Raw genomic sequence first — 106,761 nt, forward strand, 5'->3', positions numbered from 1 at the left:
GAGGCGCCGATCTTCGACCTCGTCGACTACGGCGTCGTCGGCGACCTCTTCGACGTCGTCCCCGCCCTGACCGAAGAGGTCAAGACCCGCAAGGGTTAAGAGAGTTCGACACCATCGCCGCGCCCGGGAGCCTCACGCCTCCTGGGCGCGTCGGCGTGCGTAGTGCCCGGCCGCGGCCAGCGCGCCCGCGATGAGGACTCCGCCCAGGGCGAGTTGCGCGACGCTCAGCGTGCCCAGGGAGCCGCCGTCTCCGGCCTTGACCCCGCCCAGTTCGGTGCTCCCCCGGCCCGACACGGTGAGCGTCTGCCGCACCTCGGTGCCGCTCTCGCAGGTCACGGAGATCGGGAACGTTCCGGACCTGGCTCCCGACGGCACCTTGAACTGGCCGGTGACCGAGCCCTCCTGCGTCGCCGTCTGCAAGGGGAACTCGCCCGCCCCGAGGCTGTCGGCGTCCCCCGTCGCGGTCTGGTCCTCGCCGCAGGCGCTCGTGCTGGCCGTGACACTCGCCCCCGGGCCCGGGTCGGCGGGCACGAGTTCCAGTGTTCCCGAGGTGTCGGCCATCGGCGGGCTCTCGGTCCACGAGGTGTCGGTGTTCCACGCGGGATCGTCGTCCGCGGCCCAGGCCGCCGGGCACGCGAGCGCCCCGAAGGCGAGTGCGGCCGCGGCGACGGCGGCGGTCGGCCAGGACGCGGTGCGGCCCATGTGGATCCTCTCGGCGGGCCCGGCGGACGGACCACGGATGTGCGGATGCTCCGCGACCGATCCCACCGCGTGGACGCGCCCGCCGCCTGTCGAGGCGTCGAGTCGGGTGACACGCAAGCCCCTCCGGGGCCCGTCGGCACGCCCACCCGTGCGTCAGATCCCGGCGATCCGCCCGTGCGTCCGATGCGCGTCGACCAGCTTGACCCGCGCCGACTCGAGGCGGTGCGCCATCACCTCGGCCACCGCGTGCAGCACCGCGACACCGAGCCTCGGTTCCTGCTCGCACAGCGTCCGCACGGACCCGCCGTCGAACTCGTAGGCCCGCACCGTGCTGAACGCCTCCGCTCCGAAGTCCCATTCGTACGGCTCGAACAGCCAGGACCAGCCCAGCAGATCGCCGGGGCCGAGCGGATCGATGGGCAGCAGGGCCCGGTCGGAGACGCGGACGTCGAGGGTGACCATCCCGGTCCGGATGATCCAGAACCGGTCCGCCCGGTCCCCCTCCTCGAAGATCCGGGTGTCCTGGGCGAACGAGACCTCCTTGGCCAGGGGCATCAGCCGGTCCCGGTCCGCGTGCGAGAGCCGGTTCAGGAGTCGTGTCTGGGCCGTCATGGCGGCCACCTCCACCGTCGTGTCATTCCAGCGTACGTACGTCACGTTCGTGGCCCGCCCGGCTCGGCGGGGAGGATCACGGCCGCCACGAGCGGAGCGGCCGTCACCCGAACAGCGTATTTCCGGGCCGTACCGTGCGCACCTCGTGGACGGCGTCCCCCGTGTGCGGAGGCCGTATGGCGTACGTGGAGCGCGGTTGCGCCGAGCCGGTCCTACGTTTCCGGCATGGCGTCAATCTTCCGCTTTCGCCCTGCCCTGAGCAGGGCCGTTGTCACGTGCGGCGTGTGCGCGACGGTGTCCGTCGCCGCCGTCTGCCCGGCCGCCTCCGACCCGCCGGTGCCCGACCCGCCCGCGCCGCCGTCCGCCCTCACCGCGCTGTCGTGGGAGGTCATGGACGCGCGCACCGGTGACGTTCTCGCCGCGAAGGCGCCGCACCGCAGGCTGCCGCCCGCGAGCACGCTCAAGACCCTGTTCGCCCTCACCGTGCTGCCGAAGCTGCGCCAGGACGAGACGCACCGGGCGACGTACGGGGATCTCTCCGACGTCTCCGAGGGCAGCAGCCTCGTCGGGGTCGACGAGGGGCACCGCTACACGGTGGCCGACCTGTGGCGCGGGGTGTTCCTCAGCTCCGGCAACGACGCCGTGCACACGCTCGCCCACATGAACGGCGGCGTCGCCCGCACCGTCGCGCAGATGCAGGCGACCGCCCGCCGGATCGGCGCCCGCGACACCCAGGTCCGTTCCCCCGACGGCTACGACACGTCCGGCCAGTTCTCCTCGGCCCACGATCTGGCGCTGATCGCCCGTGAGGGCCTCAAGAATCACGACTTCCGGCGCTACATGGCCACGAAGTGGGCGCGCTTCCCGGCGGCCGGCGGTCCGCGGGCGTTCGGCATCGAGAACACCAACCGGCTCCTCGTGGGCTCGCACGGAGTGCGGCCGTATCCGGGCCTTATCGGCGTCAAGAACGGCTACACGTCCAAGGCCGGCTGCACCCTGGTCTCCGCCGCGACGCACGACGGCCGCACGGTCCTGGTGACCGTCATGAATCCGCAGAGCCCGGACTTCAACGCGGTCTACGAGGAGAGCCGCGCGCTGCTCGACTGGGGCGCCGAGGCGGCGCCGTTGCACGCGCAGCAGGCGGCGGCGTCCCGGCCCCCGTCGGCTCCGCAGCAGCTGGCGGCGGCCGCACCGGCGCCCGCGCCCGCCACGGGCGCCGAGGTGACGGCCGATACGTCGGGCGGGCTCGGCCGCCATCTCGGCGCAGCGGCCGGGCTGCTCGCGCTGGCGTGTGTGCCGGTGCTCCTCGGCAGGCGGCTGCGCCGACGACGGCGGCCGAGCGGGGCCCGCTGATGCCTGCGATAGCCGAATCCCCTCCTGTGCTGCGGCGCCGCCGCCCCACGTGGTCCTTCCTCGCGGCGGCGCTGCTCGCCGGTGTGCTGCTCGTCCATCACGGGATCTCCGGTGACGGGCCGCCGCAGCCCGAACCCGGCGCGGCGAAGCTCGGCACCAATACTCCGCCCGCCGACCCGTTGCCCGCCGCGGCGCCGCAGCGCATCCGCATCCCCGAGATCGGTGTGGACGCGCCGCTGACACGCGTCGGCCGGGACGCCGAGGGCTGGCTGGACGCGCCACCGCCGGAGAAGGCGAATCTGGCGGGCTGGTTCCCCGGCGCGGTCACGCCCGGCGAGCGCGGCACGGCGGTCGTCGATGGGCACGTCGACAACGCCGAGGGCCGCGCCGTCTTCTACGGGCTCGGCGCGCTCAAGAAGGGCGAGCACATCGAGATCGACCGCGCGGACGGCAGGACGGCCGTGTTCGAGATCCACGGCATCGACGTCGTCGACAAGAAGCACTTCCCGTCCCGCCGGGTCTACGGGGGCACCGGCCTGCCCGAACTCCGCGTCATCACCTGCGGCGGCACGTACAGCAAGAGCAGCGGATACGCGGGGAACGTCGTCCTCTACGGACTGCTCACCTCGGTCCGCGACCGCGCGTGACCCGGGATCTTCCCGGTCGGACGCTCTCAGTCGTGCGGGGCCTCTCCGGTCACCCGGTGGTCCGCGTGGCTCAGCGCCTCCGTCACCAGGCGCCGCAGGTGCCCGTCGGTGAGGCGGTAGTACATGTGCCGGCCCTCGCGGCGCGCCTCGACCAGGCCCGCGAGCCGGAGCTTCGCCAGGGGCTGGCTGACGGCCGTGCGCGAGGCGGCGACGCGGTCCGCGAGCGAGCCCACGTCCGACTCCTCCAGGGCGAGCAGCCACAGCACTGGAGCACGTGCACGTGGGGCTCGCCGCGGACCATCCGCATGTGCGCGACGCCGTACGGGTATCGGGCGCGTGGCGGCAGAGCCACCGGCGGTTCGGCGACGCGCTGCACGCGACCCGCTGAGCCGGTCGCCGGGCGCACGGCGCCGACCGGGCACCATGCTGCCCATGGGAATTCACGAACAGCAGGGGCCTGACGAACAGCAGGGGCCTGACGACCGGCGAGGGCTTCACGAGCGGTACGGGCTGACGCGACTGATCAACGCGCGGGGTCCGTTCACCCCGGCCGGTGTCTCGCGCAGCGAGGAGCGGATCGGGCGCGCGGTCGCGGAGGCGCTGTCCGGCTTCCTCGTCATGGAGGAGCTGCACGAGCTCGCCGACCGCACCCTCGCACGCGTCACGGGGGCGGAGGCCGGAACGGTCGTGCACTGCACGTCGTCGGCGATCACGTTGTCGGTCGCGGCCGCGATGACGGGCGAATCGGCGGAGCGGATCGCCGCGTTGCCGGACACCGACGGACTGCCCGCGCGCGTGGTGCTGCCCGCGGGCCACGCGGTCGACTACGGGCACCCGCTCGTCCAGGACATCCGGCTCGCGGGCGCCACGCCCGTCCTGTCGGGATCCGATGCCGCCTGCTCCCTGGAGGAGTTGGAGAAGGACCTCGCGCACCCCGGAACCGCGTGTCTCGTGCTGGTGTCGTCGCGGCTCACGCGCGGGGCACGCTTCCCGCTCGCAGAGGCGGTCGCGGCGGCGCACCGGCGCGGGGTGCCCGCGGTCGTCGACGGGGCCGCGCAGGACTTCCGGGTCGGTGAACTCCTGGACACCGGGGCCGATCTGGTGCTCGTCAGCGGACAGAAGTACCTGGGCGGCCCGACGGCGGGTCTGGTGCTCGGCCGCGCCGAGGCCGTGCGGGCGGTGCGGGCACAGGGCAGGGGCATCGGCCGGGCGATGAAGGCGAGCAAGGAGTCGATCGTGGGCACGCTGGCCGCGCTGGAGGCACGGCAGGAGCTGGACGTGTCCGCGTGGGCGCGGCGCCAGGCGGACAAGGTCGCGCGGTTCGCCGCCCGCGCCGCCGAGCTGCCCGGCCTCGCCGCGCACCCGGTGCCCGACCCGACCGGACTGCCGTTCCCGCGCGCGGCGTTGCGGGTCGACGCGGTGCGGACCGGGCTCGACGCGGCGGCCCTCGCGGACGCGCTCCGGGCCGGGGACCCGCGGATCTGGCTCTACACGGACCGCCAGGATGACGGCGAGCTGGCCCTGGAACTCGTACCGCTGACGGACGACGAGGTCGACGTGGTCCTGAGCAGGATGGCGGACGTGCTGGCCGAGGGTTCCGGCGTCGCTCGTGACCGGGCGGGCCAGCCCAGGTGAAGATTCCGGGCACATTTGCGTTAGTGAGCGGGCCTGCGTGTTACCCCGAGGGGTGAAGCGGTCAATGCTGGCCGTGGCGGGTTCGGCAGTGAGCCCGCCCCCGCTTCTCGGTGGGAGCCTTCACGGGCCGGGCCGGGAAGCGGGGCTTCAACGCGGTTCGGTCGCCACCGGGTCCGCCGTCGACCTGCGCTGGGCGAGTTGACGCTCCAGCTCGACGCGGATCGCCGGATCCAACTCGTGGGTGCGCGGCCACGCGATCAGTTGCCGGGCGACCAGCCGGAGCCGGGTGTTGGTGCGCATGGAGACCTCGCGCAGCACGTCCCAGGCCTCGGCCGGCGTGACACCGCCCACCGCGATCACGACGCCTATGGCCTGGTCGACCTCGGCGTGCGAGGTCACCGCCTCCTTCAGCTGCTCGACCTTCGCCTCGAGTTCGGCGGACCGCTCTTCCCTCTCGCGGGCAGCGTTCGCTGCACGTCGGCGAGCCGGGAGCATCACGGTGCACCTCCAAGTGCCGTGCCGGGCAAGGGAACCCGAGTGACCTTTTACCACTCCTGCCCGGCACTTCGCACGACAACCGCCCCTTCGCCCATGCGAGGGGCAGGTGCCCCGGGGCGGCCCCGCGGCCGGGCCACCCCTCCCCCACGGGCCACCTCAGGCGCGCGCCGCGGCCTGGCCGTCCTCGGCCGGCCGCACGTCGGCGGCCCGGTCCGTGCCCGCGGTGCGCAGCGCCGGGATGAGTGTCGCGACGGCGGCGGAGACCAGGGCGACACCGCAGCCGATCATCAGGCCGGTGCGGAATCCGCCCTCGGAGGCGAACGTGTAGCCGCCCATGGACATGGTCATCTGCGCGAGGACCACACCGATCACGGCGGAGCCGATGGTCGTACCGAGCGAGCGCATCAGGGTGTTGAAGCCGTTGGCCGCGGCCGTCTCGGAGAGCGGCACCGAGCCCATGATCAGCGCCGGCATGGCGCCATAGGCGAGGGCCACACCACTGTTGATCACGATGCCGGCGATCATGATGCCCCAGGCCGTCCCCATGAGCGGCAGGGCGACCCCGTATCCCACGGCGATCACGAGGGCGCCGCCGATGAGCGCGGTCTTCGGGCCGCGCGCGTTGATCAGCTTTCCGCCGAGCGGCGAGATGAGCATCATCATGACGCCGCCGGGCGCCATCCACAGACCGGCGGCCAGCATCGACTGGCCGAGTCCGTACCCGGTGGCCTCGGGGAACTGCAGGACCTGGGGCGCGATCAGCATGAACGAGTACATGCCGACGCCGATGAGGATCGAGGCGGCGTTGGTGAACAGCACGCGCGGGCGGGCGGTCGTGCGCAGGTCGACCAGCGGCTCGCGGGTGCGCAGTTCGTAGCGGCCCCAGACGAGAAGCGCCACGACGGCGACGCCGAACAGGCCCAGCGTGGTGCCCGACGACCAGCCCCAGTCGGCCCCCTTGGAGATGGCGAGCAGCAGCGAGACAAGGCCGATGGCCAGGCCGATCGCGCCCGGGGCGTCGAAGCGCTGCCCCTTTGCCCCGGCCGGGACGTCCGGCACGATCAGGAAGATCATGGCACCGATGATCAGGGCGAGCACGGCGGCGCCCCAGAACAGCACGCGCCAGTTCGCGTACTGCGCGACCGCGGCGGCGATCGGCAGGCCTATCGCACCGCCGATGCCCATGGACGCGCTGACCAGGGCGATGGAACCGCTGAGCTTCTCGGTGGGCACGACGTCGCGCAGCAGGGCGATGCCGAGCGGCACCATGCCCATGCCCATCCCCTGCAGCCCGCGCCCGATGATCATCGGCACGACGGACGACGACAGGGCGCACACCACTGAGCCGATGACCAGCGGCACCGCGCAGACCAGCATCATGCGGCGCTTGCCGATCAGGTCGCCGAGGCGTCCGGAAACGGGTACGCACACGCCCGAGACGAGCAGGGTGACCGTGATCACCCAGGCCGCGTTCGAGGCGGACGTGTCCAGGATCCGGGGCAGTTCGGCGATGAGCGGGGTCACCAGCGTCTGCATGATCGCGGCGACGGTTCCGGCGAGCGCGAGGGTGGCGACGACGACGCCCGACCTGCCGCTCGACTGGGGCGCATCCATGAAGGACTCCTCAATCTCTTCAAACTCTTCAACGTGTGCAACGATATGCATCGTACACATGACGTGTATCACGCATACTCCATGCATGACACACATATGTAACGGTGCGGCGCTCGAGCGGGGCAGGAGTCCGGATGGGACGCATCGGCGCCGAGGCCCTGCGATACGGTCGACCTGGGAGGACGCACGTACATGGACAAGCCATCGCACCTGGTCGAGTTCGAGCACATGGTGCTCGGCCGGCATCAGCTCGGCAGCGAGAAGCGGCGCCGCGAGGCCGCTCGCATGGAGCGAAGCGCATACATCCTGCTGAGCCGGATCAGGGTTCAGGGGCCGATGTCGATCGGGCAGCTCAGCGAGGCGCTGATGCTCGACGCGTCCACGCTCAACCGGCAGACGGCGAGCGCGATGCGGGCCGGCCTCCTGGAGCGGATCCCCGATCCGGACGGGGGCATGGCACGCAAGTTCCGGCTCACCGAAGAGGGCGAGCGGTGCCTCGACCACGAGCGCGCGACCCACGTCCAGGAGCTGGACAAGGTCTTCGAGGACTGGTCGGCCGACGACGTCGAGACCTTCGCCCACTACTTGCAGCGCTTCAACACCAGCATCGAACGGCTCAGCGGTCAGCCCTGGCCCCGCTCCTGAACCAGGCAGGAGAGCCGCCGAAGCCCTTCCCTTTTGCGGCGCGCATGGGTAGACGCGTGACATGCGATTCTTGTTTCACTACCCGGAGGCGCACGGGCCGGACGCCGACATGCTGGACGCCGGTCCGCTGACCGAAGTGGCGCGCGCCGCCGAGCAGTTCGGGTTCTCGGGGCTCTCCTTCAGCGAACACCCCGCTCCCGGCGCGCGCTGGCTGAACCACGGCGGGCACCAGACCCTCGACCCGTTCGTGGCGCTCTCCCACGCGGCGGCGGTCACCAGCCGGCTGCGCCTGCTGACGTATCTGGCGGTCGCCCCGTACCGCAATCCCCTGCTGCTGGCCAAGCAGGCGGCGACGCTCGACCGGCTCTCCGGCGGGCGGCTGGTCCTCGGCCTCGGCGCCGGGTATCTGAAGGGCGAGTTCCACGCCCTGGGCGTCGACTTCGAGGAACGCAACGCGCTCTTCGACGAGGTGCTCGACGTGCTGCCGCTGCACTGGAGCGGCGAGCCGTTCAGCTACGAGGGCCGGCACTTCAACGTCCGCGACGCGCAGGCCATGCCCCGTCCTGCGCAGCGGCCCGTTCCGTTGTGGATCGGCGGCAACTCACGGCTGACCCGGCGCCGGGTGGCCGAGCGGGCGCACGGCTGGATGCCGATGTCCGGCGGCCCCGAACTGAGCGCCACCGCCCGCACCCCGACGCTCGGCCCACTGCCCGAACTGGCGGGCGCCATCGCGGAGGTGCGCGACGCCACGGCCGCGGCCGGGCGCGGTGACCGCGTCGACGTCCTGCACTCCTACCGCGACGAGGCCCTCGCGGAGCCGGCCCGGGACGCGGACCGGCACCGGGAGGCCTTCGCCGCGCTGGAGAAGGCCGGGGTGACGTGGACGGCGGTGTCGTGTCCCAGCCGGTCGGCCGCGGCGACGATGGAGTTCCTGGAGGCGTTCGGGACGACGTACGCGGGGTGATGGCCGGGCGTCGGGAACCTCGCACGTCCCGTCGGGCGTCCTGATCTTCGTACTCGGGGGACGCGAACCGCACGGAGGTAGGGCCCGACCATGGAACACGACGTCAGGCCCTACCGGGGCACGCTGTACCGCTTCACTCTCTGGGTGTCGGCGGCCACCGCCGTGCTCGGATTCGCCGTCCTGGCGGGCGCGTTCGCCGCTGCGTGGGACGGCTTCGAGAACGTCCGGGACTACGCGGACCGCAACATAGCCAACGAGGACTCCTATGTCGCGTACGCGGACGGGGGCCTGGACCCCTTGCGGGCCGTCGGGGCCGTCGCGGCGCCGGTGTTCCTCCTGCTGGCGCTGGTCGTCGTCTCCGTGCTCCACAGCGCGCACGCGGTCGCCAGTTCGCACGCGCGGCGGGACGGCGGGCCGCTGTCCGTCGGCGAGTTCTGGCGGCGCACCCGCCCGCGGCTGTTCGCCGCCGTCGTCACCAATTTCCTGACCGGCGCCTTCGTCGCCACGGTGGTGTTCGCGGGCCTGGTCCTGTTCACCCTGGTCGACACCCACGAGGTGCCCGGCGTCGAACCCACTCCCCTGGGCGAGACCGCGTCCTGGCAGTACACGCTGGTGGGTTGGGTGCTGCCGATCACCATCTGGTCGCTCGGCCCGCTGCTCTGGTTCCGGCTGTCCGGGGCCACCGCCGAGACGGTCCTGGAGCGCCGCAATCCGTTCGCGGCGGTGTGGCGCTCCTGGGTGTTGACCCGCCGCGCCCGCCTGCGCACGTTCGGCCTGGGACTGCTGTGCTGCGCCGCGGCCGTGCTCGCCTACGTGGTCGTCGCGTACGCGGCCGGTCCCCTGAACCACTGGGCCGGGCTGGGCATGCTGTGGCTGAGCGACGACAACGTGTGGATGACCGGCGTACTGATGATCGTCTTCCCCACGGCGGTGGCGCTGCTCCTGCTGCCGCCGCTGGTCATGCCGCTGGTGTGCGGCGGGGTCGCGCGTCTGCACGGCGAGCTGCGCGCCCGCGAGGAAGCGGGGACCGGGGACGACGGGCCGGCCACGCGATCCGGGGCCGCAACGCGGCAGTGGAGCGGCCCTTGAGCGCCGACAGCCACACCCCCGAGCCGTACGCGAGGTCGTCGAGGCGGCGGGCGACCGCGTAGCTGACGGGGTCGAGGCGGGTGGGGTTCGGGCCGCGTCCGAGGGTCTCCAGGGCGACGTCGGCGACCGCCGCGACGGCCGTGGCGCGGCGCAGTCGCCGCGAGGCCAGACAGCCCACCGCCGTCAGGGGCCACCAGTGGCGGGTGAGCAGCGCCGCGCCCTGGGTGAGTGAGGCGAGCGAGCCGAGCGCCGTGAGCCGGGCCGCGTGCGGCAGCGGATGCGCGATGCCCTTGAGCTTCCGGGCGTTGCTCACCGTGGCCACCGCCGCGAGCCCGCCCGCCGCCGGCAGCGACCAACGGCGCTGCGCGAGCAGGACGACGAGCAGCGCCGCGCTCCACGGGGCGAGGATCGCGGGGGCGATGTTGTCGGGGTGGCGGCGGGCCAGGGGGTGCGCCCCGGTGCCGTAAACGGCCTTGCGACGGAACCAGTCCACGAGTTCGACGCGGTGTTCGTGGGCGGCCCGCACGGCGGGTTCGTAGCGAACGCGTCCGCCGTCGGCGGTCAGCCGCCAGCACAGGTCGACGTCCTCCCCCACGCGCATGGTGGCGTCGAAGCCGTCGGCCTTGAGGAGCGCGTCGGTGCGGGCGAGCATGCAGGCGCTGGGGACCCAGGAGACGGGCGTGCCGGTGCGCACCGCGGCGGGGTGGCGGCCCAGGTCGAGGGAGGAGCGGACGCTCTCGTAACGGCCCAGCCAGCGCTCGGCGTCGGGGCCCGGCAGCGCGGTGATGCGGGGGACGGCCAGGACGACGGCCGGATCGGCGAAGTGGCGCAGCAGGACGTCCACCGTGTCGGGCGCGAGGACGATGTCGGAGTCGACGAACGCCACGTACGGGGTGGTGACCTCGCGCAGGCCCGCGTTGCGGGCGCCGGCCGGGCCGAGGTTGGCGGGCAGCGGGAGCACGCGCGCGTGGTGGCGTGCGGCCACGGCGGCGACGGGGGCCGGTGCGTACGAGGCGTCGTCGACGACGATCACCGGGGCGTCGGCCGTGGTGGCGCGGATGCTCGCGAGCGCGCGGTCAAGTTGGTCGGGGCGGTCGCGGACGGGGATGGCGTACGTGACCGGGTCGTTCGGGGCGTCCGGGGTGTTCGGTGGCAGCTCGGCGACCAGTGGGTGCGCGAGGCCGGTCGCGAGGAGTCGGTCGGCGAGGACCGCTCCTGCCCGGTCGTGCACGCGCAGGGTGCGTCCGGTCAGGAGCGTGCGGGCCCGTGGTGTCAGCCGCAGCAGTCGCGTCGGGTGGCCGCCGAGCAGGGCGCGGCCGTCGTCGAGGACGCGGGTGCGCGGGTCGAGTGCGACGACGAAGCCGTGCGGGAGGGTCATGCGGCTCCTTGCGGTGCGGCGGCCCGGAGCAGCCTGCCCCGTGGGTCGGTGCGGCCGGTGGTGACGAGCCGTGCGGCGTTCGACACCATCGCCTCGACCAGTCCACGCCCTTCCTCGGCGGTGGCTCCGGTCGGGTCGCCGAGCACGCCGTTCGGGGAGACGCCGCGCACCCCGTGGGCCATGAGGCGGGGCAGCAGTTCGGACAGGGGGCGGGTGTCGCCGGGGGCCGCTTGCGAGAGGCGTACGTCGTCGGGGGCGAGGTGCAGCATGATCGAGGTCTCGGTGCGGCCGGCGTGGGCGTCGCCGTCCGGCGGGGCGCAGCCGAGCCAGGCCACGTCGTGGCCTTCGTGGCGGAGTTGGGTGCAGGCCGCGTCGAGGGTGGTGACGTTGCCGCCGTGGCCGTTGACCAAGACGACGCGGCCCGCCCACAGGGACAGGGACCGCATCGCCTCGACGAGGACCGCGTGCAGTGCCTCGTGGCCGATGGAGAGGGTGCCGGGGAATCCGGCGTGCTCACCGCTCGCACCGTAGGCGAGGGTGGGCGCCAACAGCGCCGACATGCCCGGGAGTTGACGCGCGATCCCTCGTGCCACCGCTTCGGCGATCGTGCTGTCGGTGTGCAACGGCAGGTGCGGGCCGTGCTGTTCGGTGGAGCCGACGGGGACGAGGACCAGGGCGCCCTGCGGTACCTCGGGCCAGGTCGCCCGCGCGAGCTCCACCGGTTCAGGCACGCGGGACCCCGAGGGTGCGGGTGAAGCCGTCCGGGATCACCAGGTCGTCGGGATCCAGTTCGTCGACGGAGGCGTGCCCGAGGCCGAGGACGGCGGAGTCGAGGCCGCCGCGCAGGATGTCCAGGACGTTCTCCACGCCCGCCTGCCCGTTCGCGGCCAGGCCCCACAGGTGGGCGCGCCCGATGAGGACGGCCCGGGCGCCGAGCGCGAGGGCCTTGGCGACATCGCCGCCGCGCCGCACGCCGCCGTCGAGGAGCACCTCGATGTCGGCGCCGACTGCTTCGGCAATCGCCGGGAGGAGGCGGATGGTGGCGGGGGTGGTGTCGAGATTGTTGCCACCATGGTTGGAGACCGAGATGCCGGTGACGCCCGCGTCGACGGCCCGCTTGGCGTCGTCGACCCTGCTGACGCCCTTGAGCAGGAACGGGCCGCCCCACTCCTTGCGCAGCCACTCCACGTCGTCCCAGGTGGGAGGCGGGGTCTGCAGCCATTCGCCGTAGGCGCCGAAGAACGTCGGGGCCTGCCCGCCGGGCGCCTGGAGGTTGGGCGTGGTCAGGTCGGGGAGCCGGCGGGCCCTGGCGAACGCGAGGAGCCAGCGCGGGTGCGGCAGTACGTCGGGGGCGAACCTGACGGCCGTGCGCAGGTCGAGGCGTTCCGGGATCGACGGGCTGCCCCAGTCGCGGCCGTTGGAGAACGACCAGTCCAGGGTGGCGATGAGCGCCTTGGCCCCGGCGGACCTGGCGCGCTCCATGCGCCGCACCATCGAGTCGCGGCTGCCCATCCAGTACATCTGGTAGAAGGTGTTCGGATTGGCCTCGGCGACCTCCTCGACGGACCTGCTCGCGAACGAGCTCAGGCCCATGATCACGCCCCGGTTGGCGGCGGCGCGCGCCACGGCGACCTCGCCCTCCGGGTGCACGGCCTGCACGCCGGTCGGCGAGATCAGCACCGGGAACGCGGACTCGACACCGAGGACGGTGGTCGTCAGATTCCGCTCGGCGTGGTGGCCCACCACCCTGGGGGCGAAGCCGAGTTCGGCGAACGCGCCGATGTTGTCGCTGATGGTGCGGCCGCGTTCGGAGCCGGCGACCAGGGCGCCGTAGACGCTGCCGGGCAGGTGCTTCTTGGCGCGCCGCTGGGCCTCGGCGACCGTTTCGAACCATGGGTTTCTTGCCATGGGGCGGCTGTCTCCTCGTCGGGTGAACGCGGGCGGGTGAGCGCGGTGGGGAGCGCGGCGTCAGGTGGCCGGGCCGATTCCCGCCACGGGGTTCTCGTCGCAGTCCGACACGGGCGGCCGCCGCGTGAGGGGCACGACGACGGGACCGGTGCGGTGGGAGTGGTCGCCGGACGGCTTCGGGATCGTGGCGCCGTCCCGCCCGCGCTCCGCGAGGAGCTGCTCCCCGTACCCCTGGACGCACTCCGGGTCGGGCCCGTCGAGCGGCAGCCCGGTGAAGAACTTCGCGGCCATGCAGCCGCCCTTGCAGGTGTCGTAGAACGCGCAGGACGCGCAGGCCCCGCCCTGCTGCGGCTCGCGCAGCCGGAGGAAGAGGTCGGACTCCCGCCACACCCCGGCGAAGCCTCCCGTGGCGCGCACGCTCCCCGCGAGGAACTCGTCGTGGATGGCGAACGGGCAGGCGTAGACGTCACCGACCGGGTCGATGAGACACACCACGCGACCGGCTCCGCACAGGTTGAGGCCCGACAGCGGCTCCCCGTACGCGGACAGGTGGAAGAACGAGTCCCCGGTGAGGACCTCCCCGTCGTGCGCCACCAGCCAGTCGTAGAGCTGCCGTTGCTGGGCGGGCAACGGGTGCAGCTCGTCCCACACGTCGGCGCCGCGGCCCGAGGGGCGCAGCCGGGTGAGGCGGAGTTGGGCGCCGTACCGGTCGGCGAGCGCCTTGAAGTCGTCCATCTGCGGGATGTTGTGCCGGGTGCAGACGACGGACAGCTTGAAGTTCTTCATGCCGGCGTCGGCGAGATGGCCCATGGCGCGCAGCGCGGTGTCGTACGAACCGGCGCCGCGCACCGCGTCGTTGACGTCGGCGGTGGCGCCGTCGAGGGAGATCTGTACGTCGATGTAGTCGTTGGCGGCGAGGCGGCGGGCGACATCCGGGGTGATGCGCACACCGTTGGTGGAGAACTTGACGCCGACGTGGTGGGCGGTGGCGTAGTCGAGCAGCTCGAAGAAGTCGGGGCGCACGGTCGGCTCGCCACCGCCGATGTTGACGTAGAAGACCTGCATGGCCTCCAGTTCGTCGATGACCGCCTTGGCTTCGGCGGTGGTGAGCTCGCGCGGGTCGCGACGGCCCGAGCTGGACAGGCAGTGGGAACAGGACAGGTTGCAGGCGTAGGTGAGTTCCCACGTGAGGCAGATCGGCGCGTCGAGGCCGTATTCGAAGAGGTCCACCAGGCGTTCACCGGGCTTGGCGGCCACGGGAGTCGAGGTCACGGTGTCGGGCTCCTTTCGACCAGCATCGACGAGCGGGCCAGGACGGCGAGGGCGCGCGCGTACCGCGCCGTGTCGGCGTCGCCCACGCCCGCGCTCGCGCAGGCGGCACGTGCGGTGGGCGACCCCGAAAGGGCCTGGACCACGGAGAGCAGTCCCCGGTCCTTGAGGAAGGACAGTTTGCGCGTGCCGAAGTGGTACAGCAGCGCGCCGAAGGGTTCGGGCCGGACCGACACCTGGGGGTGCACGTCCCAGGCGCGGTCCAGGTCGAGCGCGGAGGCGGGCACGGGGGCGGGCACGGAGGCGGGCACGATCAGTACACGCCGCACATGCCGTCGATCGAGACCTCTTCGACCAGGTCGTCGGCCTCGATGAGGGGTTCGTCGACCGGAGCGGTGGAGGTGGTCGGCGGCTCGGGGGTGGCGGGGGTTTCGAGCTGTTCGTTCATGCGGAACTCCCTGATACCGGTGGGTGGTTGAGGGTGTGCCCGAACGGCACCGAGAGTATTGGCATGCGATGCCAAAAGAAAGGGGGCGGGCATCGACCGGGGCCTTGCGCGCTGTCGTCGCGCGGGATTGGATCCGGTCCCATGGCCCCGATCGCGTCAGCCCGCCCCGATGTGCTGGTAGTCGGCGCCGGTGGCGCGGGCGCCGTGCTGGCGGCGCGGCTGAGCGAGGACGCCGACCGCGGCGTGCTGCTGCTGGAGGCCGGTCCGGTGCCGACGGCCTTCGATCCGGCCCTGCTGGACGCACGCCTCGTACCGGGCGCCCGGCCGAGCCATCCCGCCACCTTCTCCCATCCCGTACGACTCGCCCCGCAGCGGCCGTGGTCGGTGCCGCGCGGTCGGGTCCTCGGCGGGTCCACCACGGTCAACGGCGGGTACTTCGTGCGGGCCCGGCGCGCGGACTTCGAGCGGTGGGCCGGGGCGGGGAACCCCGCGTGGGCGTACGAACGGGTGCTGCCGTTGCTGCGCCGCCTGGAGAACGATCTCGACTTCGGCGGGGGCGGGCCGCACGGCGACCGCGGACCGATGAGTGTCGCGCGTGCCCCGCTCACCCATCCCGCGGCCGCCGCCTTCCGCGCTGCCGCCGCCGCGCTCGGCTTCCCGGCGGAACCCGACAAGAACGGGCCGGGGCCACCGGGTTTCGGCCCTGTGCCCTCGAACTCCGTCGACGGGGTCCGGATCAACACCGGCCTCGCCCATCTGCCGCCGGAGGTGCGGGCTCGCCCCAACCTCACTGTTGCGGGCGGGTGTTCGGTCCTCCGGGTGGTCGTGGAGCGTGGGCGCACCACAGGCGTCGTGGTCGAGCGGGACGGCGGGGCGCGGGAGACGATCAGCGCCGGGTGCGTGGTGCTGTCTGCGGGGGCGCTCGTCACACCCCACCTGCTGCTGCTCTCCGGGATCGGGCCACGCGCCGACCTCGAACGGGCCGGGGTCACCGTCGTACGAGACACACCTGCCGTCGGCGCCCGCCTGTCCGACCATCCGCAACTGGTCCTGGACTGGCGGCCACGCGACGAACTCGACCCGCCCACCACCACCTGGCTCGGCGGCTGCCTGCACATCAACTCCCGTGCGGGGGCGACCGATCGGCCCGGTGACATCGAGATCCTCCAGTCCTTGGTGCCGATGGCGGGGCTCGTCGCCGGGACCGTCCGCGTACCGGGCGCCCCGCTCTCGTTCCTCGCCTCCGTGCAGACGCCGCGCCCGACGGGCCGGCTGCGGCTGCGCTCCGCCGATCCCGCGGTCGCCCCCGCCATCGACTACGACTACCTGGGCAAGGACCGCGACGACGAGGTCCTGCGCCGCCTGCGGGTGGCCGTGCGCACGACGGCCGATCTCTTGGACACCTCGCCGTTCAAGGACCTCTCCGACGGCGGCCTGCTCGCTCCCGGCCCCGACGTCCTCGGCGACGTCCGCGCGCTCGACACGTGGATTCGCCGGCATCTCGGCACGGCACACCACACCTGCGGCACCGTCCCGATGGGCCCGGCGGTCGACCAGTGCGGGCGTGTGCACGGGGTGCGCGGGCTGCGCGTGGCGGACACGTCGATGCTGCCGGACACACCCCATCGGGGCCCCGCCGCGACGGCCGTACTGATCGGTGAGCTGATCGCCGATGCGATGCGGCGCGAGCTGCCGTGAGTCCCGGAGCTACGGGGAAGGCGGCCCGCCGAGCCCGTCCTCCAGGTGCCGGATCGCGGTGTCCAGCAGGTCGCTCAGCTCCGCGTCCGGCACCGCGAGCCAGTGCTCGTACGCCGTGACCGCCGCGGCCAGGACGGCATGGCCGTAGAGCCGCGGGCGGGCGTCGGACGGGGCGAGACGGAGGCGGTGGGCCGCGAAGTCCGTGACGATCGCGCGCCACGAGGCGTAACGCAAGGTGGCATCGGCCTGGAGGGTGGGCACGGACAGGATCAGCCGCATGCGCTGCCGGTGCCAGGGCACGACGGTGGTGTCGAACCGGTTGAAGTCGACGACGGCCGCGCGCAGCGCCGTCATGATCGGGACATCGGAGCCGGTGGCGCTCAACAGCTCGCGGAATCCGGCCAGTTGCTGCTCGAAGTCGCCCCACACGAGGTCGTTCTTCGACGCGAAGTAGCGGAAGAAGGTCCGCCGGGCGATGCCGGCCGCGCCCGCGATGTCGTCGACCGTCGTGGCGTCGAAGCCCTGCCGGGCGAACAGCTCGAAGCCGATCCGTTCGAGGTCGGCGCGGGAGGTGGCACGCGGGCGGCCGCCCTTCGACGACCGGTCGACACGTTCGGCCACGCGGCCCGTCGGCGACTCCACATCCGCTCCTTCGTCAGGGGACCGAAGATACCTCCGGTCGTCCGTCGACGCCCTGACATGCCTTCAACTCTGCGGCGGTTACGGATATACACGCGGGGACGGGCGAGATCATGACGACGAGCGTCGCGGCCCGGCCGGAGCTGTGAGGGAGTTGGCGCGTTGAACGGTACACAGGCGGACACGGAACAGGACTTCGGCTCCCGCAAGGGCGCCGCATTCGTGGCGGGCGGCACCGGCGGCATCGGCGCGGCGGTCGTGCGCACGCTGGCCCGGCGCGGCAGCACGGTGCTGTTCACGTATCGCTCGAACCAGGAGGCGGCCGAGGCCCTCTGTGCCGAACTCCGCGCCGAGGGCGGACTGGTGGAGTCCGTGCGGGCGGACCTCACGGACGAGGCCGAGGCGGCGCGCGCGATCGGGGCGGCGGTGGACCGCTTCGGCGCGCTGCACACACTCGTCCACGCGGCGGGCCCGCACGTCCCTATGGTGCACCTGAGCCAGGTGCCGCCGTCCCGGTACCGGGAACAGCTGCACACCGAGGCCCAGGCCTTCTACAACCTGGTGCACCCCGCACTCGCCCCGCTGCGGGAAACCGGCGGCAGCGTCGTCGCGGTCACCACCGCCGCCACCCGCCGCTATCCCGTCCGCGACGGGCTGTCCGCTGGCACGAAGGGCGCGGTGGAGGCGGTGGTCCGTGCGCTCGCGGCCGAGGAGGGGCGTTACGGGGTCCGCTTCAACTGCGTCGGCCCCGGCATGCTGACCGACGGCATCGCCGCCCGCCTCATCGAGGACGGTGAACTCGACGACGCCGCCCTCCAGGTGACGCGTCGTAACATTCCCCTGCGCCGTTTCGGGACCGCACAGGACATCGCGGAGGCGGTCGCGTTCCTGGCGTCGGACCGGGCCGGGTTCATCACGGGACAGCACTTGGCGGTGGACGGTGGTTACACCGTCTGAGAACGAAGCAGTGGGAAGAGGGGGAGCATGCGCGAGACCGAGTCCGCTCGGGCGCTGTCGGCGGCCATGGCGATCGGCTCGTCGCTGGGACTGAGCGTGGACGGCGCCACCGTCCTGCACGACTCGAACAAGTTGACCGCGCGCCTGCTGCCGTGCGACGTGCTGGCCCGCGTGGCACCGATGGACGATCACGTGGCGGACTTCGAGGTCGCTCTCGCACTGCGGCTCGCGGACGTCGGGGGCCCGGTGGCCGCGCTCGACCCGCGTGTTCCTCCACGGGTGTACGAGCGGGACGGCTTCGTCGTCACCCTGTGGACCTACTACGAGCCCACGGACGCGCCCCGAGTCGCTCCGGCCGACTACGCCCTCGCGCTCGAAGGGCTGCACAGCGCCATGCGCGCCGTCGACGTCCCGGCCCCGCACTTCACTGACCGGATCGCCCGCGCGCAGCAACTGCTCGCGGACCACGACCGCACGCCGCGGCTCGCCGCCGCGGACCGGGAGCTGCTGAGCGGCACCTTGCGCGGGCTGGGGCGGACGCTCGGCGAGCGCGGTGGCGGCGAGCAGTTGCTGCACGGTGAGCCGCACCCCGGGAACGTTCTCGCCGCCAAGGGCGAGGGTCCGCTGTTCATCGACCTGGAGACGTGCTGCCGCGGGCCCGTCGAATTCGACCTCGCGCATGCGCCCGAGGAGGTCGCCGCGCACTGTTCGGGGATCGACGAGGAGCTGCTGGCCGCGTGCAGGACCCTCGCACTCGCGGTCGTCACGACGTGGCGGTGGGACCGGGACGACCGGTATCCCGACGGCCTGCGGATGGGCCGGGAGTGGCTCGGTCGGCTTCGGAACGCGCGCTGAGCCGACTGCGTCCGCCGGGCTGCTCGCGAACCGCCGCCACCACGTCCCGCAATGTCTCCCCCAGCGGCAGCTGCACCCGCACGCCCCACCGGTCGCCGCGCGTGGGCTGGTTGTTGACGATCAGGACCGGCGTTCCGGCGTCCGCGGCCTGGCGCACGAAGCGCAGCCCGGACATGACGGTCAGCGAGGAGCCCAGGACGAGCAGCGAGCCGGCCCCGGCGACGAGCCCGCGACAGGCGGCGACCCGGTCGGGCGGCACATTCTCGCCGAAGAAGACGACGTCCGGCTTGAGCACTCCGACACCGCAGGCCGCGCAGGGCACCACACGGAAGTCGCGTACCGCCTCTTCGGGGAGTTCCACGTCGCCGTCGGGGTTGACCCGCGCGGTGCGGTGCCGCTCGGCCTCGGCCTCGAAGTGCGGATTGGCCTCGCGCAGCCGCCGGTCGACTTCCGCGCGGGTGGTGAAGGCGCGGCAGTGCAGGCAGAGCACGCGGCTCAGGCTGCCGTGCAGCTCGATGACCTCCGGGGCGCCCGCGGCCTGCTGCAGCCCGTCGACGTTCTGCGTGATCACGCCGGTGACCAGGCCGGCCTCGGCCAGCTCGGCCACGGCGACGTGTCCGGCGTTGGGCCGGGCGCGGATCATGGCCCGCCAGCCCAGCTGGCTGCGCGCCCAGTACCGCTGCCGGGCCTGCTCGCTGCCGGTGAACTCCTGATATGTCATGGGGGTGTGCCGGCGCAGCGAGCCGTGCTCCCCGCGGTAGTCCGGGATGCCCGATTCGGTGGAGAGCCCGGCCCCGCTCAGCACGACGACCCCACCCGCGCGCACGGCCTCGACGACGGGCGCCAGATCGGTCGTTGCGGGCGGCAGGTCTCCGGACGGTTCCCAGGTCAGGGTCGGTCGGGTACGCATGCGGGCCAGCTTACGTACGCGACGGCCCGAACGCCGAGCGATCCGGTGGCCCGCCCGGCCTGCGCGGGTGCCGTCGCTCGCTCCGCTCAGCCGGGGAGCTCCGCCGGAACCCTTTCTACGTATCGCGGGGGAAGGCCACCTTCGTGAGCTCTTCGGAGACCTGCCACATGCGCTGCGCGTCCTCCGTGCCGCGCAGGCGCGAGTACAGCTTCTGTTCCGCGGGCGGGCCGCCCATGTGCCCGATGCCTCGCGGGCCGTAGAACCGGCCGCGTCCGGCGTCCGGGGAGGTGGCGGCGCAGAGGGCCGGGAGCTGCGCGGTGCGCACGGTCCCGACGACGATGCCGCGGGCGGACAGCGTCCTGATCAGGCGCACGCCCAGGGTGTCCTTGGCGCGGCCGACCTCGGGGCGGGCGGCGAGGAGGTTCGTCGGGGCGACTCCGGGGTGGGCGAGGTTGCTGGTGATGTCCCATCCGTGGGCTCGGCTGCGGCGGTCGAGTTCGAGGCCGAAGAGACCGAACGCGATCTTCGACTGGCTGTAGGCCTTCATGCCGTCGTAGGAGTGTTCCCAGTTCAGGTCGTCCCAGTTGATGGCGCCCTGGTTGGCCGCGACGCTGACCTGCGAGGTCACCCGTGCCCGGCCGGCGCGCAGCAGCGGCAGCAGGTGGGCCACCAGGGCGAAGTGGCCGAGGTGGTTGGTGCCGAACTGCAGCTCGAAACCGTCGGCGGTCGTCTGCCGGTCGGGCGGGGTCATGACGCCGGCGTTGTTGATGAGCAGGTGGATCGGCCTGCCCTCCGCCCGCAGCGTCTCGCCGAGGGCCGCGACGGAGCCGAGCGAGGACAGGTCGAGTTCGCGGAGCGACACGTCCGCGTGCGGGGCCTTCTCGCGGATCGTGGTGAGCGCGGCCTCGCCCTTGCGCGCATTGCGTACGGGCAGGACCACGTCGGCACCGGCCGCGGCGAGCCGCGTGGCGAGGCCGAGCCCGATGCCGTCGCTCGCTCCGGTGACGACGGCGCGCTTGCCGGACAGGTCGGGGACGGTGATGTCGATCGGTGTGCGGGGCATGCCCAGAGCCTCGGACGATGCCGGGGCGACGGCAACCGGTGAAGGGGGGATCGTCAGTCCGTGGTTGTCGCGGTGCGGCAGCGGTAGAAAGGGGTGTCGGGAGCGGCGCGCACGGAGACGGAGCCACAGGTGATCGACCGGACCGGACTCGCGGAGTTCCTCAGGCGCCGCCGCGAGTCCCTGCAACCCGAGGACGTGGGCCTGCCGCGTGGGCGACGCCGCAGGACGGCCGGTCTGCGCCGGGAGGAGGTCGCCGCGCTGTGCCACATGTCGACCGACTACTACGCGCGGCTCGAGCGGGAGCGCGGACCCCACCCGTCCGCGCAGCTGATCGCCTCCATGGCGCAGGGCCTCCACCTCTCCCTCGACGAACGCGACCACCTGTTCCGGCTCGCCGGACACACCCCGCCGCCGCGCGGCGCGGACAGCGCGCACATCGGGCCGGGCCTGCTGCGCATCCTCGACCGCCTGCACGACACTCCCGCGGAGATCGTCACCGAGCTCGGCGAGACACTGCGCCAGACCCCGCTCGGCATCACGCTCACCGGCGACCAGACGGTGCACACCGGACCGGCCCGCAGCATCGGCTACCGCTGGTTCACCGACCCCGCCACGCGCCGGCTCTACGCCCCCGAGGACCACGCCTTCCTCACCCGCGCGTTCGTCTCGGGCCTGCGGGGCGTGGCGACCCTCCGGGGGCCCGGCTCCCGCGCGGCCCACTACGCCGACCTGCTGCTCGCGCGGAGCGAGGAGTTCCGCCGGGTGTGGAACGACCACGAGGTCGGCCTCCGTCCCCGCGAGGTGAAGCACTTCGTCCACCCCGAGGTCGGCGCGCTGGAACTGACGTGCCAGACGCTCGTCGACCCCGACCAGTCCCAGCTGCTCCTCGTCTACACGGCCGCCCCCGGCAGCGAGAGCCACGAGAAGCTGCGGCTGCTCTCCGTCATAGGGGCGCAGGCGCTGCGTGGTCAGGTGCTCGACGAGCTCGCCGCGGGTGACGGTCGGCAGCGCGTGGGCGGTGAAGTCGCCGACGACTGAGGAACCTACGCGCGCGTGGTGGACGTCCCCACCGCCACCGCGTTCGCCGCCACGATCACGGCGATCGCCAACCAGGCCAGGGAGTCGAGGTGTTGGCCGAGGACGAGGAGGCCGACGAGTGCCGCGAAGACCGGGTTGACGCTCATGAAGACGCCGAAGAAGCGGGCGGGCACCCGGCGCAGCGCCAGAAGGTCGGACAGGAACGGCACCGCCGAGGACAGGACGCCCGCCGCCAGGGCGCAGAGGAGTGCCGGGAGGGTCGGCGGATGCAGGTACAGGACCGCGCCGCCGATCGGAAGGTAGAGCAGCCCGGAGACGCCGGCGGCCGCGGCCGAGCCCTGGAGGCCGGGGAGGCGGTGGCCGACGGCCCGATTGAGCAGGATGTAGCAGCCCCAGCACACCGCGGCGACCAGGGCGAGCGCGATGCCGAGGTAGTCCGTGCTCGGCCGCGGGCGGGTGAGCACGACGACGGCGACCGCCGCCGCGAGGGCGCAGAGCAGGTCGAGGCGGCGGCGCGTTCCGGCGAGGGCGACGGTGAGCGGGCCGAGGAATTCGAGGGTGACCGCGAGGCCGAGGCCGATCCGGTCGATGGCCAGGTACAGCGTCAGGTTCATCGTGGCGAAGACCGCGGCCAGGGCGAGCACGAGGCGCCATTGGGCGGCGGTGAAGGAGCGGACGCGCGGGCGGCCCGCCGTCAACAGCACGACGGCGGCGACCCATTGGCGTACGGCCACGACCCCCGCGGGGCCGAGCACGGGGAAGGCCAGGGCCCCCAGGGACGCGCCGGTCTGGTTCGACAGGCCGCTGCCGAGCATCAACGCGATGCCTTGGGCGGGGGAAGCGGGTCCGGAAGCGGCGGTGCGGGTCGGCTGCGCCGGAGGGTGGGATGTGGTCGCCATGGTGTGAGATTCGCCCCGCCCGGCCCATACGCAAAATGCATACGGTGCGTCTCACATACGCTGAGCGTATGGATGAAGGAAGCGGTCTCGCCGGTCTCGAACTGCGGCATCTGCGCTGCCTGCTCGCGATCGTCGACACCGGCAGCTTCACCGACGCCGCGATCCAACTCGGCGTCTCCCAGGCCTCGGTGTCCCGCACCCTGCACGCCCTGGAGACCGTCCTCGGCGTACGCCTCCTGCACCGCACGAGCCGCACCGTCACGCCCACCACCACCGGCGTCCGGGTCGTCCAGCACGCCCGGCAGCTGCTCACCGAGGCCGAAAACCTCGTGCGCGAGGCCACCACGGGGCACACACGGCTGCGGATCGGGCACGCCTGGGGAGCGTTCGGCCGGCACACCACCGAGTTCCAGCGCCGCTGGCACCAGCGGTACCCCGACGTGGAGTTGCTCCTGGTGCGGCACAACAGCCCCACCGGCGGGCTCGCCGAAGATGCCTGCGATCTCGCCGTCGTACGCCACCGGGCGGATCTGCGGCGGCGCCACGCCTCCGCCGTCGTCGGCCACGAACCCCGCTACGTCGTCATGGCCGCCGACGACCCCTGGGCGAAGCGTCGCCGCGTCCCGCTCGCAGACATCCGCGGGCGCACCGTCGTGGTGGACCGGCGCACCGGCACGACCACCGCCGACCTGTGGCCGGGCGATCCGCACGGCGAGGTCGAGTACACGGCCGACGTCGACGACTGGCTCGCCGCCATCGCCACCGGCCGCTGCGTCGGCGTCACCCCGCAGGCCACGGTCGCCCAGTACCGGCGTGAGGGCGTCGTCTTCCGCCCCGTGTCCGGCGCGGATCCGGTGCCGGTGCGGGTGATCTGGGACGAGCGGGACCCTCATCCCCGTACGCATGCGGCCATCGCGTTGCTGAGCGAGTTGTACGGCGGCTGACGGCCGTCGCCGGCCGCCCGCGGCTCACTCCAGGTCCAACCGGACCAGCACCCGTCGCATCGCCTCGGACACCGCCTCGCGCGCGGCATCGCCATGGTCGAGGCCCTCGAAGGCGTGCGGCGCCCCCGGTACGTCGATCACCTCCAGCGGCGCGTCGCCCGCCTCGGCCGCCGCGACGAACTCGGCCACCGTCGCCGCGACCGCGGAGGCCTCGAGGCCGACCCGGATGAGGACGAACGGTGGCGTCCCGCCCTGCGCCATCACGTCCGCAGGCCGGAACCGGGGGTCGTTCACGCCCCAACTGGGCAGCGGCGCCATGATCGGATAGCTCGCCGCGAGGCAGCGCAGCCACATCGGTGCCTCCCTCAGCCACGGCGCCGTCAGCGGACCGCCGCCGGAGAAGAACCACAGCGCGATCCGGTCCGCGTCGACCCGCGGATCGGCCCGCACCTCGGCCACCGCTGCGGCCACGTCCTCGGCCGCCGTGGGGTACGCCGTGACCGCGTGCAGCCCGTGGTCGAGGGTGACGCCGATCGCACCCCGCGAGGCCGCGAGGCGGGCGTAGCCGACCAGGGTCGGCCACTCGCGCGGCGTCGGGCTCGCGTCCTCCGGAACGGGTCCGCCGTGCACGATCACGACCGCCGGGCGGGGCTCCCCCGCCCCGCCCTCGGGGACGTACAGGTCGATGGCGCCGCGCCGTTCGCGCGGGATCTCCGGTACGTCGAGGAGGAACGGCCGGAAGTATCCGGACTGCACCGATTCCTGCTCGCCCACGGGTTCGAGCCGGGTGCCCTCGTCGGCCGCCGCGCGCAACAGTACATCGGCGAGTTCCTCCGGGCAGGACAGCATCGGCCAGTGGCCGGTGGGCAGTTCGAAGAAGGTCACGTCCTGGCGCACCAGCGCCTTGATCGTCGGGTCGCCGAAGCTGAGCAGCATGCGGACGGTGCCGATGGTCGCCCCGCTCTCCGCGCAGAGCACCCCGGTCGACGGCAGGCCGTCCGTCGCGCCGGTCAGCCGCAGCGGTCGCAGCAGGGTGCCGAGCGGCTGGGGAGCGGCGTGCGCGGTCAACCGGTCCAGGGCCTCGTCGGGGACTCCGGCGGTGCTCCCCCAGCGCGCCCACTCCTCCCGGCCGGGCGGTGGCAGCTCGCCCACGGTGTCCCCGTCCTTGGCGAGGCGTTCACGCAGCCCCTGGTCGGGGACCGCGGCGAGGGCCACGGCACCGTCCTGCACCGGTCCCGTGTCCAGGTACACGACTCGTGCGATGCGGTGGGCCCGCCGGTCCGCGGCGCCCGACGCCGGGTACGCACCGTAGTCGTGCCCGACGAGGACGATGTCCCGGCCGCCGGCTTCTCCCGCTTCCCCCGTTCCCTCCGTGATGGTGTCGATGGCCGCGACGACCCTCGCGATGTGCGCGTCCAGATCCGTGGCCGGCCCGAGGTCCACCACCTGGACCCGCGCGCCCTCGGCCGCCAGTTTCGCGGCCGTCTCCCGCCATGCGTCCGGCCCCGTGAACAGGCCCGGCACCACTACGAACTCCGTCATTTCCCCGTCCTCCATCGGTGGTTATCGGTGGCGGGAGGTACGTTAGGAACTCCCCCTGAGGGAGGTTCAAGTGCAGGTGTCGACCGACTCGTCCGGCCCGCTCGACTCGCCCGCAGCTTCCGGCTCGTCCGACGGGCTGTGGAGCATCGGTGAGCTCGCCGAGCATGCGGGCACGACCGTCAAGACCGTCCGCTTCTACTCGGACACCGGCCTGCTCCCGGAGCGCACCCGCAGCGCGGGCGGACACCGCCGGTACGGCTCCGACGCCCTCGACCGGCTCCGCATGATCCGCTCGCTGCGCGGTCTCGGTCTGCCCGTCCCCGAGGTGCGGCGCATCGTCGACGAGCGGGCGGGGGCGGACGGCGCGCTGGAGGACGCCGTCGCCGGGCAGCTGCGCACCCTCGGTTCCCGGCTCAGCGCGCTGCGCTGGCAGGAGGCGGCGCTGCGCCTCGTTCAGGAGTGCCCGCCCCAGGAGCGGGCGGACCGGCTGCGGCTCGTCGGCGCGTTGGACACCCCGCCGAGCACGGCGCCGCTGGCCAGGTTCTGGCGGGCCTGGCTGCCGCCACGGATGCCGGCCTCGTCGCGAACGGCCTTCCTGGAGGCCACGGTTCCGGCCCCGCCCGACTCCCCTACCCCGGCCCAGGTGCTCGCCTTCGCGCGGTTGTGCGCGCTGGTGACGCGCCCCTGTTCGCCGGACACGGGACCCACCCAGCCCGCCGCGCACAGCTCGGCGGGGGCGCGCGAATCCTCCGTGCTGTACGCCGGGTTGGCCGAGGCCTACGACCTGGCGGCCGCGCCGATGCGGGCGGGCGCGGCGCCCGCGCCGGGCGACGCGCTCGACTGCTTCGTCACGACGTACGCGCGCGTGACCAAGGCTCGCGACACCCTGCCGTTCCGCCGTGGCCTCGCCCGGCAGCTCGCCGCCGATCCGCGTCTCGACCGCTATTGGGACCTGGTGGCGGAGCTGACCACCCCGGACGGCGCCCGCCTGAACCGACTCCGGGAACGGCCCACGACTGGCTCCTCGCCGCGCTGGACGCGCAACTCGCCGACGCCTGATCTCGCGGCCCCTCGGGCTCACTTCGCCGCCTTGTGCGAGGGGAACAGCGGTGAGGGTGTGTGGTCAGAGGTCGGCCACCGGAAGGTGGGAGTGGGAAGGCTCGGCAGCTCGGTTTTCGGCGGGTGCTTGCCGCCGCCCGACCGGCTCCCCGATGGCGAGGGACTGGGTGAGGCAGACGGCGAGCCCGACGACTTGCCGCCCTTCCGCTTCCCGTCCCCCTTCTCCCCGCCCTTGCCCTTCCCCTTGTCCTTGTCCGGCTTCGCGGAACTTATCGGGCGTGCCCGAGTCCTTGTCCGGCTTCGCGGACTTATCGGGCGTGCCCGACGGTTCCCCGTCCCCCCGGCAGCCCGGCCGTCGGCACGGCCCCGTTCCCGTACACGCGCATCCAGCTCAGCACCAGCTCCAGGTACGCGTCCGAGTGGTTGTACGCGAGGACCGCCCTGCGGATTCCGGTGCCCCGCGTCGGGTCGCCGCCCGCCGCGCACAGGTAGCGGCCGGCCGCCGGCCACGCGTCGTCGATCTGGTGCGGGTCGCAGACGCCGTCCCCGTTGCCGTCGCTGCCCCAGCGGCGCCATGTGGAGGGGATGAACTGGGCGGGGCCCACGGCCCGGTCCCAGACCCGGTCGCCGTCCCAGGCTCCGTTGTCCGAGTCGTGGATGGCGGCCACGCCCGGGCTGCCGTCGAGTCGGGGACCGAGGATGGGAGTTGCCAGGAACTGGCCAGGATCCGGGGGGCGCGAGGGCCTGGCCGTCGACAACGAGGAGACCCTGTCCGGCATCCGCTGCATCGCCGCGCCGCTGCGCGGCTGCGGCCCGACCACGGCGGCGCTGTCCCTGTGCGGGGACCAGCAGGCGGTGGACTTCAAGGAGTTGGCGCCGCTGGTGCACGACGTCGCGGGCGAGGCGCGGCGGGCGGTGTTCCCCCGGCTTGGCCGGCACCGAACGGGGTAGGGCCGGTTCGGGACCCGCTCTCCCCCTGGAGGCCGCCATGCCGGAAACCGTCACCGACCTCGACGCCCTGTCGTTCGAGCCGCTGACCCCCACCGCGTATCTGGACCGTGCCGCGTCGGCGCACGGCGACCGGATCGGCGTCGTCGACGGTGAACGGCGTTGGACCTACGCGGAGTTGCACGACCGCTGCACCCGCCTTGCGGGCGGCCTGGCGCCGCTGACCGACGGGCGTCCGGTGGCGGTGCTGGCTCCGAACAGCCACGTACTCCTGGAGGCGCACTACGGCGTGCCCTGGGCGGGCGCCCCGCTCGTGGCGGTGAACACGCGGCTCGCGGCGGCCGAAGTGGCGTACATCCTCAGCCATTCGAAGGCGGCCGTGCTGATCCACGACCCGTCGTTCGACGTCCTGGTCGACGACGCGCTGGCCCGTCTGGACACCCCGCCCCAGCGCATCAGGACGGGCGAGGACTACGAGTCCCTGCTGGCCGGGGCCGAGCCGCTGCACCGCACCCCGTCCGACGAACGCTCCCTGCTCGCCGTGAACTACACCTCGGGGACGACTGGCCGGCCCAAGGGCGTGATGTACCACCACCGAGGCGCGTATCTGCAAGCGGTGGCGATGGTCGGCCACACGGGTCTGACGCCCTCCTCCGTGCACCTGTGGACGCTGCCGATGTTCCACTGCAACGGCTGGTGCTTCCCGTGGGCGGTGACCGCGGCGGCCGCCACGCACGTGTGTCTGCCGAAGCTCGACCCGACCGAGGTGTGGCGGCTGATCCGCGAGGAGGGCGTGACACACCTCAACGGCGCGCCCACGGTCCTCTCGATGATCGCCTACGCCCCGGAAGCCGCCCCACTGCCACGGGGCCGCACCATCCGGATGGCGACGGGCGGCGCCCCGCCCTCTCCCGCGATCCTGCGCAGGATGGGCGAGTTGGGCTTCGACGTCACACACCTCTACGGGCTCACGGAGACGTACGGGCCCGCGATGCTGTGCGACTGGCGCCCCGAGTGGGACTCCCTGGACGGCGCGGCACAGGCCCGCCTCAAGGCCCGCCAGGGCGTGGGCAACATGATCTCGTGCACGGCCCGGGTGATCGCCGACGACGGCACCGACGTCCCGGCGGACGGCACGATCACCGGCCAGATCGCGCTGCGCGGCAACAACGTCATGCTCGGCTACCTGGACGACCCGGAAGCGACGGCCGCCGCCGCGCCGGACGGCTGGTTCCGCACCGGCGACATCGGCGTCGTGCACCCCGACGGCTACGTGGAACTCCGCGACCGCTCCAAGGACGTCATCGTCTCGGGCGGCGAGAACATCGCCTCGGTCGAGGTCGAACAGGCCATCATGGACCACCCCGCGGTCCTGGAGGCGGCGGTGATCGCGGTCCCCGACGAACGCTGGGGCGAGGTCCCGGCCGCGTACATCACCCTCCGCGACGGCGCCTCGGCGACCGCCGCGGACATCATCGACCACGTCCGCTCCCGCCTCGCCCGCTTCAAGGCCCCGAAGACGGTGACCTTCGGCGAACTCCCCAAGACATCGACCGGAAAGATCCAGAAGTACGTGCTGCGGGAGAAGGCGTGGGCGGGGGCGGCGCGGCGGATCAATTGACCGGCCCCTCGGCGGACCGGCCGTCGTGGTCTAACCTCGCCCCGTGATCGGCAATCGGATACGCGAGCTGCGCAAGGCACAGAAGATGACCGTGCGGGAGCTGGCGGCGGCGGCCGGGGTGTCGACCGGCCTTGTGAGTCAGGTCGAGCGCGGGCTCACCGACCCCAGCCTGGAGACGCTGCGCCGGCTCTCCGCCGCGCTCGGGCTTCCGCTGTTCGACCTGTTCCGGCAGGACGAGGCGGAGGAGGTCGCGGTGGTGCGGCGCGAGCGGCGGATCCAGGTGCGCTCGCCGCAGGGCGGGATCGAGTACACGCGGGTGTCCGCCGGGTCCGCCCGACTTGAGGTCCTGGAAGGGACGTTGGAACCGGGCGGGGCGTCGTCCGAAGAGCGCTTCAGCCATGCGTCCGAGGAGTGCGTCCTGCTGCTCAGCGGCAGCCTCGTCGTCGAAGCGGGCGACGGGCGCCACGAGTTGGGGCCGGGCGACAGCTGTACGTTCGACTCCCGTGTCCCGCATCGCTATGTCAACGAGGGCGAGGAGGCCGCGCGGTTCCTCGTGAGTGTGACGCCGCCGAGCCGGTGACCCCCGGCTCACACATGCCCGTGCCCGCACACCCATTGACGCGGCACACACCAGGCTGGTTCGATCACCGGCACTGAACACGTTCACCAGGATTGAATGCGAGTCGCCCCGTGCCGATCGACACCCTGGACACCCCCGAACGCTTCCGCGCCCGGTTCCCCTCCCTCAAGGACACGGTCCACCTGGCCAGTTGCAGCCAGGGAGCGGCGTCCGAGCACGTGCTGACGGCGCTTCAGGAGTTCCAGTGGTCCATGCGCAGCCACGGCGCACCGTGGGGCGAGTGGATGGTGCAGGTCGATGTCGCGCGGGCCGCGTTCGCCGCGCACATCGGTGCCGACGCGGACGAGATCGCGGTGGTGGGCTGCGCCTCCGACGGGGCGTACCAGGTGGCGTCCACGCTGGACTGGTCGCGCCGTCCCGGCCTGGTCACGACGGACATGGAGTTCCCGTCCATCGCGCATGTGTGGCTGGCGCAGGGCGGGCGGGGCGCGCGGGTGCGGCACGTGCCGGACGAGGACGGGGTGGTGCCCGCCGCCGGGTACATCGATGCCATCGACGAGTCCACCCACCTCGTCTCGATCCCCCTGGTCTCGTATCGCAACGGCGTCCGGCTGCCGGTCGCCGAGACCGTCCGGGCGGCCCGGGCCGCCGGCGCGCGGGTGTTCGTCGACGCCTACCAGGGGCTCGGCGTACTCCCCGTCGACGTACGGGAGTTGGGCTGCGACTACCTGGTGTGCGGGGCGCTGAAGTATCTGCTCGGCGTTCCCGGCATCGCGTTCCTGTATGTGCGCGGTGGTGTGCGCGACGAGGTGGCGCCGCAGCTCACCGGGTGGTTCGGGCGGGTCGACCCCTTCGGCTTCGACCCGCGTGCGCTCGACTTCCCGGACACCGCGCGGCGCTTCGAGACCGGCACGCCGTCGATTCCCTCCGCGTATGCCGCGGCGGCCGGGCTGCGCACGCTGGCGGAGGTCGACGCCAAGGACGTCGAGGCGCACATCCGTGAACTCACCGCGTACGCACACCGCCGCCTCACCGAGACCGGCGAGACACTCGCCTCACCCTCCGACCCCGAACTGCGCGGGCCGCAGGTGGCGATCGCCGATCCGGCCCCGGACGCGCTGGCCGCCGCTCTCGGCGAGCGCGGCATCGTCACGAGTCCGCGCGGCACCCTGCTCCGCGTCTCGTTCCACTACTACAACACCATCGCCGACGTCGACGCGCTGATCGCCGCGCTCGGCGAGATCCGCGCCACATAGCCGAACAGCCAAGCATCCGCACGTCCAGGAACACCGCACCCACCACGGAGCGAGTGACATGTCCGACGACCCGCGCACCGACCCGGCGCCACCGCAGGACCACGGCCTGAAACGGGCCCTGACCGGGCGTCAGCTCAGCATGATGGGTCTGGGCGGCGCCATCGGCACCGGCCTGTTCCTCGGTTCGAGCCTCGCCATCTCGGCCGCGGGCCCGGCCACGGTGATCGCCTACGTGGTGTGCGCGCTGATCGCCCTGGTGATCGGCTGGGCGCTCGCCGAGATGACGTCCGTGCATCCGGCCGCCGGGTCCTTCGGCAGCATCGCGCGGCACTACCTGGGCCCGCTCGCGGGGTTCGTGATCCGCTGGACGTACTGGACGATCCAGGTGATCGCGATCGGCGGCGAGGTGATCGCGGCCGGCATCTACGTGCGGTTCTGGTGGCCCGAACTCCCGCTCTGGCTCCCGGTGGTGGCGTTCTCGCTGCTGCTGCTCGCGGCGAACGCGCTGAGCGTCGGCGTGTTCGGCCGCCTGGAGTACTGGTTCTCCACCATCAAGATCACGGCTATCGGTGTCTTCGTGCTGCTCGGCTGCGCGTACGTGTTCCTGGGCCTGCCGGGACACGCCGCGGTCGGCACCTCGAACCTCTCGGGCCACGGCGGGCTGCTGCCGCACGGCATGAGCGGCCTCGCCACGGCCTTCGTGTTCGTCATCTTCAGCTACATCGGCACCGAGATCATCGCGGTCACCGCGGCCGAGTCCGAGAACCCGGTCCGCGACATCCCCCGCGCGGCCCGGCGGATGGTCGTGCGCCTCGCGTTGTTCTACGTCCTGGCCATGGCGGTCGTCGTCACCGTCGTGCCATGGACGCGCACCGCGCAGGGCGGCGACGTCACGGCGAGTCCCTTCGTGCAGCTCTTCGACGTCGCGGGCATTCCGGCGGCGGCCGGCATCATGAACTTCGTCGTGCTGACCGCGGCCCTGTCCAGCGCCAACGCCAACACGTACCTGGCCACCCGGATGATCCACTCCCTGGCGGTGGACCGGCACGCGCCGCGCCTGTTCGCCGGAGTCGGCACGCGGGGCGTCCCGCACCGGGCGCTCGCCGTCTCCGGCATCGGTCTGGGCGCGGCGGCGCTCCTGTCGGTGCACTCCGAGGACACGGCGTACATCCTGCTGTTCGGGATCTCGGTGTTCGGCGCGCTGGTGGTGTGGATCCTCATCCTGGCCACGCATCTGGCCTTCCGCCGCCACCGCACCCGCAACGCTCTGCCCGCCTCACCGGCACGGCTGCGCGGCGCTCCCTTCACGACCGTCGCTGCGGCGCTCGCCCTCGCGGCGATCCTGGTCTCGACCGTGTTCATCGAGGGCCTGGAGGACTCCTGGAAGGCGGGTCTGCCGTTCTTCGCGGTGCTGGTCCTTGTGTACCGGTTCGGGGCGCGACGGTACGAGACGGCCGCGGCGCTGCCGGACAGTACGGTGCCGGAGGGGGCTGTCCCGGCCGCTCGCGCACCGCGGGACGTCTCCAACGCGCCGGATCACTCCAGATAGTGGGCGCGCCCGTCGTCGTCCATGTCCACGGACCCTTCGGGCAGGATGCAGAACTCGTTGCCCTCCGGGTCCGCCATCACCAGGAACCCGCCTTCGTCGTACTCCTCGAGCCGCCGCCCGCCGAGCGCCTCGACGCGCCGCTGTTCGGCGGCAAGGTCGGGCGAGGTCAGGTCGACGTGCATGCGGTCCTTGCCGGGCGTGGGCCGCGGATTGCGCTGGAACCCGAACACGAGGCCGCCCTCCTGGCGCAGCCAGATGTAGGGGCCGGTGCGGCTCTCGACGGGCCGCCCGAGCAGTTCGGACCAGAACGCGGCCAGCCGCTCGGGGTCCTCGGCGTCGACGACAAGGGCCGCGATCTGCAAGGGCTTCGGTGTCATTCGGTGACCTCCGGGAGTGGGTCCGTGCGCGGGATTCAGGTGGTCAGGTCCTCCACGATCCGCTTGGCGAGCCGTTCGGAGGACGCGGGGTTCTGGCCGGTGTAGAGGTTCCGGTCGACCTGTTTGTACGGGCGCAGCGGCAGACGGCCCTTGCGGTAGTCGGCGCCGTTCTCCCGCAGCCGGTCCTCCAGGTACCAGAGCGCCTTGCGGCCGAAGCTGTTGAACTTCTCCTCCAGGTTGAAAAGGCCCGTCATCCGGTACCCGGCGAACGGCCATGCGTCTGGTGACGCGGTGACCTCGTGGCGAGCGGAGTGTGGGGTGCGGCTGTGTCATGTCGGCTTACTCCAGACGAGACGGGCACGCCCGAACCTCGTAAGGAGGCGACTCGGGCGTCGGTGTGCCGTGCATCATCGAGGAATCCCTGCCGACCGCGACATGTAGCGGTCATCCAGGTGCGGCCGGGGACTCGTGTGAGCGGGGCCCATGGGCGGCCGGTCCAACTCCCGTTACCGGCATGCTCGTTCGCCACGAGCGACCCGCTCAGAACCCCGCCCGGACCGTCGACGCCCACCACGTCGTCCACGTACACGCTCGGACGACCCCGACCGCCTGAAAAGGCACTAGCCTGAGCTGTTGAGCGTTTAAGCAGCCGCGTGAAGCCGCACTCAGGAACCGGGAGGCTCGGGAGCATGACGCAGCCCGTCAGCTTCAGCACGCTGAACCTCCCCGAGGAACAGCACATCGCTCTGTGGGAGCGGCACAATGCCGAAGCGCTGATCGGGTTGACGTGCCGCTCCCTCGGTGAGGCGCGGCTGGACGCCACCGAGATCAATCTGCAGTTGCCGCGGGTCCATGTCGCGCGGGTCCTCGGCAGCCCGCACATCGTGGAGCGTCCCCAGGCGGTGATCAGGCGCACGCCGTCCGAGGCGATGGCCTGCTATCTGAACCTGGCGGACGACGCGTTCTTCTATCACGACGACGGGGTCCACCTGCTGCGCTCGGGGCAGTTGATCGTGTGCGATGCCGACCGGCCCTTCGTCCGGGGCTTCTCGAAGGGGCTCGAGGAGCTGGCGATCAAGGTGCCCCGTCCGGTGTGGCGGGACATCGGCGGGCCGTCGACGCTGCGGCGGCCCCTCGTTCTGGACGTCGACGAAGGCTCCGTCGGGGCGCGGACGTTCGCCCGGCTCGCCGGGCGGGCGCTGCGTCCCGGGGGCGCCGACACCGTCGACGAGCAGACCCTGCTGGGGCTGCTCGGCAGCCTGGTGACCGGCAGGCCGCCCGCCCTGGCCGCGGCCCATCGGGCGATGGCCAAGGTCTACATCGACAGGCACCTGGACGAGCCCGGTCTCTCGGCGCCGCGCGTCGCCCGTGGCGTGGGCATCAGCGAGCGGCACCTGTCGCGGGTGTTCTCCTCGGGCGGCTCCAGCGTTCCCCGGTATCTGCTGGAGCGCAGGCTGGAGTTGGCGTACTCCCTGCTCTCCCGGGGCGGGACCACGACAGTCGCCGAGGCCGCGGTGCGCTGCGGCTTCGGCTCGGCCGCGCACTTCTCCCACCGGTTCAAGGAGCGCTACGGGGTGCGGGCCTCGGACGTCCTGCGCGAGGCCCGCATCGCGGCCGGCTAGCCGGCGTCGGGTGCCAGCGTGATGTCGAAGCGGACGCGGGACCAGGACCGGCCCTCCAGGTCGCGTCCGTCGGGGGTCGGTGTGTCGGCCGCTTGGGCCGCGAAGTCCTTGACGAGGGACTCCTTCACGCCGAACACGGCGTCGCTGTCGAGCAGTTCGTCGCCCCGGACGAAGATGTGCGTCACGAGCGTTCGCAGATCGGGCGCCGTGACCATGAAGTGCAGGTGCGGCGCCCGCATCGGGGAGCGGCCCGAGGCCGCCAACAGCCCTCCGACCGGACCGTCGTGGGGAATGGGGTACGGGGTCGGGGTGAGGCCCCAGAACCGGTAGTGGCCCTGGGCGTCCGAGAACAGATGGGCGCGGGCCGCGACGCGGTCGTCGGCGTACTGCGTGTCGTAGAAGCCGTCCTCGTCGGCCTCCCAGACCTCGATCCGCGCCCCGCTCACGGGCTTGCCCGCGGTGTCGGTGACACTGCCCTCGACCCAGCAGGGTTCTCCGGCGGCGCCGAAGGCGAGGTCGCCGCCCTGGTCGATCTCAGGGCTGTTCTCGGTGAAGAACGGTCCGAAGACGGTGGCTTCGGTGGCGTCGCCGTATGCTTCGTTGTTGACGGCGACCGTCTGCATGGACACACCGAGGACGTCGGAGAGCAGGATGAACTCCTGGCGGCGTTCGTCGGTGAGGTGCCCGGCCCGGGTGAGGAAGTCGATGCCCGCGCTCCATTCCTCCTCGGTGAGCCGCACGTCCTGGACGAACGCGTGCAGGTGCCGGGTCAGTGACTGGAGGACCTGTCGCAGCCGGGGGTCGGCACAGTCGTCGAATGACCGCAGGACCTGCCGCAGGACGTCCGCCTCGCGTTCGCGCTGCTCGGCGGGAACGTCCGAGGGTGTGTTCGGGGTGTGCGTCATCGGGGGTCGGCTCCTTCCCAGGCGGCGTCGAGCAGTGCCGTGATGCCTGCTGGTGTGACGGGCCGCGGGTTGTCGGCCGGTGCGGCGGCGAGGACGGCTTCGGTCGCCGCCGCGATGCCGTCGTGCGGCATGCCGAGGTCCCGCAGCGAGCGCGGCGCGTCCAACTGGGCGCGCAGGCGGGCGAGCCCTTCGTTGGCGGTGGGGGCGTCGAAGGCCGCGGCGAGCCGCCGCTCGGCCTCGGGGGCGTCGGGCGCGTTGAAGGCGAGGACGTGCGGGAGGACGACGGCGTGGGTCTGGGCGTGCGGCAGGTTGAACGCGCCGCCCAGGACGTGGCAGATCTTGTGGTGCAGTCCCGACCCGGCGGACGCGAAGGCCACGGCGGACAGGTAGGCCCCGTACAGGGCCCGCTCCCGGCCCTCGAGGCCGCCCGGTTCCGCCACCACCTGGGGCAGTCCCGCACACAGCGCCCGTGCGCCTTCGGCGGCCAGGGCCTGGCTGAGGGGGTCGGTCCGCGGGGCCCACAGGGAGTCCACGCAGTGCGCCAGCGCGTTCAGGCCGGAGGCGACGCTCAGGCCGACGGGGAGTCCGAGCGTCAGCTCCGCGTCGTAGACGATCGTGCGCGGGAGGACCTTCGGGTCGGTGCCGGTGGTCTTGACGGATCCCTCGGTGAGGCCCCACACCGGGGTCGCCTCGGAGCCCGCGTAGGTGGTGGGGACGGCGACGACCGGGAGCCCCGACGTCAGCGCGACCGCCTTGGCGAGCCCGGTGGCCGAGCCGCCGCCGATGCTGACCAGGACGTCGGCGTGATGGGTCGCGGCCACCTCTCGCGCGCGCCGCGCCGTCTCGACGGGGACGTGCATGGTGACCTCTTCGTGGCGCACCGCCACGGGCAGGCCGTCGGTGACGCGCTCGGCGAGGTCCTTCGCCGAGGGGGCGGCGATGACCATCGCCCGCTCGCTGCCGAGGCCGCCGAGTGCGGCGGCGAGGTTCTCCGCGGCCGCGCCGGAGGCGAACCGCACCGTCTGCGGTAGCGTTTCGTGGACGAAGTGCATCAGGGCTCGTTCCTTCCCAGGACGGCTGCCATGGCCCGGCGCAGCTCCCGAGCGGGGTCGTCGGGGAGTGTCGCCGACCGCCACGCGATGTGCTTGTCGGGGCGCACGAGCAGCACACCGCTCTCTTCGGTGCCGCGCAACCCGGCCCAGTCGTAGTACAGATCGGTCACGTCGCGGCCGGGCCCGATGACGACCGTGGCGAGCGGGACGCCGAGCTCCGCGCCGACCTTCTCCGCGGCCTGCTCCCACGCCTCGCCCGCGATGCCGGTGAGGAGCGTCCAGCGGTCGTAGGGCGCCAGGTCCATGAGCGCGTGCCGGTGTGCGCTGTCGCCGACCCAGGCGTGCGGCAGGTGCGCGCCGGGGACCGTCGACATCTCGTAGTAGAGGTCCGGGTCGCGGGCGGGCGCGGGGGGTTCACCGCCGTCGGGGACGATCGCGGCGGAGGTGTAGTGCTGACCGAGTTCGACTCCGTGCGCGTTGAACTCGTAGTTCTTCAGCTCCATGGCGCGTACGAGGGCGGCCCGTTTGGCGGCGCCCGCCGGGGTGTTGTCCTTGCGTTCCTCGATGGCGGCCGCCATCTCGGCCTCGGTGGTGGCGTCGAGCAGGCCGAGCGCCTCGAAGATGTCGACGAACTCGCGGCTGGACTTGTTGGCCCGCTTCACGATCCGCTCCGCGACCGGTGCCCGCTCGGTCGTGTAGGTGTCCAGGAGCGAGGGGTCCGCATGGCCCGTGAGGACGGCCGCGAGCTTCCAGGCGAGGTTGTAGGAGTCCTGGACGGAGGTGTTCGAGCCGAGGCCGTTGCTCGGCGGGTGCCGGTGGACGGCGTCGCCGGCACAGAACACCCGGCCCTCGTGCAGCCGGGTCGCGTACATCTCGTTGTTGCCCCACAGGCTGGTGCCGGTGATCTCGACGTCCAGGTCCGGGATCCCGAGGAGGTTGCGGACGATCCGCACGGCGGCGGCCTCGTCGACGACCGGGGGTTCCTCGGCGATGTCGTAGCCCCACACGATGAGCCACTCGTTCCAGGGGCGCACCATGCGGACGAGTCCGGCACCGATGCCGCCGACGTTGGAGCCGGGCTGGACGACCCAGTACAGGACGGACGGGCGGTGTGCGACATGCCGGGCGATGTCGGCCTTGAAGGTGATGTTCATCGAACCCGCGATGTCCATCGCGCCCTCGAAGGGGAGGCCGATGTCCGCCGCTACCTGGGACCGGGCGCCGTCGGCGCCGATCAGGTACTTCGCGCGGATGCCGTACGCGTGGCCGGTGAGCCGGTCGAGGACCCGTACGGTGACACCGTCGGCGTCCTGGGTGTGGGACAGGTACTCGGTGGAGAACCGGGTGTGCGCGCCGCGCTCCGCCGCACCCCGGACGAGGATCGGTTCGAGGTACGTCTGCGGGATGTCGACGGTGAGGCAGGGCGAGGCCAGGCGGTAGTCGCCCTCGCGGTCGGGGCGCGTGCCCCAGGTGCGGATCCGGCCGATCTCCTCGCCGGCGATGCTCGTACAGAAGACCGTGTCGCCGACCAGGGCGTGCTCAGTGGCGTCGGCGAGCACCTGGTCCTCGATGCCCAGGTCGCGGAAGACCTCCATCGTGCGCTGGTTGGTGATGTGCGCGCGGGGTGTGTTGGCCGTCCACCGGTACTTCGTGATCATGATCGTGTCGACGCCGAGCGTCGACAGCAGGAGCGCGGCACTGGCCCCGGCCGGGCCCGAGCCGACGACCACGACGTCCGCTGTCACCGTGGGTCCTGCGGGTGGCTCGGTCTCGGGTGTCCCATCGCTGAATGCGGGCATGGTGGGGGCCTTTCCGGCGTCGGTGTCGGAGCCGCAAGTCTCCAGCCGCACCGGCCCACTTCGGAACCGTGGGTACCGAAGTGGGCGGGTCCGCCAACACATGGCGGATTCACGAAAGCCGCCCCTCGCCGGGGCGGGGCCCTACATCCCCTTGGCGCCCTCGCGGATCGCCTCCCGGATCCGGAAGTACGTGCCGCACCGGCACACGTTCCGGATGCCGTCCAGGTCCGCGTCGGTGATGGCGCGGCCCTCCTCCTTGGCGCGGCGGACCACGGCGACCGCGGCCATGATCTGGCCGGGCTGGCAGTAGCCGCACTGGGCGACGTCCTGGTCGAGCCAGGCCTGCTGCATCGGGTGCAGGTCCGCGTCCACGGTGTCGGCGAGGCCCTCGATGGTCGTCACCTCGTCGTCGGAGGCCAGCTCCTTGACGGGGATCGAGCAGGGGTTGACGGCCTTGCCGTTGAGGTGGCTGGTGCAGGCCTTGCAGACGTTGATGCCGCAGCCGTACTTCGGCCCTGTGACGCCCAGGATGTCGCGCAGTACCCACAGCAGGCGCACGTCGTCCTCTACGTCGACCGTCACCTGCTCGCCGTTGACGCGAAAAGTGTGCTTGGGCACGGGGTTTCCAGCCTCCCTGAATGGTCGGTGAGCCACGTGTGCGTGGGTCAGATCGCGTGGTCGAGGCCGTCGGTCGGCGACTGCGGGACCGGCGGGACGGTCGGCTTGGGCGTGAAGGACAGGGTGCTGTGGTTGATGGGGAACGTCGTCGGCGTCGTGCCGGTCGCCCTCGCGTACGCGCACGCCACCGCGGCCATCGAGGCGGCGACACCCAACTCCCCTGCCCCGCCGGGCCTTTCGCTCGTGTTCGGCATGACGATGATGTCGAGTTCGGGCGGGGTGTTCCACTGGCGCGTGTAGAGGTAGTTGTCCCAGCTCGCTTCCAGGAAGTGGCCGTCCTTGAGGTGCAGGCTGGAGGTGAGGGTCTGCGCGATGCCGTCCATGAGGCAGCCCATCATCTGGGCCTCCAGGCCGCGGGGGTTGACCGCGAGGCCCACGTCGACCGCGCAGACCGCCTTGGTGACCCGGGGGCCGGTGACGCCGTCGCGGATCGGCCGGTTCACCGTCTCCGGACGGCAGTCGATCTCCACGAGGACCGCGTTGGCGGCGTGGTACTCGGTGTGCACGGCCACGCCCTGCGCCACGCCGTCGGGCAGGCTCCTCCCCCACTGCCCGACCTCGGCGACCTTGACGAGAACCGCGCGGGCCCGCTCGTCGTGCAGGAAGTCCCGGCGGAACGCGAGCGGGTCCTTGCCCATCTTCGCGGCGAGCCGGTCCACGATGAGTTCGCGGGCGCAGGTCACGTCCGGCGAGTAGACGTTGCGCATGCTGCCGGTGTTGAAGCCCTTGTCCGTCTCGTTGAGGAGCCGGCTGTACGCCCCGAACTCGTACGGCATGGACTGCGACAGCTGGAAGAACGTCTCGGAGAACGCGAGGTCGACGACGGGCAACTTCGCGGCCACGGAGGTGAGGGCCTCGCCGAAGCCCATACTGAGGTCGGTGGAGACGCTGGTGTGCCGCTGCTTGAAGCCGAGCACCTTGTTTCCCACGTACGAAGCACGCACGCGCGAGGTGGCCATCGGGTGGGCGCGGCCCTGGCGGGCGTCGTCGGCGCGGTGCCACATGAGGCGGACGGGCTTGCCCATCTTCTGGGAGATCTCGGCGGCTTCGAGGGCCGCGTCGAAGAACAGCTTGCGGCCGAACGAGCCGCCGCTCTCCGTGACATGGACGGTGACGGCGCCGACCGGCAGGCCGAGGCGGGCGGCGATGGTCTGCCTGGCGACGATCGGCGACTTGAGGCCGCCCCAGATCTCCGCCTTTCCCGAACGGACGTCGGCGATGGCGCAGTTGGGCTCGAGGGCGCTGTTGCCGCGGAAGTGGAAGGTGAAGGTCTCCTCCACGGTGCGGCTCAACGACGGCAGCCCCATGGAGGGTTCGGCCCGCTTCAGCTCGGCGAGGACCGTGGCGTCGGACTTGCCCTCCGCCGTGCCGCCCCGCCAGGACACCTCCAGGGCGCGCACGGCGTCGATGCACTGGCCGAACGTGCGGGCCCGCACGGCGACACCGGTGGACACGACGGCGACATCGGTGACACCGGGCATGGCGCGCACCGTGTCGAGGTTGGCCACCGAGCCGACCTTGCCGTTGATGGTGGGAGCGCGGCACACCATGGTGGGCAGCGCGTCCGGCACGGCGAGGTCCATGGCGAACTTCTTGGCGCCGGTGACCGCGGCGCGGGCGTCGACGCGGCTGTGCGGCTTGCCGATGACGGCGAACTCCTCGGCGGACTTGAGCCGCGCGGTGGCCTTCTGGGTCGTGGCCGCGGCGGCCTTCTCCGCCAGTTCCCCGATGCCGATGCTCTTGCCGGCCGGGCCGAGGATCACGCCCGCCTTGATCTCCAACTCGTCGACCACCGAGTCCAGTACGAGCGCCGCGGCGTCGAGGAGCCTGCCGCGCGCGATGGCGGCCGCCACCCGCACCGGGGTGTAGGTGGCGATCGTCGTGTTGGAGGCGCCGGTGAGCTGGTTGAAGAGGAGTTCGGGGCGGGCGTCGGCGAGCGTGACGTGCACCCGGTCGAGGGGGACGTCCAGTTCCTCGGCGATCAGCATCGCCGTCGATGTGGTGATGCCCTGGCCGACCTCTGCGCGGGGCAGCGCGAAGGACACCGTGCCGTCCTTGTTCACCTGGACGGTGATGAGCGCGGAGGTCGGCGCGGCGGCCAGGGACAGGGCGTCGTTGAGGTCGACGACCTCGGTGATGTCGAGGGACGGCAGACCGCCGGCCCCCGCCACATCCTTCGCCGCCGTTCCCTTGGCCGCCGCCTCACTTGCCGGTGCGAGTTCGGCCGCGGCCACCAGCGTGGGTGCCGCCAGTACGTAGCCGAGCAACTGTCGTCTGCGCATACTCCCTCTCACTCCGGCCTGTTCATGTCAGGAAGGTTGATGGCGATCGGCTGCCCCTCGGCCAGGAACAGGAGCACGAACCGACGGATCGCCTCTTCCAACGTCCACATCACCGCCGGCACCCCCGGTAGGGGGATGAGCCCTTCGCGGAAGGCCACGAGCAGTGGCCAGGCACCGGCGACGAGCGGCTCCAGGATCGGCTCCTTGGACAGGCCGATCATGTCGCCGACCCGGTCGCCCAGCGTATACCGGGAGAACGCGCTGATCAGGGGTCGGGTGAGACCCAAGTCCAGTTCCGCCACGATGCCGAGGAGGACATCGGTCAGCTCCTCGCCCTCCTTGGTGTGCGCGAGGATCGGGTTGAGCACCTGCTTCGACTGGGCGTTGGCGGCGTCCCAGGTCTTCGGGATGTACTCGTCCTGGACGCCGAGCATGGCCGCGCTCACCTGCCACACGTGCAGATACGCGTCCGCGTCGGCGGTGTTGACGCGTACTCCCCAGTCCTTCAGCTTGCGCATGACGAAGGTGGCGAGGCTGTGCCAGGTGACGAGGATGTCGGCCTGGCTGATCGGGATCTTCTGGCCGCCGCTGACCTGGGTCCACGCCGGGGACTGCGGGAGCAGATGCCGCACCGCCGCGTGCACCATGCGCGTCTTGACGGCGGTCACGACCATCGAGCCGGCGGGCTTGTAGGCGTTCAGGTCGCCGATGTCGTAGCCGAGTCTGGCGGTCTTGGCGATGCGGTCCTTCATGTCCGCGCCGCCCTTGGAGTAGTACACGGCGCGGGACTCGCGGGGGATGGCGGTGCTTATGAGACCGCTGCCGAGGCCGTACAGGGCGCCGACGTAAATGCCCTTGGTCTTGCTGAACTTGGAGCCGCGGTCGAGCTGCGCCGGGTCCGCCCAGTAAGGCAGTTTGCGGGCGTCCTCCATGAACTCCCGCAGGTCCGCCGGGAGTCCGTCGGGCAGCGGCTGGTCGTTGCGCTTCCACTGGGCCAACAGCCCATTGACCTTGGCGACCTCACCGCGCTTGATGACTCCGGCGATCACCGGGTCGGCCTGCTCGTCCCAGACCCACTCGGGGTCGACGCCCGCGCCCGCGCCGGCGATGGAGGCCTTCGGCGACCAGGTCCACAGGGACCGGGCGCTCGCCGGGGACGCGAGTCCGATGGCGCCGAAGGCACCTAAGGCGCCGCCTCCCAGCAGCATGTTCCGCCTGCTGAGCCCGCGCGTTCCGTCGTTTCCGTACACCATGGTGCTCGTCTCCTCAACTGGCGCTCGGCCGGTTGGTGTCGGGGATCTCGATCGCTGTGCCCTTGCCCTTGGTGAGGAACAGGAGGATGTACTGGCGGATCGCCTCGTCGACCGTCCAGGCGAGCGGTGGCACCAGGGGCAGCGGGAGCAGTCCTTCGCGGAAGGCGACCAGCTTCGGCCACACCGACGCGATGGCCTTCTCCCAGAACGGCTCCTCGGGGATGCGGTCCATGTCGGCGACGCGGTCACCGACGAGATAGCGGGCCAGCGCGTTGCACAGCGGCCGGTCGAGCCCGCCGGGGCTGGTCTGCTCCGCGAGTTGCCCGAGAAGGATGTCGGTGAGCTCGACGCCTTCCTTCGTGGAGGTGAGGATCGGGTCGAGGACCTGCTTGGACTGGGCGTTGGCCGCGTCCCAGGTCTTCGGGATGTACTCCTCGCGCACGCCGAGCATGTGCACACTGAGCTGCCACAGGTGCAGATACGCCTCGGAGTCGGCGGCGCTCACCGGCACCTTCCACTCCAGCAGCTTCCGCATGGTGTACGTGGCGAGGCTGTGCCAGGTGACGAGGATGTCGGCCTGGCTGATGGGGATCTTCTGCCCGTCGCTGACCTGCGCCCAGCCGGGCGACTTCGGGAGCAGATGTCGTACCGCCGCGTGCACCATGCGGGTCTTGACGGCCTGCACGACGCAGTCGCCGTCCGCGCGATAGGCGTTCAGGTCGCCGATGGCGAACCCCAGCATGCTCGTCTTGGCGACACGATCCTCCATGTCGGCGCCGCCCTTGGAGTAGTACACGGCGCGCGCCTCGCGGGGGATGGCGGTGCTGAGCATGCCGCCACCGACTCCGTTGAGCAGATTGAGGTAGAGGCCCCGCCGCTTGTTGAACTCTGCCGCCCTCTCCAGCTTGTCCCGGTCCGCCCAGGACGGCAGTTGCCGCGCCTTGTCCATGAACTCCCGTACATCCTGCGGCAGTCCAGCCGGAGGCGCCTGGTCGTTGCGTGTCCAGGTGCGCAGTTGCTCGTTCACCTTCGGTACGTCGCCGCCGTCGATGACCGAGGCGACGAGCCGGTCCACCTCGTCGTCCCAGACCCACTCGGGGTCGACGCCCGCGCCGGTACCGGCGAGCGAATCGCCCGGTGACCACGTCCACAGGGACCGGGCGTTCGCCGGTGACGCCGCACCCAGTGCCCCCAGGGCGCCGAGGGCACCGCCCGCGAGCAATATGTTCCGCCTGCTCAAGCCATCCATTGCTCCGAACTCCTCCTCGAGTTCCGTGACTCGCTCGACCGTCAACACGCCCTGCTGGTACGGCAGTTGCTTTGGTACGATGAAACACGTTGAGCATCTCTGTATCAGTACCACAGGGGAGCACAGACGAGGCATGAACGCCAGAGGCTTCACGCAATCAGGGAGGCACCTGTGGAACCCAACGTGCTCGAACTGGCCTTCAGCGAATCCGCCGCCGGGGCCGATGCCGCGGCCGAGGTGCCGGACGACGTGACGGTGCGGCTGCTCGACGCCGCGTACGAACAGTTCTGCCGCATGGGCATCAAGCGCTCCACGATGGCCGACGTGGCGCGGCTCGCGGGCGTCTCCCGGATCACCGTCTACCGCCGGTTCGACACCAAGGAGGCGCTGGTCGAGCACGTCGTACGACGTGAATTCCGGCGCTACTTCGAGCAGTTCGAGAGCGAGATCCGGGGCGCGGACACGGTCGCCGACCGGGTCGTCGCGGGCTTCGTCAGCTCACTGCGCGCCATCCGCCACAACCGGCTGATCGGCGGCCTGATGGCGGTCGAGCCGGACTCGGTGGTGCCGTCGATGACCACCGACGGGGGCCGGACGCAGCACGTGGTGCAGCAGTTCGTGGCCGCGCGACTGCGCGAGGAGCAGCAGGCCGGGCAGGTCGCCGCGGAGGTGGACGTGGAGGTGGTGGCCGAGATGATGGTGCGCGTGTGCACATCGTTCCTGGTCGTGCCGAGCCATGTCATCGATCTGGACGACGACGAGCGGATGCGGGAGGTGGCCCGGCAGTTCCTGGTCCCGATGCTGGGGCCGCCGGCGTAGCCCCGGCCCTCGAATCTGGTCCCCGGATACGACGACGCGACTTATTGACACGGCGCCAATAACGGTCCACGGTGGGCACCGCTCACCCACAGTCCGCCCCACCCCGCACGTTCCACGCCGTACGTTTCCGGGAGCCGCCGTGACGCCAACAGAGCCGCTACGCCAGTCCGTCGACGGGCTGACGATCACCAAACTATTGCGCCGCAACGCCGAGGAGTTCGGGGACCGGCCCGCCCTCACCACCGGCATCGGGCCGGACGCGGGCACCCTGACCTGGACCCAACTGCGCGCCGAGACCGCCGCGCTCACCCGTGGCCTCGCCCAGCTCGGCCTGGGCCGGGGCGAGCGCCTGCTCATCGCCATGTCGAAGCGGGCCGAGCACTGGGTCACCGACCTGGCCGCCGCCCACATCGGCGCGCTGCCGTGCAGCACGTACGACACCCTGAGCACCGAGCAGATCGGTGTCATCGCCCGGCACAGCGCGGCCACCGTGCTGGTCCTGGAGGGCGAGGAGCAGGTGCGGCGCTGGGCGCCCGTCCTCGACGACCTGCCGCGGCTGCGCGCCGTCGTCGTCCTCGACTGGTCGGCCGCACCCGCCAACGACCCGCGCTTCGTCAGCTACGCGGCGGTGCGCAACGCGCTGCCGCCCGACGACGCGGCCTTCGAGTCGCTCACCGACGCCGTCACGACGGACCAGCCGCTGGCGCTCGTCTACACCTCGGGCACCACGGGCGACCCGAAGGGCGTGGTGCTCTCGCACCGCAACGTCATCCACGAGTCCGTGATGCAGGAGCAGTTGGTGCCGCTGCCGGAGCATCCGCGCTCGGTCGCGTATCTGCCGATGGCGCACATCGCTGAGCGGGTGCTCGGAATCTACATGCCGATCTGCAGCGGCGGCCATGTCACCATCTGCCCCTCCCCCGACCAGCTGCTGCCCGCACTCCAGAAGGTCCGCCCGCACGGCTTCTTCGGTGTGCCACGGGTGTGGGAGAAGCTCACCACCGGCCTGCGTGCCCAGCTCGCGGCGCTCCCCGAGGAACAGGCGACGGCCCTCGCGCAGGCCCAGAAGACGGCGCTCGAGGTCTTCCGGCTGCGCTCCGCCGGCAAGGGCGTACCGCCCGAATTGACGGAACAGCTACAGAAGTTGGACGAGGTGGCGCTGCGCCCGCTGCGCGCCGCGATCGGCTTCGACGACTGCCTGCGGGCGTTCAGCGGCGCCGCCCCGATCCCCACGGCCGTCCTGGAGTTCCTGGCGAGCGTGGGTCTGCCGGCGTACGAAGTGTGGGGCCTGAGCGAGACGACGGGCGCGGCCACGGTCAGCACGCCCGACGTGTTCGCCCTCGGCTCGGTCGGCCGCCCCGGGCCCGGGATCGAGGTGAGGGAGGCCAAGGACGGCGAGCTCTTCGTCCGCGGCCCCGTCGTCTTCGCCGGATACCTCCAGGCGGACGGCGACATCGCCTCCGGTACCGACGCCGAGGGCTGGCTGCCGACCGGTGACGTCGGCACGGTCGACTCCCGGGGCATCGTCACCGTCACGGACCGCAAGAAGGAACTCATCATCACCGCCGGCGGCAAGAACATCGCCCCGACGAAGATCGAGTCCCTGCTGCGCGCCCACCCGTTGATCGGTCATGCCGTCGCGCTCGGTGACCGGCGCCGCTATGTCACGGCACTGCTGGTCCTCGACGAGGAGGCGGCCCCCCACTGGGCGCGCGCGAACGGCATCACCACGACGGAGCTCGACGAACTCGCCGAGCATCCACAGGTGTTGGCGGCGCTCGACGGCGCGGTCGAGGAGGCCAACGCGGTCCTCTCGCGGGTGGAACAGGTCAAGCGGTACCGGGTCGTCGCAGGTCCCTGGACGACGGAGACCGGCGAGCTGACACCGAAGCTCAGCCTGCGCCGCCGCGCCATCGACGATCTGCACGCGGCGACGATCGAGTCGATGTACGCGTCGGACGAACCAGCGGACAGGAACAAGGAGTAGCAGCCCATGGAAGGCAAGGCCCAGGCCACCCGGCGCCGCCGGATGGAACCGGACGCGCGCCGCGCCGAGATCCTCGCCGTGGCCCGCCGAAGGTTCGGGTCCGCCGGCTACGCCTCGGTGTCGATCTCGGACATCGCGGCCGAGGCCGGCGTGGCCCGGGCCCTCGTCAACCACTACTTCGGCGACAAGCGGCAGCTGTACCTGGAGGTGGTGCGGCAGATGATGGTCATCCCCGCCTCCGTGTCCCAGCGGCTGCCGCGGACCACGGCCGAGGAACGCCTCGCCGTCTGCGTCGACCGGTGGCTCGAAGTCGTCGAGCGGAACCGGGAGATGTGGCTCGCGGCCATCGGCATGGAGTCCCTCGGCGACCCGGAGGTCGACCGGATCATGCTGGAGGCCGACGAGATCGCCACCGACCGGATCCTCGAGGCCGCCATGATGACGGACATCGCCGAGGACGCGGGCCGCGACAAGCTCCGCGCGATGATCCGCGCCCACAGCGCCATGCTCAAGTCGGCGTCCCACGAGTGGCTGGCGCGCGGCACACTCACCCGCGACGACCTGCACGTGATGCTCACCCGCTCGGTCGTCCACCTGCTGCACACGGTCTTCCCCGCGGTGCGCAACGGCTGACCGTACGGCACATACACACCTTTTCCCTTCCTCAGGAGACACACCATGCCCCGAGTCCTGTCCGACGAGCGCGGCGATCTGGTCAAGGCCATCGCGGACTTCTGCTCGCGCGAGTGCGGCACGAAGGAACAGCGCGACAAGCTGACGGCCAACGGCGCTGAGCATCACAACCAGCAGCTGTACGAGAAGATGGCGAAGCTCGGCTGGCTCGGCATCGCCGTCCCCGAGGAGTACGGCGGCGCGGGCCGCGGCATGGTCGACCTCTCCCTCTTCCTCCAGGAGACGTCCTACGGCCGCGCCCCCATCAGCGGCTTCGGCACGACGATCATCACCGCGGCGGCGTACGAGAAGTTCGGTACCGAGGAGCAGAAGCGCACGGTCCTCGAAGGCGTGGTGAACGGCCGCGTCGAGTCCGTCTCGATGTCCGAGCCGGGGGCCGGTTCGGATGTGGGCGCGCTGGCCTGCCGGGCGGAGCGCACCGCGGGCGGCTATCTGGTCAACGGCCAGAAGACGTGGTGCTCCAACGCCCATTTCGCCGATCACATCCTGCTCATCGCCCGTACGGAACCGGGTTCGGCGAAGCACGAGGGCCTGACCCAGTTCATGGTGCCGACGGACGCCGAGGGCCTGACCATCCGCGGCATCGACACGATGGGCGGCAAGGAGGTCAACGACCTCTACTTCACGGACTGTTTCGTCCCCGACTCGGCGGTGGTCGGCACGCCGGGCAAGGCCTGGACGCAGCTCATGGCGGGTCTGAACCTGGAGCGGATGATCCTCGCCGCGATGATGCAGGGGGTGGCGCGCCGGGCCTTCGACGACACCTTGGCGTACGTCCGCCAGCGCGAGCAGTTCGGCCGGCCCATCGGCTCCTTCCAGGCGCTCAAGCACCGCATCGCGGACATGGCGACGGAACTGGAGTGCGCGCAGCTCCTCCTGGACGACGTGGCCGCGACGATCGACGCGGAGCCGGGCAAGGTGTTCGCCCGCGAGGCCTCGATGGCGAAGCTCAAGTGCACGGAGCTGGCGAAGCACATCACTCTGGAGGGCATGCAGATGATGGGTGGCTACGGCTACGCCACCGAGTACGGCATGGAGGCCCTGCTGCGGGCGACGGTCGTGTCGACGGTGTACGGCGGGACGAGCGAGATCCAGCGGGACATCATCGGCAAGACGTACGGGCTGTAGGCGGACCCGGGCGGCGTGCTCCCGGAGGGTCCCGTCGATGAGTTTCCGGTGCTGTGCCGGTCTACCCGTCGACGAAGGGAGCACGCCATGAGCAAGATCATTGTCTGTACGTTCCTGACGCTGGACGGCGTGATGCAGGCCCCGGGCGCCACGGACGAGGACGCCGAGGACGGGTTCGAGCACGGCGGCTGGCAGAAGCCCACGGACGACGACGAGGTCGGCGCGGCCATCGCCGGCTGGTACGAGCACGCGGAGGCGATGCTGCTCGGCCGCAAGACGTACGAGATCTTCGCGTCGTACTGGCCGACCGCCGATCCCGGCAACCCGTTCACCGCGCGGATGAACGGCATGCGCAAGTACGTGGCGTCCCGGACCCTGACGTCCGTCGAGTGGCAGAACTCCACGCTGCTGGAGGGCGATGTCGTCGAGGCCGTACAGGCGTTGCGGGCATCCGGCGGCGGCGAGATCAATGTCGTCGGCAGCGGAGACCTCGCGCAGACCCTGATGCGGGCCGGCCTCGTCGACGAGTACCGGCTGACCATTCACCCGGTGATCATCGGCTCTGGGAAGCGGCTCTTCGCCGGCGGCGCGATCCCCACGGCGCTCGAACCGGTCAGCGTCTCGGCGACGAAGGGCGGCACCGTCGTCGGTGTCTACCGGCCGAACGGCGAGCCCAGCTACGACACCTACTGAACGGCGGGCCGCGCCGCGGTCCTCCGGGTGAGGAGTTCGGTGACCAGCGCGAGCGGCGGCCAGCCAAGCCGCCCGTGCCGCGCGACGACGTGGGCGCGCAGCACGACCTCGGGTCCGGTGAGCGGGAGCAGCCTGACCCCGGGAAAGGTCGGGGTGCCGACGGGGAGCAGTCCGACGCCGAGCCCGGCGGTGATCATTCCCTGGACCAGGTCGAGGCTGTCGGCCTGGTGGGTGACACGGGGTGCGAACCCCGTTATGGCGGCCAGGGTGTGGATGACGGTCGCGTCGGAGGTGCCACGGGAATTGACGATCCAGTCCTGCGCGCGGAACGCGTCGAAGACCGCGAGGGTGTCCGCCGCGTCGGGCACCTCGGCGTCGGCCGGGACACCGAGACCCCACGGCGCGGTCCACAGGGCGGTGGTGTGCAGTGTGGGGTCCGGGTCGGCGGGCGCCAGGTTGTAGTCGTAGGTGAGCGCGAGGTCGGTCTCGTCCGCGGCGAGCAGTTCCAGGGCCTCGGCGGGTTCGTGTTCACGGACGAGGAGGCGCAGCCGGGGGTGGCTCGCCGCCAGCTCGGTGACGAGGGGCAGCAGGTGGACGCGGATGGCGGTGGCGAACCCGGCCACCCGCAGTGTCCCGTTCGGCTCGGCTCCGGGAGCGAGGGCGAGGCGCGCGGTCTCGACGGCGGCGAGGATCCCCGCGGCGTGCTCGGCGAGCCGCCGCCCGGCCGGGGTGAGCCGCACCCGCCGCCCCTCCGGCTCGATCAGATCGGCCTCCATCTCCCGCGCGAGGACGGCGAGTTGCTGCGAGACCGTCGAGGTCGTGGTGCCGACCGTGTCCGCGACCGCGCGCATCGAACCCAGCCGGGACAGTTCCACCAAGAGCCGTAGCCGCCGTGTCTCCATTCCTCCATTGTCCAGGTTCATCGAACGGAACGTCCATGATCGGCACGTGGACACGAACGGTGCATAGGACATTGACTGTCGCCCATGAGTTCCCCCAAGCCCCCGCACCGCTCCCGTCCCAACGCCGCACAAGCCGGTTTCGCGATGGCGGTAGCCTCGATGTCCACGGTCCAGCTCGGCTCGGCCCTGACCGTGCCCCTCTTCGGGCAGCTCAGCGCGCTGGGCACGGCGGGCCTTCGGCTCGGCTGGGCGGGCCTGCTCCTGCTCGTCCTCGTCCGGCCCCGCCGCCGTGACTTCACGCGGGCGGACCTGCTGGCCTGCACGGTGCTGGGCGCCGCGACCGCGGGGATGATGGCGTTCTTCATGCTGGCCCTGGACCGACTGCCCCTGGGCACGGCGAGCGCGTTGGAGTTCCTCGGCCCGCTGGCCGTCTCCCTGTTCGGGCCCGGCCACGGCCGCAGAATATGGGCCGCGGCGGCCGCGGTCGGCGTCGTCCTGCTCACCGAGCCCTGGCACGGCGGCCTCGACGCGCTCGGCGCGGTGTACGCACTGGCGGCGGCGGGCTGCTGGGCGGCGTACATCCTGCTCACCCAGCGCGTCGGCGACCGGGTCACCGGCCTGAAGGGGCTCGCGGTCTCGATGCCCGTGGCCGGCGTCCTCGGCATGCTCATCGCCGCGCCCGCCGTCTCCGCCCACGCCACGTGGCCGACCGTGTGGATCATGCTCGCCCTGGCAGCCCTGAGCCCCGTCCTGCCCTTCGCCCTGGAGTTCCTCGCGCTGCGGCGCCTGACCACGTCGGCCTTCGGCACCCTGATGAGCCTCGAACCCGCCATCGCGATGCTGGTCGGCCTCGTCGTCCTCGGCCAGACCACCGACCCGGCCCCCGCCCTCGGCATCGCCTTCGTGGTCGCCGCCGGCGTCGGCGCCACCCGCACGGGCGGGCGCCGACCGACCCCGTCCACGACCGACACATCGGGCGACGCGACCGGGTCCACGGCTCCCGCTCCGGCGTCGATCGAGGTGTGAGGGCGGGCGCCGACGGGCGTGGTCCCGGCGGCGTACGATCGCGCCATGGTGCAGAGCTCCGCCACGACCGTGGACGACTACCTCGCCGAGCTGCCCGACGAGCGCAGGACCGCGCTCGCCGAGCTGCGACGGATGTGCCGCGCCGAGCTGCCCGGCTTCGCGGAGGTCATGGCGTACGGCATGCCCGCCTACGAGCGGGACGGTGTCGCCGAGATCGCGTTCGCGAGCCAGAAGCAGTACATCTCCTTCTATCTGATGCGCAGCGACGTGCGTGACGCCTTCACCGAGCGGCTCGCCGGGCAGGACATGGGCAAGGGGTGTCTGCGGTTCCGGAAGGCGGCCGCCGTCGACTTCGACCTCGTGCGGGAGCTGCTGCGGGCGACGGCCGCCCGGCCGGGCACGGTCTGCTGATCACGCCTGACGACGGCGCTCGAAGCGGGCCCGTGCGGCGTCGTGCGCTGCGCGCAGCAGCCGCAGGACCGTGTCGTGCGTCCGCTCTCCGGGGTTGACGACGCAGATCCAGTTCTGGGCGCCGTACACCGGGTGGGGCAGCACGGTGTCGACGACCGCGTAGTCCACCGGGGACTCGCCGGCGAGCTGCTGGAACGTATCCCGGTCCACCTGGATGTTCACGCGAAGCCGGTCGGGGGCGTCCAGGTCCGACAGCGCGTCGCCGGGGTAGTTCTTGGTGACGATCGTGGCGTACGGCTGCACGGCCCGCGGGACCTCGCCGTCCGGCGCGTAGTAGAAGAACACGTCGCCCCACGCGATCTCCGGGAAGTCACCGCCGGGCCCCGGGGCGAGGACGAGCGCGCAGTCGAAGCCGCGCACGGTCTTGATGATGTGTTCCATACTCGTGTTGCTGCTCATGGTTCAAGCATCGGCTTGAAGTGCTCATGTGGGGTTGAGAGGGACGGATGGCCGACGAGAGCGTGCTCAGGACCGCCGATGTCTCCAGGGAGTCGGGGTACTCCGTGCAGCAGGTGCGGGATCTGGAGCGGCTCGGGGTCGTCCCGGCGGCCACCCGGTCGGGCAACGGCTACCGGGCGTACGCCGCCGTCCATGTGCGGGCGCTGCACGCCTACCGGGGGCTCGCCGGAGCCATGGGGCCCGTCGCCGCCAGGCGGCTGATGGCGGATCTGTGGACGCGGACGGTCGAGGAGGCGGCGGCCTCGGTCAACGCCGTGCATGTCTCTCTGGCGCGCGAACGCGACGAGGTGCTGCGCGCTCAGGAGGCACTGTGGGCGATCGAGTCCGAGGCGGCACACCACGGCGCCGTCGAGGGCGAGGGCGAGGGCGAGGGCGAGGACACGATGACGATCACCGAACTCGCCGCCGCGCTCGGCGTCCGCACCTCGACACTGCGGTTCTGGGAGCGGGAGGGCCTCGTCGCGCCCGAGCGCGTGACGTCGCAGCGGGCGCGCCGCTACGGGCCCGCCGCGATCGGCGCGGCCAGGATCGTCGCGGCGCTGCGCGGCAGCGGCTACGGCATCCCCGCGGTGCGGGACATCGTCGACTCCCTGCACTCTCTGAGCGAGGGTGGCGCGCCGGAGCGGGTCCGTCGCATGCTCGACGAACGCCTCGACCGGATCGCGGCACGCTCCGTAGCGCTCCTGCGCGCGGGCGCGGACCTCGCCGCCGTGCTCGACTCCCTCAGAGCCTGTGAACAAACCCCCGTCTGCGCTGCGAAGACTTGACCGCGACGAGCCGTTCGATCACGCCGAAGCTGTAGCGCTCGCGCTCGACGACGTCGAAACCCGCCTCCCGTACGAGGTGCAGCGGGCGGCGCAGTTGATGGTCGTCCGCGAGTTTCAGCATCAGCGGTTCGAGCGCCCGCTGCAGCGTGCGGACGGCGAACCGGTGGCTGATGACGTGGTCGATCAGGAGCAGCGTGCCGCCCGGTGCGAGGACCCGGTGCATCTCGGCGACGGCCGCGCGGTCGTCGGGGATGCAGCACAGGCCCAGCGCGCAGACGACGGTGTCGAAGGAGGCGTCGGGGAACGGCAGCCGCGTCGCGGACGCCTCGCTGAGCGTGGCGTCGACACCGAGGTCGGCCGCCCGCACGCGGGCGCGGGCCAGCATGTCCGGGGACAGGTCGACCCCGGTCAGGTCGGTGCTCTTGGGATAGTACGGCAGGTTCAGGCCGGTGCCGACGGCGACCTCCAGGACCCGGCCCTCGGCCCGCGCGCACAGCCGGGCGCGGCCGCCCCGGAGCATGTGGCGGTCGAAGCGGCGCATCCAGCCGTCGTAGTGGGGCGCGTCGCGGGCCCAGATCTTCTGGGTGCGCAGGTCCTGATCGCGATCGGCCACGGCGGCTTCCCTTCGGCGCGGGCGTCGGTCCCAGCATGCGTGCCGTCCGCGCCGAAGGCGAGCACCCTGCGCGGGTGCCGTCGCAGACGCTCAGGCGAGCCGCTCGCCCTTGCGCTCCGGGATGACGAACATGGCGAGGATGTCGGCGACGTAGATCGCGGACAGCAGGGCGATGGCGACGGCGAAGCCCCACCGGTCCGCGCACAGCGCCACGACGACGGGCGCGAATCCGCCCACCGCGCGGCCGATGTTGAACAGGGTGTTCTGCGCCGTGGCCCGCACCTGCGTCGGGTAGAGCTCGGCCATCAGCGCGCCGTAGCCGCCGGTCATGCCGTTGGCGAAGAGGCCCATCACGGCGCCGCCGACGAGCAGCGCCCAGGGCGAGACGAGCTGGCTGTACGCGAGGACGGAGACGGCCGCGCCGACCTGGAAGAGCCAGAACGTCCTGCGGCGGCCGAGGCGGTCGGCGAGTTCACCGAAGAGAAGGATGCCGAGCGCCATGCCGACGACCGTGACGGCCGTCCAGCCGGAGGACTTGGTGAGGCTGTAGCCGAACCGCTCGCTGAGGTAGGTCGGCAGCCACGTCATGATGCCGTAGTAGCCGAAGTTCTGGACCGACGTCAGGACCAGGACGCCGAGGCTGGCTCGGGTCGTGGGGCCGTCCTTCACCAGCAGCTTCAGCGAGGCGAGCGTCGAAAGGCGCGTGCCCTCGGTGCGGGTGCGCGTGAAGTGCTCGGGCTCGTGCAGCCGGGAGCGCAGCGCGATGGCGACCACCGCGGGCACGGCACCGATCACGAAGAGTCCCTGCCAGCCCCACGCGGCGAGCACCGGCGCCGAGACGAGCGCGGCGGCCAGCACACCCGCCTGGAAGCCGAGCGCCACCAGCGACGTGGCGCGCGCCCGCTTCTTGCTCGGCCAGGCCTCGGCGGCGAGTGTCATGCCGATGCCGAACTCGCCGCCGATACCGACGCCCGCCAGGAACCGGAACGCGGACAGCTCCCCGTACGAGGTCGCCAGCGCGGAGAGGCCGGTGAAGACGGCGAAGAAGATCACCGAGTACGTGAGGACCTTCACCCGGCCGAACCGGTCGGCCAGCATCCCGAAGACGAGTCCGCCGACGACGGCGCCGATGAGCGTGATGGTGGCGAGCGAGCCACCCTGCGCCTTGTCCAGGCCCAGGTCGGCGGAGATGGCCGAGAGGGCGAAGCTCAGGATCAGCAGGTCGAAGCCGTCCATCGCGTAGCCGAGGGAGGAGGCGAACACCGCCTTCTTCGCGTAACGGCTGGGCTTGTCGCCGCCGATGTCCGCCGGTCCTGCGTCAGTTGCCGGCACATCCACTTGTGTCATCAGGCTTGGTTCCGTCGTTTCCGTCGCACGTGGGGTCAGGGGCGCCGACGCGGGCGTTCCTGCCCCACCCGCTCATGCGAACATCCGGACACGACACGACCGGGGAGAACGGGCGTGGCATCCGGAGAACGGAAGAGGAGTGGTGAAGACGACGGTCTCGGCCGTAGGCCCGGGACCGTGCACACACCGGCAGGGTGAAAGTCTTTCACACGTGGCCGGGTGCCTTCGACACGGCCTTCGGCTCAGCTCACTTCCCGTGGGTCGCCGCGGACCGGTAGTCCGTGTACGTGTACGGGTTGTCGAGCACCTTCGTCTCGGGGATGTCGGGGTTCATTCCGGCCCGCCACGCCTCCTCGCCCAGCGTCGACCGCAGATGCTCGACGGTGGCCTCGGCCTCGCGTCGTACGGCGGCGAGGTCGATGTCGACGAGCCGGTGGTCGTGCTTCACGACCCGCCCGTCGACGAGGACGGTGTGCACGTCGCCGCGCTGGGCCTGGAAGGCGACGTGTCCGTAGGGGTTGAGGAGCGGGAAGGAGACGGGCGAGTGGTCGTTCCTGATGAGGACGAGGTCGGCCTTCTTTCCTTCCGCGACGCCGCCGAGGTCGCGGTCACGGCCGAGCGCCCGCGCGCCGCCTGCGGTCGCCCACTCCACGACCTGCTCCGCCCGCAGCGCGCAGTGCGTGACGGTCTCCCCCAGCGCGTGTGCCTCCAGATGCTCGCGGGCCCGGTCGGCGCCCAGCGTCGTCCGCATCGCGGAGAACAGGTCGCCGCTCCACCACACGCTCGTGTCCATGGACAGGGACACCGGGATGCCGTGGGCGCGCAACGCCCACGTGGTCGGGTACCCCTGGCCCGCGCTCTGCTCGCTCTCCGTGGACACGGACACCGAGCCGCCGGTCGCCGCGATGCGGTGGTACGAGTCGGGTGACAGCGTCGCCGCGTGCACGTACACCGTCTCGGGTGTCATGAAGCCGTGCTCGTGCATGAGGCGGATGCCGTCGTCGTTGGTGGCGCCCCACACTCCCGCATGGGTGCTGACGGGAACGCCGAGTTCGCGGGCCGCCTCGAAGGCCGGTTTCTCGGGGAAGGCCGGGTCGCCGGTGACGTCGAAGGCGAGCTGGAAGCCGAGCAGGTCGTCGGCCTCGGCGATGTGCCGGCGCGCGAAGGCGCGGAAGTCGGGGGTCGCGGTCCATTCGGCGGGTGCCTGCTGGATGTTGCCGTACGCGAGGACGTGGCGGCCGGGAACGGAGCGCAGCGCGTCGACGGCGGCCTCGGCGTGCCCGGTGCTCTGCAGTCCGTGCGACCAGTCGACGACGGTCGTGACCCCCGCGTCGAGGGCCTCGACGGCGGCGAGGAGGTTGCCCGCGTGGATGTCCTGGGGGCGGAAGGAGGTGCCGTGTTCGAGGTAGTACCAGACGAAGTACTGGGTGAGCGTCCAGTCGGCGCCGTAGCCGCGCATGGCCGTCTGCCACATGTGCCGATGGGTGTCGATCATGCCGGGCATGACGATGCCGTCGGTGGCGTCGATCTCCAAGGTGCCGTCGGGGACGGTTAGTTGGGGGCCGACGGCAGCGATACGGTCACCGATGACCAGCACGTCGGTGTCGGGGAGGATCCGGCGGGCGGAGCCCATGGGCAGGACGGTGCCACCGCGCAGGACGACGGGCCGTCCGGGCGGGAAGGCGTCCGGCGGGTGCGGCAGGTCGGGCTGGTTCGGCGGATCCGAGGGAGCTGAGCGATGCATCATCGGTCTCCTCTGCGGCGCTCCGGGCCATTTCGGACGAGCGTCCGGATGCCGGTCGGCCATTGCCACCGATGCTGATGAAGGCGCACCCTACTGTCAATCCCCCCACGCACAGCGGGGAGTTGGAGAGCCCCACGGCCCGGAGGTAGCCGCCATGCCCCGCGAAGGAACCGGCCCGGACTTCATCGAGGCACTGGCCCGCGGCCTGGAAGTGATCACCGCGTTCCGGCCGGGCCGGCCCGCGATGACGCTCGCCGAGGTGGCGGGCGCGACCGGCCTCGCCCGCCCGACCGCGCGCCGCATCCTGCTGACGCTGACCGAACTCGGCTACGTCCGCCAGTGCGCCGCCGGCTTCGCGCTCACGCCGCGCGTTCTCGACCTCGGGGTCTCCTACGTCCGGTCGATGGGCCTGTGGGACGTGGCGCGCCCGCATCTCGAACGCCTCGTGGAGGAGACGGACGAGTCCTGCTCGATCGCACAGCTCGACGGTTCGGACATCGTCTACGTCGCCCGCGTGGCCCGCCCGAAGATCGTCGCGCTGTCCGTGCAGATCGGCACCCGCTTCCCCGCGTTGCAGACCTCCCTCGGCAAGGTGCTGCTCGCAGCGCTGCCCCCGGACGAGGCGGCACGGGCCCTCGCCGAGCCCAGCCGCTCGGGCCTCACTGCGCTGTGGCGCCCCGAACGCACTGAGTGGGAGGCGGAGTTGAGCGACGTACGGGCCCGCGGCTGGGCCCTCACCGACGAGCAGCTCGCCCGCGGCATCCGCTCGGTGGCGGCGCCGCTGCGGGACGGGGCGGGCCGGGTCGTCGCGAGTGTCAACGTCAACGCGCACGCGGCCGAGACGCCCGTCGACGTGCTGGTGCGGGACCACTTGCCGCGCCTGTTGCATACGGCGGGCGAGATCAGCCTCGACTTCGGCCGTGTGGCGTCGGTGCCGCACACGACGATGACGTCGGTTCCGGTGGCGCGACTCTGACGCCTTGACGGTCACCCCCGCCGCGCTCAGAATCACCCACGGACAAGTGTCCGGCGTCCGGACACGGAGAGGCTGGGTCCATGCCGCCAAGCACCCCGTCCGGCCAACCACCCGCCACAGGACCGCTGTCGGGCGTCCTCGTCGCCGACTTCTCCCGAATCCTCGCTGGCCCGTACGCGACGATGCTGCTCGCGGACCTCGGCGCCGACGTCATCAAGGTCGAGGGCCCGCGCGGCGACGACACCCGCACATGGATGCCGCCGGTGCACGACGGCGTCTCGACGTACTACCTGGGCATCAATCGCGGGAAGCGCTCCCTCACCCTGGACCTCCGGGACGGGTCCGACGCCGCCCTCGCGGCCGAACTCGCCGACCGGGCCGACGTGTTGATCGAGAACTTCCGCCCCGGCACCCTGGCCCGCTACGCCCTCGACTTCGATTCGGTGAACCGCACGAACCCCGGCCTCGTCTACACGTCCATCACCGGCTTCGGCACCGGCGCGGGCCGCGACGTCCCCGGCTACGACCTGATGGTGCAGGCCATGTCCGGACTGATGAGCCTGACCGGGGACCCGGAGGGCCCGCCGTTCCGGGCCGGCATCTCCGTCTTCGACGTCATGGCGGGCAACCACGCCGCCATCGGCATCCTCGCGGCGCTGCGCCACCGCGACGCCACCGGCGAGGGCCAGCACGTCGAGGTGAACCTCCTGTCCTCCGCGCTCACCGGCCTCGTCAACCACAGCTCCGCCTACGTCGCCGGGGGCACGGTCCCGTACCGCATGGGCAACGCCCACCCCAGCGTCTTCCCGTACGAGCCGCTGCCGACGGCCGACCACGACCTGATCGTCGCCGCCGCCAATGACGGTCAATTCCATGCGCTGTGCGAGGTGTTGGGCATCCCCGACACGGCCGACGATCCGCGCTTCGCCCGCAATGCCGACCGCACGGCCCACCGCGACGCGCTGCGCCCGATCCTGGTCGAGCGCCTGGCCACGCGCGGCGCACACGAATGGTTCACGCTGCTCGTGCGGGCCGGGGTGCCCAGTGGCCCGATCAACACGATCGACGGCGGCTTCGCGACGGCCGAGGAGTTCGGCCTGGACCCCGTCGTGACCGTCGGCGAGGGCGAGCGCGCCCTGCCCACGACCCGCCATCCGATCCGCTTCTCCGCGACCGCGGCCTCGTACCACCTGCCGCCGCCCGAACTGGACGAGCACGGCGAGGAGTTGCGCGCCTGGCTGGCGAAGTCCCCGACCACGGAGCCCCCTCATGCCTGACCGGTCGAGCCGCCCCACGCCCCCGGCAGCCACCACCCACCCCTCCTACCCGACCGCCCTGGGCGCATCGGACCCGAAGCGGATCACGCTCCTCGGGCAGGACCTGGCGGAGGACATCATGGGCTCCGTCGGCTTCGGGGAGCTGGCGTTCTGGCTGGCCACGCAGCGCCGGCCGAGCCCCGGCGAGACCCGCGTCTTCGAGGCGGTCCTGGCCGCGCTCGCCGACCACGGCTTCACGCCCACCGCGATCGTCTCGCGCCTCACGTATCTCTCCGCCCCGGACTCGGTGCAGGGCGCCCTCGCCGCCGGGCTGCTCGGCGGCGGCTCCCGCTTCCTGGGTGTCACAGAGGACACCGGCCATTTCCTCAACGCGGTCGTCACCTCGCTCGGCGACTCCCAGACGCCACCCGAGGACGGGCCGGCCTGGGACGCCATCGCGCTGCGGACGCTGCAACACAGCCGCGACGCACACGAGTTGATCCCGGGCCTCGGCCACCACCTCCACAAGGAGGGCGATCCGCGCACAGGGCGCCTGATGGACATCGCCCGCGAGGAAGGCTGCTTCGGCCCGCACCTCGCCCTCTTCGAGGCCATCGGCCGCACCCACCCGACCGTCCTCGGCCGCACCCTCCCCCTCAACGGTGCCGGAGTGTGCGGCGCCGCCCTCGCCGACCTGGGCCTCCCGCTCCCCCTCCTGCGCGGATTCGCCCTGCTCGCCCGCACGGCGGGCCTGATCGGACAGCTGGCGGAGGAGATCCGCACACCGGTGGCCCGGGACATCTTCGCCTCCGTGGAACAGCACAGCACTCCGATCCCACCGACCCCCGCCTCCCCGCAGGAGTAGCCCGTGTCCACCGACGAGCACGACCACGACCTCACCGAACTGGCCGCCGAGCGCTGGTCCACGGCCGAGTCCCCACGCCTGGCCGAGCTGATGACCTCCCTCGTCCGTCACCTCCACGCGTACACCCGCGAGGTGAACCTGACGGAGGACGAGTGGGCGGCCGCGATCACCTGGCTCACAGCGGCGGGCCGGCTCAGCGACGACAAGCGCCAGGAACTCGTACTGGCCTCCGACGTCCTGGGCCTGAGCATGCTCACCGTGGAACTCGGCCACCGCTTCTCCGAGCGTGCCACGCCCGCCACCGTCCTCGGCCCCTTCCACATCGACGGATCGCCCGAGGTCCCCTACGCCCACGACATGTCGGACGGCCTGCCCGGCACCCCGCTCTTCCTCACCGGCACGGTCACCGACACCGCCGGCACGCCGCTCCCCCACGTCGTCCTCGACGTATGGCAGGCCGACACGGACGGCGCGTACGAGTCGCAGGTCCCCGGGGTCGACGAGGCCCGCCTGCGCGCGAAGTACACCACCCGCGAGGACGGCACGTACTGCATCCGAACCGTCGTGCCCCGCGGCTACGCCATCCCCATGGACGGCCCGGTGGGCGAGCTCATCCACCGGACCCGGATCAGCCACTTCCGCCCCGCGCACGTGCACTTCCTCATCGACCACCCCGGTCACCGCAGACTGATCACCCACCTGTTCCGGGCGGGCGGCCAATACCTGGACAGCGACGTCGTGTTCGGCACGAAGGACGCCCTGGTCGTCCCCTTCGCGGAACACCACCCGGCGGACACCCCGCCACCGGACGACAGCAAACTCACGGAGCCGTACCTCCAGGCCGAGTACACCTTCATCCTGGAACCGGAGTAGCGCGGGCCGACACGGGCGTCCGGACGGGAGTCGCCTACTTCACCTTCCCCCGCAGCGCCGCCACGACGAACCCCACCATGTTGGCCAGGGTCAGCGCCGCGACGGTCCCCCAGATGATCGGGACCGACCGCGCAGGCCAGTCGTTGGCCGACTGGAGCCAGAGCGCCAGGATGGCGGTGACGCCCAGCGGGATGCCGTGCAGGCAGACCATCCGGCCCGCCGCGTCGTGACGCCGGTTCCCGCGCGCGAACGCGGACCACAACCCACCCACCAGCGCGGCCGAGCCGAAGGAGAGCCCGGCGAGCGCGCCGGCGAGGCGGTCCGTCGGCCGGTCGAGAGGGCCGTCGGTCGTCTCCTGGCGCTCGCCCGCCGTGTCGCGCAGCTCGACGACGTCGCCGCGCCAGATCAACCCGACCACCTTGTCCTTCGGTTCGAGCCCCGACAGCACGGGGTTGGTGTTCCGGAAGGTCACGTGCCACGGCTTGCCGGACGGCAGCGTCAGCTCGACCTCGGGCGACTTGGACCGCGACGCCCGGTTCAGAGCCACGCCGCGCACGGTGAACCTCTGCTCCCAGCGACAGTCCGACACCCGCACCGGAACAGCGGCGCACACGGGGGCCGCCCGGAACTCCCGCTCCCGCTGCTGCGCCGCCAGGAATTCGGGGACCATCGCCGCCCCGACGGCGAGCATCAGCACGGCGCCCAGCAACCACATGACTGTCCGCCGGCCTCTGTTGCCCGTCTCCGCCACCCCTGCCACCCGCCCTTTCACTGCCCAGCGCCGCACGGCGATCCGTGCGGCGTCCCACTCCCTCGGCCCCGACATAGGAACACACGGTGTTTCGCACGGCCCTTGCAGGGGTCGGGGAGGGCGCCGCACAGACTCTTGACACGTGCAAGTGCCAGTGATCGATTGGTCGCACGCGCAGGTCGACCCATCAGCGGATCAAGGGAGAACGATGAAGCTGTCGGAGCTGCAAGGGCCGCTGTCCGGGCGGGCCGCGGCCGGCCTCGAGGTGGTCGTCGACCGGCTCGACCGGCTGTTGTCCGCCGACCCCGACCTGTCGTTCCAGGTCGCGGCGTACGTGGACGGGCGCATCGCCCTCGACGCGTACGGCGGGCCGCACTTGGGGCGTGACTCGCTGATCGTGCCGTACTCGACGTCGAAGAACATCATCGGGGTCGCGGTCGGCCTCCTCGTCGAGCGCGGGCAGTTGGACCTCGACGCGACGGTGGCCTCGTACTGGCCCGAGTTCGCACAGGCCGGCAAGGAGCGGGTCACGGTGCGCCAGTTGCTCTCGCACCAGGCGGGCCTGCCGGAGGCCCAACCACGCCTGTCCTGGGACGAGTTGCTGGACCACCACAAGGGCGCCGAACGGCTCGCCGCGGCCCGGCCGTTGTGGCACCCCGGATCGGCCTTCGGCTACCACGGGCTGACCATCGGGAACCTCGCCGCCGAGCTGGTCTTCCGGATCACCGGCCGCACCCTCCACGACTTCTACGAGGAGACCGTCCGTCGGCCGCTCGGCGCCGAGTTCTACCTCGGCGTTCCCGAGGGACAGGGTCTTGAGGAGCGGCGCGTGGACGTCCTCCCGATGATCCCGCCGCTCGGTGAGACCCCGCAGCCGCAGGGACCGCCGCACGCGATGCAGCGGCTGACCTTCGGGCCCCGGCCGGGACCGCCCGTCCACCTCGCCAACGACGAGCGGTCCTGGCGCTTCGGCCACCCGGCGGGCTCGGCGACGGCCGACGCCCTCGGCATCGCCACGCTGCTCGCGACCGCGGTGACCGGTGTCGAGGGAGCCGCGCCGCTGCTGAGCGCCGACACCGTCGCCACGGTCGGCCAACAGCAGGTGCGCGGCTACGACGAGGTGCTCGACCAGCAGGACCGCGCCCACGCCATCGTCTTCCAGAAGCCGAGCAGGCAACTGGCGTGGGGCGGCCCGCGCAGCATCGGTCACGACGGCGCGTGCGGCGCGGTGGGCTGCGTCGACCCGGACACGGGCGTGGCCTTCGCGTACACGGTGGCCCGCGGCCCGTGGCCGGGCGGCGCCGATCCCCGGGCGGTCGAGGTGGCGCGCACGATCGGGGACCTCGTGGGGTAATCCGGCACTGACCCGGTTGCCCTTGGCGGGGTCCGCGACTCCGGGCGTGTGCGTCCGCATACGCCCGTTTCTGATAGGTGGTCAGTCGACGGTGACCACCACGGAGTGCCAACCGGAAGCACCGTCCGGGATGGTCGGAGTGCGCTTGTCCGTCTGTGTCGTGCCCGTGCGGTCGGTGGCCCGGACCGTGAGGGTGTGGCTGCCCTTGGTGGCCGGCCACGCGTAGGACCACTGGCGCCAGGTGTCACGGGTGGAGGCCGGGGACGAGCATGCGGACGGGGAAGCCGTGCTCGAAGGGCAGCGGTTGGCCGTTCATGCCGACGGCAAGCATCGCGTCCCGTCCGTCCAGCACGTCCTCGACCGGGCTGCCGATCGTCATGCCGTCCACGGAACGTGCCACCAGTTGGTCGGCGGGCCCGCCCCGGGAAGGGGGCCGCACACCGCATTCCCGGAGCAGGTCGGCCAGGCGGACGCCGATCCAGCGGGCGTTGCCGACGTAGGGCCCGCCGACCTCGTTGGAGACACAGGCCAGCGTGATGGTGCGTTCGATGAGCGGCAGCTTCAGCAAATCGGCGAAGGTCAGGGTCAGTTCACGCTCGACGCCCTTGCCGTGGATGCGGAGCTTCCAGGTGGTGGCGTCGACCTTGGGGACGACCAGGGCGGTGTCGACGCGGTAGAAGTCCGCGTTGGGTGTCACGAACGGGCTGATCCCGTCGATGCGCAGGGCGGCGCCGACGACCGCGCCGAGCACGGAGGGCAGGGCGTCGCTCGCGCCCGTCGAGTCGGGCCTGCCGATGGCGGCCAGCGCGCCGATGCCACCGAGGGCCAGCACCCCGAGCGAGCCGACGAGACGCCATCGGGTGGCCACCATGCCCAGGACCAGGGCGAGGAGCGACAGCACGGCGAGAATGCCCAGTTGCAGCACGAGTTTGTCGTTGGTGCCGAACTGCCGGATCGCCCAGTCCTTAACGGCGGGCGGAGTGCGGTCGATGGCCGCCCCGCCGACCGCGACGACCGGCCCCGACTCGGGCCGTACGGCGGCGGAGGCCAGTTCCGCGATCGCGATGGCCGCGTATCCGGCGAGCAGCCCGCTCAGCGCGCCGAGGGCCAGGCGCTTGCTGCCGCGCGGCCGGGGGTGTGTCACCTTGCCGTCCATGCCCCGGAATGGGTCCCCGCGCGGGGTTCGGATTGGTCGGCGCCCCTCCAGCCGCCGATCTTCACCCGTTCGGGGAATCGACCAATCCGCATTCCCGTCCACGCCGGATTACGGGTGTCGGGAGCGAAGAAGCTCCCACTGATCCGCCCGTGGAGGGATTGCCATGCGCACTCGTACCCGTCGTGCCGCCGTCGCCGTCGCCGCCGCAGCCATGCTGCCGCTCGCGCTGACCGCCTGCTCCGACAGCAGCTCCAAAGACAGTGGCTCCGACAGCGCTTCCGCGTCCAAGGGGACCGAAAAGTCCAGCCCGTCGGACGACACCTCGACGATGAGCAAGCCGTTCGGTGCGGCCTGTTCGTCGGTGCCCAAGGACGGTGCGGGGTCCTTCGACGGCATGGCGAAGGACCCGGTCGCCACCGCCGCGTCGAACAACCCGGACCTGTCCACGCTGGTGACCGCCGTGAAGAAGGCCGGTCTCGTCGACACCCTCAACAACGCCGAGAACGTGACCGTCTTCGCGCCCACCAACGAAGCCTTCGCCAAGATCCCGAAGGCGGACCTGGACAAGGTCCTCAACGACAAGGCACAGCTCACCAAGATCCTGACCTACCACGTGGTCGGCAAGAAGCTCACGCCGAAGGACCTGGAGAAGGGCTCGTTCGAGACGCTGGAGAAGTCGAAGCTGACCACCGCGGGATCCGGGGAGTCCTACAAGGTCAACGACTCGGCGAACGTGGTCTGCGGCAACGTCAAGACCGCCAACGCCACCGTCTACATCATCGACAGCGTCCTGATGCCCAAGAGCTGACCCGGCAGCCGGTGCCGTCACTCGCACTCGCCGCCAATCCGTCGCGTGACCGGCTCCGGATTACCCGTGAGACAGCGTTCGGGTGAAAGGAGAGGCGATGTCGAGGGCGCCAGGAGGCGGCTCAGGGGATGCCACCTCACGGACGGTGGGTCGGCGGCGCACTGCCGTGATCGGCAGCGGCGTCGCCGGGCTCACCGCCGCGCACGTACTCGCCCGGACACACCACGTCACCCTGTACGAGGCCGACGACCGGCTCGGCGGACACGCGCACACCCACGACTTGACCTCGCCGGACGGGGCGAACCATCGGGTCGACTCCGGGTTCATCGTGCACAACGGCACCACGTATCCGAACCTGCTGCGGCTGTTCGCCGAGCTCGGCGTCGCCACGCAGGAATCGGAGATGAGCATGTCGGTGCGGTGCGAGGGGTGCGGCCTGGAGTACGCCGGTGCGCGCGGCCCCGCCGGGCTGTTCGCGCGGCCCGGCAACGCGCTGCGCGCCCGCTACCTGCGGCTGCTCGCGCAGGTGCCCATCTTCCACCGGGCGGCGCGGCGACTGCTGGAACACGACGCGGACTCCGATCTCACGCTGGGTGAGTTCGTCGACCGCGAGGGTTTCTCGCCGTACTTCCGTACGCACTTCATGACGCCGCTGGTGTCGGCGGTGTGGTCGTGCGACGCCACCACGGCGCTGCGCTACCCGGCGGCGTATCTGTTCCGGTTCCTGAAGCACCACGGGATGCTCTCCGTGAGCGGATCGCCGACCTGGCGCACGGTGACCGGGGGCTCGCACAGTTACGTCGACCGGGTGGCGCAGGGCCTGGACGAGGTGCGTACGGCGGCGCCGATCCGTGCCCTGCAAAGGCATCCGGACGGCGTCACCCTCACCACCGCCGACGGCTCCCCGCGCGCGTACGACTCGGTGGTCGTCGCCACCCACCCGGACCAGGCGCTGCGGCTCCTTGCGGATGCCACGCCGCGGGAGAAGGAGGTGCTCGGCGCGTTCAGGTACACGCGGAACACCACGCTCCTGCACACCGACACCGCGCTGCTGCCGCGCGCCCAGGGTGCCCGGGCCTCCTGGAACCATCTGCTGCCGTCCTGCACGGCGGGCGCCGACCGGGTGCGGGTCAGTTACGACATGAACCGGCTCCAGCGCCTGGACGCCCCCGAGACCTACGTGGTCACGCTCGGCGGAGAGGACCGCGTCGACCCGTCCCTGGTCCGTGCCCGCATGGTCTACGAACACCCGGTCTACACACCGGAGTCGGTGGCCGCCCAACGACGGCTTCCCGAACTGAGCACCTCCGTCACCGCGTTCGCCGGCGCCTACCACGGCTGGGGCTTCCACGAGGACGGCTGCCGCTCCGGCGTCGCGGCCGCCGCGGCCCTGGGAGTGTCATGGTGAACGCGGCCCCCGCCCTGTACAGCGTGACGATCGCCCATGTGCGCACCGCGCCGCGACGGTACGCGCTGCGCCACCGCACATACATGTGGTTGATCGATCCCGACCACCCTCCCGAACTGCCGGTGCCACTGCGGCCGTTGGCTGGGTTCGACGCCCGTGACCACTTCGACGGCGACCGACCGTCCATCCGCTCCGGTCTCGACGCCTTCCTGGCCGGGCACGGAGTCGACCTCCAGGGCGGCCCGGTCGTGATGCTCACTCACGCGCGCGTGCTCGGGTACGTGTTCAACCCGCTCACCCTGTACTGGTGCCACTCCCCCGGCGGGGCGCTGCGCTGCGTCGTCGCCGAGGTCCACAACACGTACGGCGGACGCCACTGCTATCTGCTGTGGCCCGACGCCTCGGGTCGGGCGTGGACGGACAAGGAGTTCTACGTCTCGCCGTTCTTCCCCGTCGACGGCCGCTACCGCATGCGGTTGCCCGCCCCCGGGGAACGGGTGGATCTCACCGTGCAGCTGGAGCGGGACGGCGGCCGGCCCTTCACCGCAACCGTTCGCGGCACCAGGAAGGAAGTACGTACGCGAACCCTGCTGGGGCTCGCCGTGCGCAGGCCGTGGTCCACGCTCGCCGTGTCCGCGGCCATCCGCCTGCACGGCATCCGGCTGTATCTGCGGGGTCTGCCCGTCCAGCCCCGCCCCGACCAGCACGAACACAGCGTTTCGGAGAACATCTCATGAGAACCGGCGACACCCATCCCGCCACGGCGTCCCTGGCCGGGCCCACGCGCTTCCCAGTGGACCCGGTCCGGTGGCCCGACGTCGCCGCGCCACCGGCCGCCTCCCCGCCCCGGACGGCCGTCGCCGCCGCCGTCGTCCGGCACGCCCTGCGTGAACTCCCGCTGCGCGTGCGCTTCGCCGACGGCTCCGAGCTCGGCAAGGGCGGTCCTGTCCTGGACATCCACCGGCCCGACGCGTTCCACCGCCGCATAGGCAAGCAGGGACTCATCGGGTTCGGTGAGTCGTACATGGCCGGCGAGTGGGACGCGCCCGATCTCGTGGCAGCCCTCACCGTCCTCGCCTCCCACGCCTCCGAGCTGGTGCCCGCGCCCCTCCAGCGGCTGCGCGGGTTGTGGGCGCTGCGTCAGCCCTCGGCCCGACGCAATACCCCGGTCGGCTCCCGGAGCAACATCAGCCACCACTACGACCTGTCCAACGAGCTGTTCGCACTCTTCCTCGACGAGACCCTCAGCTACTCCTCGGCCGTGTTCCGCGGCCTGCCCGCCGATTGGGGGCTGCTCGGCGACGCCCAGCGCCGCAAGATCGACCGGCTGCTCGACCTCGCCGAAGTGCGCGACGGCAGCCGGGTGCTGGAGATCGGCACCGGCTGGGGCGAGCTCGCGATCCGGGCCGCGGCGCGCGGGGCCCGGGTCACCTCGCTCACCCTCTCCGGCGAACAGCGCGAACTCGCGCTGGAACGTGTCGCGGCGGCCGGGCTCGCCGACCGTGTCTCCGTCGAACTGTGCGACTACCGCGAGGCGCGCGGCAGCTACGACGCCGTCGTCAGCGTCGAGATGATCGAAGCGGTCGGCGCCGAGTTCTGGCCCACCTACTTCCGCACCCTCGACGCACGCCTGGCGCCGGGCGGCCGGGTCGCGCTGCAGGCCATCACCATGCCGCACGACCGGATGCTGGCCAGCCGGTCCACGTACACCTGGATCCAGAAGTACATCTTCCCCGGCGGGCTGCTGCCATCCGTCGAAGCGATCGCCGAGACCGTACGCGACCACACCGACCTCACCATCGCCCGCCGCGACGGCTACGGCGCGCACTACGCGGAGACGCTGCGGCTGTGGCGGGAACGGTTCGCCGAGCGGGCCGACGCGGTCGCCGCGCTCGAGTTCGACGAGACGTTCCGCCGCATGTGGACGTTCTATCTCGCCTATTCCGAGGCCGGTTTCCGTTCCGGATACCTCGACGTACAGCAGTACCTGCTCACCAAGGAGGAGATCACCCGATGACCGGTGCAGCCCACCGCCTCGCCGCACTCGCCGGGAACGCGCTCGGCGGGCCGCTGCCGGTCCGCCTGCGCACCTGGGACGGCGCCGAGGCGGGGCCGGCAGACGCACCCCTGGTCGTCGTGCGCTCGCGCCGCGCCCTGCGCCGACTGCTGTGGCAGCCGGGCGAGTTGGGGCTCGCGCAGGCATACGTGACCGGCGAGATCGACGTGGAAGGGGATCTGGCGGCCGGGCTGCGCGCCATGTGGACCGCGGCCCGAGAACGGAGTCTGCACGCGCCCCGGCTCTCCCTCACCGGCCGCGCCCGTGCGGCGGGCGCGGCCGCCCGGCTCGGAGCGGTGGGCCCTCCCCCGGCGCCGCCCGCGTCGCAGGCACGGCTGCGCGGCGCCCTGCACACCAAGTCCCGGGACCGGGCCGCGATCAGTCACCACTACGACCTGTCGAACGCCTTCTACCGGCTGCTCCTCGACGAGACGATGGCGTACTCGTGCGGCTACTGGGCGGGCGAGGGCCCTGAGTTCACCGCGGCCGACGCGCAGCGCGCCAAGCTGGAGCTGATCTGCCGCAAGCTCGGCCTGGTGCAGGGGGCCCGGCTGCTCGACGTCGGCTGCGGCTGGGGCTCCCTGACGCTGTACGCGGCCGAGCGGTACAAGGCGCGGGTCACTGCGGTGACGTTGGCGCACGAGCAGGCGGCGTACGTGGACGAGCAAGTACGCGAGCGGGGCCTCACGGACCGGGTGACCGTGGTGTGCCAGGACTACCGGGACATCACCGGCGGCGACTACGACGCGGTCGCCACGGTCGAGATGGGCGAGCACGTCGGGGATGCCGAGTACCCGGCGTTCGCCGCCGCGCTGCACCGGTTGGTGCGTCCCGCGGGCCGAGTCCTGGTCCAGCAGATGTCGCGCGGGGCGACGGCTCCGGGCGGCGGCGCGTTCATCGAGGCGTACATCGCGCCCGACATGCACATGCGCCCGCTGGGCGGGACGGTCGGCCTGCTGGAGGCGGCGGGCCTGGAGGTGCGGTCGGTGGAGTCGCTGCGCGAGCACTACGTGCGCACGGTCGCCGCGTGGCATCACACGCTGGAGGAACGCTGGTCCGACTTCGTGGCGCTCGTCGGTGAGGAGACGGCACGCGTGTGGCGCCTGTACCTGGTGGGCGGCGCCCTCGCCTTCGAGGAGCGGCGCATGGGCGTCGACCAGATCCTCGCCGTCCGCCCGACGGCCGCGGGGCGCAGTGGTGCGCCCGCGACGCCGCGGGACTGGTACTCCGGTCTGGACCGGCTGTGAACGGCTTCGACTGGGGCGCGTTCGGGGCGGGTCTCGCGTGGGCGGCCGCGGCGGCGTTCGGCGTCATGCTGGTGACCTTCGCCGTGGCCGTGCGCAAGGGTGTGCACCGGATCGTCGACGTGGCGTGGGGGCTGGGGTTCGCCGCGGTCGCCGCCGTGGGTTTCCTGGCGTCGGCGGGCGCCGGCGATCCGGGGCGGCGGGTCCTGGTGACCGTACTGACGACGGTGTGGGGTCTGCGGCTCGCCGTGCACATCGCACGGCGCGGACGCGGGCACGGGGAGGACCCCCGCTACGAGCGGATGCTGTCCAAGGCCCCCGGAAACCGGAACCTGTACGCGCTGCGCATGGTCTATCTCCTCCAGGGCGCACTCGTCTGGCTCGTGTCGCTTCCCGTGCAGGCCGCGCAGTACGTGACGGGCCCGATGACCGGCTTCGCCTGGGCGGGGACGCTGCTGTGGGCGGTGGGCATGTTCTTCGAGGCGGTCGGGGACGCACAGCTGGCCCGGTTCAAGGCGGACCCCGCGGCCAAGGGCCGGATCATGGACCGGGGGCTGTGGCGTTTCACCCGTCACCCGAACTACTTCGGGGACTTCTGCGTCTGGTGGGGTCTGTTCCTGATCGTGTGCGACTCGTTCGGCGCGGCTGCCGTCTGTGTCGTCTCACCGCTGGTGATGAGCCTGTTGTTGACCAAGGGCAGCGGAAAGCGGCTGCTGGAACGGCACATGGCCGAGCGTCCGGGCTACGCCGAGTACGCGGCCCGCACCAGCGGCTTCCTTCCCCTGCCACCCCGCCGTTGAAGTGACTGGGGCCCCGCCGCCGGGCGGGGCCCCACTCGTCGACCCCTCAGGCGGGCAGCGGCATCAACGCCACCGGATCGGTGGTCGGCCGGTCCGAGCCGCCGGCCGGCTCGACGGTGATGCCCATGCCGGACGCCCCGTCCACGCCGCCGCTCAGCAGCACGGCCTGGTCACTTCGGGCGGTGTCCATGAGCCCTGCCGAGCGCATGGTTCCGCCGTCGTCGTACCAGAGTTGGTAGACCTTGCCCTGTGGCGGGTGTGCCATCCCCGAGGCGATGAACACGGCCCGGTCCTGGCTCTTGGAGACGACGACGGTGCCGCTGGCGCCGTCGCCGAGGCGCGCCGAGCCGGTCCTGGCGTCAGGTGCCGCGAGCACGGCGGCGATCCGGTCGTTGCCTGCTTCCGCCTGCCGGGCCTGTTGCTGGGCGTCCTCCGCGCGCTCGTACTGCCATGCGGCGGTGCCACCGAGCGCGGAGGCGGCCACGAAGCAGGCGGCGAGCGCCCACCGCGGCAGCAGTCGACGCCCGGCACCCGCCGTGCGTCCGGCCCGGGACAGGGCCCGCTCACGCGGCGACTCCTGGCGGACCGTAGTGATCCGGCGCAGTACCCGGCCCCGCAGCTCGGGGCGGGGTGCCGCCGTAGCGGCCAGGCCGAGACGGGCGGCGGTCGCCGTGAGTTCGGCGCTCTCCTGGGCGCAGGCCTCGCAGTGCGCGAGGTGCTGCTCGAAGTCGGCCCGCTCGTCGTCGGAGAGCGCGTGCAGCGCGTAGGCCCCGGTCAGGGTGTGCAGGTCGGCGGCGGTCACGCGGTCACCCCCAGGCAGTCGCGGAGCCGGATGAGACCGTCGCGCAGTCGGGTCTTGACCGTGCCGAGAGGCAGGGCCAGGGACTCCGCGACCTGGCGGTAGGTCAGCCCGCGGTAGTAGGCGAGGGTGACGGCCTGGCGCTGGATCTCGGTCAGGGTGCGCAGGCAGCGGCGCACCTGCTCGCGCTCAAGGCGTGCCTCGACCTGCTCGGTGACCTGGTCGAAGTCGGGCATGTGGTCGAGGAGCGCGGCCTTCTGGTCACGGGCCGCGGCGGCCTCCACCGAGCGGACCCGGTCGATGGCGCGCCGGTGGGCCAGGGTGAGGATCCAGTTGATGGCCGTGCCGCGGTCGGTGCGGTAGCGGGGAGCGGTGCGCCAGACCTCCACCATGATCTCCTGCGCGACCTCCTCGGACTGGGCCAGGTCCCGCAGCACCGCGCGTACGGTGCCGAGGACCGGGCCCATCACCATGTCGTACACCGAGGCGAACGCCTCCTCGTCGCCGAGGGCCACGCGTCCCACCAGCTCCTGCAGATCCGGTTCGGCGGACGGGTTTCTGCCGATGTGTACGGCTTCTTTCACGGGGGCCCTCCGGGCTCGGGAACTGTCTGGATGTAATCCGGACCCGGCGCGGCCGCGGATTGGTCACGCCGCTTCCTGTTCCCTGTTTGCCGGCGCGACGGATGCACACCGGCGAAGGCCCCACCGGGGTCACCGCCGGATGCGTGTCATCTCCGGGTCGAACAGTGGCTCCGCCGCCGTGGTCGCGTCAACCCTGTCACCGAAGTAGCCGATCTCCACGCGGGTGCCGGGTTCGGCGTGTTCGGCGGGGAGCCAGGCGTAGGCGATCGGGCGGCCGAGGGTGTAGCCGTAGGCGGCGCTCGTGACGTAGCCGCAGGGCCGGCCGTTCACGAAGACGGGCTCGTGGCCCATGACCACCGAGCGGTCGTCGTCGATGAGGAGGGCGGTGAGGCGGCGGTCCACGGTGTCCTTGGTGACGTCGCGGATCGCGTCGAGGCCCAGGTAGTCGCCCTTCTTCTTGCGGACGGCGAAGCCGACACCGGCCTCGTACGGGTTGTGCTCGCTGGTCATGTCGTGGCCCCAGGCCCGGTAGCCCTTCTCCAGGCGCAGGGAGTTGAAGGCGCTGCGGCCCGCGGCGATGACACCGTGGTCCTGTCCCGCCTTCCAGAGCGTGTCCCACAGGCGCTGGCCCAGATCCGCGGTGGTGTAGATCTCCCAGCCGAGTTCGCCGACGTAGGACAGGCGCATCGCGGTGACCGGGACGTCCCCGATGAACGCCTGCTTCGCCTTGAAGTAGCCGAAGTTCTCATGCGAGAAGTCGGCGTCGGTGAGGGGTTGCACGAGGTCGCGGGCGCGCGGGCCCCACACACCGATGCAGCAGGTGCCGGCCGTGATGTCACGGACCTGCACGGTGCCGTCGGCGGGCAGGTGGCGGCGCAGCCACGCGAGGTCGAGGTTGCTGTTGGCGCCGACCTGGAAGCGGTCCTCGGCGAGCCGGGCGACGGTGAGATCGCTCAGCACGCCGCCCGCCTCGTCGAGCATCAGCGTGTAGGTGACCGCGCCGACCGCCTTGTCCAGTTGGTTCGTCGACAGGCCTTGCAGGAACGTCAGGGCGCCCGGGCCCGTGACCTCCAGGCGCTTGAGCGGGGTCATGTCGTACATCGCCACGCGCTCGCGGGTGACCAGGGCCTCGGCCCCCGCGATGGGCGACCAGAAGCGGGCGGCCCACTCGTTGCGCTCGCCGATGCGGGACACCTCGGGCAGGTAGGCGTTCGCCTCGTACCAGTGCGGGCGCTCCCAGCCTCCGCCCTCCAGGAACACGGCGCCGAGTTCCTGCTGACGTGAGTGGAAGGGGCTCACGCGCAGCGGCCGTGGCCGGTTCGGCGGCTGGAGCGGGTGGATGATGTCGTAGACCTCGGAGAAGCTCTGGCAGCTGCGCTCGTGCACGTAGTCGGGGGCGAGCTGCACGTCCTCGAAGCGGTTGATGTCGCAGCCGTGGAGGTCGATGCCGGGCCTGCCCTCGACCATCCACTTGGCGACGGCGCGGGCGACGCCCGCCGAGTGGGTCACCCAGACCGCTTCGGCCAGCCAGAAGCCGGACACCGTCGGGGACTCGCCGATCAGGGGCATGCCGTCGATCGTGAAGGAGAACAGGCCGTTGAAGCCGTCGGCCATCTCGGCGTCGTTCAGGGCGGGCAGCAGCCTGCGGGTGTCGGCCCAGGCGCCTTCGAAGTCGGCCTTCGTGAAGTCGAGCTTCGAGGGCTGGTCGGGGCTTTCGGAGGGGTGCGCGACGTCGTCGGCGGACAGCGGCATGGGACGGTGGGCGTACGAGCCGATGCCGATGCGGTCGACGAGTTCGCGGTAGTACAGGCCGGCGTCCTGGTTGCGCAGGATCGGCAGGTTCGCCTCGGCCGACCGGCTGTTGCGGCCCTTGAGTTCGGTGAGCGGTGTGGTGGTGGCGTACTGGTGGCCCATGGGGACGAGCGGTACGGGCTGGCCGACCATGCGGCCGATGCGCGGGCCCCAGAATCCGGCGCAGGACACCACGATGTCCGCGGGGAAGGTGCCGCGGTCGGTGACGACGGCGCTGACGGCTCCGCCCGATGTCTCGATGTCGGTGACGGTGTGGTGGCCGAGGAAGGCGGCACCGCGGGCGATGGCGCGGCGGGCCTGTGCCTCGCCGATGCGCAACGCCTTGGCGAGGCCGTCGCTGGGGATGTGGTAGCCGCCGAGGATGGCGTCGGGGTCGAGCAGCGGGTGGAGCTTCGCCGACTCCTCGGGGCCGAGCAGGTGGCTCTCGACTCCCCAGGAGGTGAGCCAGCCGTGCCGTCGTTCGAGCTCCGCCAGTCGTTCGGGGCTCGTGGCGATCTCCAGGCCGCCGACCTGCCGGTAGCACCAGTCGCCGTCGAGGTCGAGGACGCTCGTCTTCTCGACGGTGTAGCGCGCGAACTCGGTCATGGTCTTGGACGGGCTGGTCTGGAAGACGAGTCCGGGGGCGTGCGAGCTGGATCCGCCGGTCGCGAAGAGGGGTCCCTGTTCGAGGACGGTGACGTCCGTCCAGCCGAGGGCGGTGAGTTCGTCGCTGAGGGAGCAGCCGACGATGCCGGCTCCGATGATGACCACCTTGGGCTGCGAAGACTGCGAGGTCATGGTGGGTCCTCCGGGAGGTCGAGGGTGCGCGAGGGTGACGTGGGAGGGGTGGTGGGTGGTGTCGTCAGAGGCGGACGACCGAGCGCAGCACCTCGCCGCGGCTCATCCGGTCGAAGGCGCCCTGCACATCGGTGAGGTCGATCGTCTCGCTCACGAACCGGTCCAGGTCGAACCGGCCTCGCAGATGGAGGTCGACGAGCTGCGGGAAGTCGCGGGAGGGCAGGCAGTCGCCGTACCAGGACGACGTGAGGGCGCCGCCGCGTCCGAAGACGTCGAGGAGGGGCAGTTGCACGGTGCGGTCGGCGCTCGGCACACCGACGAGCACGAGGGTTCCGGCGAGGTCGCGCGCGTAGAAGGCCTGCCGGTACGTCTCCGGGCTGCCGACCGCGTCGATGACGACGTCGGCGCCGTGCCCGCCGGTGAGTTCGCGGACGGCCCGCACGGGGTCGGTCGCGGTGGAGTCGACGGTGTGGGTCGCGCCGAATCCGCCGGCGAGGTCGAGCTTGCGGGCGTCGATGTCGACGGCGATCACCCGCGTGGCACCGGCCAGTTCGGCGCCTGCGAGGGCCGCCATGCCGACGCCGCCGCAACCGATGACCGCGACGGAGTCGCCGCACGCGACACCGCCGGTGTGCACGGCGGCGCCGAAGCCCGCCATGACACCGCAGCCGAGCAGTCCGGCGGCCGCGGCCGGTGCCGCCGCGTTGACCTTGGTGCACTGTCCGGCGGCGACCAGTGCCTTCTCCGCGAAGGCGCCGATACCGAGGGCGGCGACGAAGGGTGTGCCGTCGTCCAGCGTGGTGGGCTGGGTGGCGCCCAGGCTGTCGAAGCAGTACCAGGGCCGTCCGCGCCGGCAGGACCGGCAACGTCCGCAGACCGCGCGCCAGTTGAGGACGACGAAGTCGCCCTCGGCGACATCGGTGACATCGGGGCCGACGGCCTCGACGACGCCCGCCGCCTCGTGGCCGAGGAGGAAGGGGAACTCCGTGCCGATGCCGCCCTGGAGGTAGTGCAGGTCCGTGTGGCACACGCCGCAGGCCTGGATGTCGACGAGGGCCTCACGGGGGCCCGGATCGGGCACGGTCACGGTCTCCAGGGTCGCCGGTGCGCCTGCCGCGCGGGCCACGACGGCCTTGACCTGATGGGGCATGGGGATCCTCCGAGCAGCGGCCCGCCGTTGGGGCTTGTGGCGTTCGGGAGAAGCGCGGGCCGCCCGCCTCGATGCGGCGGCCGCGTATGCACGTTCAGTTGACACGACAGTTGAGCGTGATTGATATACCAGCGATCGGCACACTAGAACCGCTGCGCGGCGGGCGTCAATGGGCTCCGATTTCCCCGGAGTTGAGGAGCGCTCGACGCCCTCAGATGATCGAGCGGATCGCCCGTTCGAAGTTCTCCACGTGCTCGGCGGCCACGGCGGACGCCTTGGCCTCGTCGCCGTCGATGACGGCCCGCAGCAACTGCCCGTGCTCGTGGACGTGTTGCTCGAGTCCGGCGAGGCGGTCGATGAACAGACACCAGATGCGGGTGGCGAGGTTGTCGTAGGTGACCAGCGTGGCTTCGAGGTACGGGTTGTACGTGAGCGCGTAGACGGCGCGGTGCACCGCCATGTCGAGGCGGAGCAGGGCGACGTCGCCGGGTTCCGGCGCGGCCTGCGACTCCTCCTCGACGCGGGTGAGCAGCTCGCGCAGCCGCTCCCGGTCCGCCACGGTGGCCCGCTTGGCGGCGCGTGCGGCGGCGAGGGGTTCGAGCTCCTGGCGCACCTCTGAGATGTGGCCGAGGTCGGCGATCTGTACTTCGGTGGCGAAGGTGCCGCGCCGGGGGAAGGCGACGACGAGCCGCTCGGTCTCCAGGCGCTTGAGGGCCTCGCGGACCGGGGTGCGGCCGAGGCCGAGGTCGGTGGCGAGCCGCCCGTCGTGGACGGGTTCGCCGGGGCGGATCTGCAGGGTGACGAGCCGATCCGTGATCTCCTGATACGCCTGGTCGGCCAGTGTCGCGCCGTGCGACTGGCCCCCGGCGGCAGGCACAGATGCCATCTCGCCCCTCCCGCGACGTGTCCCCGATGGGACCTTACCGTACCGCATCCCTGCATTGATATATCAGGGGTGCGGCACGGCGGGAGAGGCGAAGGCATGGTGGCGGACCCGTCAGACGGCGGCGGGCGCGATCCTTTCCGTGGCGGGGACCAGGGTGCGGCGGAGCCGGTTGAAGATCTTGGAGCGGTTCATGGCGAGGACCGCGGTGGGTACCCCGTCCTCCTTGTAGAGGGCCGCGAAGGAGCGGCTCTCGTAGCTGCCCTCGACGAGTTCGAGTTCGGCTCCGGGGTTCACGACTCCGGCGAGCTGGATCCGGACGTCGTACTGGTCGGACCAGAAGGAGGGCGGGGTGGCCCGGGGCACGGCGGACTCGCCGGTGAGCAGGGTGCGGGCCGCGGTGGCGGCCGAATCGGTGGCGTTCGACCAGTGCTCGATGCGGGCGTGCCGACCGGTGAAGGGGTGCGGGCGGCGGGCCACGTCGCCGACCGCGACGACGTTGGGGACGCTGGAGGCGCCGCCCGCGTCGCACACCACGCCGTTGTCCACCCACACACCGGAGTCGGCGAGCCAGTCGTCGACCGGCCGGGCCCCCACCCCGACGAGCACGATGTCCGCGGGCAGCAGCCGTCCGTCCGTGAGCCGCACGCCGGTGACCCGGCCGCCGCCGCTCTCCAGTTCCGCCACCCCGCTCCCGCACAGCAGGCGCACGCCGTGGTCGGTGTGGAGGGAGGCGCACAACCGGCCCATCTCGGCGCCCAGTTGGCGCTCCAGCGGGGTGTCCAGTGCCTCGACGACGGTGACGTCCAGGCCCAGGTGGTGCGCCGTGGCGGCGACCTCGGCTCCGATGAATCCGGCGCCGATGACGACCATCCGGGGCACTCCGCTGACCAGTTCGGTGCGCAGGCTCCGGGCGTCGTCCAGGGTGCGCAGGGTGTGCACGCCGGCGAGGCCCTCCGTGCCGGGCAGGCGGCGGGCGGTCGAGCCGGTGGCGACCACGACGCCGTCCGTCTCGATCCTGCGTCCGTTGCCGAGGATGACCGAGGTGTTGAAGCAGTCCAGGTGCACGGCGCGGTCGCCCAGCTCCCAGTGGATGTCGAGCGCTTCGTACTCCTCGGCGTCGCCGAGTTCGAGGGCGTCTGCCGTGACGTCGCCCTTGAGGTAGGCCTTGGACAGGGGCGGGCGGTCGTAGGGCCGGTGCAGTTCCTCCCCTACGACGGTGATCTCTCCCTCGAATCCCTCGGCGCGCAGCGAGCGGACGGCGCTGAGGCCGGCGAGCGAGGCTCCGACGACAGTGATGTGCTTCATGCGGGCTCCCCAACGGTGACGTGAAGCAGGACCTGGCCGTCCTTGACGGTGACGTGGTGGGTGCGGACGGGCGTCTTCGCGGGCGGGCAGGTCGGGCGGCCGTTGCGCAGGTCGAACGACGCCTCGTGCAGGGGGCATTCGACGAAGCAGCCCTCGAGGAAGCCGTCGGCCAGCGAGGCGTCCTGGTGGGTGCAGGTGTCGTCGATGGCGTACACCGTGCCGTCCGCGTTGAAGACCGCGACGGGGGCCGGCACGCCCTCGGTGACGCGGATGGACTCACCAGGCGGCAGATCTTCGATGCGGCACACCGGGATCATGGGGAACCTCCAGGAAACAAATGGACGGTCAATGGCCGTGCTGTGCGCCGAGCCTGGCCTGGAGCCAGGCGTGGAACTCTCCGATGTGGTGTTCGCTGGGGACGAGGACGCCGCCCTTGACATAGGCGCGCGAGCCCATCGCGGGCTGGGTGCGCTCGCAGGCGTCGAAGTCCTGCTGGTTGACGCGGTGGAACAGTTCGACGGAGCGCTCTATGTCCTTGCTGTCCGCGCCGCCGTCGACGACGTGCGGCAGGTACAGCCAGTCGCACTCGACGATCGTGCGGTCGTGGGCGATCGGGTACATCCGGTGCAGGATCACGTGGTCCGGGACCAGGTTGATGAACACCTGGGGCCGCACGGTGATCGCGTAGTAGCGGCGGTCCTGGTCCTCGGCGACCGAGGGGATGCGGTCGAGTCCTTCGGAGCCGTCGACGGTGAAGCCCTCCGCCTCCTCCGCGAACTCGGCGCCGTGCCCGACGAAGTACTGGGCGGCGAGGCCGTCCTTGAACTCCGGGAGGACTTCGGTGAGTTCGGGATGGATGGTGGCGCAGTGATAGCACTCCATGAAGTTCTCGATGACGAGCTTCCAGTTCGCCCGGACGTCGTACGTGATGCGGCGGCCGAGGTCGAGGTCCTCGATCGCGTAGTTCTCGATGGCGTCGGCGCCGCCGAGCCGCTCGCTGACCGCACCGATCACCTCGTCCTCGAAGGAGGGCGGCTGCTCGGCGAGGCACACCCAGACATATCCGAGCCATTCCCGTACGTGCACGTTGACCAGGCCGTATTCGGTGCGGTCGATGTCGGGCATGGAGGTCAGGTTCGGGGCGGCGATCAGTTTGCCGTCGAGGCCGTAGGTCCAGGCGTGGTACGGGCACTGGAAGTTCCGCCTGACCTCGCCGGACTCCTCCGTGCACAGCTTGGCGCCGCGGTGCCTGCAGATGTTGAGGAAGGCGCGGATCGAGCCGTCGCGGGAGCGCGAGACGAGGACGCTCTCCCGGCCCACCTGATGGGTGCGGAAGCTGCCCGGCTTGGTGAGGTCGGACGCCCGGCTCACGCAGAACCACATGGACTCGAAGACGTGCTCCTGCTCCCGCGCGAAGATCTGCGGGTCGGTGTAGTAGTCGCCGGGCAGCGTGGAGATCAGGCTCGGGGGCAGGCTCGTGGTGCTCATCATATGTCACCTCGGTAGATGTCGTGCGGACATGCGGCAGGTGCCGAAGCGATGGTGTTGTGTGTGGTGTGGGGCTCAGCCGGTCCCCGCGCTCACAGCGTCACCACTGAGCGCAGTACGTCGCCGCGACGCATGGCGTCGAAGGCGGACTCCACCTCGTCGAGGCCGATCTCCTCGCTGACGAACGCGCCGAGGTCGAAGCGGCCCTGGAGGTAGAGATCGATGAGGGCGGGGAAGTCGCGGGAGGGCAGGCAGTCCCCGTACCAGGAGGACTTGAGGGCGCCGCCGCGGCCGAAGACGTCGGCGAGCGGCAGTTCCAGCTTCATCTCCGGGGTGGGCACTCCGACGAGAACGACGGTGCCCGCCAAGTCGCGTGCGTAGAACGCCTGCTGGTAGGTCTCGGGGCGGCCGACCGCCTCGACGACGACGTCGGCGCCGAAGCCGTCGGTGAGGGAGCGCACGGCCTCGACGGGGTCGGTCCTGGAGGAGTCGACGGTGTCGGTGGCGCCGAACCGCTCGGCCTTCGCCAGCTTCCGCTGGTCGATGTCCACGGCGATGATGCGGGCGGCGCCGGCCACCTTCGCCCCGGCGATCGCCGCGATGCCCACGCCTCCGCAGCCGATGACGGCCACCGAGTCGCCCCGGCCGACGCCTCCGGTGTTGACCGCAGCACCGAAGCCCGCCATGACGCCGCAGCCGAGCAGGCCCGCGGCTGCGGCCGGGGCGGCCCGGTCGACCTTGGTGCACTGACCGGCGGCGACGAGGGTCTTCTCGGCGAAGGCGCCGATGCCGAGGGCCGGCGAGAGCGCCGTGCCGTCGAGGAGGGTCATGGGCTGCGTGGCGTTGCGCGTGTCGAAGCAGTACCAGGGCCGGCCGCGCCGACAGGACCGGCAACTGCCGCAGACCGCGCGCCAGTTGAGGATGACGAAGTCTCCGGGCGCCACGTCGGTGACCCCGTCGCCGACGGACTCGACGACGCCGGCGGCCTCGTGACCGAGCAGGAACGGGAACGCGTCGCCGATCCCGCCCTCCCGGTAGTGCAGATCGGTGTGGCAGACGCCGCAGGCCCGCACCTGCACCAGCGCCTCCCCCGGTCCGGGCTCCGGGACCAGGATCGTCTCCACGGAGACGGGGGCGCCCTGCTTGCGGGCGACCACTGCGCGAACCTCGTGAGTCACGGTTGAGCTCCTTGCTGCGGGGACGGCCGGGCACGGGGACCCGGCGAAGTCTGTTGAGGGAGGCAGAAGAGCCGTGAGGGAGCTTTTGAAGATCTGTTGAAGCACCGAACTCTGTTGCGCATGAAGAACCTTGACGCGTTCTACGCAACGCCCAAACTGTCGTCTCCGTCGACGGCGCGTGTCAAGAGGAATCTGAGAACTGTCCCGTCACACAGAAAACCCGTGCCCCGCACCGTTCGAGGACATCGCGCCAGCTGCGTCAACTACGTTGCTGCGCAAGGGTGTTGGACCGCGCTCCCGTCGCGGCGCACCCCGGGCCGAGAGCCCGCTCCGCGCCGGCGATCAGAACAAGCCAACCCACGACGTACAGGGGGCCAGGGGCGAAGGTCCGCTTCCGTATCGGCCTGCCGTCCGTCCGCGGACTGCGCCTATAGTCGCGCCATGAGAAAGCATGACGCAGACAGCGAGACGACGGGCTCGTCGAGCTCCGGAGTGCAGTCCGTCGACCGCGCCGTGAGCGTTCTCGAGATTCTCGCCCGGCGCGGGGAAGCGGGCGTCAGCGAGATCGCCGCGGAAATCGACGTGCACAAGTCGACGGCCTTCCGTCTGCTGGGCGCTTTGGAGGCACGCGACTTGGTCGAGCAGTCGGGCGACCGGGGGAAGTACCGGATCGGATTCGGGATCGTACGCCTGGCCAGTTCGGTCACCGACAACTTCGATGTGACCCAGCAGGCCCGCCCGTTCTGCGAGCAGCTCGCGGAGGAATTCGGCGAGGCCGTGAACATCGCGATACTGCAGGAACATTATGCGGTGAACGTCCTCCAGGTGCGCGGCCCGATGGCGGTGAGCACGCACAATTGGGTCGGCCAACTCACCCCGATGTACGCCACATCGAGCGGAAAGGTGCTCCTCGCTCATGTGCCGCAGGAGGAGCGCGCGGAAATGCTCGCGGCCTCCCACATGAAAAAGATGACACCGCACACCCTGACCGCCAAGGGAAAGCTCGAGAAGGATCTCGCGCAGACCCTTGAGCGCGGATATGCGGTGACTCTGGAGGAATTGGAGCTCGGGCTGCACGGCATGGCGGCGCCCATCAGAAATGCCCAGGGCGAGGTCATGGCCGCGATCAGCGCCTCGGGCCCCGCCTACCGGTTCACCGAGGAGCGGATGCACGAGCTCTCCCCCACGCTGTTGCGCAGCGCGCACGACATCAGCCGCAAGATGGGCTACCTGGACTGAGCGGGTACCTCCCCCTCCGCCGGTTCCATCCGGATGATCACGGCCTTGGACGTGGGGGTGTTGCTCTTCTCGGCGACGCTGTCCAGCGGCACGAGGACGTTCGTCTCCGGGTAGTAGGCCGCTGCGGAGCCCCGGGGCGTGGGATAGCCGACGACGCGGAACGCGGGTGCCCGGCGCTCGCTCCCGTCGGTCCACACGCTGATCAGGTCGACCAGGGCGCCCTCCGCGACGCCGAGTTCGGCGAGGTCCTCGGCGTTGGCCAGGACGACGCGTCGCGCCCCCTTGATGCCGCGGTAGCGGTCGTCCATCGCGTACGGGACGGTGTTCCACTGGTCGTGCGAGCGCAGCGTCTGCAGGATCAGGTGGCCGGGCGGGGCGGTGAGCCCGGTGAAGGTGTTCGCGGTGAAGACGGCGGTGCCGCTCGCTGTCTGGAAGACGCGCTTGTTGACGGGGTTGGGCAGGTTGAAGCCGCCCGGTTCCCGCACGCGCCGGTTGAAGTCGTCGAATCCCGGCACCACGTTCGCGATGTGCTCGCGGATCGTGTCGTAGTCGTTCTCGAAGGCCTGCCAGGCGATCCCGTGCTTGTCGCCGAGGGTCCTGCGGGCGAGGCGGCTGATGATGGACACCTCGCTGAGCAGCGCGGGTGAGGCCGGCGCGAGCCGGCCGCGGGTGGCGTGCACATCGCTCATCGAGTCCTCGACGGTCATGAACTGCTCACCGCCCGCCTGAAGGTCGCGGTCGCTGCGGCCCAGCGTGGGCAGGATCAGCGCGGTGTCGCCGCAGACGGCGTGCGAGCGATTCAGCTTCGTGGAGATCTGGACCGTCAACCGGCAATTGCGCAGGGCGCGTTCGGTGACATCGCTGTCCGGTGTGGCGCGGACGAAATTGCCCGCGACGCCCACGAACACCTGGGCCCGGCCGTCGCGCATGGCGCGGATCGCGTCGACGGCGTCGGCGCCGTGCCGGGTGGGCGGGGCGAAGTCGAACTCCTTCTCCAGGGCGTCGAGGAACGACTGCGGCATGCGCTCCCACACGCCCATGGTGCGGTCGCCCTGCACATTGCTGTGGCCGCGGACCGGGCAGACGCCGGCGCCCGGCCTGCCGATGTTTCCGCGCAGCAGCAGGAAGTTGACGACTTCGCGGATGGTGGGGACGCCGTGCTTGTGCTGCGTGAGGCCCATGGCCCAGCAGACGATGACGTTCTTGGCGCCGAGCACCCGCTGGTGGACCTCCTCGATCTCCTCGCGCGTCAGCCCGGTGGCCTTGAGGACCTCCGCCCAGTCCAGCCCGCGGATGTTGTCGGTGAAGACCTCGTAGCCGGAGGTGTGGGCGTCGATGAACTCGCGGTCCAGGACCGTGCCGGGCGCCTTGTCCTCGGCCTCCAGGAGCAGCAGGTTCAGCGCCTGGAACAGGGCGAGGTCGCCGCCCGGCCTGATCTGGAGGAACTGGTCGGCGATCTCGGTGCCCCGGCCGATGACGCCGCGCGCCTTCTGCGGGTGCTTGAAGCGCAGCAGCCCCGCCTCGGGCAGCGGGTTGACCGCGACGATCTTGCCGCCGCGCCGCTTGGTCTCCTCCAGGGCCGTGAGCATCCGGGGGTGGTTGGTGCCGGGGTTCTGGCCGACGACGAACACCAGGTCGCTGTTGTGCAGGTCATCGAGGCTGACGCTGCCCTTGCCGATGCCGAGCGTCTCGTTGAGGGCGGAGCCGCTGGACTCGTGGCACAGGTTGGAGCAGTCGGGCAGGTTGTTGGTGCCGTACGCCCGCGCGAAGAGCTGGAGCAGGAACGCGGGCTCGTTGGCGAGCCGGCCCGAGGTGTAGAAGAGCGCCTCGTCGGGACTGTCCAGGCCGTTCAGCTCGTCGGCGAGCAGGGCGAGCGCGCCGTCCCAGCCGATCGGCTCGTAGTGGTCGCTGCCCGGGTGCTTCACCATGGGCTCGGTCAGCCGGCCCTGCTGGTTGAGCCAGTAGTCGGAGGCCTGCGCCAGCTCGCTGACCGGGTGCTCGGCGAAGAACTCGCGGGTGACGCGGCGCGTGGTGGCCTCGTCGGCGATGTGCTTGGCGCCGTTCTCGCAGTACTCGTTGCGGTGCCGCTTGTCCGGCGCGCCCTCGGGCCAGGCGCAGCCGGGGCAGTCGATGCCGCCGTCCTGGTTGATGTTGAGCAGGGTCAGGGCGGTGCGCTTGGGCGAGGTCTGGCTGAGGGCGTACTGGAGCGCGTGCGCCACGGCCGGTGCCCCGGTGGCCCAGGTCTTGGGCTTGCTCAGGGAGAGATCCTCTTCGGGCTCTTCGACGGCGCGCACGCCCATCACCTCTGTGTTTCCGACTCGACGGGAGCCGGCACGCCCCCGTCGCCCAGCATTCGTCCGCGCTCGGCCCACGGTCAAAGCGGAAAGTCCGATCGTTGATAGGCAGCTACGATCATGGGCGGGCGTCGTCCACCGAAGTCGGCCGGAGAAGGAGTGGGACCGTGCTGCTGCGCCAACTCGAATACCTGGTCGCGCTCACCAACGCCGGCCACTTCGCGAAGGCCGCCGAGCAGTGCTACGTGTCGCAGCCGACGCTGTCCGAAGGCATCCGCAAGCTGGAGACGGAGCTGGGGGTGCCGCTGGTGCGGCGCGGCCGGCGCTTCGAGGGCCTTACGGCGGAGGGCGAACAGGTCGTCCTGTGGGCCCGGCGGATGCTCGCGGACCGGGACGCCATGGAATCGGGGCTCGCCGCGCTGCGCGAGGGGCTGAGCGGGGAGCTGCGGCTCGGCGCCGTGCCCACGGCGGTCGGCGCGGTCGCCCTGCTCACGCAGCCGTTCTGCGCGGCGAACCCGCACACCACGGTGAACGTCCAGGCCGATCTCCAGGGCGACGACATCGTGCGCCGGCTGCGCGCCTTCGAGCTGCACGGCGCAGTCTCGTACCACAGCCGGAGCCTGGATCTGCCGTTCGTGCCGCTGTACCGGGAGCGCTATGTGGTGCTCACCCAGGAGGATCCGGGCCGGACGGCGCAGGAGATCAGCTGGGCCGAGGCGGCCGCGCTGCCGCTGTGTCTGCTGCATCCGCGGATGCTGGGCCGTCGGGTCCTGGACGACGTGTTCGCGGAGCTGTCCCTGTCGGTGGCGCCCCGCGTGGAGACGGACTCGATCGCCTCGCTGATCGCGCATGTGCGCACCGGCCAGTGGTCGAGCATCATCCCGCACACCTGGCTGCACGTCTTCGGGATCCCGGCCGGGATGGAGGCCGTGCCGCTGATCGGCCCGCGGCGCAGCGCCCGGATCGGCCTGCTGCTGCCGCCGCGCGATCCGCTGTCGGTGATGGAGCAGGCCCTCGCGGACCTGGCCCGGGCGTCGCGGATGCACACGGTCCTGGACGTGCTGCCGGGCTGAGACCCGGCCGCCGCGACTGACCGCTTCGACCGGCCGGTTACCGGCTTGTTTTGCTCCTTCGGACACCATTGACGCGCCCCTGAGGCGCTGGCTACCGTGACGACGACCCGTCACTGATATATCAGAGCGTCAACAGTCGGTTTTCAAGGAGTCCTCATGACCCCCGACGCACGCGACCTGGCCGCCGCCGACCCGGACGTGGCCGCCGCCCTCGACGCGGAGCTGTCCCGGCAGCGCGACACCCTGGAGATGATCGCCAGCGAGAACTTCGCCCCGCTCGCCGTCATGCAGGCACAGGGCTCGGTCCTGACCAACAAGTACGCCGAGGGGTACCCGGGCCGCCGCTACTACGGCGGCTGCGAACACGCCGACGTCATCGAGCAGTTGGCCATCGACCGGGTCAAGGAGCTGTTCGGCGCCGAGGCCGCGAACGTGCAGCCGCACTCGGGGGCGCAGGCCAACGCCGCCGCGATGGCTGCGCTGCTCAAGCCGGGCGACACCATCCTCGGCCTCGACCTCGCGCACGGCGGCCACCTCACCCACGGCATGCGCATCAACTTCTCGGGCCGCCTCTACAACGTGGTCGCGTACCACGTGTACGCGGACGACCACCGTGTCGACATGGCGGAGGTCGCCCGCCTCGCCCGTGAGCACCGGCCGAAGCTGATCATCGCGGGCTGGTCGGCGTACCCCCGGCAGCTGGACTTCGCGGAGTTCCGGCGGATCGCCGACGAGGTCGGCGCGTATCTGATGGTCGACATGGCGCACTTCGCGGGCCTGGTCGCCGCGGGCCTGCACCCCTCGCCCGTGCCGCACGCCCACATCGTCACGACGACCACGCACAAGACGCTGGGCGGCCCGCGCGGTGGCGTGATCCTGTCGAAGGCCGAGCTCGCCAAGAAGATCAACTCGGCGGTCTTCCCCGGCCAGCAGGGCGGCCCCCTTGAGCATGTGATCGCGGCGAAGGCCGTGGCGTTCAAGCTGGCCGCCGAGCCGGAGTTCACCGACCGGCAGCGCCGCACCCTGGAGGGCTCCCGCATCCTGGCCGAGCGGCTGCTGCGCGAGGACGCCGCGGCCGCCGGGATCGACGTCCTCACCAGGGGTACGGACGTTCACCTGGTCCTCGTCGACCTGCGCGCCTCCGATCTCGACGGGCAGCAGGCCGAGGACCGGCTGCACCGCATCGGGATCACCGTGAACCGCAACGCGGTGCCCAACGACCCGCGCCCGCCGATGGTCTCCTCCGGTGTCCGGATCGGCACCCCGGCGCTCGCCGCGCGCGGCTTCGGGGCCGCGGAGTTCACCGAGGTCGCCGACATCGTCGCCACCGCGTTCCTGCCCGGGTTCGACCACGAGACGACCACCGGCCTGCGCAAGCGCGTCACCGCGCTCACCGAGCGCTTCCCCCTCTACCCCACCCTCGCAGCCACCACCCAGGAAGAAGGAGGCCGGCGATGACCAGCGCCCCCGGCGACGCCCTGCCCGACCACCCCGACTTCCTGTGGCGCAACGCCGACCCGAAGAAGTCCTACGACGTCGTGATCGTGGGCGGCGGCGGACACGGACTGGCGACCGCGTACTACCTCGCCAAGAACCACGGCATCACGAACATCGCCGTCCTGGAGAAGGGGTGGCTCGCGGGCGGCAACATGGCCCGCAACACCACCATCATCCGCTCCAATTACCTGTGGGACGAGAGCTCCGGCATCTACGAGAGCTCGCTCAAGCTGTGGGAGACGCTGGAGCAGGATCTCGACTACCCGATCCTGTTCAGCCAGCGCGGCGTCCTCAACCTCGCGCACAACCTCCAGGACGTCCGCGACAGCAAGCGCCGGGTGTACGCGAACCAGCTCAATGGCATCGACGCCGAGTGGCTGGAGCCCGACGAGGTCGCCAAGGTGTGTCCGATCGTCAACACCAGCCCGGACGTGCGTTATCCGGTGCACGGCGCCACGTACCAGCCTCGCGCGGGCATCGCCAAGCACGACTACGTGGCCTGGGGCTTCGCCCGCCGCTGCGACGCGTACGGCATCGACCTCATCCAGAACTGCGAGGTCACCGGCATCGACGCCAGTGGGGGCCGGGTCACCGGCGTGCAGACGACCCGGGGACGGATCGCCGCCGGAAAGGTCGCACTGGCGGCCGCCGGACACACCTCGGTGCTTGCCCAGATGGTCGGCCTGCGGCTGCCGCTGCAGAGCCACCCTCTCCAGGCCCTCGTCTCCGAGCTGCTCGAACCCGTGCACCCGACCGTCGTGATGTCCAACGCGGTGCACGTGTACGTCTCGCAGGCGCACAAGGGCGAACTCGTCATGGGCGCCGGCATCGACAGCTACAACGGGTACGGGCAGCGCGGCGCCTTCCACATCATCGAGCGGCAGATGGCGGCGGCCCTGGAACTCTTCCCGGTGTTCGCGCGGGCCCACATGCTGCGCACCTGGGGCGGCATCGTCGACACCACCCCGGACGCGTCCCCCATCGTCGGACTCACACCCGTCGAGGACCTGTACCTCAACTGCGGCTGGGGCACCGGCGGCTTCAAGGCGACACCGGGCGTCGGCTGGGCGTACGCGCACACCATCGCGACCGGCGAACCGCATCACACCAACGCGCCGTTCACCCTCGACCGGTTCACGACCGGCGCCCTCGTCGACGAGCACGGCGCCGCCGCCGTCGCACACTGAGCCCCTTCCTAGGAGAGATCCATGCAGCTCATCCCCTGCCCCTGGTGCGGGCCGCGCGAGGAGACCGAGTTCCACTACGGCGGCCAGGCGCACGTCGAGCACCCCGCCGACCCGCACGCGCTCGACGACGAGCAGTGGGCCCAGTACATGTTCTTCCGCGACAACCCCAAGGGGCCCTTCGCCGAGCGGTGGGCGCACGCGGCGGGCTGCCGCCGCTGGTTCAACGCCGTGCGCGACACCGTGAGTTACGAGTTCCTGACCGTGTACCCGGTGGGTTCCCCGAACCCGCTCGGCACCTGCACGCGAGAGCGCCAGGAGGCGACCGCATGACCGCCCGCCCGTCGCCCACCGCCACCCTTCCAAGGAATGAGCTGCGCTCATGAGCACCCATTTCCGCGCCCCCGACGCGCACGGCCGCATCGACCGCTCCACCACGCTGGACTTCGTCTTCGACGGCACGGACTACACCGGGCACCCCGGGGACACCCTCGCGTCCGCGCTGCTCGCGAACGGTGTGCACCGGGTGGCGACGAGCATCAAGTACGGCCGGCCGCGCGGCATTCTGGCCGCCGGCGTCGAGGAGCCGAACGCGCTGGTCCAGATCGAGGCGCCGTTCCCCGAGCCGATGCTCACGGCCACGACGGTCGAGCTCTACGACGGCCTGGTGGCACGCGGGCTCGGCGGCCAGGGGCGGCTCGCCGCGGAGGCCGATCCCGCCCGCTACGACGCGCGGCACCTGCACGCCGAGCTGCTGATCGTCGGCGCGGGCCCGGCGGGCCTCGCGGCGGCGCTCGCCGCGGCCGACGCGGGGGTCCGGGTCGTCCTCGTCGACAGCGCGCCGGAGCTCGGCGGCAGCCTGCTCGGCACGCAGGAGACCATCGACGGCCGGCCCGCGCAGGAGTGGGTGGACTCGGTGACGCGCCGGCTCACGGCGTCCGGGAACGTGACCGTCCTGACCCGCACCACCGCCTTCGGCCACTACGACGACAACCTCGTCCTCGCCCTGGAGAAGCGCACCGACCACCTAGGTGCGGCGGCCCCGAGCCACGTGTCCCGCCAGCGGGTGTGGCGCATCCGGGCCGAGCAGGTCGTGCACGCGACCGGCGCCACCGAGCGGCCGATCGCCTTCGACGACAACGACCGCCCCGGCATCATGCTGGCCTCCGCGGCCCGTACGTACCTCAACCGCTACGGCGTCCTCGCCGGGCGCCGAGCCGCCGTCTTCACGACGAACGACTCCGCGTACGACGCGGTGCTCGAACTCGCCGACGTGGGCGTGGAGTTCGCCGCCGTGGTCGACGCGCGGACGACCGTGCCCGAGCGGCTCGCCGGGGCGCTGGCCGAGCGCGGCATCCCGCTCCATCGCGACCACGTCGTCACCGGCACCAGCGGTGTCGAGCGCCTCTCCCGCGTACACATCGCCGAGCGTGCGGCGGACGGCGCCCGGCGGCACGGCGTCGACTGCGACGTGCTGCTCGTCTCCGGCGGCTGGAACCCGGCCGTGGCCCTGTTCAGCCAGGCGCGCGGAAAGCTGCGCTACGACGCGGAACTCGCCACCTTCGTGCCCACCGGGGCCCTTTCGACCGTACGCACGGCGGGCGCCGCGGACGGTCTTCGCACGCTCGGCGAGTGCCTCGGCAGCGGTATTGCCGCGACGGCCACGGCCCTCGACGCGCTCGGCGCGACGGCCGCGCCCATCGGTGTCCCCGCCGCGGCCACGGAACTCCCCTCCCCCGCCGCGGTGTTGTGGCGCGTGCCCAGCCCGCAGGACGGCACGGACGGCACGGCGCAGTTCGTCGACCTGCAGCGCGACGCGCTGGTCGGCGACGTGTTCCGGGCGACCCGCGCCGGACTCCGCTCCGTCGAGCACGTCAAGCGGTACACCACGATCGGCACCGCGCACGACCAGGGCCGGACGTCCGGGATCCTCACCTCGGGCATCGTCGCCGAGGGGCTCGGCACGGACATCGCCGAGCTGGGCACCACCAGCTTCCGGCCGCCCGTGCAGCCGATCGCGTTCGCGGCGTTCGCAGGCCGCAACCGGGGCGAGCTGTTCGACCCGGTGCGGGTGACCGCGCTGCACGCCTGGCACGAGCGGCACGGTGCGCTGTTCGAGGACGTCGGCCAGTGGAAGCGGCCCTGGTACTACCCGCTGCCCTGCGAGACGATGGACGACGCGGTGCAGCGCGAGTGCCGCGCGGCGCGCAACGGCGTGGCCATGATGGACGGTTCGACGCTCGGCAAGATCAGCGTGCAGGGCCCCGACGCGGGCGAGCTGCTCAACCGGCTCTACACGAACATGATGGCCACGCTGAAGCCCGGCCGGATCCGCTACGGCGTCATGTGCGGCGTCGACGGCATGGCCATCGACGACGGCACGGTCATCCGCGTCTCGGAGGACGAGTTCCTCGTCACGACCACCACGGGCAATGCCGCGAAGGTCCTGGAATGGATGGAGGAGTGGCTCCAGACCGAGTGGCCCGAGCTGCGCGTCCACCTCACCTCGGTGACCGAGCACTGGGCGACGATCCCGCTCGTGGGCCCGCGCTCGCGCGAGGTGCTCGCCGCGGTCGTCGGTGACGACCTGGACGTCTCCAACGAGGCGTTCCCGTTCATGAGTTGGCGCGACACCGTGATCGCCGGTGTCGAGGCCAGGGTGTGCCGGATCAGCTTCTCCGGCGAGCTCGCCTACGAGGTCAACGTCCCGGCCTGGTACGGGACACACGTCTGGGAGGCGCTGTACGCCGCCGGACAGCCGCTCGGCCTCACCCCGTACGGCACCGAGACCATGCACGTGCTGCGCGCCGAGAAGGCGTACCCGATCATCGGGCAGGACACCGACGGGACAGTCACCCCGCAGGACCTCGGCATGAACTGGGTGATCTCCAAGAAGAAGCCGGACTTCGTCGGCAAGCGCTCCTTCGCCCGGCCCGAGAACCAGCGCGCCGACCGCAAGCAGCTGGTCGCGCTGCTGCCCACCGACGAGCGCACGCTGCTCCCGGAGGGGGCGCAGATCATCGCCACCGAGTCGGTGCCCGCGCCACCCGTCCCGATGCTCGGCCATGTCACCTCCAGCTACCGCAGCGACGCCCTCCAGCGCACCTTCGCCCTGGCGCTGGTGCGCTCCGGCACCGCCCGCGTCGGCAAGACCCTCTACGTCCCGCTCGACGGTGCCACCGTGCCGGTGACCGTCGCCGAACCCGTCCTCTTCGACAAGGAGGGAGCCCGCCGTGACGGCTGACACCCACACCCCCGTACGCAACAGTCCGCTCGTCGACTGGGACCCGAGCCTCCCTGACGGCCTGAGCGCCCGTGAACTCCCGTTCCTGACCCAGCTCACCCTCCGCGTGACACCCGGCAGCACGGCGGCCACCGCCGTCGAGGGGTACCTCGGGTACGCGCTGCCCGGCGCCTGCCGGGCCCACCTGGACGCGGAGGTCAAGGCGCTCTGGCTGGGCCCCGACGAGTGGCTCCTGGTGGCGCCCGCCGGGCAGGCCGAGGCGCTGACGGCCGGGCTGCGGTCGGCGATCGGCGAGGAGTTCGCCACCGTCACCGACACCTCGGCGCAGCGAACGGTGCTCGCCCTGTCCGGGCCCCTGCTGCCGGAGGTCCTGGCGCAGGGCTGCGCCATCGACCTCGCGCCCGACAAGGCCGAGGCCGGTGCCTGCCACACCACGCTGCTCGCGCAGGCCGGTGTCACCCTGGTCGTCCGTGAGGAGGGGCCGGGGGCCGTCTGGCTGCTGGTCAGGTCGTCGTTCGCCGGGTACCTCGCGGCGTGGCTGGCCGACGCGTGCACCGAGTACTGCACCGAGTCTGCCGGGGCCACTTGATGAGCATCAGCGTCTTCGACCTGTTCAAGGTCGGCATCGGTCCGTCGAGTTCGCACACGGTCGGCCCGATGCGCGCGGCGCACACCTTCGCCCACGCACTGGAGCGGGACGGGCTGCTGTCCCGTACCCGGCGGGTCCGCGCCGAGCTGTTCGGCTCGCTCGGCGCCACCGGGCACGGGCACGGCAGCGTCAAGGCCGTCCTGCTCGGCCTGGAGGGCCATGCCCCCGAGACCGTGAATCCGGGCCTGGCGGACCCGGCCGTGGACCGGGTGCGGGAGACGGGCCTGCTACGTCTCCTTGACAAGCAGCCCGTCCCCTGCGCCCTCGACACCGACATCGTGCTCCACCGGAACAAGCGCCTGGAGTTCCACTCCAACGCGATGACGTTCGAGGCGTGGGGCGCGGACGGGGCGGGTCTGTCCCGTCGTACGTACTACTCGGTCGGCGGCGGCTTCGTCCTAGACGAGGACGAGGCGCACGGCCCGCGGATCGCGCCCGACCGCACCTCGGTGCGCTACCCGTTCACCACCGCCGAGGAACTGCTCGCCCACACCCGCGCCACCGGCCTCCCGATCAGCTCGGTCATGCTGGCCAACGAGCTGTCCTGGCGCAGCGAGGAGGGGGTGCGGGCCGGACTGCTGCACATCTGGTCCGTCATGCAGGAGTGCGTGCGGACCGGTTGCGCGGCGCAGGGCACGCTGCCCGGCGGCCTGAAACTGCGTCGTCGGGCGGCCGGGTCGCCACCGCGCCGACCAACGGCGCGGCGGGCATCATCCCGGCGGTGCTGCACTACGTGGAGCGGTTCCTGCGCGGTGCCGACGCCGACGCGATCGTGCGCTTCCTGCTCACCGCGGGCGCGGTCGGCGTCCTGTTCAAGGAGAACGCCTCGATCTCCGGGGCCGAGGTGGGCTGCCAGGGCGAGGTCGAATCGGCGTGCTCGATGGCGGCGGCCGGGCTCGCCGAGGTCCTCGGTGGCACCCCGGAGCAGGTGGAGAACGCCGCCGAGATCGGCATCGAGCACAACCTCGGCCTGACCTGCGATCCGGTGGGCGGCCTGGTGCAGATCCCGTGCATCGAACGCAATGCCGTCGCCGCGCTCAAAGCGATCACGGCCGCACGGATGGCCGTGCACGGCGACGGCCGGCACCACGTCAGTCTCGACAAGGCCATCAAGACGATGCGCGAGACGGGCGCCGACATGAAGGACAAGTACAAGGAGACCGCACGCGGAGGCCTCGCCCTCAACGTCGTCGAATGCTGAGGAGACACCTGTCGTGACCACCACACGCAGCGCACGCACCGCAGTCAACCAGCACATCCTCACCCTCAACTGCCCGCAGCGGCCCGGCATCGTGCACGCCGTCACCTCCTTCCTTGTCGGCGAGGGCTGCGACATCACCGAGCACCAGCAGTTCGACGACACCGACACCGGCACCGTCTTCCTGCGGACGAGTTTCACCGCACCCGCCGGGACGGGCCACGCGAAGCTGGAGGAGCGCTTCGCCGCCACCGCCGAGGCGTACGCGATGGACTGGCGGCTGCGCGACGCCGCGACCAAGCCCCGGGTCCTCGTCATGGTGTCGAAGTTCGACCACTGCCTCGCCGACCTGCTGTACCGATGGCGCAGCGGCACCCTCGACGGTGACATCGCGCTCGTCGTGTCCAACCACGCCGACCTGCGCGAGCAGGTGGAGCAGGCGGGTGTGGAGTTCGTGCACGTGCCGGTCACCCGTGACACCAAGGCGGCGGCCGAGGAGCGGCTCCTTCGCCTGGTGGACGAGCACGCCATCGACCTGGTGGTACTCGCCCGGTACATGCAGATCCTCTCGGACGACCTGTGCAAAGCCCTTGAGGGGCGGGCCATCAACATCCACCACTCGTTCCTGCCGAGCTTCGCCGGTGCCAAGCCGTACCACCAGGCACACCAGCGGGGCGTCAAGCTGGTCGGCGCGACCGCCCACTACGTCACCGCCGATCTGGACGAGGGGCCGATCATCGAGCAGGAGGTGATCCGCGTGGACCACCGCCAGAGCGCCCAGGAACTCGTGCTCGTCGGCCGAGACGCCGAACGGCTGGCGCTGGCCCGCGCGGTCAACTGGCACTGCCAGAGCCGCGTCCTGCTGCACGGAAACCGCACGGTCATCTTCAACTGAGCCCGTTCACCTGGCCCCGTCGACTGAGCCCGTTCAACTGGCCCCGTTCACCTGGCTCCGTCGACTGAGCCCGTTCAACCAAGCGCGGCAGAAGGGCAGTTCCCCCGTGACCACCCTCGTCAAGCTCGACGGCGCGAGAGCCGCCGCCGACATCAAGACCGAACTGGCCGCCCGTGTCGCCGCGTTGAGAGCGCGCGGCGTGACACCGGGCCTTGGCACGATCCTCGTCGGGGGCCACCCCGGCAGCCACGTCTACGTAGCGGGCAAGCACCGGGACTGCGCCGAGGTCGGCATCGAGTCCCAGCGCATCGAGCTGCCCGCGGACGCCACCCAGGCCGACGTCGAGGCGGCGGTCCTCACCCTCAACGCCGACCCGGCCTGCACGGGCTTCATCGTCCAACTCCCGCTGCCCGCACACCTCGACACGCACGCCGTCCTCGAACTCATCGACCCGGCCAAGGACGCCGACGGCCTGCACCCCACCAACCTGGGCCGCCTCGTCCTCGGCACCCCGGGCCCGCTGCCCTGCACTCCGCGCGGCATCATCGAACTGCTGCGCCTGAGCGACGTGCCCATCACCGGAGCCACCTTCTGCGTCATCGGCTGCGGCATCACGGTCGGGCGCCCGCTCGGCCTGATGCTGACCCGCAGCAGCGAGCACGCCACCGTGACCATGTGCCACGAGCGCACGCGGGACATCGCGGCGCACGCCCGCGCGGCCGACGTGGTGGTCGCGGCCGCCGGCTCGGCCCACCTGGTCCGCCCCGACTGGATCAGCCCCGGCGCCACGGTCCTCTCCGTGGGCATCACCCGCACCATCGAGGGCGTCCTCGGCGACGTCCATCCCGACGTCGCCGGGGTGGCGGGCCGGATGGCACCGACGATCGGCGGGGTCGGTCCGATGACGCGGGCGATGCTGCTGACGAACGTGGTGGAGTCGACGGAGCGTGAGGCGGCGCGCCTGGACGTCACGTAGCACTGGGGGCGTGCACGGCGGCGCCGCCGAGGACGGTGGGCGTGGGCCGCAGCCCGGGGCCAGCTCGTCCGCCGGCGAGCGGGCGGGCCCGCGACGGTGCGGACCTTGATCCCGGTCCGCGTCACACGCCTCCGCCCGCGCAGGGGACGAAGGGCCCTGCCGACGCCAGGGAGGTCAGGGGGACTTGGTGGAACTCGGGGAGCCCTCCCCCGCCTCCTGCCGAGGCACCGCCGTCGACCCCGCACCCACCGCGGTCCCGTCCTCCGCCCGCTTCGGAATGAGGAACAACGCCCCCATCGACAGCACACAACAGCCCACGATGTAGAGGCTGATGCCGGTGCTGGACCCGGTGTCCTCCAGGATGGCGGCGGCGATCAGCGGGGCGGGGCCGCCGGCGATGACCGAGGCGAGTTGGTAACCGAGCCCCGCGCCGCTGTAGCGGACGTTGGCGCCGAAGCCCTCGGCGATGAGCGCGGCCTGGGGCCCGTACTGCATGTCGTGGAAGACCAGGGACAGCACGATGGCGAGCAGCACGAGCCCCGGGGTCTTCGTGTCGAGCAGGGCGAAGTACGGGAACGCGAAGGCGCCCACGCACACGATGCCGATGCCGTACACCAGCCGGCGCCCGTAGCGGTCGGAGAGATGCCCGAAGACGGGGATGGTGACCAGGCCGATGGCGGCGGCGACGAGCGTGTCGTCCAGGAGATCGCCACGGGCGAGGCCGAGATGGGAGGTCCCGTATGTCAGGACGAAGGTGATGAAGAGGTAGAACGGGGCCTGCTCGGAGAGCCGGACGAACGCCGCGGCGATCACCTCGCGCCACTGATACCGCAGCACGTCCCACAACGGCATCCGCACGACGGCCTCTTTCCTCTTCACGGCGGTGAAGTCAGGGCTCTCCAGAACCTTGAGACGCACATACAGGCCGATGACGACGAGCACCCCGCTCGCCAGGAACGGCACGCGCCAGCCCCAGCTCTCGAACCCGTCGCCGGAGGCGGAGCTCAGCCACTTCACCATGCCGGTGGAGATCAGCAGCCCGAGCGGCACCCCCATCTGCGGCCAACTGGCCATCAGCCCACGGCGTTTCTTCGACCCCCACTCCATGGACAGCAGCACGGACCCACCCCACTCGCCGCCCACCCCGATGCCCTGGAAGACGCGGAGCACCACGAGGAGGATGGGCGCGGCCAGCCCGATGGACGAGTACGTGGGCAGACACCCGATCAGGACGGTACTCACACCCATCAGCAGCAGCGTGATGACAAGCGTGGACTTCCGGCCCACTCGGTCACCGAAGTGCCCGAAGATCGCGGCACCGAGGGGCCGGGCGGCGAACCCGACGAACTGGGTGGCGAAGGAGGCGAGCACGCCGGTGTACTCGGACTGGCCGGGAAAGAACAGATGCGGGAAGACGAGCGCCGCGGCCGTCCCGTAGAGAAAGAAGTCGTACCACTCGATGGCGGTCCCGACCGTACTGGCGACGACCGCCCGATTCCGGTGCCCGCGCACGACGGACCGCCCCGCCCCTGACCCTGCGTCCTGCGTCGCCACGACGCCTCCCTGCCCTGCCATCGGTCGAGCCACGGTGCACGGGAACGAAAACCTCCGCGAGAGTGCCCCTCGGTCGCGTCCATGTCAATAAATCGCGCGGTGTTCAACTATCGGGTGGACGTCTTTCGTTGTGACCGGCCTCCACCGGCCTCCATTCGTCGGCAGCCGCACAACTTGCCCCCGCCCTCCAAATAAGGCCACTATTTGCACGCCAGGTTCACCGTTTGTCCACACATGTCGACGGCGAGCGAGGGGGGTTCCTCGTGCCTGGGGTGATCGGTGGGGAGGCCGAATGTACGAGATGGTGAAGGGTGCGAACGTCGGGCTCGGCGGGCTGGTCGACGGGGAGGTCGACTCGGTGACCGTCGGACTGGGCTGGGTCAGCCCGACCGGCGAGGGGGACGCCGACGTCTCCGTGCTGCTGCTGGACGACAACGGCAAGGTCCGCACCGACGCGGACTTCTACTTCTACAACAACTCCTCTGCGCCGGACGGGAGTGTGCAGTTGCTCGGCAAGGCACCGATGGGAGAAGGCAGCGAGGACCGGATCAGTTTCGACCTGAGCGCGCTTCCGGGCGATGTCACCACGGTGCTCATCGCGGCGAGCCGCTACGAGTCAGCCCGGTTCGACGAACTCGAGGCCCTGCAACTGACATTGAGCGACGGGGCGGGGGAGTCGCTGCTGCGCTTCGCGATCGACGACGTGGGCCCGGTGAGCGCGCTGATCTTCGGCGAGATCTACCGGCGCGCGGGCGAGTGGAAGTTCCGCGCCGTGGGGCAAGGCTACGAAACGGGCTTCGCGGCTCTCGCGTCGGACCACGGCGTGGACATCGACGACGACGCGGCCGCCGAGGCCACCGAGCCCGAACCACTCGTCCAGGAGGAGACGACAGAGCTGGTCCAGCCTCCGGTCGTCGATCCGCCTCAACCCGATGCGGAACCGTCCCCCGCCCCCGAGGCGGTTCCCGCCCCTGCGGTCCCCGCACAACGAGCCGCACGCCCGCGTACCTCGAAGAAGAAGGTCACCCTCCCCAGAACGCCCAAGAAATCCCTCGCGGAAAACGACTCGTGGGCAGGAGCCCGCCTCTTCCCGGTGTCCGCGCTGAAGAGCGACAGGGACCGGGAGACCCGCGCCACGTCGGTGCTGCTGGCCGTCATGGCACAGGTGCCGGAGTTCGGACGTCGGCTGACCGCCGGCTTCGGCGCCCACGCCGGACGCATGGAGACCTTCACCGAGGTGTCCCTGCCGCACGGCGAGGCGCCCCGTCGGCCCGACGGAGTCATCCGGGTGGAGCGGGCCGGGAAGCTCTGGACGGCGCTCGTCGAGACCAAAACCAACGGCAACCCCCTCAAGGCGGAGCAGGTACAGGCCTACGCCGACATCGCGGCCCGCAGGGGCTACGAAGCCGTCATCACCCTGTCCAACGACGTGGCCCTCGAAGGCAGCCCGTTGGTCGAAGTGAAGATCGACCGGCGGCGCAAGAACACGGTGGGCCTCTGGCATCTGTCGTGGGCCGAAGTCGCCCACCAGGCCCAGATGCTGCTGCGACACGAAGGGCTCGGCAATCCCGCACACGCCTGGCTCCTGGAGGAGCTTCTGCACTACCTGCGCCACGAGAACTCGGGCTGCCACGGCTTCCACAACATGGGCCCAGCCTGGGTGCCCGTGCGCAACGGGATCCAGGACGAGACCCTGTGCCAGGGCGACCCACGGGCCCTCGAGGCCGTCGAAAGCTGGGAGCGGCTCGTACGCCAGGTGTCGCTGGGCCTCGGCGGCGAACTGGGGCGGAAGGTTCTCCCCGTGCAACGAGCACGGCGCGGTACCGATCCGGTGGCCCGCCGCACCCGCATGGCCGACGAACTGTGCCGCGACGGCAGACTCAGCGCCGAGTTGCGCATCGACCAGACGCCCGGAGTCCTCGCCGTCACCGCCGACCTGCGCACGTACAAGATCCGCACGTCGATCGACATCGCTCCCCCGGCACAGGGCTATCCGCTGTCCTGGGCCAAGCGGATCGTCAGGGAACTCGGCGAGGCACCGGCGGACCTGCACATTGAGACCCTGGTCGACGGGGACGGCGGAGGGCCGCGGGGAACCTTGGAACGCCTGCGCCCCGAGCCCGGTGACCTGCTGCCCGGCGGAGGCGTGAAGATCACCGGATTCCGACTCTCGCTGTTCAAGGGCATGGGAACGCAGCGAGGGAACACGGAAGCCGGATTCATCCGCAGCGTCGACGAAGCGGTCCACAAGTTCCACGCGTCCGTGGTGACCCACCTCGATCGGATGCAGAGCAAGCGGCGTACGACGCCCAGGCCGGCCGCCGACGAAGGGTAGGGCGTACGCCGCACAATGGACCCGTGCCCCACGTCCCGGTCTCCCGTCACCTGCTCCGTGCCCGTGATCTCGCGGATGCGCGGTATGCCGAGGGGCTCACGGTGGGGGATCTGGCCGGGGCCGCCGGGTTGTCGGCCGCGCATTTCAGTCGCCGGTTCAAGGCCGCGTTCGGGGAGTCGCCGCATCAGTATCTGTTGACCCGGCGGCTCGAGCGGGCCGCCGATTGGTTGCTGGCGACCGACTGGACCGTGGCCGATGTCGGGGTCGCGGTGGGGCTACGCGGGATCGGGTCGTTCACGACGAGTTTTCGGCGGATGTACGGGGTGACTCCGCAGGCGTACCGGGACGCACATCCGCCCGCGGCGCGGCATGTGCACATCCCCCGGTGCGTCGCGATGGCGTACGGACGTCAGCGGAACCGCACGTATCGAGAAGACAGCGCCTGAGCGGGTGCCTAGCGTCGGTGTCGGGGCACATCGTGCCCCGCAGCGGAACGTCCGACGAGTGAGGCGCGAGGATCGACATGCCGACCACCACCAAGATCGCCAATGCGCAGTTCTGGGTGCACGACCAGGACGAGGCGCTCGATTTCTACACGCGGAAGCTGGGCTGGGAGGTCCGGGCCGACGTGACGATGGAGGCCTGGGCCTTCCGGTGGCTGTGTGTCGGGCCGCCCGGTGGCACGGGTCCCGCGCTCGTGCTCATGCCAGTGCCCGGGCCGCCGATGCTCGACGAGAAGGACAGCGTCCAGCTGTCGGAGCTGGTGGCCAAGGGGGCCGGAGGGACGCTGTTCCTGGAGACCGACGACTGCAAGGCCGCCTACGACGAGCTGTCCGCGCGGGGCGTCGCCTTCAACGACCCGCCGACCTCGCAGCCGTACGGCATCGACACCTCGTTCCGGGACCCCTCGGGCAACAACATCCGGTTGACGCAGGTACTCGCATTCGATCCCGGACGCAGCTGACCGCGCCCGGCGTCCCGGCCGTCACGAGGCCCTGACCGCGCCGGTCCGCCCACCGTCCTGCGCGTGCTCCGCACGGGCCGCCTCCAGCAGGTTGCGCCAGGACGTGACGGTGGGGCGCCTGCGCAGCAGGGCCCGCCGTTCGCGTTCCGTGGCGCCGCCCCAGACGCCGTACTCGATGCGTTCGTCCAGGGCGTGCGCCAGGCACTCGGTCCTGACCACGCACGTGTCGCAGAACCGCTTGGCGTGGGACTGCGCCGCGCCCTCCACGAACAGTTCCTCGGGGTCCGTGGTCCTGCACTCCGCCTTGTCCCACCACGAGTTGAAGATGTCCGTCACCGTCTGCTCCTTGCTCCTGGCAAATTCGGTCCGTCACAGGTGCGATTCGCGACCGTACGCCATAGATCCTCAACAGGCAGCCCATGACCAGGAGTTGAACGGTGAGTCACCAAGGTTTCGGGCCGTCAGGCGAGCCCCGCCACCGCGTCACCGAGCCTGCGGACCGCCTCGTCGACCGTGGCGCGCGGACAGCCCAGGTTCACTCTCATGTAGCCGTGGCCCTCGGCCCCGAACTTCTGCCCGCGGTCCAGCCACAGTCGCGCCTCGGTGAGCATGAACCCGTCCAGCGCCGCCGCGTCCATCCCGAGACCCCGGCAGTCCATCCACGCCAGGTAGAGGGCGTCCGCGGGCAGCACGCGCAGCTTCGAGGTGGCGGCGTGGACCGCCTTCGCGAAGTGTTCGTGGTTGCCGCGCAGATAGCCGAGCAGCTCCTCGAGCCACGGCTCCCCGTGCGTGTACGCCGCCTCGGCAGCGACCATCCCCAACACGTTGACCAGCGGGAACACATTGCGCTCGTACTGACGGGCGAAGTCCTCGCGCAGTCGGCGATCCGGGATCAGGATGTTCGCGCACTGCATTCCGGGAAGGTTGAACGTCTTGCTCGGCGCCGTGCACGTGATGCTCGTACGGGCGAACTCCGGGCCGAGGGAGGCGAACGGGACGTGGGTCCTGTCCGGGTTGAGGACCAGGTCCTGATGGATCTCGTCGGAGACGACCAGGACACCGCGCCGGGCGCAGATCTCGCCCATGGCGCGCAGCTCGTCCTCGGACCACACGTTGCCGGTGGGGTTGTGGGGGTGGCTGAGGATGAACAGCTTGGTGTCGGGGCGGATGGCGTCCTCGAAGGTGCGGGCGTTGAACCGGTAGCCGTCGTCGGTGCGTTCCAGCGGTGCGTGCGCGAGGTGCCGGCCGTTGAGGCGTACGTCCTCGTGGAAGTGGACGTAGACGGGCGGCTGGATCAGGACGGAGTCGCCCGGCGAGGAGAAGGCCTGGACGACGGTCTTGAGGGACGTGATGACGCCGGCCGTCGGCACCACCCAGTCGCGCGAGATCTCCCAACCGAAGCGCCTGGCCTGCCAGTTGAGCACGGCGTCGAGGTAAGCCTCGGTCGCGCCGCCGGGATAGCCGAGCACACCGTGGTCGACGGCGTCGTGCAGCGCGTCGAGAACCGCTTGCGGGGCCTTGAAGTCGGTGTCGGCGACCCACATGGGCAGGGGGTGCGCCGCGGCCTCGTCAGGGGCCAGGAGGGAGTCGGCGAAGGTCCACTTCATGGAGTTCGAGCGCGTGCGGTCGACGACGGTGTCGAAGAGCGAAGCGCTTTCGGTTGCCGGGCCTGAACCTGAAGTCGTCTCGGATGCCATGCCTGGATGCTAGATCCGGCCTGGATGCTGGATCCGACCTGGCTGCTAGATCCGGTCGGTCAGCTCCTCCGCGTACACCTGGGACAGCGGCTGCGGCCCCACGTACTGCTGGCAGTTGCACTGACCCACCTCGTAGCGGACCGGCTTCTTGTTCTCGTCCCAGGCCGTGGGGACCTCGACGCGCTCGTGGCAGCGGCCCGTCTTGTCGTGCTTGGCGAGGTGGTGGGTGCAGCCGCAGACCGGCTCCGGCGGCTTGTGCGCCGCCTCCACCGCGAGGCGCGCCTGCTTGGCGGCCTCGAGCCGCTCCAGCCTTCGCTCGTGCCGGTTGCGCAACGCGCCGCGTGCGGTGTCCGCCGCCCACGCGAACGCTCCCGTCCAGAACAAGATGAGAACCGCCCAAATCCAGTTCATCTACCGCCCCTTCCCCCCGGATGCGCGTGCGGTGACCTACAGGATAGGCGCCGCGCCGCCGCTACGCGCCCTCCCGGCGCGCCCGCACCACCCCCGCGCCGCCGTCCACCGTGACGACGTCGCCGGTCTCGATCCGCGCCACCGCGTCCGGTACGCCGACCACGGCCGGGATGCCGTACTCGCGGGCCACGACCGCGCCGTGGGAGTTGGCGCCGCCCATCTCCATCACGAGCCCGCCGGCCGTCAGGAAGAGCGGCGTCCAGCCGGGGTCGGTGGACGGGGCGACGAGGATCTCGCCCGGCTCCAGGTGCGCGCCGACCGGATCGGTCACCACGCGCGCGTGCCCGGTGATCTCGCCCGCGGAGGCCGCGGTGCCGATCAGGTCGCCGGGCGCGCGGGGTACGGCCTGCGCGCGCTGAGCGGCCTCCGGTTCGGTGCCGTCGGAGAGGAGGACGCGGGGGATGTGCCGGCGCCGCAGCTCCCGTGCGTACTCCTCCTTGCGCTCGGCGACCTTCGCGCGCAGATCACCCTTCGCACACAGAGCACCCTTCGCGCGCAGATCACCCTTTGCGCGCTGGTCGCCCTCTCCTGGGTGCGTTGTCGCGGACTCCCCCGTGCGCATCTCCTCGAAGTCCAGGAAGAAGACGTCCTGCGCGGCATCGATGCGGCCCTGGGCGTGCAGTTCCGCCCCGCGCTCGGCGATGCGCTCGCGCAGCGCCCCGAACAGCGTGATCGCCAGGTACTTCGGGTGCTCGCGCAGCCCCGCGAGCAGCCGGGTGCGGCGCAGGGCGAACCGGACGAGCGGGCCGCGCCCCTTGGCCCGCCGGGCGAGCCGCTCGATCATCGACTCCGCCTCGACGGCGCCCCGCGCGAACACGACGTCCGGGTGGGCCCGTTCGTCGTCCAGTCGCAGGTAGTTGCGGAGGATGCCGATGACGTACGTGGGGTCGTCGGACCAGCGCGGGAGGCCGAGGTCGATCTCGGCGACGGCTCGGTGACCCCACTGCTCCAGGAAGGACCGGAGCCCGTCCTGCGCGACCGGTGGCAGGTCACCGGCGCGATGGCGGGCCACCAGTTCCTGGACATCGGCTCCCTGGAACACGTCCGACGCCTCCCGGTCCGCGCGGATCGTCCGCGCGAGCGCCCACAGATCGAGGTCCATCTCGGTGGTGACGTTGTTCGGCAGGCTGCGCAGGACGGTCTGGAGTTCGCCGGGTTCGGTGCGGACGAGCCTGCCGGCCAGCGCCAGCATCGCGAAGCCGACCAGGGCGGTCGGTGCGACGGTCGGCAGCACGGGGACCACGCAGTCGCGGAGCGCTTCCTCAACGGTCTTGTGCCGCGCCGACTCCAGCACGCGCGCCTGCGTCCGCCGGGCGCGCCGCACCGCCGCCTCGGGGGCGACGAGGGCCCGCAGCACGGTGGACGGGGCGTGGAACCTGCGGGCGAGACGGGCCACGCGCCGGACGGCGGGCCACGGTGAGGTCTGCGTCAGGGCCAGGCGCGGGTCGTCGTACAGGCCGCGCAGGATCCGCGCCGAGCGGGCCTCCATGACGTCGAGCACGCGCGGGAAGAAGGCCCTCCCGGTCCGGCTGCGCAGGACGCCGGTGAGGTCGACGAAGATGCGTCCGGCCGCCTCGGTGCAGCCCTGCGAGCGCGGGGTGCCGATGATGATCTCGCCGGCGGCTCGGGCGATCTCCCGGATCGCGGCGCGCCCGGCCGGGGTGATCGGCCGTTCCAGGCCCTGAGCGAGGCTGAAGCAGAAGTAGACGCGGAAGTCGGCTCCTCCAGCGTCGCGTCCGCCGCCTCGCTCGACGTCGCGCACCGGCAGCGGGAACAGTGTCGTGATGGGCCTCGACTGGGTCAGATGGACCTCGCCCCGGGCGTCGATGGCCCACTCGGTGTCCTGCGGACTGCCGTAGTGCGCCTGCACCTTGGCGCCGAGCGCGGCAAGCCGGAGGACCTGGCTGTCGGTCAGGCAGGGCGCCGTGTTCTCGCCGATGTCGACCTTCTCCGTGCCGCCACCGGCCAGCGAGCAGACGAGGAACCTCTTGTCGCCGAGGCGCCGTTCCACGATCTCGCGGCCGTCGACCACGAAATGGTCCGGGTTGACCGCCCCGGAGACGACGGCCTCGCCGAGTCCGGGGCTCGCGTCGATGACGGCCTGATCGCGCCTGCCCGTGACGGGGTCGGCGGTGAACATGACGCCCGACACCGCCGAGTCCACCATCCGCTGGACGACGACGGCGAGTTGGACGCGGCCGTGGTCGATGCCGTTGCTCTCCCGGTAGCTCACGGCGCGGTCGGTCCACAGCGAGGCCCAGCAGCGGCGTACCGCGTCGAGCACGGCGTCGGCACCGACGACGTTCAGACGCGCGTCCTGCTGCCCCGCGAAGCTGGCGTACGGCAGGTCCTCCGCGGTGGCGCTGGAGCGCACCGCGACGGCCACGTCACCGCCGGATTCCGCACCCAGCTCCGCGTACGCGGCGAGGATCGCGTCCCGCAGGTCCCTGGGCACCTCCGACTCGACGAGCAGCCGGCGCGCCTTGTCGGGCCGCAGCCCCGCGAGGCCGTCCGTGGCCGGAATCCTCCGGTAGGCGTCGGTGGTGACACAGAAGCCGTGCGGCACGGGCAGTCCGGCTCTGGTCAGTTCGCCGAGGTTGGCCGCCTTGCCGCCGACGGTGGCGAGCATCGTCGCGTCCACGGAACGGAGGTCGAGGACGAGCGGCATGGCGTTCCTTCCTGCCTGCGGTGACCGGTCGGCGCGCCTGGTGACACCGGACCGTGCTTTATTCATCATGCGATGAATAAAGACGTCGCGTCAACGCCCCCACCCGGGCCGAGGCGCGAGAATGCATCCATGAGCACCCGTTCCCGCAGCACGTCCGGCGCCGCTCCCGACACCGCCTCCCGCGCCGCGTCCTTCGACCGGGCCGCGAGCGAGTACGCGGCGAGCCGGCCGTCCTACCCGGCCGAACTCCTTGACCTGATCGAGGAGTTCATGGACGCCGGCCTCACAGGCAGCCGCGTCGCGGACGTGGGCGCGGGCACCGGCATCTCCACCGCGCTGCTGCGGCAGCGGGGTGCCGAGGTGATCGCCGTGGAACCGGGCGAGGCGATGGCCCGGGAGTGCCGCGAGCGGCTGCCGGACGTGCCCGTCGTGCGCGGCGACGGCAACGCGCTGCCGCTCGCCACGGCCTCCCGCGACCTCGTCACGTACGCCCAGTCCTGGCAGTGGACCGATCCGGCCCGCTCCGTCCCCGAGGCGCTGCGGGTGCTGCGGCCGGACGGCGCGCTGGCGATCTGCTGGAACACGACGGCCTTCGACGTGCCGTGGATCCGCGACCAGCACGAGCGCATCGCGCGGCACTGCGGCGTGGCGCCGAGGTCCGCCGTACGACCCTCGGACAGTGATGCCGTCCGCCTCGCAGGCCTGTCGGGGCTGCGGGTCGCCCGCCGCCCACTGCTCTCGAGCCGCACCGTCCCGCTCGACACGCATCTCGCCAACATCGGCAGCCGCTCGGCGTTCCTGGTCCTCGATGAGACCGCCCGACGGGCGTTTCTCGCGGACGAGCGCGAGCGGCTCGGCGCGATGTTCCCCGGCGGGGAGGTGGAGGAGATCTACGTGGTCGACGCCCTGGTGGCCCGGCGGGCGTGACTCAGCCCTGCGACTGCGGCTCCGGCAGCGGCTCCCCGGTCTCCAGGAACGTCTTGAGGCTGGACAGCAGGGCCGGCCAGCCGTCGCCGATCATGCCGCGGACGGTGCTGTCGGGGTCGAAGCCGTCGTGGACGACGGTGAGTTTCACGGTCTCCCCCATCGCCTCGAGATCGAAGGACACCTTCGAGCGACCCTCGCCCGCGATACGCTGCCGCAGTTCCTCGTCGACACCCACGGCCTGCGCCCACGCGGGGGTGAAGGTGTGCCAGGTGTACGCGAGACGGCGCGGCGGGTCGGCCTCCAGGACGAGCTGGTCGGGGTCCTCGATGCGGTTGCCGCGCTCCACCCACACCATCGGCGAACCGGGCTTCCAGTCGGTCTCGAACGCGACACCCCAGAAGCGGCGGGTGAACGCGGGCGAGGTGAGCGCCTCCCACAGCCGCTCCGGTGTGGTGCGGATGTAGCTGGTGTGGACGAAGGGCGCTGTGGCGGCGGTGCCGCCGGGGATGGCGTTGCTCATGAGGGAATCCTCTTCCAGTGCGGTACGGAGGTCGTCGAGGGCGGCGGCGCGATGCCGGTCGTAGCGGCTCAGCCAGCGGTCGGCGACCGCGTTGAGGGGCGCGGCGTCGAGGTAGTGCAGCTTCTCGCGGCCCCGGCGCACGGTCGTGACCAGCCCCGCGGCCTCGAGGACGGCGAGGTGCTTGCTGACCGACTGCCGGGCCATGTCCAGCTCACCGCACAGTTCGCCCAGCGTCTGCCCGCCCCGGTCGTTGAGGCTGTCGAGCAGCCGTCGGCGTCCGGGGTCGGCGAGCGCCTTGAATATCGCGTCCACGGGGTCGCGCCCTCTTTCGGTTGACTCGATATGCAGCCGAACAGCTGCATATTCGACGATAGGCAGCCAATCGGCTGCATGTCAATCGGAGGGCCTCCACCTAGACACCCCAAGGACCGAGGCCGACACAGGACAAACGGGCGACACGGGCGACACGGGCGGCACAGATCGAACGAACACATCAACGCCGGACGGTCGACCCCAAATCGCATGCGCCGTACCACCGTTGGTGGCATCGTTGCCCTATGCAGCTACCATCCCCGGAAGAGCCACGCACCGGCGACGCCTTCGGTCGCGTTCTCGCCCGCTGCCGGCAGGCCGACGCCGCTCCGTGGTCGGCCGTCGAGGTCATCGAGCGCGACGACGGGCTGATCCGGGCCAACGACGCCGCGCGGTACTTCAGCACACTGGAACAGTGGCCGGAGCTGGAGCGGTGGGCGTGGGCACAGGCCACCGGGCGGATTCTGGACGTGGGGTGCGGCGGCGGGCGCCACGCGGTCGAGTGGGTGGCCCGTGGGCATCGCGTCGTGGGCCTCGACTCGTCACCCGGGGCCGTCCAGGTCACCCGCGAGCGCGGCGTCGAGGCGGTGGTGGGTGAGGTGCCCGAACTCCCCGACGGTCTCGGCCGGTTCGACACTATCGCCATGATGGGCAACAACTTCGGTCTGCTGGGCGGCCCGGACCGCGCGCCCCGCGTCCTGTCCGCCCTCGCCGACCTGACCTCCCCCGGCGCCCTCCTCATCGGCTCCGGCTCGGATCCCGGCGACGGCGGGAGCGACCACGCGGCCTACCACGCCCGCAACCTCCGGCACGGGCGCGCCCGGGGCCAGCTCCGTCTGCGCGTCAGGGACGAGGCGACGGCGTCACCGTGGTTCGACTACTGGCTGGCGGCGCCGGACGAACTGTCCGCCCTCATCGACGCGTCACCATGGACCCTGGAGACCCTGCGAAGGGAGCCGGGCGGCTCCGGTTACGTGATGTGCCTGCGCCGGTGACCGGGATCACCACCTGCCCCCTCCCTCCACACACACCACGTACCCCCCGGAAGGACTACCCCCGTTGAGCACGGCCGGTTACTTCGAGCGCATCGACGAGCACCGCTACAAGCCCACCACCCACGCGAGCGGGGCCTGGAACCCCGACGAGATGCACGTCAGCCCCCTCGCGGGACTGGTCGTGCACGCGCTCGACCGACACCTTGTCGACCGGCCGGACCGTGGGCTCGCCCTGTCCCGGATCAGCTTCGACATCCTGGGGCGTCTAGGGCTTGTCGTTTGGATCAGGCCGGATCAGGGAGCGGGGCCTGGTGCGTGCGATCGCAAGGCGGAGGAGGGAGGCGACGCGGAGCGTCG

The 106,761-nt window shown here is 71.6% G+C and carries 96 protein-coding genes and 7 pseudogenes; 54 read left to right on the forward strand and 49 right to left on the reverse strand.

The features are described 5' to 3' along the window. Window positions 1–99 (forward strand): annotated as a pseudogene (locus ACIA8D_RS29285) (electron transfer flavoprotein subunit alpha/FixB family protein); the annotation flags it as partial. 33 nt (window positions 100–132) lie between these two features. Here ACIA8D_RS29285 and ACIA8D_RS29290 read toward each other — a convergent pair. Further along, on the reverse strand, window positions 133–819 hold the full coding sequence (locus ACIA8D_RS29290; protein WP_399236930.1) for a hypothetical protein: 687 nt from the start codon (window positions 817–819) through the stop codon (window positions 133–135). A 36-nt stretch (window positions 820–855) separates the two neighbouring features. Beyond that, on the reverse strand, window positions 856–1,314 hold the full coding sequence (locus tag ACIA8D_RS29295; RefSeq protein ID WP_399236932.1) for a cyclic nucleotide-binding domain-containing protein: 459 nt from the start codon (window positions 1,312–1,314) through the stop codon (window positions 856–858). A 225-nt stretch (window positions 1,315–1,539) separates the two neighbouring features. Between ACIA8D_RS29295 and ACIA8D_RS29300 the strand changes: the two genes are divergently transcribed. Together ACIA8D_RS29300 and ACIA8D_RS29305 are read left to right on the forward strand one after the other, a co-directional pair. After that, window positions 1,540–2,667, forward strand: coding sequence for a D-alanyl-D-alanine carboxypeptidase family protein (locus ACIA8D_RS29300; protein ID WP_399236934.1), 1,128 nt, complete (start codon window positions 1,540–1,542; stop codon window positions 2,665–2,667). Then, window positions 2,667–3,314 carry a class F sortase gene (locus ACIA8D_RS29305; RefSeq protein ID WP_399236936.1) on the forward strand — a complete coding sequence of 216 codons (648 nt, stop codon included), beginning with the start codon at window positions 2,667–2,669 and terminating at the stop codon, window positions 3,312–3,314. The genes ACIA8D_RS29300 and ACIA8D_RS29305 overlap by 1 nt, the downstream gene beginning before the upstream one ends. Window positions 3,315–3,340: 26 nt before the next feature. Here the strand turns inward: ACIA8D_RS29305 and ACIA8D_RS29310 are convergent, their stop codons facing one another. Next, a complete protein-coding gene (locus ACIA8D_RS29310) occupies window positions 3,341–3,643 on the reverse strand; it encodes an ArsR/SmtB family transcription factor (protein ID WP_399237095.1) in 303 nt (100 codons plus the stop codon). 103 nt (window positions 3,644–3,746) lie between these two features. Between ACIA8D_RS29310 and ACIA8D_RS29315 the strand changes: the two genes are divergently transcribed. Continuing rightward, window positions 3,747–4,949 carry an aminotransferase class V-fold PLP-dependent enzyme gene (locus ACIA8D_RS29315; RefSeq protein WP_399236938.1) on the forward strand — a complete coding sequence of 401 codons (1,203 nt, stop codon included), beginning with the start codon at window positions 3,747–3,749 and terminating at the stop codon, window positions 4,947–4,949. Between the two features lie 147 nt (window positions 4,950–5,096). Here ACIA8D_RS29315 and ACIA8D_RS29320 read toward each other — a convergent pair whose 3' ends face one another. Continuing rightward, complete coding sequence (locus tag ACIA8D_RS29320; protein WP_399236940.1) at window positions 5,097–5,444, reverse strand: ANTAR domain-containing protein; 348 nt, start codon at window positions 5,442–5,444, stop codon at window positions 5,097–5,099. A 159-nt stretch (window positions 5,445–5,603) separates the two neighbouring features. Then, window positions 5,604–7,061, reverse strand: coding sequence for an MFS transporter (locus tag ACIA8D_RS29325; RefSeq protein ID WP_399236942.1), 1,458 nt, complete (start codon window positions 7,059–7,061; stop codon window positions 5,604–5,606). 192 nt (window positions 7,062–7,253) lie between these two features. On the opposite strand from ACIA8D_RS29325, the gene ACIA8D_RS29330 reads away from it, so the two are divergent. The 3 genes from ACIA8D_RS29330 to ACIA8D_RS29340 all read left to right on the forward strand — a co-directional run bounded on the left by ACIA8D_RS29330 (window position 7,254) and on the right by ACIA8D_RS29340 (window position 9,759). Next, window positions 7,254–7,706, forward strand: a complete 453-nt coding sequence (locus ACIA8D_RS29330) for a MarR family winged helix-turn-helix transcriptional regulator (protein WP_399236944.1) — start codon at window positions 7,254–7,256, stop codon at window positions 7,704–7,706. A gap of 61 nt (window positions 7,707–7,767) precedes the next feature. Then, window positions 7,768–8,670 (forward strand): LLM class F420-dependent oxidoreductase, encoded by a 903-nt coding sequence (locus ACIA8D_RS29335; RefSeq protein WP_399236945.1) that lies wholly within the window; start codon window positions 7,768–7,770, stop codon window positions 8,668–8,670. Window positions 8,671–8,760: 90 nt separating this feature from the next. Continuing rightward, window positions 8,761–9,759 carry a hypothetical protein gene (locus ACIA8D_RS29340; protein ID WP_399236947.1) on the forward strand — a complete coding sequence of 333 codons (999 nt, stop codon included), beginning with the start codon at window positions 8,761–8,763 and terminating at the stop codon, window positions 9,757–9,759. Window positions 9,760–9,781: 22 nt separating this feature from the next. On the opposite strand, the pseudogene mftF reads toward ACIA8D_RS29340, so the two are convergent. The 6 genes and pseudogenes from mftF to mftA form a co-directional block, all read right to left on the reverse strand. Next, window positions 9,782–11,137: pseudogene (gene mftF / locus ACIA8D_RS29345) on the reverse strand (mycofactocin biosynthesis glycosyltransferase MftF); the annotation flags it as partial. Beyond that, window positions 11,134–11,868 (reverse strand): mycofactocin biosynthesis peptidyl-dipeptidase MftE, encoded by a 735-nt coding sequence (gene mftE, locus ACIA8D_RS29350; protein WP_399236948.1) that lies wholly within the window; start codon window positions 11,866–11,868, stop codon window positions 11,134–11,136. The pseudogene mftF and the gene mftE, both read right to left, overlap by 4 nt. Further along, window positions 11,861–13,045: a pre-mycofactocin synthase MftD gene (gene mftD, locus ACIA8D_RS29355; protein ID WP_399236950.1), complete on the reverse strand. Its 1,185-nt coding sequence runs from the start codon at window positions 13,043–13,045 to the stop codon at window positions 11,861–11,863. Before mftD ends, mftE begins: the two co-directional genes overlap by 8 nt. Window positions 13,046–13,105: 60 nt before the next feature. After that, window positions 13,106–14,317 (reverse strand): mycofactocin radical SAM maturase, encoded by a 1,212-nt coding sequence (gene mftC / locus ACIA8D_RS29360; protein WP_399236952.1) that lies wholly within the window; start codon window positions 14,315–14,317, stop codon window positions 13,106–13,108. Beyond that, complete coding sequence (gene mftB / locus ACIA8D_RS29365; protein WP_399236954.1) at window positions 14,314–14,643, reverse strand: mycofactocin biosynthesis chaperone MftB; 330 nt, start codon at window positions 14,641–14,643, stop codon at window positions 14,314–14,316. The genes mftC and mftB overlap by 4 nt, the downstream gene beginning before the upstream one ends. Then, window positions 14,628–14,762 carry a mycofactocin precursor MftA gene (mftA, locus tag ACIA8D_RS29370; RefSeq protein ID WP_399236957.1) on the reverse strand — a complete coding sequence of 45 codons (135 nt, stop codon included), beginning with the start codon at window positions 14,760–14,762 and terminating at the stop codon, window positions 14,628–14,630. Before mftA ends, mftB begins: the two co-directional genes overlap by 16 nt. A gap of 141 nt (window positions 14,763–14,903) precedes the next feature. Here mftA and ACIA8D_RS29375 point away from each other — a divergent pair, with 141 nt between their 5' ends. After that, window positions 14,904–16,460, forward strand: a complete 1,557-nt coding sequence (locus ACIA8D_RS29375) for a GMC family oxidoreductase (RefSeq protein WP_399236958.1) — start codon at window positions 14,904–14,906, stop codon at window positions 16,458–16,460. A 9-nt stretch (window positions 16,461–16,469) separates the two neighbouring features. Here the strand turns inward: ACIA8D_RS29375 and mftR are convergent, their stop codons facing one another. Further along, a complete protein-coding gene (gene mftR / locus ACIA8D_RS29380) occupies window positions 16,470–17,102 on the reverse strand; it encodes a mycofactocin system transcriptional regulator (protein WP_399236960.1) in 633 nt (210 codons plus the stop codon). Window positions 17,103–17,261: 159 nt separating this feature from the next. Here mftR and ACIA8D_RS29385 point away from each other — a divergent pair, with 159 nt between their 5' ends. Together ACIA8D_RS29385 and ACIA8D_RS29390 are read left to right on the forward strand one after the other, a co-directional pair. Next, the gene (locus tag ACIA8D_RS29385) at window positions 17,262–18,056 is read left to right on the forward strand and encodes an SDR family NAD(P)-dependent oxidoreductase (RefSeq protein ID WP_399236962.1); all 795 of its coding nucleotides are present in this window, start codon (window positions 17,262–17,264) and stop codon (window positions 18,054–18,056) included. A gap of 27 nt (window positions 18,057–18,083) precedes the next feature. Further along, on the forward strand, window positions 18,084–18,911 hold the full coding sequence (locus ACIA8D_RS29390; RefSeq protein ID WP_399236963.1) for a phosphotransferase: 828 nt from the start codon (window positions 18,084–18,086) through the stop codon (window positions 18,909–18,911). Here the strand turns inward: ACIA8D_RS29390 and ACIA8D_RS29395 are convergent. Both ACIA8D_RS29395 and ACIA8D_RS29400 read right to left on the reverse strand, forming a co-directional pair. Beyond that, a complete protein-coding gene (locus ACIA8D_RS29395; protein WP_399236965.1) occupies window positions 18,820–19,821 on the reverse strand; it encodes a Sir2 family NAD-dependent protein deacetylase in 1,002 nt (333 codons plus the stop codon). The genes ACIA8D_RS29390 and ACIA8D_RS29395 overlap by 92 nt on opposite strands. Window positions 19,822–19,936: 115 nt before the next feature. Further along, a complete protein-coding gene (locus ACIA8D_RS29400) occupies window positions 19,937–20,884 on the reverse strand; it encodes an SDR family oxidoreductase (protein ID WP_399236967.1) in 948 nt (315 codons plus the stop codon). Window positions 20,885–21,013: 129 nt separating this feature from the next. On the opposite strand from ACIA8D_RS29400, the gene ACIA8D_RS29405 reads away from it, so the two are divergent. Further along, window positions 21,014–21,922 (forward strand): helix-turn-helix transcriptional regulator, encoded by a 909-nt coding sequence (locus ACIA8D_RS29405; protein ID WP_399236969.1) that lies wholly within the window; start codon window positions 21,014–21,016, stop codon window positions 21,920–21,922. A gap of 5 nt (window positions 21,923–21,927) precedes the next feature. Here the strand turns inward: ACIA8D_RS29405 and ACIA8D_RS29410 are convergent, their stop codons facing one another. After that, complete coding sequence (locus ACIA8D_RS29410; RefSeq protein ID WP_399236971.1) at window positions 21,928–22,821, reverse strand: EamA family transporter; 894 nt, start codon at window positions 22,819–22,821, stop codon at window positions 21,928–21,930. Window positions 22,822–22,889: 68 nt separating this feature from the next. Here ACIA8D_RS29410 and ACIA8D_RS29415 point away from each other — a divergent pair, with 68 nt between their 5' ends. Beyond that, complete coding sequence (locus ACIA8D_RS29415) at window positions 22,890–23,765, forward strand: LysR family transcriptional regulator (RefSeq protein WP_399236973.1); 876 nt, start codon at window positions 22,890–22,892, stop codon at window positions 23,763–23,765. Window positions 23,766–23,789: 24 nt separating this feature from the next. Here ACIA8D_RS29415 and ACIA8D_RS29420 read toward each other — a convergent pair whose 3' ends face one another. Continuing rightward, window positions 23,790–25,307 (reverse strand): alpha/beta fold hydrolase, encoded by a 1,518-nt coding sequence (locus tag ACIA8D_RS29420; RefSeq protein WP_399236974.1) that lies wholly within the window; start codon window positions 25,305–25,307, stop codon window positions 23,790–23,792. A 76-nt stretch (window positions 25,308–25,383) separates the two neighbouring features. Between ACIA8D_RS29420 and ACIA8D_RS29425 the strand changes: the two are divergent. Continuing rightward, a pseudogene (locus ACIA8D_RS29425) lies at window positions 25,384–26,366 on the forward strand (MerR family transcriptional regulator). Window positions 26,367–26,674: 308 nt separating this feature from the next. Here the strand turns inward: ACIA8D_RS29425 and ACIA8D_RS29430 are convergent. Continuing rightward, the gene (locus tag ACIA8D_RS29430) at window positions 26,675–27,034 is read right to left on the reverse strand and encodes a lytic transglycosylase domain-containing protein (protein ID WP_399236976.1); all 360 of its coding nucleotides are present in this window, start codon (window positions 27,032–27,034) and stop codon (window positions 26,675–26,677) included. A gap of 31 nt (window positions 27,035–27,065) precedes the next feature. Here ACIA8D_RS29430 and ACIA8D_RS29435 point away from each other — a divergent pair, with 31 nt between their 5' ends. The 5 genes from ACIA8D_RS29435 (at window position 27,066) to ACIA8D_RS29455 (ending at window position 32,320) form a co-directional block, all read left to right on the forward strand. Continuing rightward, on the forward strand, window positions 27,066–27,317 hold the full coding sequence (locus ACIA8D_RS29435) for an IclR family transcriptional regulator C-terminal domain-containing protein (protein ID WP_399236978.1): 252 nt from the start codon (window positions 27,066–27,068) through the stop codon (window positions 27,315–27,317). Window positions 27,318–27,354: 37 nt separating this feature from the next. Continuing rightward, entirely contained in the window at window positions 27,355–28,935 is a 1,581-nt protein-coding gene (locus ACIA8D_RS29440) for an AMP-binding protein (protein ID WP_399236980.1), read from the forward strand. Window positions 28,936–28,978: 43 nt separating this feature from the next. Then, window positions 28,979–29,515, forward strand: a complete 537-nt coding sequence (locus ACIA8D_RS29445) for a helix-turn-helix domain-containing protein (protein WP_399236982.1) — start codon at window positions 28,979–28,981, stop codon at window positions 29,513–29,515. 110 nt (window positions 29,516–29,625) lie between these two features. Further along, complete coding sequence (locus ACIA8D_RS29450; protein WP_399236984.1) at window positions 29,626–30,771, forward strand: aminotransferase class V-fold PLP-dependent enzyme; 1,146 nt, start codon at window positions 29,626–29,628, stop codon at window positions 30,769–30,771. 58 nt (window positions 30,772–30,829) lie between these two features. Continuing rightward, window positions 30,830–32,320 (forward strand): amino acid permease, encoded by a 1,491-nt coding sequence (locus ACIA8D_RS29455; protein ID WP_399236986.1) that lies wholly within the window; start codon window positions 30,830–30,832, stop codon window positions 32,318–32,320. On the opposite strand, the gene ACIA8D_RS29460 is transcribed toward ACIA8D_RS29455, so the two are convergent. After that, window positions 32,308–32,697, reverse strand: a complete 390-nt coding sequence (locus tag ACIA8D_RS29460; RefSeq protein WP_399236987.1) for a VOC family protein — start codon at window positions 32,695–32,697, stop codon at window positions 32,308–32,310. The genes ACIA8D_RS29455 and ACIA8D_RS29460 overlap by 13 nt on opposite strands. A 35-nt stretch (window positions 32,698–32,732) precedes the next feature. Further along, a pseudogene (locus ACIA8D_RS29465) lies at window positions 32,733–32,975 on the reverse strand (type 1 glutamine amidotransferase domain-containing protein); the annotation flags it as partial. Between the two features lie 411 nt (window positions 32,976–33,386). Here ACIA8D_RS29465 and ACIA8D_RS29470 point away from each other — a divergent pair. Beyond that, complete coding sequence (locus tag ACIA8D_RS29470; protein ID WP_399236989.1) at window positions 33,387–34,319, forward strand: helix-turn-helix transcriptional regulator; 933 nt, start codon at window positions 33,387–33,389, stop codon at window positions 34,317–34,319. On the opposite strand, the gene ACIA8D_RS29475 is transcribed toward ACIA8D_RS29470, so the two are convergent. From ACIA8D_RS29475 to ACIA8D_RS29505, 7 genes are all read right to left on the reverse strand, one after another. Beyond that, entirely contained in the window at window positions 34,316–35,224 is a 909-nt protein-coding gene (locus ACIA8D_RS29475; protein ID WP_399236991.1) for a dioxygenase, read from the reverse strand. The genes ACIA8D_RS29470 and ACIA8D_RS29475 overlap by 4 nt on opposite strands. Next, window positions 35,221–36,276, reverse strand: coding sequence for a maleylacetate reductase (locus tag ACIA8D_RS29480; protein ID WP_399236992.1), 1,056 nt, complete (start codon window positions 36,274–36,276; stop codon window positions 35,221–35,223). The genes ACIA8D_RS29475 and ACIA8D_RS29480 overlap by 4 nt, the downstream gene beginning before the upstream one ends. Beyond that, on the reverse strand, window positions 36,276–38,075 hold the full coding sequence (locus tag ACIA8D_RS29485; protein ID WP_399236993.1) for an FAD-dependent oxidoreductase: 1,800 nt from the start codon (window positions 38,073–38,075) through the stop codon (window positions 36,276–36,278). The genes ACIA8D_RS29480 and ACIA8D_RS29485 overlap by 1 nt, the downstream gene beginning before the upstream one ends. Window positions 38,076–38,216: 141 nt before the next feature. Beyond that, window positions 38,217–38,693, reverse strand: coding sequence for a (2Fe-2S)-binding protein (locus tag ACIA8D_RS29490; RefSeq protein ID WP_399236995.1), 477 nt, complete (start codon window positions 38,691–38,693; stop codon window positions 38,217–38,219). Between the two features lie 47 nt (window positions 38,694–38,740). After that, window positions 38,741–41,035: a molybdopterin cofactor-binding domain-containing protein gene (locus tag ACIA8D_RS29495; RefSeq protein WP_399236996.1), complete on the reverse strand. Its 2,295-nt coding sequence runs from the start codon at window positions 41,033–41,035 to the stop codon at window positions 38,741–38,743. An 8-nt stretch (window positions 41,036–41,043) separates the two neighbouring features. After that, a complete protein-coding gene (locus ACIA8D_RS29500) occupies window positions 41,044–42,288 on the reverse strand; it encodes an oxygenase MpaB family protein (RefSeq protein WP_399236998.1) in 1,245 nt (414 codons plus the stop codon). 13 nt (window positions 42,289–42,301) lie between these two features. Then, window positions 42,302–43,537: an oxygenase MpaB family protein gene (locus ACIA8D_RS29505; protein WP_399236999.1), complete on the reverse strand. Its 1,236-nt coding sequence runs from the start codon at window positions 43,535–43,537 to the stop codon at window positions 42,302–42,304. Window positions 43,538–43,708: 171 nt separating this feature from the next. On the opposite strand from ACIA8D_RS29505, the gene ACIA8D_RS29510 reads away from it, so the two are divergent. The 5 genes from ACIA8D_RS29510 (at window position 43,709) to ACIA8D_RS29530 (ending at window position 48,857) form a co-directional block, all read left to right on the forward strand. Continuing rightward, window positions 43,709–44,356, forward strand: coding sequence for a TetR/AcrR family transcriptional regulator (locus ACIA8D_RS29510; protein ID WP_399237000.1), 648 nt, complete (start codon window positions 43,709–43,711; stop codon window positions 44,354–44,356). 139 nt (window positions 44,357–44,495) lie between these two features. After that, window positions 44,496–46,343 carry an AMP-dependent synthetase/ligase gene (locus tag ACIA8D_RS29515; RefSeq protein ID WP_399237002.1) on the forward strand — a complete coding sequence of 616 codons (1,848 nt, stop codon included), beginning with the start codon at window positions 44,496–44,498 and terminating at the stop codon, window positions 46,341–46,343. Between the two features lie 6 nt (window positions 46,344–46,349). Further along, window positions 46,350–46,976, forward strand: a complete 627-nt coding sequence (locus ACIA8D_RS29520) for a TetR/AcrR family transcriptional regulator (protein ID WP_399237003.1) — start codon at window positions 46,350–46,352, stop codon at window positions 46,974–46,976. 45 nt (window positions 46,977–47,021) lie between these two features. Beyond that, entirely contained in the window at window positions 47,022–48,164 is a 1,143-nt protein-coding gene (locus tag ACIA8D_RS29525; protein ID WP_399237004.1) for an acyl-CoA dehydrogenase family protein, read from the forward strand. Between the two features lie 87 nt (window positions 48,165–48,251). After that, the gene (locus ACIA8D_RS29530; RefSeq protein ID WP_399237006.1) at window positions 48,252–48,857 is read left to right on the forward strand and encodes a dihydrofolate reductase family protein; all 606 of its coding nucleotides are present in this window, start codon (window positions 48,252–48,254) and stop codon (window positions 48,855–48,857) included. On the opposite strand, the gene ACIA8D_RS29535 is transcribed toward ACIA8D_RS29530, so the two are convergent. Next, a complete protein-coding gene (locus tag ACIA8D_RS29535) occupies window positions 48,851–49,759 on the reverse strand; it encodes a LysR substrate-binding domain-containing protein (protein WP_399237008.1) in 909 nt (302 codons plus the stop codon). The genes ACIA8D_RS29530 and ACIA8D_RS29535 overlap by 7 nt on opposite strands. 84 nt (window positions 49,760–49,843) lie before the next feature. Here ACIA8D_RS29535 and ACIA8D_RS29540 point away from each other — a divergent pair, with 84 nt between their 5' ends. Both ACIA8D_RS29540 and ACIA8D_RS29545 read left to right on the forward strand, forming a co-directional pair. After that, the gene (locus ACIA8D_RS29540; RefSeq protein ID WP_399237010.1) at window positions 49,844–50,785 is read left to right on the forward strand and encodes an EamA family transporter; all 942 of its coding nucleotides are present in this window, start codon (window positions 49,844–49,846) and stop codon (window positions 50,783–50,785) included. Window positions 50,786–50,830: 45 nt separating this feature from the next. Continuing rightward, complete coding sequence (locus ACIA8D_RS29545) at window positions 50,831–51,196, forward strand: iron chaperone (RefSeq protein WP_399237012.1); 366 nt, start codon at window positions 50,831–50,833, stop codon at window positions 51,194–51,196. Here the strand turns inward: ACIA8D_RS29545 and ACIA8D_RS29550 are convergent, their stop codons facing one another. Then, on the reverse strand, window positions 51,197–51,637 hold the full coding sequence (locus ACIA8D_RS29550; RefSeq protein WP_399237097.1) for a DUF6194 family protein: 441 nt from the start codon (window positions 51,635–51,637) through the stop codon (window positions 51,197–51,199). A gap of 65 nt (window positions 51,638–51,702) precedes the next feature. Here ACIA8D_RS29550 and ACIA8D_RS29555 point away from each other — a divergent pair, with 65 nt between their 5' ends. After that, window positions 51,703–52,482 carry a MerR family transcriptional regulator gene (locus ACIA8D_RS29555; protein WP_399237013.1) on the forward strand — a complete coding sequence of 260 codons (780 nt, stop codon included), beginning with the start codon at window positions 51,703–51,705 and terminating at the stop codon, window positions 52,480–52,482. Here the strand turns inward: ACIA8D_RS29555 and ACIA8D_RS29560 are convergent. From ACIA8D_RS29560 to ACIA8D_RS29570, 3 genes are all read right to left on the reverse strand, one after another. Beyond that, the gene (locus ACIA8D_RS29560; protein ID WP_399237014.1) at window positions 52,439–53,095 is read right to left on the reverse strand and encodes a class I SAM-dependent methyltransferase; all 657 of its coding nucleotides are present in this window, start codon (window positions 53,093–53,095) and stop codon (window positions 52,439–52,441) included. The two genes, ACIA8D_RS29555 and ACIA8D_RS29560, sit on opposite strands and share 44 nt — an antisense overlap. A 90-nt stretch (window positions 53,096–53,185) precedes the next feature. Then, window positions 53,186–54,442, reverse strand: coding sequence for an MFS transporter (locus ACIA8D_RS29565; RefSeq protein WP_399237016.1), 1,257 nt, complete (start codon window positions 54,440–54,442; stop codon window positions 53,186–53,188). A 247-nt stretch (window positions 54,443–54,689) separates the two neighbouring features. Next, the gene (locus ACIA8D_RS29570; protein ID WP_399237018.1) at window positions 54,690–56,186 is read right to left on the reverse strand and encodes an amidohydrolase family protein; all 1,497 of its coding nucleotides are present in this window, start codon (window positions 56,184–56,186) and stop codon (window positions 54,690–54,692) included. Between the two features lie 154 nt (window positions 56,187–56,340). Here ACIA8D_RS29570 and ACIA8D_RS29575 point away from each other — a divergent pair, with 154 nt between their 5' ends. From ACIA8D_RS29575 to ACIA8D_RS29590, 4 genes are all read left to right on the forward strand, one after another. Then, window positions 56,341–57,162: an IclR family transcriptional regulator C-terminal domain-containing protein gene (locus ACIA8D_RS29575; protein ID WP_399237020.1), complete on the forward strand. Its 822-nt coding sequence runs from the start codon at window positions 56,341–56,343 to the stop codon at window positions 57,160–57,162. A gap of 80 nt (window positions 57,163–57,242) precedes the next feature. Then, entirely contained in the window at window positions 57,243–58,439 is a 1,197-nt protein-coding gene (locus tag ACIA8D_RS29580; protein ID WP_399237022.1) for a CaiB/BaiF CoA transferase family protein, read from the forward strand. Beyond that, a complete protein-coding gene (locus ACIA8D_RS29585) occupies window positions 58,432–59,283 on the forward strand; it encodes a citryl-CoA lyase (RefSeq protein WP_399237024.1) in 852 nt (283 codons plus the stop codon). Before ACIA8D_RS29580 ends, ACIA8D_RS29585 begins: the two co-directional genes overlap by 8 nt. Before the next feature lie 3 nt (window positions 59,284–59,286). Next, complete coding sequence (locus tag ACIA8D_RS29590; RefSeq protein WP_399237025.1) at window positions 59,287–60,156, forward strand: dioxygenase; 870 nt, start codon at window positions 59,287–59,289, stop codon at window positions 60,154–60,156. Between the two features lie 34 nt (window positions 60,157–60,190). Here ACIA8D_RS29590 and ACIA8D_RS29595 read toward each other — a convergent pair whose 3' ends face one another. Next, complete coding sequence (locus tag ACIA8D_RS29595) at window positions 60,191–60,871, reverse strand: hypothetical protein (RefSeq protein WP_399237027.1); 681 nt, start codon at window positions 60,869–60,871, stop codon at window positions 60,191–60,193. A 244-nt stretch (window positions 60,872–61,115) separates the two neighbouring features. On the opposite strand from ACIA8D_RS29595, the gene ACIA8D_RS29600 reads away from it, so the two are divergent. Further along, a complete protein-coding gene (locus ACIA8D_RS29600) occupies window positions 61,116–62,261 on the forward strand; it encodes a serine hydrolase domain-containing protein (protein WP_399237028.1) in 1,146 nt (381 codons plus the stop codon). Between the two features lie 81 nt (window positions 62,262–62,342). Here ACIA8D_RS29600 and ACIA8D_RS29605 read toward each other — a convergent pair. Continuing rightward, window positions 62,343–63,417, reverse strand: a pseudogene (locus ACIA8D_RS29605) (molybdopterin-dependent oxidoreductase). Window positions 63,418–63,580: 163 nt separating this feature from the next. On the opposite strand from ACIA8D_RS29605, the gene ACIA8D_RS29610 reads away from it, so the two are divergent. The 6 genes from ACIA8D_RS29610 to ACIA8D_RS29635 all read left to right on the forward strand — a co-directional run bounded on the left by ACIA8D_RS29610 (window position 63,581) and on the right by ACIA8D_RS29635 (window position 69,733). After that, a complete protein-coding gene (locus ACIA8D_RS29610) occupies window positions 63,581–64,225 on the forward strand; it encodes a fasciclin domain-containing protein (RefSeq protein WP_399237029.1) in 645 nt (214 codons plus the stop codon). 97 nt (window positions 64,226–64,322) lie between these two features. Next, window positions 64,323–65,633 (forward strand): NAD(P)/FAD-dependent oxidoreductase, encoded by a 1,311-nt coding sequence (locus ACIA8D_RS29615; protein ID WP_399237031.1) that lies wholly within the window; start codon window positions 64,323–64,325, stop codon window positions 65,631–65,633. After that, window positions 65,627–66,370, forward strand: a complete 744-nt coding sequence (locus ACIA8D_RS29620) for a DUF1365 domain-containing protein (RefSeq protein WP_399237033.1) — start codon at window positions 65,627–65,629, stop codon at window positions 66,368–66,370. The genes ACIA8D_RS29615 and ACIA8D_RS29620 overlap by 7 nt, the downstream gene beginning before the upstream one ends. After that, window positions 66,367–67,650, forward strand: a complete 1,284-nt coding sequence (locus tag ACIA8D_RS29625; protein WP_399237035.1) for a class I SAM-dependent methyltransferase — start codon at window positions 66,367–66,369, stop codon at window positions 67,648–67,650. Before ACIA8D_RS29620 ends, ACIA8D_RS29625 begins: the two co-directional genes overlap by 4 nt. Beyond that, on the forward strand, window positions 67,647–68,936 hold the full coding sequence (locus tag ACIA8D_RS29630) for a class I SAM-dependent methyltransferase (RefSeq protein ID WP_399237036.1): 1,290 nt from the start codon (window positions 67,647–67,649) through the stop codon (window positions 68,934–68,936). Before ACIA8D_RS29625 ends, ACIA8D_RS29630 begins: the two co-directional genes overlap by 4 nt. Continuing rightward, window positions 68,933–69,733: a DUF1295 domain-containing protein gene (locus ACIA8D_RS29635; RefSeq protein ID WP_399237037.1), complete on the forward strand. Its 801-nt coding sequence runs from the start codon at window positions 68,933–68,935 to the stop codon at window positions 69,731–69,733. Before ACIA8D_RS29630 ends, ACIA8D_RS29635 begins: the two co-directional genes overlap by 4 nt. Window positions 69,734–69,779: 46 nt before the next feature. Here the strand turns inward: ACIA8D_RS29635 and ACIA8D_RS29640 are convergent, their stop codons facing one another. The 9 genes from ACIA8D_RS29640 to ACIA8D_RS29680 all read right to left on the reverse strand — a co-directional run bounded on the left by ACIA8D_RS29640 (window position 69,780) and on the right by ACIA8D_RS29680 (window position 79,712). After that, window positions 69,780–70,535 carry an anti-sigma factor domain-containing protein gene (locus ACIA8D_RS29640; protein ID WP_399237039.1) on the reverse strand — a complete coding sequence of 252 codons (756 nt, stop codon included), beginning with the start codon at window positions 70,533–70,535 and terminating at the stop codon, window positions 69,780–69,782. Continuing rightward, the gene (locus ACIA8D_RS29645; RefSeq protein ID WP_399237040.1) at window positions 70,532–71,116 is read right to left on the reverse strand and encodes a sigma-70 family RNA polymerase sigma factor; all 585 of its coding nucleotides are present in this window, start codon (window positions 71,114–71,116) and stop codon (window positions 70,532–70,534) included. Before ACIA8D_RS29645 ends, ACIA8D_RS29640 begins: the two co-directional genes overlap by 4 nt. A 129-nt stretch (window positions 71,117–71,245) precedes the next feature. Then, window positions 71,246–73,705 (reverse strand): FAD-dependent oxidoreductase, encoded by a 2,460-nt coding sequence (locus ACIA8D_RS29650; RefSeq protein WP_399237042.1) that lies wholly within the window; start codon window positions 73,703–73,705, stop codon window positions 71,246–71,248. Window positions 73,706–73,769: 64 nt separating this feature from the next. Beyond that, on the reverse strand, window positions 73,770–74,855 hold the full coding sequence (locus tag ACIA8D_RS29655) for an S-(hydroxymethyl)mycothiol dehydrogenase (RefSeq protein WP_399237044.1): 1,086 nt from the start codon (window positions 74,853–74,855) through the stop codon (window positions 73,770–73,772). Between the two features lie 211 nt (window positions 74,856–75,066). Next, the gene (locus ACIA8D_RS29660; protein ID WP_399237046.1) at window positions 75,067–75,741 is read right to left on the reverse strand and encodes a GntR family transcriptional regulator; all 675 of its coding nucleotides are present in this window, start codon (window positions 75,739–75,741) and stop codon (window positions 75,067–75,069) included. Between the two features lie 111 nt (window positions 75,742–75,852). After that, window positions 75,853–77,046 (reverse strand): NAD(P)/FAD-dependent oxidoreductase, encoded by a 1,194-nt coding sequence (locus ACIA8D_RS29665; RefSeq protein ID WP_399237048.1) that lies wholly within the window; start codon window positions 77,044–77,046, stop codon window positions 75,853–75,855. Next, complete coding sequence (locus ACIA8D_RS29670) at window positions 77,043–77,363, reverse strand: bifunctional 3-phenylpropionate/cinnamic acid dioxygenase ferredoxin subunit (RefSeq protein WP_385757308.1); 321 nt, start codon at window positions 77,361–77,363, stop codon at window positions 77,043–77,045. The genes ACIA8D_RS29665 and ACIA8D_RS29670 overlap by 4 nt, the downstream gene beginning before the upstream one ends. A gap of 28 nt (window positions 77,364–77,391) precedes the next feature. Beyond that, the gene (locus ACIA8D_RS29675) at window positions 77,392–78,534 is read right to left on the reverse strand and encodes an aromatic ring-hydroxylating dioxygenase subunit alpha (protein ID WP_399237051.1); all 1,143 of its coding nucleotides are present in this window, start codon (window positions 78,532–78,534) and stop codon (window positions 77,392–77,394) included. Between the two features lie 92 nt (window positions 78,535–78,626). Beyond that, window positions 78,627–79,712, reverse strand: coding sequence for an S-(hydroxymethyl)mycothiol dehydrogenase (locus ACIA8D_RS29680; RefSeq protein WP_399237053.1), 1,086 nt, complete (start codon window positions 79,710–79,712; stop codon window positions 78,627–78,629). A gap of 441 nt (window positions 79,713–80,153) precedes the next feature. Between ACIA8D_RS29680 and ACIA8D_RS29685 the strand changes: the two genes are divergently transcribed. Then, complete coding sequence (locus tag ACIA8D_RS29685) at window positions 80,154–80,951, forward strand: IclR family transcriptional regulator (RefSeq protein ID WP_399237055.1); 798 nt, start codon at window positions 80,154–80,156, stop codon at window positions 80,949–80,951. On the opposite strand, the gene ACIA8D_RS29690 is transcribed toward ACIA8D_RS29685, so the two are convergent. Next, on the reverse strand, window positions 80,939–83,251 hold the full coding sequence (locus ACIA8D_RS29690) for an FdhF/YdeP family oxidoreductase (RefSeq protein ID WP_399237057.1): 2,313 nt from the start codon (window positions 83,249–83,251) through the stop codon (window positions 80,939–80,941). The genes ACIA8D_RS29685 and ACIA8D_RS29690 overlap by 13 nt on opposite strands. Window positions 83,252–83,412: 161 nt before the next feature. On the opposite strand from ACIA8D_RS29690, the gene ACIA8D_RS29695 reads away from it, so the two are divergent. The 9 genes and pseudogenes from ACIA8D_RS29695 to ACIA8D_RS29735 all read left to right on the forward strand — a co-directional run bounded on the left by ACIA8D_RS29695 (window position 83,413) and on the right by ACIA8D_RS29735 (window position 93,961). Continuing rightward, window positions 83,413–84,318 (forward strand): LysR family transcriptional regulator, encoded by a 906-nt coding sequence (locus tag ACIA8D_RS29695; protein WP_399237059.1) that lies wholly within the window; start codon window positions 83,413–83,415, stop codon window positions 84,316–84,318. Window positions 84,319–84,474: 156 nt separating this feature from the next. Further along, window positions 84,475–85,776, forward strand: coding sequence for a serine hydroxymethyltransferase (glyA, locus tag ACIA8D_RS29700; protein WP_399237062.1), 1,302 nt, complete (start codon window positions 84,475–84,477; stop codon window positions 85,774–85,776). Then, a complete protein-coding gene (locus ACIA8D_RS29705; protein WP_399237063.1) occupies window positions 85,773–87,002 on the forward strand; it encodes a sarcosine oxidase subunit beta family protein in 1,230 nt (409 codons plus the stop codon). The genes glyA and ACIA8D_RS29705 overlap by 4 nt, the downstream gene beginning before the upstream one ends. Before the next feature lie 21 nt (window positions 87,003–87,023). After that, window positions 87,024–87,332: a sarcosine oxidase subunit delta gene (locus ACIA8D_RS29710; RefSeq protein ID WP_399237065.1), complete on the forward strand. Its 309-nt coding sequence runs from the start codon at window positions 87,024–87,026 to the stop codon at window positions 87,330–87,332. Window positions 87,333–87,381: 49 nt separating this feature from the next. Continuing rightward, complete coding sequence (locus ACIA8D_RS29715; protein WP_399237067.1) at window positions 87,382–90,243, forward strand: 2Fe-2S iron-sulfur cluster-binding protein; 2,862 nt, start codon at window positions 87,382–87,384, stop codon at window positions 90,241–90,243. Beyond that, window positions 90,233–90,832, forward strand: coding sequence for a sarcosine oxidase subunit gamma (locus tag ACIA8D_RS29720; RefSeq protein WP_399237069.1), 600 nt, complete (start codon window positions 90,233–90,235; stop codon window positions 90,830–90,832). Before ACIA8D_RS29715 ends, ACIA8D_RS29720 begins: the two co-directional genes overlap by 11 nt. Beyond that, window positions 90,832–92,093 (forward strand): annotated as a pseudogene (locus ACIA8D_RS29725) (L-serine ammonia-lyase, iron-sulfur-dependent, subunit alpha). Before ACIA8D_RS29720 ends, ACIA8D_RS29725 begins: the two are co-directional and overlap by 1 nt. 13 nt (window positions 92,094–92,106) lie before the next feature. Next, window positions 92,107–92,985, forward strand: a complete 879-nt coding sequence (gene purU / locus ACIA8D_RS29730; RefSeq protein WP_399237071.1) for a formyltetrahydrofolate deformylase — start codon at window positions 92,107–92,109, stop codon at window positions 92,983–92,985. Between the two features lie 106 nt (window positions 92,986–93,091). After that, the gene (locus ACIA8D_RS29735; RefSeq protein WP_399237073.1) at window positions 93,092–93,961 is read left to right on the forward strand and encodes a bifunctional methylenetetrahydrofolate dehydrogenase/methenyltetrahydrofolate cyclohydrolase; all 870 of its coding nucleotides are present in this window, start codon (window positions 93,092–93,094) and stop codon (window positions 93,959–93,961) included. A 174-nt stretch (window positions 93,962–94,135) separates the two neighbouring features. Here ACIA8D_RS29735 and ACIA8D_RS29740 read toward each other — a convergent pair whose 3' ends face one another. Then, window positions 94,136–95,515, reverse strand: a complete 1,380-nt coding sequence (locus tag ACIA8D_RS29740) for an MFS transporter (RefSeq protein ID WP_399237075.1) — start codon at window positions 95,513–95,515, stop codon at window positions 94,136–94,138. Window positions 95,516–95,807: 292 nt separating this feature from the next. On the opposite strand from ACIA8D_RS29740, the gene ACIA8D_RS29745 reads away from it, so the two are divergent. From ACIA8D_RS29745 to ACIA8D_RS29755, 3 genes are all read left to right on the forward strand, one after another. Further along, complete coding sequence (locus ACIA8D_RS29745; protein ID WP_399237077.1) at window positions 95,808–97,850, forward strand: TerD family protein; 2,043 nt, start codon at window positions 95,808–95,810, stop codon at window positions 97,848–97,850. A gap of 23 nt (window positions 97,851–97,873) precedes the next feature. After that, window positions 97,874–98,296, forward strand: coding sequence for a helix-turn-helix domain-containing protein (locus ACIA8D_RS29750; protein WP_399237079.1), 423 nt, complete (start codon window positions 97,874–97,876; stop codon window positions 98,294–98,296). 77 nt (window positions 98,297–98,373) lie between these two features. Then, on the forward strand, window positions 98,374–98,814 hold the full coding sequence (locus ACIA8D_RS29755) for a VOC family protein (protein ID WP_399237081.1): 441 nt from the start codon (window positions 98,374–98,376) through the stop codon (window positions 98,812–98,814). Window positions 98,815–98,835: 21 nt separating this feature from the next. Here ACIA8D_RS29755 and ACIA8D_RS29760 read toward each other — a convergent pair whose 3' ends face one another. The 4 genes from ACIA8D_RS29760 to ACIA8D_RS29775 form a co-directional block, all read right to left on the reverse strand. Beyond that, a complete protein-coding gene (locus ACIA8D_RS29760) occupies window positions 98,836–99,141 on the reverse strand; it encodes a WhiB family transcriptional regulator (RefSeq protein ID WP_399237099.1) in 306 nt (101 codons plus the stop codon). Between the two features lie 134 nt (window positions 99,142–99,275). Further along, entirely contained in the window at window positions 99,276–100,511 is a 1,236-nt protein-coding gene (locus tag ACIA8D_RS29765; RefSeq protein WP_399237083.1) for a MalY/PatB family protein, read from the reverse strand. A 45-nt stretch (window positions 100,512–100,556) separates the two neighbouring features. After that, window positions 100,557–100,922: a hypothetical protein gene (locus ACIA8D_RS29770; protein WP_399237085.1), complete on the reverse strand. Its 366-nt coding sequence runs from the start codon at window positions 100,920–100,922 to the stop codon at window positions 100,557–100,559. A 61-nt stretch (window positions 100,923–100,983) separates the two neighbouring features. After that, a complete protein-coding gene (locus ACIA8D_RS29775) occupies window positions 100,984–103,650 on the reverse strand; it encodes a PEP/pyruvate-binding domain-containing protein (RefSeq protein ID WP_399237087.1) in 2,667 nt (888 codons plus the stop codon). Between the two features lie 129 nt (window positions 103,651–103,779). Here ACIA8D_RS29775 and ACIA8D_RS29780 point away from each other — a divergent pair, with 129 nt between their 5' ends. After that, window positions 103,780–104,577 carry a class I SAM-dependent methyltransferase gene (locus ACIA8D_RS29780; RefSeq protein ID WP_399237089.1) on the forward strand — a complete coding sequence of 266 codons (798 nt, stop codon included), beginning with the start codon at window positions 103,780–103,782 and terminating at the stop codon, window positions 104,575–104,577. Between the two features lies 1 nt (window position 104,578). On the opposite strand, the gene ACIA8D_RS29785 is transcribed toward ACIA8D_RS29780, so the two are convergent. Next, window positions 104,579–105,409, reverse strand: a complete 831-nt coding sequence (locus tag ACIA8D_RS29785; RefSeq protein ID WP_399237091.1) for an ArsR/SmtB family transcription factor — start codon at window positions 105,407–105,409, stop codon at window positions 104,579–104,581. A 245-nt stretch (window positions 105,410–105,654) separates the two neighbouring features. Between ACIA8D_RS29785 and ACIA8D_RS29790 the strand changes: the two genes are divergently transcribed. Together ACIA8D_RS29790 and ACIA8D_RS29795 are read left to right on the forward strand one after the other, a co-directional pair. Continuing rightward, window positions 105,655–106,404 carry a class I SAM-dependent methyltransferase gene (locus ACIA8D_RS29790; RefSeq protein WP_399237093.1) on the forward strand — a complete coding sequence of 250 codons (750 nt, stop codon included), beginning with the start codon at window positions 105,655–105,657 and terminating at the stop codon, window positions 106,402–106,404. A 64-nt stretch (window positions 106,405–106,468) separates the two neighbouring features. Continuing rightward, a pseudogene (locus ACIA8D_RS29795) lies at window positions 106,469–106,761 on the forward strand (hypothetical protein); the annotation flags it as partial.

Origin of the sequence: Streptomyces sp. NPDC051684, assembly GCF_044453445.1 — a bacterium.
Classification (GTDB): Bacteria; Actinomycetota; Actinomycetes; order Streptomycetales; family Streptomycetaceae; genus Streptomyces.

Excerpts from the sequence above, each read along its gene's own strand:
- mftA (WP_399236957.1), bottom strand. The coding sequence starts at position 14,762 with ATGAACGAACAGCTCGAAACCCCCGCCACCCCCGAGCCGCCGACCACC.
- ACIA8D_RS29400 (WP_399236967.1), bottom strand. The coding sequence starts at position 20,884 with ATGCCCCGCACACCGATCGACATCACCGTCCCCGACCTGTCCGGCAAG.
- ACIA8D_RS29485 (WP_399236993.1), bottom strand. The coding sequence starts at position 38,075 with ATGCCCGCATTCAGCGATGGGACACCCGAGACCGAGCCACCCGCAGGA.
- ACIA8D_RS29415 (WP_399236973.1), top strand. The coding sequence starts at position 22,890 with ATGGATGAAGGAAGCGGTCTCGCCGGTCTCGAACTGCGGCATCTGCGC.
- ACIA8D_RS29335 (WP_399236945.1), top strand. The coding sequence starts at position 7,768 with ATGCGATTCTTGTTTCACTACCCGGAGGCGCACGGGCCGGACGCCGAC.
- glyA (WP_399237062.1), top strand. The coding sequence starts at position 84,475 with ATGACCCCCGACGCACGCGACCTGGCCGCCGCCGACCCGGACGTGGCC.
- ACIA8D_RS29665 (WP_399237048.1), bottom strand. The coding sequence starts at position 77,046 with ATGAAGCACATCACTGTCGTCGGAGCCTCGCTCGCCGGCCTCAGCGCC.
- ACIA8D_RS29770 (WP_399237085.1), bottom strand. The coding sequence starts at position 100,922 with ATGAACTGGATTTGGGCGGTTCTCATCTTGTTCTGGACGGGAGCGTTC.
- ACIA8D_RS29600 (WP_399237028.1), top strand. The coding sequence starts at position 61,116 with ATGAAGCTGTCGGAGCTGCAAGGGCCGCTGTCCGGGCGGGCCGCGGCC.
- ACIA8D_RS29455 (WP_399236986.1), top strand. The coding sequence starts at position 30,830 with ATGTCCGACGACCCGCGCACCGACCCGGCGCCACCGCAGGACCACGGC.
- ACIA8D_RS29565 (WP_399237016.1), bottom strand. The coding sequence starts at position 54,442 with ATGACACAAGTGGATGTGCCGGCAACTGACGCAGGACCGGCGGACATC.
- ACIA8D_RS29325 (WP_399236942.1), bottom strand. The coding sequence starts at position 7,061 with ATGGATGCGCCCCAGTCGAGCGGCAGGTCGGGCGTCGTCGTCGCCACC.
- ACIA8D_RS29745 (WP_399237077.1), top strand. The coding sequence starts at position 95,808 with ATGTACGAGATGGTGAAGGGTGCGAACGTCGGGCTCGGCGGGCTGGTC.
- ACIA8D_RS29505 (WP_399236999.1), bottom strand. The coding sequence starts at position 43,537 with ATGGATGGCTTGAGCAGGCGGAACATATTGCTCGCGGGCGGTGCCCTC.
- ACIA8D_RS29295 (WP_399236932.1), bottom strand. The coding sequence starts at position 1,314 with ATGACGGCCCAGACACGACTCCTGAACCGGCTCTCGCACGCGGACCGG.
- ACIA8D_RS29685 (WP_399237055.1), top strand. The coding sequence starts at position 80,154 with ATGAGAAAGCATGACGCAGACAGCGAGACGACGGGCTCGTCGAGCTCC.
- ACIA8D_RS29610 (WP_399237029.1), top strand. The coding sequence starts at position 63,581 with ATGCGCACTCGTACCCGTCGTGCCGCCGTCGCCGTCGCCGCCGCAGCC.
- ACIA8D_RS29540 (WP_399237010.1), top strand. The coding sequence starts at position 49,844 with ATGAGTTCCCCCAAGCCCCCGCACCGCTCCCGTCCCAACGCCGCACAA.
- ACIA8D_RS29630 (WP_399237036.1), top strand. The coding sequence starts at position 67,647 with ATGACCGGTGCAGCCCACCGCCTCGCCGCACTCGCCGGGAACGCGCTC.
- ACIA8D_RS29705 (WP_399237063.1), top strand. The coding sequence starts at position 85,773 with ATGACCAGCGCCCCCGGCGACGCCCTGCCCGACCACCCCGACTTCCTG.
- ACIA8D_RS29535 (WP_399237008.1), bottom strand. The coding sequence starts at position 49,759 with ATGGAGACACGGCGGCTACGGCTCTTGGTGGAACTGTCCCGGCTGGGT.
- ACIA8D_RS29690 (WP_399237057.1), bottom strand. The coding sequence starts at position 83,251 with ATGGGCGTGCGCGCCGTCGAAGAGCCCGAAGAGGATCTCTCCCTGAGC.
- mftD (WP_399236950.1), bottom strand. The coding sequence starts at position 13,045 with ATGGCAAGAAACCCATGGTTCGAAACGGTCGCCGAGGCCCAGCGGCGC.
- ACIA8D_RS29620 (WP_399237033.1), top strand. The coding sequence starts at position 65,627 with ATGGTGAACGCGGCCCCCGCCCTGTACAGCGTGACGATCGCCCATGTG.
- ACIA8D_RS29780 (WP_399237089.1), top strand. The coding sequence starts at position 103,780 with ATGAGCACCCGTTCCCGCAGCACGTCCGGCGCCGCTCCCGACACCGCC.
- ACIA8D_RS29585 (WP_399237024.1), top strand. The coding sequence starts at position 58,432 with ATGCCTGACCGGTCGAGCCGCCCCACGCCCCCGGCAGCCACCACCCAC.
- ACIA8D_RS29480 (WP_399236992.1), bottom strand. The coding sequence starts at position 36,276 with ATGCACTTCGTCCACGAAACGCTACCGCAGACGGTGCGGTTCGCCTCC.
- ACIA8D_RS29500 (WP_399236998.1), bottom strand. The coding sequence starts at position 42,288 with ATGGTGTACGGAAACGACGGAACGCGCGGGCTCAGCAGGCGGAACATG.
- ACIA8D_RS29545 (WP_399237012.1), top strand. The coding sequence starts at position 50,831 with ATGGTGCAGAGCTCCGCCACGACCGTGGACGACTACCTCGCCGAGCTG.
- ACIA8D_RS29330 (WP_399236944.1), top strand. The coding sequence starts at position 7,254 with ATGGACAAGCCATCGCACCTGGTCGAGTTCGAGCACATGGTGCTCGGC.
- ACIA8D_RS29470 (WP_399236989.1), top strand. The coding sequence starts at position 33,387 with ATGACGCAGCCCGTCAGCTTCAGCACGCTGAACCTCCCCGAGGAACAG.
- ACIA8D_RS29570 (WP_399237018.1), bottom strand. The coding sequence starts at position 56,186 with ATGCATCGCTCAGCTCCCTCGGATCCGCCGAACCAGCCCGACCTGCCG.
- ACIA8D_RS29790 (WP_399237093.1), top strand. The coding sequence starts at position 105,655 with ATGCAGCTACCATCCCCGGAAGAGCCACGCACCGGCGACGCCTTCGGT.
- ACIA8D_RS29615 (WP_399237031.1), top strand. The coding sequence starts at position 64,323 with ATGTCGAGGGCGCCAGGAGGCGGCTCAGGGGATGCCACCTCACGGACG.
- ACIA8D_RS29550 (WP_399237097.1), bottom strand. The coding sequence starts at position 51,637 with ATGGAACACATCATCAAGACCGTGCGCGGCTTCGACTGCGCGCTCGTC.
- ACIA8D_RS29775 (WP_399237087.1), bottom strand. The coding sequence starts at position 103,650 with ATGCCGCTCGTCCTCGACCTCCGTTCCGTGGACGCGACGATGCTCGCC.
- ACIA8D_RS29390 (WP_399236963.1), top strand. The coding sequence starts at position 18,084 with ATGCGCGAGACCGAGTCCGCTCGGGCGCTGTCGGCGGCCATGGCGATC.
- ACIA8D_RS29650 (WP_399237042.1), bottom strand. The coding sequence starts at position 73,705 with ATGACCTCGCAGTCTTCGCAGCCCAAGGTGGTCATCATCGGAGCCGGC.
- ACIA8D_RS29660 (WP_399237046.1), bottom strand. The coding sequence starts at position 75,741 with ATGGCATCTGTGCCTGCCGCCGGGGGCCAGTCGCACGGCGCGACACTG.
- ACIA8D_RS29420 (WP_399236974.1), bottom strand. The coding sequence starts at position 25,307 with ATGACGGAGTTCGTAGTGGTGCCGGGCCTGTTCACGGGGCCGGACGCA.
- ACIA8D_RS29670 (WP_385757308.1), bottom strand. The coding sequence starts at position 77,363 with ATGATCCCGGTGTGCCGCATCGAAGATCTGCCGCCTGGTGAGTCCATC.
- ACIA8D_RS29520 (WP_399237003.1), top strand. The coding sequence starts at position 46,350 with ATGGAAGGCAAGGCCCAGGCCACCCGGCGCCGCCGGATGGAACCGGAC.
- ACIA8D_RS29595 (WP_399237027.1), bottom strand. The coding sequence starts at position 60,871 with ATGTGGTTGCTGGGCGCCGTGCTGATGCTCGCCGTCGGGGCGGCGATG.
- ACIA8D_RS29495 (WP_399236996.1), bottom strand. The coding sequence starts at position 41,035 with ATGCGCAGACGACAGTTGCTCGGCTACGTACTGGCGGCACCCACGCTG.
- ACIA8D_RS29435 (WP_399236978.1), top strand. The coding sequence starts at position 27,066 with ATGGGAGTTGCCAGGAACTGGCCAGGATCCGGGGGGCGCGAGGGCCTG.
- ACIA8D_RS29340 (WP_399236947.1), top strand. The coding sequence starts at position 8,761 with ATGGAACACGACGTCAGGCCCTACCGGGGCACGCTGTACCGCTTCACT.
- ACIA8D_RS29315 (WP_399236938.1), top strand. The coding sequence starts at position 3,747 with ATGGGAATTCACGAACAGCAGGGGCCTGACGAACAGCAGGGGCCTGAC.
- ACIA8D_RS29765 (WP_399237083.1), bottom strand. The coding sequence starts at position 100,511 with ATGGCATCCGAGACGACTTCAGGTTCAGGCCCGGCAACCGAAAGCGCT.
- ACIA8D_RS29575 (WP_399237020.1), top strand. The coding sequence starts at position 56,341 with ATGCCCCGCGAAGGAACCGGCCCGGACTTCATCGAGGCACTGGCCCGC.
- ACIA8D_RS29525 (WP_399237004.1), top strand. The coding sequence starts at position 47,022 with ATGCCCCGAGTCCTGTCCGACGAGCGCGGCGATCTGGTCAAGGCCATC.
- ACIA8D_RS29375 (WP_399236958.1), top strand. The coding sequence starts at position 14,904 with ATGGCCCCGATCGCGTCAGCCCGCCCCGATGTGCTGGTAGTCGGCGCC.
- ACIA8D_RS29460 (WP_399236987.1), bottom strand. The coding sequence starts at position 32,697 with ATGACACCGAAGCCCTTGCAGATCGCGGCCCTTGTCGTCGACGCCGAG.
- ACIA8D_RS29320 (WP_399236940.1), bottom strand. The coding sequence starts at position 5,444 with ATGCTCCCGGCTCGCCGACGTGCAGCGAACGCTGCCCGCGAGAGGGAA.
- ACIA8D_RS29755 (WP_399237081.1), top strand. The coding sequence starts at position 98,374 with ATGCCGACCACCACCAAGATCGCCAATGCGCAGTTCTGGGTGCACGAC.
- ACIA8D_RS29675 (WP_399237051.1), bottom strand. The coding sequence starts at position 78,534 with ATGAGCACCACGAGCCTGCCCCCGAGCCTGATCTCCACGCTGCCCGGC.
- ACIA8D_RS29305 (WP_399236936.1), top strand. The coding sequence starts at position 2,667 with ATGCCTGCGATAGCCGAATCCCCTCCTGTGCTGCGGCGCCGCCGCCCC.
- ACIA8D_RS29440 (WP_399236980.1), top strand. The coding sequence starts at position 27,355 with ATGCCGGAAACCGTCACCGACCTCGACGCCCTGTCGTTCGAGCCGCTG.
- ACIA8D_RS29625 (WP_399237035.1), top strand. The coding sequence starts at position 66,367 with ATGAGAACCGGCGACACCCATCCCGCCACGGCGTCCCTGGCCGGGCCC.
- ACIA8D_RS29395 (WP_399236965.1), bottom strand. The coding sequence starts at position 19,821 with ATGCGTACCCGACCGACCCTGACCTGGGAACCGTCCGGAGACCTGCCG.
- ACIA8D_RS29530 (WP_399237006.1), top strand. The coding sequence starts at position 48,252 with ATGAGCAAGATCATTGTCTGTACGTTCCTGACGCTGGACGGCGTGATG.
- ACIA8D_RS29710 (WP_399237065.1), top strand. The coding sequence starts at position 87,024 with ATGCAGCTCATCCCCTGCCCCTGGTGCGGGCCGCGCGAGGAGACCGAG.
- ACIA8D_RS29475 (WP_399236991.1), bottom strand. The coding sequence starts at position 35,224 with ATGACGCACACCCCGAACACACCCTCGGACGTTCCCGCCGAGCAGCGC.
- ACIA8D_RS29555 (WP_399237013.1), top strand. The coding sequence starts at position 51,703 with ATGGCCGACGAGAGCGTGCTCAGGACCGCCGATGTCTCCAGGGAGTCG.
- ACIA8D_RS29715 (WP_399237067.1), top strand. The coding sequence starts at position 87,382 with ATGAGCACCCATTTCCGCGCCCCCGACGCGCACGGCCGCATCGACCGC.
- ACIA8D_RS29580 (WP_399237022.1), top strand. The coding sequence starts at position 57,243 with ATGCCGCCAAGCACCCCGTCCGGCCAACCACCCGCCACAGGACCGCTG.
- ACIA8D_RS29655 (WP_399237044.1), bottom strand. The coding sequence starts at position 74,855 with ATGCCCCATCAGGTCAAGGCCGTCGTGGCCCGCGCGGCAGGCGCACCG.
- ACIA8D_RS29300 (WP_399236934.1), top strand. The coding sequence starts at position 1,540 with ATGGCGTCAATCTTCCGCTTTCGCCCTGCCCTGAGCAGGGCCGTTGTC.
- ACIA8D_RS29410 (WP_399236971.1), bottom strand. The coding sequence starts at position 22,821 with ATGGCGACCACATCCCACCCTCCGGCGCAGCCGACCCGCACCGCCGCT.